Raw genomic sequence first — 111,542 nt, 5'->3', positions numbered from 1 at the left:
GCCCTTGGGCGACTCGACGGCCGCGTAGGCCTGCCCGGGGGGAACCCGGAAGCCCTCGGTGACCAGCTTGAAGTGGTGGATCAGGGCCTCCATGGAGGTGCCCATGATCTTCTTGATGTGGTCGAGGGAGTTGCCGAGGCCGTCGGGGCCGAGCGCGAGCTGCGCGGGCCAGGCGATCTTCTTGTCGCCGACCATGACCGGTCCCGGCGCGAGCCGGTCGAGGCACTGCTCGACGATCCGCAGCGACTGGCGCATCTCCTCCAGGCGGACGAGGAACCGTCCGTAGGAGTCGCAGGTGTCGGCGGTCGGGACGTCGAACTCGTAGTTCTCGTAGCCGCAGTACGGGTCGGTCTTGCGCAGGTCGTGCGGGAGGCCGGCGGAGCGCAGGATCGGGCCGGTGGCGCCGAGGGCCATGCAGCCGGTGAGGTCGAGGTAGCCGACGTCCTGCATGCGGGCCTTGAAGATGGGGTTGCCGGTGGCGAGCTTGTCGTACTCCGGCAGGTTCTTCTTCATGGTCTTCACGAACTCGCGGACGGCGTCGACGGCGCCGGGCGGCAGGTCCTGGGCGAGGCCGCCGGGGCGGATGAACGCGTGGTTCATGCGCAGGCCGGTGATCAGCTCGTACAGGTCCAGGATCATCTCGCGGTCCCGGAAGCCGTAGATCATGATCGTGGTGGCGCCGAGCTCCATGCCGCCGGTGGCGATGCACACCAGGTGGGAGGAGAGCCGGTTGAGCTCCATGAGCAGGACGCGGATGACGGTCGCGCGGTCCGGGATCTGCTCGGTGATGCCGAGGAGCTTCTCCACGCCGAGGCAGTACGCCGTCTCGTTGTAGAACGAGGTGAGGTAGTCCATGCGCGTGACGAAGGTCGTGCCCTGCGTCCAGGTCCGGTATTCGAGGTTCTTCTCGATGCCGGTGTGGAGGTAGCCGATGCCGCAGCGGGCCTCGGTGACGGTCTCGCCGTCGATCTCCAGGATGAGGCGGAGCACGCCGTGGGTCGACGGGTGCTGCGGGCCCATGTTGACGATGATGCGTTCGTCGTCGGCCTTGGCGGCGGACTGGACGACTTCTTCCCAGTCGCCGCCGGTCACCGTGTAGACGGCGCCTTCTGTCGTCTCGCGGGGAGACGCGTGGGAAGTGCTCACGAGTACGACCTCCGCTGGTCCGGAGCCGGGATCTGGGCGCCCTTGTACTCGACGGGGATGCCGCCGAGGGGGTAGTCCTTGCGCTGCGGGTGGCCCTGCCAGTCGTCCGGCATCATGATCCGGGTGAGGGCGGGGTGCCCGTCGAAGACGATGCCGAAGAAGTCGTACGTCTCGCGCTCGTGCCAGTCGTTCGTCGGGTAGACGGCGACGAGCGACGGGATGCGCGGGTCGGCGTCGGGCGCCGAGACCTCCAGGCGGATCAGCCTGCCGTGGGTGAGCGAGCGCAGGTGGTAGACGGCGTGCAGCTCGCGGCCCTTGTCCCCGGGGTAGTGGACGCCGGAGACGCCGGTGCAGAGCTCGAAGCGGAGCGCCGGGTCGTCGCGCAGGGTCCTGGCGACCCGTACGAGGTGCTCGCGCTCGATGTGGAAGGTGAGCTCGTCGCGGTCGACGACCGTCTTCTCGATGGCGTTGCCCGGGAGCAGTCCCTGCTCCTCCAGCGCGCCTTCGAGTTCGTCGGCGACCTCGTCGAACCAGCCGCCGTACGGGCGGGCGGCCGGGCCGGGCAGGCGGATCGAGCGGACGAGGCCGTTGTAGCCGGACGTGTCACCGCCGTTGTCGGCGCCGAACATGCCACGCTGGAGGCGTACCTCCTCGCCGTGCTCCCCGCGCTGGCCGGGCAGGTTCTGCTCGCTCAGCTCCTTCTCGGGGTTGGGTGTCTCGTCACTCACCGGAGCAGACCCTTCAATTCGATGGTCGGCAGCGCCTTGAGCGCCGCCTCCTCCGCCTCGCGCGCCGCCTCCTCGGCGTTCACGCCGAGCTTGGAGGTCTGGATCTTCTGGTGGAGCTTGAGGATCGCGTCGAGGAGCATCTCCGGCCGCGGCGGGCAGCCGGGCAGGTAGATGTCGACGGGCACGATGTGGTCGACGCCCTGCACGATCGCGTAGTTGTTGAACATGCCGCCCGAGGAGGCGCAGACGCCCATGGAGATGACCCACTTGGGGTTCGGCATCTGGTCGTAGACCTGCCGCAGGACGGGCGCCATCTTCTGGCTGACGCGGCCGGCGACGATCATGAGGTCGGCCTGGCGCGGTGAGCCGCGGAAGACCTCCATGCCGAAGCGGGCCAGGTCGTACCGGCCGGCGCCGGTCGTCATCATCTCGATGGCGCAGCAGGCGAGGCCGAAGGTCGCGGGGAACACGGACGCCTTGCGCACCCAGCCCGCGGCCTGTTCGACCGTCGTCAGCAGAAAGCCGCTCGGGAGTTTCTCTTCGAGTCCCATAGGTGCCCCTCAGCCCCTCAGTCCCATTCCAGGCCGCCGCGACGCCACACATACGCGTAGGCGACGAAGACGGTGAGCACGAAGAGCAGCATCTCCACGAGCCCGAAAAGCCCCAGGGCGTCGAACGTGACGGCCCAGGGGTAGAGGAAGACGATCTCGATGTCGAAGACGATGAAGAGCATCGCCGTCAGGTAGTACTTGATCGGGAAGCGGCCGCCTCCGGCGGGCGTGGGTGTCGGCTCGATGCCGCACTCGTACGCCTCAAGTTTTGCCCTGTTGTACCGCTTTGGCCCGATAAGCGTGGCCATGACCACGGAGAAGATCGCAAACCCCGCACCCAGGGCACCGAGCACGAGGACGGGCGCGTACGCATTCACGCTCCTCGCTCCTTCCAGTCGTCCTTGACCGTTGGATCGCACGACCGGACCGTGAAAGATCGCCCCCATGTGAGGCAGTTCACAAGCCCGGCTGTCCCGCATCCTATGCCCGCCCCTCTGTGATCTGCGACACGGGGTGCGGCAACGAGTTTGTGATCTCCACCACCTGACGAAGGATCATGAAGCCGGATGAGGGGTGATCTTGTTGCGCGAAGCGCCCAGGTGATCACCAGATGTGACATCCGTACCGGAAGTCGCTGCTCGGAGGGGGTGTCGCACTATCAAGCCATGGCACATACAAGCAAATTGGCGATGGGACGGGCGCCGGTGATAAAGGAAGCGCACATCGCCCGGTCGAGGGGTCCCGCGTACGGGAGTGGACGTGTGCACTCGTTCACGAGCCAGGTGGTGACCTGCGTCACACCACACCGGGGTCCGGGAAAACGGGGCTTGGCCACTGAGGTGAAGAGGTGGTAAGTGACGGGCAATTCGGACGTTTTATTGAAAACACATGATCAAGGGCGCGATGAGCCGTGCCCGATTTGCCCGTTACGGCGTCAATAAGGGCGCCAGAGAAGCGGATTCACCCGTTCCCTGCACAACTGTGGCGCAGCCCACGTTTCTTGAAGGGAACCACCAAGCCCTGATAGCGGTTGTTCCCATGTCCCACACCGCTCACATACCCAGCCACCGGAAGCCCCGCCGCAGCGCCTCGAAGCTCGCGCTCCGTGCCGGAGTTGCCGGTGGCGTCCTCGGCACCATCGCGGTGGCCGGTGCTGCCGGGCCGGCGTCTGCCGAGCCGGTGACCGAGACCATCGAAATGCCCACGCTCGGATCCCTCGACACCGCGGGCCTGGCGAGCGCTGTCGCCGCCTCGGCCGAGGCGTCCCAGCAGGAGGCCCTCGACCAGAGCCTGGAGTCCCAGGAGAACGCGGCCCTGCAGAAGGCCGCCAAGGAGGCCAAGAAGGCCAAGGCCGAGGCGGACCGCAAGGCCGAGGCCGAGCGCGCCGAGAAGGCCCGCGCCGAGGCCGAGGCCAAGGCGAAGGCCGAGCAGGAGCGCAAGGACGCCGAGGAGCGCGCCTCCCGCGACCGTGCGCGCACCCAGCTCGCCACCACCTCCACGAGCGACAACAGCTCCTCCGGCTCCAGCGTCTCGGGCTCCGGCTCGTCGGACAGCGGCTCCTCCAGCTCGTCCGGCTCCTCCGGTTCCTCGGACAGCGGCTCGTCCACGAGCGGCAGCAGCAACGAGACGCAGGCCCCCTCCGGCTCCGCCGCCGCGATCGTGGCCTTCGCGCGCGCCCAGGTCGGCGACGCGTACGTCCGCGGCGGCACCGGCCCCAACTCCTGGGACTGCTCGGGCCTCGTCCAGGCCGCCTACAGCCAGGCCGGCATCGACCTGCCGCGCATCTCCAGCGACCAGTCGAGCATGGGCACCTCCGTCTCGCTGAGCAACCTCCAGCCGGGCGACATCCTGTACTGGGGCAGCCGCAGCGGCTCGTACCACGTCGCCATCTACGTCGGCGGCGGCAAGTACGTCGGCGCGCAGAACTCGGCCACGGGCGTCGTCGAGCGCTCGCTCGACTGGGACACCCCGTCGGGCGCCGTCCGGATCCTCTGATCCGGCACACCACGAAGCATGCCGAAGGGCCGTCACTCCTCGGGGGAGAGACGGTCCTTCGGCGTTCGTCATGCTTCAGGCGTTATTTCCGGAACGCGTCGATGATGCGCGCGTAGCTGTCGCCGCCGTGACCGGCCTCCACCGCCGAGCGCATCAACTCCAGGTGCAGCCGCGGCAGCCGCCCGTCCACCCCCCGCGCCTCCCCCGCGTGCAGCAGGTGTCCGATGGCCACGACCTGCACGTCGATGGTGGCGTCGTCTCCCGGGTACTCCCCCGCGTCGATCTGCCCGGCGTAGCCGCTCATGAACCAGGAGACGGTCTTCAGCCAGCGGTTCGCGACCTCCGTGAACCGCGTGGCGGTCACCCCGTCCGCGCCCACGAGGGCGCTCGCGTGCAGCCAGCCGCCGAAGACCGACCACATGAGGCCGAGGAGACCGGCGTCGTAGAGCGAGGCGAGTCCCGCGTCCGCGCCGAGGTCGACGGGGTCCCCGAGCACGGCCAGGGCCGGGCGGTGCGCGGCGAGGAGCTCGGGCGCGCCCGAGTAGAGGATCATGGCGGCGCTGTCGCCGATCCCGGGCGGGGTCGTCATGATCCCGCCGTCCAGGTAGCCGACGCCGTGCTCCGCCGCCCACTGCGCCTCCGCGCGGGCCTGCTCGGGCGAGCCGGTGGTGAGGTTCACGAGGACCTTGCCGCGCAGTGCCCCGGCCGCGGGGGCGAGGAGTTCGCGCACGGCCGGGTAGTCGAGGACGCAGACCAGGACGAGCTCGGCACCCGCGACGGCCTCGGCGACGCTCGTGGCGCGGACCGCTCCCCGGGCGACGAGGGGATCGGCCTTCTTCCCGGTGCGGTTCCAGACGGTGGTGGGGTGGCCGGCGGCGAGGAAGGCGCCGGCGAGGGCGGCGCCCATCTGGCCGAGGCCGATGACGGTGACGGGGGCGGGGGTGTTGTTCTGCTTGCTCATGGGTTCCACGCTCGCAGCGGCGGAATCCGGCCGACAGTGGCAGAACTGACCCTGTGCGCACGGTTCCTGCCATAGCCTGGCGGTCATGAGCAGAGGAGCGGGAGTCGTCGCCATCGCCGTCGTACCGGACGGCAGGGTCGGTCCCACCCTCTGGGAGCTGTACGAAATCTCCATCGCGTGCGCGGTCTTCGGCATCCCGCAGCCGGACCTGGCCGCGCGCTGGTACGAGCTGCGCCTGTGCGGTGACCCGACGGCCGCGCCGGCGCCGGGACCGCTCTCCCTGCGCGCCGAGTACGGCCTCGACGCGCTCGTCGGCGCGGACACGGTCATCGTGCCGTCCGTACCCGAGGCGGTGGTCGACGACGGCGAGGAGGTGCCCGCCGATCTGGTGGCGGCCCTGCGCGCGGCGTCCGACTCCGGTGCCCGCATGGTCTCCCTGTGCACGGGGGCCTTCGCGCTCGCCGCCGCCGGGCTCCTCGACGGCCGGCGCGCGACCGCGCACTGGCAGCACACCGCGCAGCTCGCCGCCCGCCACCCCGCGGTGATCGTGGACGACTCCGTGCTCTACACGGACGAGGGGTCGGTGCTGACCAGCGCCGGTGCCACCGCCGCGCTCGACCTGTGCCTGCACCTGGTCCGCGCGGACCTCGGCGCGAGCGTGGCGGGCCAGTTGGCCCGGCGGCTCGTGGTGCCCGCCCACCGGACCGGCGGACAGGCCCAGTTCATCGAGGCGCCGCTGCCGCCCCGCGACGACGAAAGCCTCGGCCCGGTCCTCCAGTGGGCGACGGAGCACCTGGCCGAGCCGCTGACCGTGGAGGACCTGGCCCGGCGGGCCCGGCTGAGCCCCCGGACCTTCCACCGCAGGCTCCAGGAGACCTGCGGGACCACGCCGTTGCAGTGGCTGCTGCAGCAGCGGGTCGCGCGGGCGCAGACCCTGCTGGAGTCGACCGATCTGCCGGTGGAGCAGATCGGCGACCGCAGCGGTCTGGGCACCGCGGCCAACCTGCGGCGCCATTTCACCCGTACGGTCGGGGTCTCCCCGAGCGACTACCGGCGGGCGTTCAGGCCGCCTTCCTCCGGGGGATCGGGTACGGATACGGGTACGGGTACGGGTACGGGTCAGTGGCGGAGTGCCTCGGCCGGTTCGATACGGGAGGCCCGCCAGGCCGGGTAGAGACCGGCCAGCACGCCGGTGACCAGCCCGATCGCCGGGGCCGCGACGACGGCCCCGGGATGGACGACCGGGGTCCAGTCCCGGACGAGCGCCACCCCGATCACCGTGGACACGCCCAGCGCCGTCCCGACGAGCCCGCCGACCGCGCCCAGGGCCCCGGACTCCGTGAGGAACTGGACGGTGACGTGCCGCGCCCGGGCGCCCAGGGCCCGCCGCAGACCGATCTCACCGGTCCGCTCCAGGACCGCGACCAGGGTGGTGTTGGCGATGCCGACCGCGCCGATCACCAGACAGACCCCGGCGAGCAGCAGGAACAGCTGGTCGAGGTCGCCGGTGACGCCCGCCCGCAGCGCCCTCGGGTCCGGCGGCGGGACGGCCTTCAGATACTCCGGATGGTCGGGGCGCAGCGCGACCGGGGCCTCGTCCGCGATCTGCCGGGCGGCCCCGGTCTCCGTGGCGACCAGCATCCTCGCCTCACCGGCCCCGGGCGGACCCCACATCCGCTCGGCGGTCGTGCGGGGCACGCTCACCGACATCAGCACGTCCGGCCTGCGCTCGACGTCGTCGACGATGCCGGCCACGACGAACGGCTCGTCGCCGATGAACACCGCGGGCCGGGTCTCCAGGGTGGTGATACCGAGCCGGGCCGCGACGGCCGCCCCGATGACCGCCACCGGCTGCGCCTTCGACGAGGCGAACTCGTCGTAGAGCCGGCCCTGCGCGAGGTGGGGGACGGCGGCCCTGAGCGCGCCGGGCGAGGCGGCGACCACGTCGACCGGGACGCCGTCCGCACCGTCGCCCACGGGTGCGGCGCGCACGGTGACGTCCGGGCCGAGCCGGACCGTCCAGTAGACCCCGGCGTCCCGGACGCCGCCGAGCCGCCCGATCCGGGCGTCCGCGTCGGCGGGGAAGCCGGGTCCCGCGAACTCGTCCTGTTCCTGGGCGATGTCCTCGACGGTGACCTCGGTGGCGGTCAGCAGGTCGAACCGGGCGTCGATCCGGGAGGACGCGGTCGCCGTCAGGCCGAGGATCGCGACGAAGGTGCCGACGCCGAGGACCGTGCCGAGCGCGGTGAGCACCGACCGGCCGGGACGCTGGAGCATGCCCGCGACGGCCTCGGAGAGCGCGTCCCGGGGGGTGAGGCGGGAGGGTTCGACGACCCCGCCGGGCCGGGGGCGGCGTCTCATGCGGGGTTCCGTTCCGTGCGGGGTGCGCCGTCCGGGTGCTCTTCCGCGCGGCGCCGTTCGCTCAGGAATCCGTCGCGGATCGTGACCGTGCGACCGGCGCGTGCGGCGACCTCGCCGTCGTGGGTGATGACGACGACCGTCATGCCGGAGGCGTGGAGTTCGCCGAGGAGCGCGAGGACCGTCTCCGCGTTGCCGGAGTCGAGGTTTCCCGTCGGCTCGTCGCAGAGCAGCAGCGAGGGCCGGCCCGCCAGCGCGCGGGCGATGGCGACGCGCTGGCGCTCACCGCCCGACAGGCGGCCCGGGAACGCGTCGACGCGGTGGGCGAGGCCGACGCGTGTCAGCGCCTCCCCGGCCCGGGTGCGGCGCTCGGCGCGGGGCACGGCCGAGTACACCATGGAGAGCATCACGTTCTCCGTGGCGCTGCGGTGCGGCATGAGGTGGAAGGCCTGGAAGACGAAGCCGATGCGGCGGCCGCGCAGGGCGGTGCGGTCGGCGTCGGAGAGGGCGGCCGTGTCGATCCCGTCGAGGAGGTAGGTGCCCTCGGAGGGGGCGTCGAGGAGTCCGGCGACGTTCAGGAAGGTGGACTTGCCGGAGCCGGAGGGGCCGACGACGGCGACGAACTCGCCGTGGCGGACCGTGAGTTCACAGGGGTGCAGGGCCTGGACGGGCGGCGGGCCGGGGTAGGTGAGGCCGACCCGGCGGAACTCCATGACGGGGGCGTCCGGACCGGCCGGGGCGGGCGGCGGGACGGGCTGCCGGTCCCGTCGGCGGCGTACGAGTCGCACGAGTGCGCTCACTGCGGCCCCCGACCGCCCGGAGCGCCGCCGGTGGCCGCCCCGGCGACCCCGGTCACGACGTCCGCGCCCTCCGCCAGACCGCCCGCCACGAGCGGTACGACCTCGACGTACCCGTCGCCGAGCGTGCCGGTCCGCACCTCGACGGGGTTCCGGCGCCCGTTCCCGTCGACGACCGTGACCAGCGTCCGGCCGTCCGCGCCCGCCGACACGGCGGTGACGGGGACGACGAGGGCCTCGCCGTCGGTGGAGGCGGCCTCGATCGTCAGCCGTACCTCCTGGCCGGCGAGGGCGGGCGGGATCTCCTTCTCGGGCACGGCGGTGAGGAGGAAGCCGGCGGGACCGTCCGCGGGGGCGACCGTCCCGTCCTGGCCCTCTCCCCCGCCGCCGGTGTTGCGCGGTTCGGTGCGCGGGCTGGTGGCGGTGGTGGCGACGGTCGCCACCTCGGCGGTGAGCTCGGTGCCGGAGACCTCGTCGAGGACGCGGACCTTCTGGCCGGGCCTGACCATGCCCTTCTGGTGGTCCTGGAGGTGGCCCTGCGCCAGGAGCCGGCCGGAGGACAGGGTCATCAGCGTGCCCGACACCGGGGAGCCGGGACGCACGGCGACGGAGGCCACCCGGGCGGGGAAGCGCTCCACGAAGACGACCTCCCCGGCCGGGACCATGGGTCCGGCGGCGGCCCACGCCTTGTCCAGCGCGGTCCGGACGGTGGCGAGATCGGCGAGGGCCCGGTCGCGGGCCTTGCGCAGGTCCTTCGCCCTGGCCTTGTCCTCGTCGTCGTCGTTGTCGTTCCTATCGCCCTTGTCGTCGTTGTCGTCGTTGTCGTCCTTCTCGTCCGTCAGGGCGTCCTGGGCGTCCTGGGCGTCCTCGGCGGCGCGTTCGGCGGCGGTCACCGCGGCCGTGGCGCCGTCGACGGCCGCGCCGTCGTCGTCCTGGGCGGGCCGGGGGTCGTACCCGACGGAAGAGTAGAACGCCGTGACGGCGTCCTTGGTCCCGGCGCCGAAGACGCCCTTCACGTCGCCGCCCCGGCCGTACCCGAGCGCGGCGAGCGCGGCCTGGAGCTGGGCGACGTCGTCGCCGGTCGCCCCGGGCTTGAGGTCGCGGTAGACGGGCAGCCGCCCCTTCAGTACGAGGACGGGGCGGCCCGATATCTCCAGCAGGACCTGCCCGGGGCGCACCGCGGCACCGACGGCGGCGGGCGTCTTGGTGACGACGGGCGTCCCGCCCTCGCCGCCGGAGACCACGGGTGCGACCTGGATGCTCTGGCCCGCGGCGACGGTGCCGCGCAGGACGACGGTCTCGTGGAGGACCCGCCGCTCCACGGGCGCGGTGAGCACGTCGGGCGGCGGCGGCTCGGCGTCGGCGGCGATCTGCGCCGGGGACTTGATCACCGTACCGGCGAGGACACCGGCCCCGGTGAGCACGACGGCACCGACGACGAGGGCGCCGATCCACAGGCGGCCGCGGCGGGTGTGGGCCTCGCGGGTGGTGACGGTGCCCAGGTCGTCCGGGCCGGAGGGCTCAGCCACCGTCGACCGCGCTTCCCTGGCCTTCCTGGTTCTCCGCGGCCACCGGGCGGCACTGCCGGAGGATCTCGGGGAGCCCGGCGTCGTACTTCACCGCCTCGCTCTCCGGCAGCCGCCCGGTCTTCGGGTCCGGGTCGGGGTAGTCGGGGAATCCGTTGCGCCGGACGCACTCGGACACCGCCTTGTCCCGCTTCAACTGCGCCTGATCTACGGGCAGTTCGGCGGGCATCAGGCTCCTGCACGCCTTGTCGGCCTCGCGTTGCGCCTTCTCGCTGTTGGCGTCCTTGTCGACCCGCCTGGCGCCGCCTTCCGTGTCCACGAGCTTCAGCCCCTGCTCGGCGAGGCAGTCGTAGAACGGGACGAAGGCGGCCTCCGCCACAGCGGTCGGGACGGGACGGGAGGCGGCGGGTTCGGTGTCACCCCCGCACCCGGTGAGCGCCAGAGCGGCGAGAAGCAGGGAAGCGGCCAGCGGGCGTCTCATCGATGCACGTCCTTATCCGGGGGCCCCGAGCCCGGGACGTCCCGATACGGGGGGCGGCGCTCGGAGCCGGTGGCGCGGCGCGCCTCCACGGCTCGGCGCGGAACGGGCCGAGCGCCTCGTACGGTTGCTCGACCGGTGCCACTCTAACCACACGGGAGAGAGGGCGCCGATCCTCCAACTGGCATGCGGGGCCCGCCTGTTGCAGTTTCCGCCAAGTGCGGCGCGTCGGCCCTTACGGACCTGACATAGTCGCGGACCTCTGCGGGCCAACTCCCCGGCGGTGTCGTGTACTTCCCTGTCGGCGCCACGCAGGCCCCGACCGTCACACAGCTCTTGTGCAGCCTCCCTCGTACCGAAAGGCAAGGACATGAAGAACACCGCCCTCCGGCGCGCCCTCAGCACCGTCGTCGTCCTCGGCACCCTCGGAACAGGCGTACTGGCGAACGCCGGCACGGCCTCGGCCGTGACCAGGGACGGCTACCTGGACATCCGCGAGTTCGGCCTGTTCTACAACTCCGCTCTCGGGGGCTCGTTCATCGACCTGTACATGGCGGACGGCGACCTCTCCAACGACAGGTTCATCACCCCCGGTCCCGGCCAGGGCTACGCCGTGGGCAACAACGCCGCCTCGTACTTCAACAAGGACAAGGTCACCTGGTACGTCTACACCGGCGCCGCGGCCGGTGGCATCGAGGGCTGGATACCCGCGGACCGCTTCGACACCTTCTCCACGACGTTCAAGAACCAGGTCTCCTCGGTCTACCACTTCAAGGCCCGCTGACCCTCTCCTCCCCGCCTCGCCCCTCCCGGAGCCCTCATGCGTCCCCGACGTCCGCTCACCGCCGCTGTTCTCCTGCTGAGTACGGGGCTCCTCACCGCTTGCTCGTCGGGCGAACCGGCCGTGTCCGCGGGCGCGAAGCCGCCCTCCGACCCGTCCGGGACGGCTGCCGCCCAGCTGGCGTACCCCTTGGACCCGTACAAGACGTCGAACGAGCAGATCCGCGGCCTGGAGAAGGCGCAGGACCTGCTGACGGCGGACTGCATGAAGCGGTTCGGGTTCACGTACCGACCACCGGTCCGTCCCCTGCCGCCCACCAGGAGCACCACGTCGCGGTACGGGGTCACGGACGAGGCGACGGTGGCCCGGTACGGGTACGTCAAGCCCGGTGTCGGCCCCGGACCCGACAAGCCGGCCGAGGAGTCCCTCTCCTCGGCCGAGCAGCTGGCGCTGAGCGGCCCGCCGCTCAAGTCCAAGCCGGGGGGCGGCCTCGTCCTTCCGCCGCTCACCCTGGAGGAGTCGCGGAAGACCGACAGCGGCCGGACGCTCAACGGGCAGAAGGTGCCGGTCGGCGGCTGTGGCCGGGAGGGGCACCTCCGGCTCTACGCGGTGCGGAAGGACCCCGTGGACCTGCTCTACGTCTTCGGGATGGAGTCGGAGGCGTTCTCCCGGGCCAGGCAGTCCCCGAAGGTGACGAAGGCCGTCTCAGCGTGGTCGGCGTGCATGGCGGAGAAGGGGTACCGCGTCACCGACCCCGTCTCCCCGCAGGCGGCCCTCGGCCTGAAATCCGAGGCCGAGTTCGGCGGCGCCAAGGCGATCGCCGCCGCGAGGCAGGACGTGGCCTGCAAGAAGCGGACGGATCTGGTCGCCCTCTGGTACACCGCCGAGGTCGGGTTCCAGAACGAGCTCATGAACCAGCACGCCGAGACCCTGAAACAGGTCAAGGTCGAGCTGGACGAACGGATCAAGAAGGCGGCCTCGGTCAACGGCTGACCCCGCAGGCTCCAGAAGACCCGCGGGGCCACGCCGCGGGCGTTCAGGCCTTCGGGGCCACCTTCGAGAGGCCGTTGATGATGCGGTCCATCGCGTCGCCGCCCGTCGGGTCCGTGAGGTTCGCCAGCATCTTGAGGGTGAACTTCATCAGCAGCGGGTGGGTCAGGCCGCGCTGGGTAGCGATCTTCATGACCTTCGGGTTGCCGATGAGCTTCACGAAGGCGCGGCCGAGCGTGTAGTAGCCGCCGTAGGTGTCCTTGAGGACCTGCGGGTAGTTCCGCAGGGCCAGTTCGCGCTGGGCGGGGGTCGTCCGGGCGTGGGCCTGGACGATGACGTCGGCCGCGATCTGGCCGGACTCCATGGCGTACGCGATGCCCTCGCCGTTGAACGGATTGACCATCCCGCCCGCGTCGCCGACGAGCAGCAGGCCCTTCGTGTAGTGCGGCTGGCGGTTGAAGGCCATCGGGAGGGCGGCGCCGCGGATCGGCGTCGTCATGTTCTCCGGGGTGTAGCCCCAGTCCTCCGGCATCGAGGCGCACCAGGCCTTGAGGACCTCGCGCCAGTCCAGCTCGCGGAAGGCGGAGGAGGAGTTGAGGATGCCCAGGCCTACGTTGGACGTGCCGTCGCCCATGCCGAAGATCCAGCCGTAGCCGGGGAGCAGCCGGTCCTGCGGGCCGCGCCGGTCCCACAGCTCCAGCCAGGACTCCAGGTAGTCGTCGTCGTGGCGGGGCGAGGTGAAGTACGTGCGGACGGCGACGCCCATCGGGCGGTCCTCGCGGCGGTGCAGGCCCATGGCGAGGGAGAGCCGGGTGGAGTTGCCGTCGGCGGCGACGACGAGCGGGGCGTGGAAGGTGACCTCGCGCTTCTCGTCGCCGAGCTTGGCGTGGACGCCGGTGATGCGGCCGGTGCGGTCGTCGACGATCGGGGCGCCGACGTTGCAGCGCTCGTAGAGCCGGGCGCCGGCCTTCTGCGCCTGCCGGGCGAGCTGCTCGTCGAAGTCGTCGCGCTTGCGGACGAGCCCGTAGTCCGGGTACGAGGCGAGTTCCGGCCAGTCGAGCTCCAGGCGGACGCCGCCGCCGATGATCCGCAGGCCCTTGTTCCGCAGCCAGCCGGCCTCTTCGGAGATGTCGATGCCCATGGAGACGAGCTGCTTGGTGGCGCGGGGGGTGAGGCCGTCGCCGCAGACCTTCTCGCGGGGGAAGGCGGTCTTCTCCAGGAGCAGGACGTCGAGTCCGGCCTTGGCGAGGTAGTACGCGGTGGTGGAGCCGGCCGGGCCCGCCCCGACGACGATCACATCTGCGGTGTGCTCGGAGAGGGGCTGCTCGGTCACGGCGGAGTCTCCCGGAAGTTCGGCGATGAGGACGTATCGCAGTCTATGGGGGGCCGGTGCGGAGGAAGCGGAGGGTCACCCCACCGCATTCCCACAAGGTGAACATGTGTTCCCCTGCGCCGGACGGGATGGCAGATTGATCTTCCGTGACCGACTTTCGATTCGACCTACGGCGGGGCGCGCTGATCACGGCCGTCCTCGCCCTCCTCTGCTCGGTGTTCCTCGTGCTGCCCGCGAGCGCCGGTCCCGACTCCTTCGACGACTGCCCGCAGGGCCAGTTCTGTCTCTACGACGGCTCCGGGGGCACCGGTACCCGCCTGGACGTCGCCGAGGGCGGCAAGGACGAGGACCACCCCGGCACCACCCTCTCCGTGCAGAACAACACCCGCATGTGGGGCTGCGTCTACAGCACCGACCAGTACGGCGGCTACCTCCAGACCGTCAAGCCGGGCAACGACGACGAGTACGTGACCGACGGCGTCCGCTGGACCGTCGCCTCGTACAAGCTCGTGCCCACCCGCGCCCTGTGCTTCACCGGCTACGAGCGCTGCGAGAACGGCAAGGTCTGCACCTTCGCCGAGCGCAACGGGCGCGGCGCGATGACCGTCCACGTCCCGGCCGTCGACCCCGCCACCCAGAACCTCGGCAACAGCTACGGCGCCGAGGTCGCCCCCAAGTCCGTGTGGAACCGGACCGCCAAGCACCTGTGCTTCTACCTCAAGCCCGACTACACCGGCACCTGGACCGAGGGCACCACGTCCTACGGCGCCTACGTCGTGCTCCGCGGCGACAGCATCACCGTCCCCGGCTCCCTCGCGGGCGCGTTCCGCTCCCACGAACTCGTCAACGGAACCTCGGAGTGCCAGTGACCACGCCCCTGCGCCCGGCTCTCGCCGTGGCCGCCGCGCTCACCGCGGCCCTCGCCCTGACCACCTCGGCCGCCGCCGCCCCCGACTCGGTGAACACGTCGAGCGAGCTCGCCAGGAACTGGGAAGAGAGCACGGTCGTCGACCTGAGCGTCCCCGGCGTCACCCGCACCACGTGGATCGAGAAGAACCTCGACAACCGCGAAAGACCCCGCATCCTCCAGATCGTCGAGATCGACCCGCTCTCCGCCCCCATCGGCCTGGAGAGCACCATCGGCGCGGGCGACGGCGTGGCCGAGACGGTCGCCGAGCAGCTCGCCGGGGCCGGCACCTCGGCCCGGCACCCCGTGGCCGGTGTGAACGGCGGCCTGTTCAAGTCGGAGAAGAAACACCCCGACCACATCGTGGCCCCCCACACCGATCCCGCCGACACCGAGCCCACCACCCTCCAGCACATGGGCGTCGCCGTCACCGACGGCGTCCTGCACAGCTCCAGCTGCTGGAACGGAGGCAAGGGCACCTCGGGCGCCGTGATCCAGTACGGCGTCCCGTACATCACCACGCTCCTGACCAACCTCACGCTCACCGCCGCCGACGGGATCCCCGTCCACCTCGACGACATCAACCGGGACCCGGGCCGCGCCCGCGGCTGCGCCCGGGACGCCGATGACCGGCTCGTCCTCGAGTCGGTCTCCGGGCAGAAGGGCGTCTACACCGACCCCGACGAGATCGTCCTGTTCACCGACGACTACAAGTTCCCGGTGCCGAAGCCCGGTCTCGACCCGACGGTCACCACCGAGGACGACCCCGGTTTCGAGGTCGTCCTCGACTCCACGGACAAGGTCACGGCCGCCCGTGCGGGCCGCGGCGGTGCGACCGCGGCCGCGCAGGTCAAGGTCCCGTCCGGCGGCCGCATCCTCCAGGGCGTCGGCAAGGGCGCCACGTGGCTGCGCGACCACGCCACCGTCGGCACCAAGGTGGCGGTCGGCCAGAAGCTCCGCGACACCCGGCTCGACCGGGAGATCACGCTGGACCCGTCGGTCGACATCGTGAGCTCCTTCCACCAGCTGCTCCGCGACGGCTCGATCCCGCAGGAACTCCCCGACACCTGCAACCAGACGGGCCCGGGCAAGACGGTCGGCACCACGGTCTGCACCGACTCGCGGGTGGCGGTCGGCACCAACGTGAACGGCCGTCCGGTGCTCGTCACGCTGACCGGGCAGGTCCAGCCGGACAACAAGACCACCCACGAGGACGGCGCGTTCCTGCACAAGTTCGCCGAGCTCCTCGACTCCGAGGAGCTCGGCCTGATCGACGCGCTCAACCTGGACGGCGGCGGCTCGGCGACGCTGATGACGGGCACCACGACGCACACCCCGCCGACGGACCGGGTGAGCGGCGCATACGTGCACCGGCACGTGGCCGACACCGTGTACGCGGGGATCAGCGGCTACGGCATGTACGCCAAGTAGCCGCCGGGGACACCCCTCAGGCCTTGAACCCCCGGTGGAGCGCGACGATCCCGCCGGTCAGGTTCCGCCAGGCCACCTTCGACCAGCCGGCCTTCTGGAGCATGCCCGCCAGGGTCGGCTGGTCCGGCCAGGACTGGATGGACTCGGCCAGGTACACGTACGCGTCGGGGTTCGAGGAGACCGCGCGGGCCACCGGCGGCAGGGCGCGCATGAGGTACTCCTCGTACACCGTGCGGAACGGCGCCCAGGTGGGGTGCGAGAACTCGGAGATGACGACCCGGCCGCCGGGCTTCGTCACCCGGTACAGCTCGCGCAGCGCCGCCTCGGTGTCCTGGATGTTCCGCAGCCCGAAGGAGATCGTGACGGCGTCGAAGACGTCGTCACGGAAGGGCAGCTTCATGCCGTCGCCCGCCGTGAACGGCATCCACGGGTGGCGCTTCTTGCCGACCTGGAGCATCCCGATCGAGAAGTCGCAGGGCACGACGTACGCGCCCGCGCGGGCGAACGGCTGCGAGGACGTGGCCGTACCCGCCGCGAGGTCGAGGATCTTCTGCGCGGGGCGGGCGTCGACGGCCTTCGCGACCTCCTTGCGCCAGCGGCGGTCCTGGCCCAGGGAGAGCACGTCGTTGGTGAGGTCGTAGTTCGCCGCCACGTCGTCGAACATCGAGGCGACTTCGTGCGGCTGCTTGTCCAGGGTTGCGCGGGTCACTGGCGTTCGGCCTCGCAAGATCGGGTGCGGACGGATCCACCCATTCTGGCAGGCGGGGCCCTGCCGCCCGGAGCGGGCCCGCCGGGCGGCAGGGCGGGCGGCACGATTTCCCGGAACTCCTTTCAACCTTTCGGGACCGGGCGTGCTCAAGGACGGTCGAGCACGCGCACGCGCCACGACGGCGGGGGCACGACGGCAAGGGGAGAAGGAGTGCGATGGCAGTGTCGACCGAAGCGAGAGCCACGGAGTCGGACGTCGGGTCGGGGGGCGGGGCGGACGTCGGGCAGGGGGGAGCGGCGGACGTCGGGCAGGGGGGAGGGGCGGACGTCGGGTCGGTCGCCGGGTTCGAGGAGTTCGCCCGGGCCGCCCAGCAGCGGCTGTACCGCACGGCGTACCTGCTCTGCGGCGACGCCGAGACCGCCCGGGACCTGACCCAGACCACGCTGGCCAAGCTGTACCAGCACTGGCGGCGGGCGGGGGCCGCCGATCACCCGTACGCGTACGCCAAGACGGTGCTGACCCGCACCTTCCTGTCCGAGCGGCGGCGCCGGCTGCGCGACCTGCTCGCGCTGACCCGGACCGGGGGCACGGACCCGGCACCGGCCGCCGACCACACCGATCTGCGGGTGACGCTGCTCGGCGCGCTCGCCGAACTCCCGCCCCGGGCACGGGCGATGGTCGTGCTGCGCTACTGGGAGGACCAGAGCGTGGCCTCCGTGGCGACCCTGCTGCGGTGCAGCGAGGCCACCGTCAAGAGCCAGTGCTCCCGTTCACTCGCCCGACTTCGCGTACGCCTGGCGGATGCCGGGCTCTCGCTCACGGAAAGCTGAGGTCCACCGTGGAGAACAACGACAACACCGATCTGCTGCGCGACGCCATGGACCGGACGGTGGACGGTCTGCCGCCGCTGCCCGACCTCGCCCCGCTCGCCGTGCGCGAGGGCCGCAGGCGGCGGGCCCGGGCCCGGTTCGCGGTCGGGGCGGCGGCGTTCGGCGTGCTCACGGTGGGGGCCCTCGGTCTCACGCTGCTGCCGAGTCCGGGGACGGACGTCGCCGGGGTGGCGACGCACGCCGTCGGCGAGGCCGAGCGGGAGCGCCGAGCGGAGTACCAGCGGCGGATGGCGGCGCTGCTGGACGAGCGGCTGCCCGAGACGATCACCGACGTCCGCCCCGTGCAGGGCGACGTGGAGGAGTACCGGATCACGGCGGGCGGCGAGACCTTCCGCATGGTCGTGTCGGTGCAGCCTGAAGCTGATTGGATCACCCGGCTCTGCGCCCCCGCCTGCGAGGAGGACACGCGGCTGAGGCGCGGCCCGACCAGCGAGTGGCCGACCATCAGGTCGACCGTGCAGTACTACTACCGCAAGAGCGTGGCCTCGCTCACCGTCTACGCGGGGAAGGCGGTGGTGCCGGTGACGGCACGCGACATCTTCACCGTGGCCAAGGACCCGCGCTTCCTGGAGCTGGTGAAGGAAGCGGACGCGCGTCCGATGGAGCCGCCCCTGGGGAAGCCCACAGACCCGCCGCTGCCGCCCCTGGATGAGCCCGGAACGGTCTTCTGGACGGATCAGCGGGCGCGGTAGACCAGTCGGCCGCCGATCACGGTGGCGACGCACGTCGACGGGCCGAGCCGGACCAGGGCCGCCCGGTCCGGGACGTCGAAGACGGCGAAGCGGGCCGGGCCTCCCGGGGCCAGACCGGGCAGGAGGATCAGCGGCGCCGGCGAGAAGGACGGGCCGGCCGGGAGCTTGTCGGGGCGGCGGCCGACGGCCAGACCGGCCCGGCGCACGGCGTCCGCCGCCGCCTGGCCGCGGAGCTCGCCGGCTACCGCGACCGTCCCGTGCGCGAGCATCCGCTGCACGCCGCGGCGCGCGGACGCGCCCCGGCGCGAGGGGTCCATGCGGAAGATCCGCTGCGCCCGCTCCCCGGGGATCGGCTCGGTGCCGAACCCCGCGGCCTCGCGGGGGTCCGGGTGGTACATGCCTTCGAGCAACTCGGGCCCGTACGGGTTGAGCAGTCCGGGCGTGAGGATGCCGGGCCACTGCCGCACCCGCGCCTCGGGGCGCAGGGCGGCCAGGTCCTCGTACGGGCCGACGGCGGCGAGGACGGCGCCGTCGACCAGGACGGCGGTCTCGGGCGACGCCTCGGCGAAGTGGATCGTCAGCATGGGCGCCTTCAGTTGGCGTCGAGGAGCTTCAGCTCGGGGTGCGCCGTGCCGCCCTCGATCGCCGTGGACGAGATGTGGGAGGCGACGCGCTCGTCGACCGGGTCGTTCGCCGGGTCGTCGTGGACGACGAGGTGCTCGTACGTCGTGGCGCGCTGCGCCGGGACGCGGTCCGCCGTGCGGATCATGTCGATCATCTCGCGCAGGTTGGAGCGGTGCTTGGCGCCCGCCGAGGAGACGACGTTCTCCTCCAGCATGATCGAGCCGAGGTCGTCGGCGCCGTAGTGCAGCGTCAGCTGGCCGATCTCCTTGCCCGTGGTGAGCCACGAGCCCTGGATGTGCGCGATGTTGTCGAAGAACAGCCGGGCGATCGCGATCATGCGCAGGTACTCGAAGAGCGTGGCGTGCGTGCGGCCCTTGAGGTGGTTGTTCTCGGGCTGGTACGTGTACGGGATGAAGGCCCGGAAGCCGCCCGTCCGGTCCTGCACGTCACGGATCATCCGCAGGTGCTCGATCCGCTCGGCGTTGGTCTCGCCGGTGCCCATCAGCATGGTGGACGTCGACTCGACGCCCAGCTTGTGGGCGATCTCCATGATCTCCAGCCAGCGCTCGCCGCTCTCCTTGAGCGGGGCGATGGCCTTGCGCGGCCGCTCGGGGAGCAGCTCGGCGCCGGCGCCCGCGAAGGAGTCGAGACCGGCCGCGTGGATGCGGGTGATCGCCTCCTCGACGGAAACGCCGGAGATCCGGGCCATGTGCTCGACCTCGGAGGCGCCGAGGGAGTGGATGACGAGCTGCGGGTAGGCCTGCTTGATCGCGGCGAAGTGCTTCTCGTAGTACTCGACGCCGTAGTCCGGGTGGTGGCCGCCCTGGAACATGATCTGGGTGCCGCCGAGCTCCACGGTCTCCGCGCAGCGGCGCAGGATGTCGTCGAGGTCGCGGGTCCAGCCCTTCTTGGTGTCCTTCGGCGCGGCGTAGAAGGCGCAGAACTTGCACGCCGTCACGCAGACGTTCGTGTAGTTGATGTTGCGCTCGATGATGTACGTCGCGATGTGCTCGGTCCCCGCGTACCGGCGGCGGCGCACGGCGTCGGCGGCGGCGCCCAGCGCGTGCAGGGGCGCCGAGCGGTAGAGGTCGAGCGCCTCCTCGGGGGTGATCCGGCCACCCGCGGCTGCGCGGTCGAGAACGGACTGGAGCTCGGCCTTCTCGGTCACCGGGTACGTCCCTTTCGGAGGGGTTCTGATCGTCCGAACCAGCGTACGCCAGGGGTTCTCACGGCTTCCTCAGGGTGTTCCGCAGGGTGTCCCGCGGGTTCCGCGCGAGCAGCTCCACCCGGACGTCGGCCGGGAAACCCGTCGTCGGGCCGGTGCGGCGGGCGAACTCCCGCACTCCCGCGAGCTGCTCCGGGCCGAAGCGGAAGTCGAGTGTCCGGAAGTACCGCTCCAGGAGCTCCGCGTCGAAGGTCTCCCAGCGGGCGGCCTGCTCGGCGACCTTGGCGACCTCTTCGAGGGAGACGTCCCGCGAGGCCAGGAACGCCTGGTGCACCTCGTGGACGGTCTCCGGCTCGCGCGCCAGGTAGTCCTTGCGCGCCGCCCACACCGCGAAGACGAAGGGCAGCCCCGTCCATTCCTTCCACATGAGGCCCAGGTCGTGGACCTGGAGCCCGAGGCGGGGAGCGTCGTGCAGGGAGGCCCGGAGCGCGGCGTCGCCGATGAGGACGGCCGCCTCCGCCTCCTGCATCATCACGCCGAGGTCCGGCGGGCAGGTGTAGTAGTCGGGCTTCACCCCGTACTGCTCGGCGAGCAGCAGCTGGGCGAGGCGCACCGAGGTGCGGGAGGTGGAACCGAGCGCCACCCGGGCCCCGTCCAGCTCGCGGAGCGGCCGCTGGGAGACGATCACGCACGACATGACGGGGCCGTCACAGCCCACGGCGATGTCGGGGAGGGCGACGAGGTCCTCCGCGTTCCGGAGGTACTCGACGAGGGTGATGGGGCCGATGTCGAGGTCGCCCCGGACGAGGCGCTCGCTGAGCTTCTCCGGGGTGTCCTTCGTGAGCTCGAGATCGAGGAGCGTTCCGGTCCTCGCGAGCCCCCAGTAAAGGGGCAGGCAGTTCAGGAACTGGATGTGTCCGACGCGGGGCCGGCTGCGCTGGTGGGCGCCGGTTGCGTCGTCGGTTGCATTGTCCACATTGCGAGGCTAGACCCGCCTCGCGGCGCGGGCGTCGCCGGGGCTCACGACACGGCTGACATCAGCACGGAACCGCAGATCAAACATGCGAGTGACGTGATCTTTCCCTCTACCGCCCGCCGCATCCTGCGTGCTAGGCTCATTCGCAAGTTGCAGTTTGGTTTCCCTTGCAGTACAGAGCCTGCGGAGCATGTAACCCGCAGGCTTTTGTAGTTTTCAGACTTGTTTGCAGGTTCTGGAGCAGGGCAACCCTTTGGCCCAAGGAGGGCTTATGGCTACCGGAACCGTCAAGTGGTTCAACGCTGAAAAGGGCTTCGGCTTCATCGCCCAGGACGGCGGCGGCCCGGATGTCTTCGTCCACTACTCCGCGATCAACGCGAACGGCTTCCGTTCGCTTGAGGAGAACCAGCCCGTGACCTTCGACGTCACGCAGGGCCCGAAGGGCCCGCAGGCGGAGAACGTCACCCCGGCCTAAGGTGCCCGGGTCGGCGTCAGCGCTGGACTAGAGCAGTACCCAAGGAGCCCCGCTCCGCGCCTCAGGGCACGAGCGGGGCTCCTGCCTTTTCCCGCTCCCGCGCGGTCAGCAGGTGGGGATGACCGCCCCGTTGTTGTCGCGGGCCTCGTCGTTGCCCCAGCGGGACAGGTAGTACGCGGACACGTACGCTCCGTAGCCGTTCTTCCCGGCGTAGACGGTGTCGAGGTCGGTCCTGAGCCACCAGTGGTTGAAGTTCCCGGAGGCGTCCCGGACCTCCTGGCCCCAGACCTTGCAGAAGACGTAGTTCGTGCCCGCGTTCAGCACGCCCTGGGCGTCGTTGGTGTTCGCCTGGGCGTAACCGGTCGCGTGGGCGAAGGTGTCGACCCAGTACTTTCCGCCTCCGCCGCCCGAGCAGCCGTTGTCGCTCGTCAGGTACTTGGAGCCGTAGGAGCCCGGGTAGGGGGCGAGGGAGGCGCCGTTGATGACGATGGACTGGCCGACGCCGTTGTAGAGCTGCTCGTAGTGGCTGTGGGCGCCGGAGCTGTTGCCGGTGGAGCCGGTGGTGCCGATCTGCTGCCCCTGGGCGACCCGGGCGCCGTTGGCGACGGAGTAGGCGTTGAGGTGGAAGTAGTACGTCTTCCAGCCGCTGCCGTGGTCGACCACGATGTAGTTGCCCGCGCCGCTCGGCTGGGAGTAGCGGTAGGCGGTCCCGGACGCCGAGGCGAGGACCGGGGTTCCGGCCGTCGTGCCGCCGTCGGCGCGGATGAAGTCGAGGGCCTGGCGGACCTCGGCGGAGTGGTGGCCGTAGGTCCACTTCTGACCGCACGGGTAGGGCGCCTTGAAGAGCGGCGCCGCCTGGGCGGGGGTGGTCGTGACGAGCGCGGTGAGCAGGCCCGCGACGAGCGCGAGCAGGGTGCCGAGCGGGGTGATCCGTGCACGCATGCGTCCTCCGGTGATTGCCGGTGATTGCCAGTGGTTGCCAGTGGTTGCCAGTGGTTGCCAGTGATTGCAGGGGTCGACGCGCGTTGAACGCACCACAGCGTGCCGGAAGATCGCGTGCCGCAGTAGACCGCGAGGACCACACCCGTACGACGGCGGTTACGTAGTCTGGACACATGACCGAACGGAAACCGCCGGGCGTGAGCTTCGAGTCATTCGTCGACAAGCAGATCCGGGAGGCCTCGGAGCGAGGCGAGTTCCGGAGCCTCCCCGGCTTCGGGAAGCCGCTGCCCGACGACTCCGCCCCGTACGACGAACTGTGGTGGATCAAGGGCAAGATGCACCGCGAGGGCGCGTCCGTGCTGCCGCCCTCGCTGGCCCTGCGCAAGGAGGCCGAGGACGCGGAGGAGGCGGTCGCCGCGGCCGTCTCGGAGAGCCGGGTCCGCCGGATCCTCGGCGAGATCAACACGAAGATCGCCGAAGCCCTCGCCCGGCCGCCGGCCGGGCCCCCGCTCAACCTGACGCTCTTCGACGTCGAGGCGGCGGTGGAACGGTGGAAGGCGGAGAGGAGCCTCCCGTGAACGCCGTGCATCCCGTGAACAGCGCCGGTCTGCTGGTGGACTCGTTCGGACGGGTCCAGGAAGCCGTCCACGCGGCCGTGGAGGGACTGACGGAGGACGAGCTCGCCGCCCGGATCGACCCGGACGCCAACTCGGTCGCCTGGCTCGTCTGGCACCTCACCCGGATCCAGGACGACCACCTCGCGGACGCGTTCGACACGAAGCAGCTGTGGACGTCGGACGGCTGGGCCAGCCGCTTCGACCTGCCGTTCTCCCGGCGGGCCACCGGGTACGGGCAGACGCGCGCCGAGGCCGGCGCGGTGCGCGCGCCGGCGGAGCTGCTGCTCGGGTACCACGACGCCGTGCACGCGCGGACGGTGGAGCTGATCGGCTCGGTGACGAACGCCGACCTGGGCCGGGTCGTCGACACGGCCTGGGACCCGCCGGTGACCCTCGGTGTCCGGCTGGTCTCCGTGATCGCGGACGACCTCCAGCACGCGGGCCAGGCGGCGTTCGTCCGGGGCGTGGTGGAGCGGCGGGAAACGTCATGACGCGTGTCAGCGGGGGCTGGTAGCCTCCGCTCGATCTTCGCGTGAGGTGACGTTCGGTTGGGGGGGTACCACCGGCCGCCTCCGCGCGTCACGGCCGCGCCGCGCAGCCTGTGTCGCGCGCGGTCGGCCCCTGGGGAGGACCGCGGCCCGAACCGCGGCCCACTTGTTCGAGCGGTTCGTACAACCACTGATCACCCTCGCGAGTCCAACCGGACGTGGCAGTCGCCATGTCTGTTTTTCCTGGGGGGAATTGACCTTGCAGAACCGTTCGTCCGCTCGTCGCCGTCATCTCGTCGCCGCCGTGACCGCCGTCCTGGCGATCACCGCCGGTACGGCCGTGGCCGCCGGACCGGCCGCCCTGGCCGCCGGACCGGCGGGCATCACGGCCCCCGAGGGCGCCAAGGGCGCCAACGCCGAGGACGCGACCGTGCCGTTCCCGATCGGTGCGAAGATCGCCGGCGCCGGCGCCACCGGCTTCCTGACCCGGAACGCGGGCGGCGAGCTCCACTGGACCCGGTACGTGGACGGCATCTCAACCGAGGTCATGTACGCCGCGGGCGGCGGCGTCGACCGTACGGGCACGGACATCCTGGTCATCGGGGACTCGAACGCCCCGCACCTGATGCGCTCCGTCACGCTCCGGAACATGGCGGTCCCCGGCACGCCCCCCGTCCACTTCGACCTCGGCTCGCTGTGGGCCAGGTACGTCGAGGCCCTCGGACCGGACTCGGTCCTCGCCAAGCGGGTCGCCTCGGACGACACCGAGAAACTGCTCATCGTCACCGACGAGAACGGCACCGCCCGCGAACGCGAGGTGACCGGCCTCCCCGCCGACGCGAACGGCTTCTTCGCCGACGCGCCCGTCCTCGACGGCAAGATCCTCGTCGGTTACGAGACCGGCTCCTCCGACCTGCGCACGAACGCCCGTGCCGTCATCGACGTGACCACCGGCGCGGTCGTCGAGACCTACCCCGCCGGCGTGTCCGACACCCTCCACTCCCTCCACTCCCGGCTGGCCCTCTCGGCCACGCACGTCGCCTGGACCGCGTTCTCCGAGAGCGAGGGCATCGTCTACACCACGGTCGACCGGAAGACCCGCGTCGCGAAGCGGCACGCCTTCCCCGTCACCGACGAGTACTTCATCGGTCTGGCGGGCAACTGGCTGGTGTACGGCGCCCCGAGCGAGCTCACCGACAACGGGACGTTCCCGAACACCAAGGTGCAGGCCGTCGACCTGACGGCCGGTCCGACCTCCGAGCCCGTCGAAATCGCCGCGTACGCCAACTCGATGGAGTCCGCGGGCGACGGCTCCCTGCTCGTGCGCGGCGGCACGGTCGCGAACGGCGAGGGCCTCTACAAGGTCTCCTCCCCCGGCGGCGGGCAGCTCGCCGTCGAGAAGGTCGCGACGACCGGACAGCCGACCGCGCTGACCTACCTCGGCTCGCAGGTGCCGGCCGTCATCGACTTCGACCGGGACCGCGAGACCGAGCTGAAGTGGCGGATGTCCCGGCTCAACGCCGACGTCCACCTGAAGCTCACCCACAAGAGGACCGGCCAGTCCTACACCCGCCTGCTGAAGGTGCGCCGCGAGTACCCCTCCCAGCACACCTTCGACGACACCACCTTCGGCATCACCTGGCAGGGCCTCGTCGACGACCTCTCGCCGGGCGACAAGTCGGCCTTCAACGGCGACTACACCTGGTCCTTCCGCGCCGTCCCGCAGAACGGCATCGGGCCCGAGGTGAACGAGTCGGGCACCTTCACGGTGGTCCGCTCGGTCAAGCCGCACGACTACAGCGACAACGGCTCGCCGGACCTGTTCGCCCGGGACACGGGCGGCTCGCTGTGGCGCGTCGACACCACGTACGACTCGTACACGCGGAAACTCGCGCCCACGTACCAGCGGACGGCGGTCGGTGCCGGCTGGAACGCGTACGACCGGATCGAGTCCGTCGGGAACGTCGCGGGGACGAACGTCGCCGACACGATCGCCCGTGACAAGACCGGCGTCCTGTGGCTGTACCAGGGCACCGGCAACGAGACGAAGCCGCTGGGGACCCGTACGAAGATCGGCGCCGGCTGGGGCGTCTACAACCAGCTCGCGGGCGGCAGCGACCTGACCGGGGACGGCCGCGCCGACCTCGTCGCCACCGACAAGGCCGGGGACCTCTACCTCTACCCGGGCACCGGCAGCGCCACCACGCCCTTCGGCACCCGGAAGAAGCTCGGCGGCGGCTGGGGCGCCTACAACCAGCTGACGGCCGTGGGGAACCTGGCCGGAGGCCCGGCCGGTGACCTGGTCGCCCGCGACACGGCCGGCGTCCTCTGGCTCCACCTCGGCAAGGGCGACGGCACGTTCGCGACCCGCGTCAAGGTCGGCAGCGGCTGGAACGGCTACACCGAGCTCATCGGCTTCGGCGACGCGAACAAGGACGGCCGCCCCGACCTGTACGCGTGGGGTGGCCCGGGACGCCCGTCGTACGTCTACGCCGGTACCGGCAACTGGAGCGCGCCCTTCGCGGGCCGTACCCAGGCCGAGATCCTGATGTACGGCGGCGCGGGCTACCAGCACGCACTCTGACACCCACGACTCAAGAGGAAACGATCCTTTGAATCGCTCGCGCACCTCTTCCCGACGTCACCTCGCCGCCGCCGTCACCGCCGTCCTGGCGCTCACGGCCGGCACGGCCCTCGCCGTCACCCCCGCCACGGCGGCCCCCGTCCCCGGCCCGGCGGTCGGGCAGACGGCCGAGGCAATCGGCACGATCCCGCAGAACGCGCGGGTCACCAGCGCCGGGACCACCGGCTTCCTCAGCACGGTCCAGCACTACGACACCCAAACCACCGACTTCCTCTGGACGAAGTACGCCGACGGCTCCACCACCGTCCTGAACAGGCCGAACACCTCTTTCTTCGGCCGGAGTTCGGACATCGTCTGGGGCCATCAGCCCGGTTCGCTCTCGTACTCGATGTGGGACATGGCCAACCCGAGCAACGCCGTGGGCGGCACCTCGATGAACAACGGCACCTCCGTGCGCGGGGCCATCGGCTCGGCTCTCGTGACCACCACCGAGGACCGCAACACCGGCGCCGTGAGCGTCGGCATCCTCCGAGGGAGCAACACCGGCCAGCTGCCCTCCATCCCCGTCCCCGGCATCCCGGGCAACGCCAACCTGACCAAGGTCGTCCTGACGACGCCCGGCACGGCCGTCATCGTGTACGAGACGGGCCGCGCCGAAACCCTCCGCTACCACATGGCCGCCGTGGACACCGTGACCGGCGAGGTCCTGGAGACGCGCCCGGCGGGCTCGCTGGAGTTCGGCGACGTCGCGCTCTCCGCGACCCACTGGTCCTGGATCGAGTACGACTACCCCGACGGACCGCTCGGCGGGAAGCGCGTCGCCCTCCTCCACACCGCCCCGCGCGGCGGCGGCGCGCCCACGACCACCGACCTGGGCCTCGTCACCGGCGGCGCGTCGATGCGCACGGGCCTCCTGGGCGACTGGGTGACCTACACCAGCGTCGGTGGCTACCAGTCCAACGGCCCGTCGCCGTACTACCCGCTGGTCGCCCGCCCCCTCGGCGGCGGGGCAGCGGTCAAGCTCCTCGACCACGTCGTCACCGCGGTCTCGGACACCGACGGCAACCTCGTCGTGCGCGGCGGCAGCCTCACCGAGGGCGCGGGCGAGGGCGTCTACAAGGTCTCGGCGAACGAGACGGGCGGCGCGCCGATCGTCACCAAGGTCGCGACCTCGAACACCCCGACGGCGCTCGGGATCGTCTCCCAGGACGCCGCCCCGACCGTGGTCGACCTCGACAAGAGCCGGGGGGCGAGGTTCAGCTGGACCCTGACCCAGGCGAACGTGGACGGCACGTTCACGCTGAAGCACACCCGCACCGGCAAGACCGAGCAGATCTCCGTCTGGACCGACAACGCGTCGGCCAACCCCGGCAACAAGGCCACGGTCGACTGGTCGGGCAAGCTCGTCCACTCCTCCATCGACGCCTACAACGGCGACTACACCTGGGAGCTCCGCGTCAAGCCGCGCAGCGGCATCGGCCCCGAGGTGAGGAAGACCGGCGCCCTCAAGGTGGTCCGCAAGGCCGCCGCGCACGACTTCTCCGACAACGGCACCCCGGACATCCTCGCCCGGGACTCCGCCGGCCGGGTCTGGCGCGACGACATCAACAGCAGGACGCCCTCGGACGGCGTCCCCACGTCCACGCGCACGCTGCTCGGCTCCGGCTGGGGCGTCTACAGCCACATCGAGGCCGTGGGCAACGTCGCCGGCGCCTCCGCGGGCGATGTCGTCGCGAAGGACAAGGACGGCAACCTCTGGCTGTACCTCGGCAAGGGCGACGGCACCTTCGCACCCCGCACCAAGATCGGCCCCGGCTGGAACGCGTACAACAAGATCGCCGGCGGCAGTGACGTCAACGGCGACGGCTGGTCCGACCTCTTCGCCACCGACAACACCGGCGTCCTCTGGCTCTACAAGGGCACCGGCAACTGGAAGGCCCCGTACGGCGGCCGAACGAGGGTCGGCGGCGGCTGGGGCGCCATGAACCAGATCACCGCCGTCGGCGACCTCGGCGGCACCACGCACGGCGACCTCCTCGCCCGCGACACGGCCGGCGTCCTCTGGCTGTACCCGGGCACGGGCGGCACCGCCCTCGGCAGCCGCGTCCGGATCGGCGGCGGCTGGGGCGCCTACACCCACCTCGTCGGCGCCGGCGACATCAACGGCGACGGCCGCGCCGACCTGTTCGCGTACAGCCCGGGCGGCGGCTCGTACGTCCACCACGGCACGGGCAACCTCTCGGCGCCGCTCATGGGACGCCAGTTCCTGAACGTCTACCTGCCGGGCTCGACGGCACACAACCCGGTCATCTGACACACCCGTTCACCGACTGGGCGTGGTGCCGCCGAGGCGCCACGTCCGGTCTCTTCAGGGGGCAACACGCCATGAACCACGCGCACATACGCGGCCGCCCCCACCGGCCGGCCGTCGCCGTCACCGCCGTCCTCGCCGTCACCGCCGGTACGGCCGCCATCGCTCCGGCGACCGCCGCTCCTGTCACCACCGCGTCGGCCGCCACCGCCGCATCCGGCGCCACCGCCGCCGACCCGATCCGGATCCCGGCGACGTACCGGATCGTCGGCGCGGGCCCCTCCGGCTGACGGGCGGCACGTACGCGTACCGGTCGACGGGGCCGACGACGGCGGTGTTCGGCAAGACGATCACGAACCTGTACACGGGCGAGGGGACGAAGTTCACGTCCGTGTCGTAATGGACGCGACGGAGCTGGCGGCCCTGACGGACCGGACACATTCCGGACAGGCGTACAACCTTGCGACGCCCGCGGAGGTCATGTGGGTGCGGCTACGCCGCCGCACCCACAGCACCCGAGGGAGAACTCCGCTTTGTCCCACGCACGTACGTCCCGCCGCCACCTCACCGCCGCCGTCGCCGTGGCACTCGCGGCCGCCTGCATGGGCACGCTCACGACGGCCGGGCCGGCCGCCGCGACCCCCGGGGCCACGGCGACGACCGCCGCTTCGAGCAGCACGGCACAGGAGGGCGTCGCCGCGCTCCTCCCGGACTCCGTGGTCCTCGGCCACGGGCCGACGGGATTCCTGACCTCGCACAAGGGCGGCATGACCGGCGCGACCGTCCACCGGTGGACGCGGTACGCGGACGGCGTCAGCACCGTCCTGCCCGCGGGCGCATACCGGGGCGGCCTCGGTACGGACGTGATCGTGAAGACCGAGGGCAGCACGTACACGCTGTACGACATGGCCACGGGCGCCGCCCCCACGGTCATCGACACGAGCTCCCTGGGCGCGACCGCCACGCTCGCCGCGCTCCACGGCCCGACCCTCGTCATGCGGGTCCCCCGCGCGGCGGGCGGTGTCGACCTCCACCTCGTCGGCAAGCCGGACGGCACGCTTGAGGACCGTGTCGTCACCGGGATTCCGGCGGCCGCCCAGAACGTCGAGCACGTCGTGACCGCACCGGCACCGGGCACCCTGCTGATCCGCTACGCGGTCCCCGGGGAGCGGGCCTCGCGCGCCACCCTCGTGGACACCGCCACCGCCCGGGTCGTGGAGGACCGCGTCCTCACGGCCTCCGACGGCAACCCCGACGTGACCGCTTCCGCCACGCATCTGGCCTGGACCGAGCCGTACGCCTACGGCAGCGACTCCAGGGCCCTCCGGGTGGCCCCGCGCGGCCAACAGGAGTCCATCCGCGTCCCGATCGGCACGGGTGGCCGGATGGTGCTCGGGTTCCTGGGCAACAACTGGGTGACGTACGCCGACAGGGAGGGGTCCTGGTCGTACAGCCCCAACCCCCTGCACTCCCTGACGGCCAGCTCCCTGACCGACGGCCGGACGGTCAAGCTCCTCGACCTCACACTCCGCATCCTGCCCGGCAGCGACGGCGAGCTGCTCGTCCACGGCGCCACCCTCGAACACGGCGAGGGCCTCTACCGGGTCACCACCGGCCCGGACGGGACCCCGGCCACCACCCTCGTAGCGAGCACCGGCCGCCCCCTCGCGTACACCGTCACCGGCGTGAACATCCCCGCGACCGTCGACCTGACCACGGCGAGCGGTGACCCGACCCTGAAGTGGGACGCCACCGGCATCAGCTTCGGGAAGGTGACCATCGAGCTGACGCACACGGCCACGGGCCTGCGCCGGACCTTGCTCACCATCGCCACCCGCGGCGCGGCGCAGGCCTGGGACGGTCTGCTCGACGACGGCACGGCCGCCCCTCTCGGCGACTACACCTGGCGGCTGACGACGGAGCCCACCAACGGCATCGGCCCGAAGACCGAGCGGAAGGGCACGCTGAAGGTCGTCGGCAAGCCGGGGCCGCACGACTTCTCGAACAGCACCGCGCCCGACCTGCTCTTCCGCAGCGGCGGCCGGCTCTCGGTCTTCGACGCCCGACAGTTCCTGAACAGCAGCAGCAGCAGGGACACCCTGTCGGAGGTCGTCGTCGGATCCGGATGGGACACGTACGACCGGATCGTCACCCCCGGAAACCTGGGCGGCACCGTGCACGCCGACCTGCTCGGCCGGGACAGGAGCGGCGTGCTGTGGTCGTACGCGGGCACCGGCAAGCCCTCGGCCCCGCTCGCGACACGGGTGCGGGTCGGTGGCGGCTGGGGGATCTACAACCACCTCACCGCGGGCCTCGACGTCAGCGGCGACGGCCGCCGCGACCTCCTCGCCACCGACAAGGACGGCGTCCTGTGGCTCTACAAGGGCACGGGCTCCCCCACCTCGCCCTTCCGGCCGCGCGTGAAGGTCGGCGGCGGCTGGGGGATCTACAACAAGCTCACCGCCACCGGGAACATCGGCGGCGGCCCGGCCGGAGACCTCATCGCCCGTGACAGGAACGGCGTCGACTGGCTCTACCTCGGCAAGGGCGACGGCACCTTCGCCACCCGGACCCGGGCGAACAGCGACTGGGGCTACTACACCGACCTCATCCCCGTCGGCGACGCCGACCGCGACGGCCGTGCCGACCTCGTCGTCCGCCATGTGACCGGCGGCGACACGGGCAGCCTCTCCTTCCACCCCGGCAGCGGCGACTGGCGGAACCCCTTCCCGAAGACGGAGGGTATCGACGTGTCGCGGCGGTTCGTCCGCGACGGCTCCCTGCTGTTCTGACCCGCCACCCGAGCGCGTCGACGAGACCTCCTACGTACCGATCAACAGCTACCCCGTCATCGCGTTCCAAGGCGTGAGAGGGACTGTCGGGACGGTCGCCCAGACCGTCTTGCCGACGGACCGGTCCTTCACGCCCCAGGCGGTGGCCAGGGCGGCTACGAGCAGCAGCCCGTAGCCGCCCTCGTCGGGCTGCCCGGACGGTAACGGGCGGCGCTCGCCCCGCGCGTCGGAGAGTTCGATCCGTACGTGGTCGTCGCCGCGCTCCATCCGCACCTCGAAGTCCCTCCCCGGCACCCGGCCGTGGAGGGCGGCGTTACTGGCGAGCTCGGCGACCACCAGTTCGGCCGCCTCGGCGGCGCAGCCGGTCACGCCCCAGTCGCGGAGCTGCTGCACGGCGAGTAGCCGGGCCAATCGTGCGCCCCGGCGCGTGGCCGAGAGCCGGAGCGTGAACTCACCTGTTGGGGTGGCGGTTTCGGACTTCATGCCCCAGAGCCTGGGCCCCCGGCCGTACGCTGACCAGCAGCGACGCGACGACGCTGAGTGACTGTACGGGTGCGCCAAGAGGGCGGTACGGATGTCGGGGAACGTGGAGGAGAGGCCGGACCGGCCCTCCGAGGTGGACGGTACGGCGCACCTGTTTCGTGCGCTCGGGAAGATCATCAAGGTGCTGCGGAAGAACGCGGGCCTGAGCCAGGCGGAACTGGCGGACATCACGCATTGCAGCGAGGACCTGGTCTCCTCGATCGAACGGGGGGTACGGACTCCGCAGCCGGACTTCCTGATCCGTGCGGATCCGGCGCTGGGCGCCGGGGGCGTGCTGATCGCCGCGGTGGACGACGTACGGGAGGCGCTGGCGAAGGCACGGGTGCGGCACCCGGACTGGTTCCGGGACTTCGCGAACGCGGAGGCGGAGGCCGTCGCTCTGCACTACTACGAGGTGCAGGCGGTACCAGGCATTCTCCAGACGCCCACTTACGCAGAGGCCGTGTTCCGGTACCGCCGCCCCCTCTACGACGAGGAGACGATCGAGAAGCGGCTGGCCGACCGGCTGGCCCGTCAGGCGATCTTCGACAAGTGGCCGGGCCCGACGATGAGCTTCGTCATCGAAGAGTCGGTGCTGCACCGCCCGCTGGGCGGCCGAGACGCCTTCCGGGAGCAGTTGCGGCGCCTCATCGAGGTCGCCCGGCTGAGGACCGTCCACTTCCAGATCATGCCGAACGACCCAGATGAACACCCTGGCCTCGGCGGCTCGTTCACGCTGCTCACCCCCAAGGGGCGGCGGGAGGTCGCGTACACCGAGATCTACGGGCACGCCCGACTGATCACCGACCCCGAGGAGGTACGCATGTACACCGAGCGCTATGGGATCATCCGGGCGCAGGCACTCACGCGCCGCGAGTCCCTGGAGTTGATCGAGAAGATGCTGGGAGAGCTATGAGCACCACGGATCTGGCCTGGTTCAAGAGCAGCTACAGCGACGGCGAGGGCGGCAACTGCATCGAAGTCGCCTACCACTGGCGCAAGTCCAGCTACAGCGGCGGCGAGGGCGGCAACTGCGTCGAGGTCGCCGCCCACCCCACCACCATCCACCTCCGCGACTCCAAGAACCCCGAGGGCCCCCAGCTGGCCGTGGCCCCCGCCAGCTGGGCGGCGTTCGTGGCGTACGCGCGCGTCTGACCGGGAAGAGGGCGCTCAGAAGGCGAAGACGGGTGTCATCTTCGCCATCAGCTCGCACGCGTTCCCGAACTCCTTCTCCCAGGAGACGGGGGCCTCGTTGTACGTGCCCTCCGCCTTCGCCGTGACCGGGTCGTACTCGTCGGTGCAGATCATGTCCGGGTCGCCCTTCAGCTTGTCGAAGTCGCCGCCGGCGTCGTGGAGGGCGTCACAGGCCAGGGCCGCGGCCGGGTGGTTCCCGCCGGTGGGACGGCAGCCGAGGAACACGTCCTTCGCGAGACCGGCCGAGTCGGTGACCGTCAGATGCAGGCGGGTGGGCGGCTTCGACGCCGTGGCGATGGGGTCTCCCGGACCCGGACCCGGGGCTGCGGTCGCGGAGCCGGTGAGCCCCAGGCCGACGAGGGTGGCGACGGCGAGAGGGTAGGCGAGGGTTCTCTTCATACCTAGGATCTCCCCCTTGCCACCGGCACATTCATCCTCTTCGACGACGACGGCACTCTGATGGACGCAGTCGCCGCATCCCCCGGCTCCTGGTCCACCTTGATCTCGTACGCTGCGACCACAACGCAATCATGAGTAGCGGGCGGGGTGTTGCGTAACGCCCCGCGCGCTTCCCTGGGGGGATACGCACCATGAATCACGCGCACATACGCGGCCGTCGGCTCGCCGTGGCCGTCACCGCGGTTCTCGCCGTCACCGCTCTCGGCGGGACGCTCGTCACCGCCGCCGCGCCGGCCGCCGAAGCCGCCGTCGCGGGACCGGTGGCGCCGAACGCGGACGTCACGTTCCCGGCGGGCGAGAAGCTCGTCAGCGGCGGGACCACCGGGTTCCTCACCTCGAAGGACGACGGCGCGGGCGGGTCCGCGCTGACGTGGACGAGTTTCGACGACGGATCCACCTGGCCGGTACCGGCATCGCTCGCGCACCAGAGCCGTTCGGACACGATCGTCACCCGCGAGGGGTACCGCTTCATCCTGCGGGACATGAGCGCGAACGGGATCTCGACCTACGTGGAGCCGAAGGGCCTCGGGACGGACTACAAGGTCGCCGGGGCGGCCGGTTCGACGGTCTTCCTGAGCGTGCCGAACCCGACGTACGGGGGCGAGGACCTCTACCGGCTGACCCGCGTGAACGGCGTGCAGCAGCAGGAGAAGCTCACGCCCTTCGCCGGCGGCCGCGACTACAAGGTCCTGTCGCACTCCCTGAGCAGCGTGGTCGTCGTCTTCACGAAGGACGGCAGCACCGGACCGATCTACCGTCGCGCCCTGGCGGACCTCGGCGGCGGTTTCCTGAAGGAGGAGCAGAACCTCTCGCCCTTCGACCCGGCCACGGTCACGACCGCGATCAGCCCGTCGTACATCGCGTGGACGGAGTACGTCGACGGCGCCACCAGGGTGGCGATCGAGAAGCGGACCGAGTACGAACCCTTCAAGCGCATCTCACTGGGCGCGGGCTCCAAGGGTGTCGTGGTCGGGTTCTCCGGGGACTGGGTGCTGTACGGGGTGCCGGGCGGCCTCACCGCCCCGACGGCCAACCCGCTGTACGCGCTGACCGCGCAGAACGTCCTCACGGGCGAGACGCACCAGCTGCTCGACCACTTCACGACCTCGTCGACCGCGCCCGACGGGTCGATCCTCGTCCACGGCGGGAAGTCGACCGACGGCGAGGGGCTGTTCCGGGTCACCCCGGCGGAGTGGCCGCAGATCGCGCTCGCCGCGCGGACGCCGGGCGCGACGGCCTCGCCGCAGGTGCGGCAGAGCACCGTCCCGCCGGTGGCCGACCTCGACCGCAACGGCGGTCAGGTCGCCATGGAGTGGGAGCTCTCGCGGTACAACGTGAACCTGGACGTCACCCTGCGGCACAGCGCGACCGGGAAGACGTTCACGAAGCGGCTCACGCGGCCCTCGGCGCCCGCGCGGCTCACCTGGGACGGGCTGATCAACGGGGTCAGCGCCCCGAACGGCGACTACACGTGGAACGTCGTCCTCACGCCGACCAACGGCATCGGGTACCCGGGATACGCGTCGGGCGTCTTCAAGGTGACCCGGAAGGCCAACCCGCACGACTACAGCGACAACGGCTCTCCGGACCTGCTCGCGCGGGACGCGGCCGGCGTGCTGTGGCGGGACGACCTGCTCGACTGGCCGGTGGCCGGTCAGGTGACGCCGGCGAAGCCGCGCGTGCGGATCGGTACGGGGTGGAACACGTACAACCTGATCGAGGCGGCCGGGAACAACGGCGGCTCCGCCGTCGGTGACGTCCTCGGGCGGGACACGGCCGGTGTGCTGTGGAACTACCTCGGCAAGGGCGACGGCACCTTCGGGACCCGCATCAAGGTCGGGCCGGGCTGGGGCGTCTACAACAAGCTCGCCGGTGGGTCCGACCTGAACGGTGACGGCAAGGCCGACCTCGTCGCCACGGACGCGGCCGGCCTGCTGTGGTTCTACAAGGGCACGGGCAGCTCCACCGCGCCGTACGCGGGCCGCGTGAAGATCGGGTCCGGCTGGGGCGCCTACAACCAGCTGACGGCCGTCGGGAACATCGCCGGGGGTGTCGCCGGCGACCTCGTCGCCCGGGACGCGGCGGGCGTGCTGTGGCTGTACCTGGGGAAGGGCGACGGTACGTTCGCGGCCCGGACCAAGATCGGTACGGGCTGGGGCGGTTACAGCCAGCTGGTGGGTGCCGGCGACGCGAACAACGACGGTCGGCCCGACCTCGTCGCGTACGGGTCGGCGGGGACCCACGTCTTCCTCGGGACGGGGTCGTGGTCGGCGCCGTTCACGAAGACGGCGACCTCGCTGTACGCGGGCGAGGGGACCAAGTTCACGTCGGTGTCGTGACGGTCGCCTGACCCGGTACGGGTCAGGGCCTGCCGGTCGCGCCTCGGACCGCTCGCCGTAGCATCCGGGGCGTGACCTCCCGAAACTTCGTTCTCTTCGACGTCGACGGCACCCTCATGGACGCCGTCGCCAACCAGCGCCGCATGTGGCACCAGTGGGCCGCTCGGTACGGGCTCGACGGGGACGAGGTGTACGCCGTGGCCCTGCGGACGCGGCCCGTCGAGACCTTCGCGGCCGTCGCCCCGGGGCACGATCCGGACGAGTGCCTCGCCCTGCTGCACGAGCTGGAGGACGAGGACGTCCGTACGGGCGCGTACACGGCCTTCGACGGGGCGGCCGAGCTGCTCGCCGGCCTTCCGGCGGACCGGTGGGCGCTGGTCACGTCGAACTACGAGCACCGGGTGCGGGGGCGCTTCGAGCGGACCGGGCTGCCGCTTCCCGGGCTGATCGTGGACGCGGCCTCGGTGGCCGAGGGGAAGCCGTCCCCCGTCCCGTACCTGCTCGCGGCCGAGAAGCTGGGCGTGGATCCCGCGAAGTGCCTGGTCATCGAGGACGCGCCGTCCGGCGTCCGCTCGGGGCTCGCCGCCGGGATGACGGTCTGGTCGGTCAACGGCCCGGACCTGGTGGAGGGCGCCCACCGGCACTTCGACACGCTCGCGGAGGCGGCCCCGCACATCCTGACCGCTCTGCGCTGACAGGGGGCGGGCCTGCTTCGCGAGCTTCTGGTGGGACCACCGGACACGTCCGCCCCCGGGGCCCAAGCGACCCGCGTCGTTTCTGATGCCGTCTGCCATGCCACGGCTCAGGCGGTCCGACGGTCGGCGCCGGTGGCGATCTCGCGGGTGGCGTCGGCGATGGCTCGGTAGTCCTTGCGCAGGATCTTGGAGTGGTTGCTCGGGACCTTCGCGCTGATCTGGATGTTCGGGTTGCGGGTGGTGACGGGGGTGAGGTCGGCGCGGATCTTTTCCATCAGGACCGGGTCGCCGCCGAGGTTGCCGCCGGTGGCGAGGACGTACCGGGTCGGGACGGTGATGCGGTCGAAGACCGGGTCGAGGGCGGCGGGTGCGCAGAGTTCGTTGACCTCGATGTTGATCTCGGCGTGCTGTTCGGCGCTCATGCGGGCGGCCATGCCGAGTCGGCGGGCGATGGGGAAGACCGGGCTGAGGCGGCGGAAGAGCTTGCGGACCTGGGTCTTGGTGGCGTCGTCGAGCCACGAGTGGGGCATCGCGCCGTCGACGGAGACGACGCCGTGGACGCGGTCGGGGTTCTGGGCGGCCCAGTGGACGGCGAGCATGGCGCCGTAGGACCAGCCGACGAGGATGGGGCGCTCGATGCCTCGGGCGGTCAGGACGGCGTCGAGGTCGCGGAGGCAGGCGGCGAAGGTGTAGTCGCCGGAGAGTCCGGACTTGCCACGGGCGCGCTCGTCGTAGGTGATGTGGCGGTAGTCGCCGCCGAGTTCGGTGATGACGTGGCGCCAGTGCTTCTGGTCGGCGTAGGAGCCGTTGAGGTAGACGACGGGGCGGCCGGGGCCGCCGGTGTCGGTGACGGCGAGCTGGGTGTCGTCGACGGAGACCGTTCCGGTCCAGGCGGCGGGGTGGGTGGTGGCGGTGGAGGTCATGGCTGGTCTTCTTTCCGGTAGTCGGGGGGATCGCGGGGATGGGCGGGTGTTTCAGAGGCTGCGGGCGGTGATGTCGCCGTGGGCGGTGGTGGCGTGGATGTTCAGGCCGGCGCCGGAACCCTCGCTGTTCTGGAGGGTGTTGTTGATGCGGCCGTAGGTGGTGCCGGCGTCGAGGGTGGCGGAGACGCCTCGGGCGGCGCCGATCTCCAGGTCGCCGGACTCGGTGCGGACGGTGACCGTGCCGGTCTTCGCCTCGGTGATGCGGATGTCGCCCTTCTGGGTGCGCAGCTCCGCGGGGCCGCCGAGGCGGCCGACGGTGATGTCACCGGCCTGGAGGGTGAGGCGGGCGGACGCGGTCTCGTCGAGCTTGACCGTGCCCTGCGCGCTCTCGATGGTCACGTCGCCCAGGCGTCCCACACCCCGGAGTTCGGCGGCGGCCGTGGTCGCCTCGACGCGGGAGCCGGCCGGCAGCTGGACGGTGACCTCGACCGCACCGGAGTTGCCGAGGATCCGGCTCTTCGGCTCGGCGGCCTCGATCCGCAGCACACCGTCCGCGTAGGCGACGGTGACCCGCTCGGCGGCCTTGACGTCGTTGCTCTTCGAGGGGTTCGCGGGGAGGACCTCGACCGTGGTGTCGGTCCGGTCGGCGGCGATGAAGCGGATCTGGCCCGCCGGGACGGCGAGGACGGTGACGATCGCGGCGGGGGTGGCGAACTTCTGCATGATGCGCTCCTGGTGTTCTTCGGGCCCGGACTCTCTGTCCGCGCCGTTTCCGACAAGAGAAACGCTACGTTGCGTTCAAGAGTTGAGCAACGTGCTCGTTGCGTCAGATGCGCATTCATGCAGGTCAACGCCTAGATTTCATTGCAACGGTCGTGCGGGCTAACGCAACAATCACCGTGCGCACGTTGCAATGAAATGAAGGTGAACGCGCCGCTTGTCAATGCAGGTTGACGAGATGGATGCTGTCAACGTAAGTTGACAGCATGACCGATGCGACCGATCTCGCCACGCGAGCGGGCGACCGTGACCCCCGGGTCGGGCTGCGGGCCGTCTCCGCCCTGCGGCGATTGCTGGAACAACTGGAAGCCGTCCAGGTGCGCAGTGCGCGCCATCAGGGCTGGTCGTGGCAGGAGATCGCGACCGAACTGGGAGTCAGCCGGCAGGCCGTCCACAAGAAGTACGGGAGGCAGTGATGTTCGAACGGTTCACGAAAGCGGCACGCGCCGTGGTGAAGGGGGCGGTCGATCACGCGGAACGGGGCGGCGCGACGGTCGTCACCAAGGAGCATCTGCTGCTGGCCCTGCTCGACCGGGAGGGCACCCCAGCCTCCGCCGCGCTGCGCAGCCTGTGCCCGCCGGATCGCCGCCCGTCCCTGATCGCCGCGCTCGCCGACGCCCGGCGTCGGGCGGGGCTGTCCCGGGCCGACGCGAACGCTCTGGCGGACCTCGGTATCGATGTGGGCGCGATCGTGGCGCGGGTGGAGGAGACCCACGGAGCGGGCGCGCTGGCCGGCGACCGCAAGAGCTCCGGATGGTGGTCGGGCCGCCAGTCCTTCTCCCGGGAGGCCAAGACCGTACTGGAGAAGTCCCTCCGGGTGGCCCTGGCGCGCAAGGACCGGGAGATCGGCGACGAGCACCTCCTCCTGGCGCTCACCATGACCGGCGGTGTCGTCGCGGAGGCCCTGGCCGACCACGGCGTCACGTACGCCTCGGTCGAGGCCGCCGTCGCCGGCCCGACGGCCCCCTGATCCACCTACCGCCCTGCCTGCCTCCCTGCGAAGGAGCTGGGCCTCAGAGGTGGCCGTCCAGGAACTCCCGGACCTCGGCGGTGGTCATGGGCCCCGTGCCGTGCGCCACCGCCTCGCCGTCCTTCAGCAGGACACAGGACGGGGCTCCGGTGATCCCGTACCGCTCGGTCGCGGCCGGGCAGCGCGTGATGTCGGCTCGGACGGCCGCCAGGCGGCCCGCGTACTCGTCGGCGACGCCATCCACGACGAGGTCCATGGCCCGGCAGGGCTCGATCGCCTTCGGCCATGTCCCGATGAAGTACGCGAGGACCGGGACCCCGCTCATCTTGAGGATGAAATCGAACTCCGCGTCCTCACGGGGTTGATGGACCCGCTTCGCCATGGAAGCTCCTGACCTCGTGTTCCGTCTTTCTCCCCATCATCCCCCGCGCGCGGTGTGCGCCTGCGTCGTGGCGGCCTCCACGGACCCGGTGGAGCGCGATGTGACGCGGCCCACAGGGAACGTCCTCCCGAGGCGCCTCCTCCTCAGGGTGTCGGTTGTTCACCAACGCTCCGGGGGAATCTCGTGGTCGACATCAGCACACGACGGCGGGCAGGCCAGGCGGTCGCCGGGCTGCTCGCCCTGGACGGGCTCGCGCACGTCTTCTGGGCCACCGGGCTGACCTGGCCCGCGCCCGACCAGCGGGCGCTGTCGCTCGCCGTCATCGGCGGGGAGGTGTCCTTCGCACCGCATGTGGTGCTGCCGCTGGCGCTGGTGCTCTTCGGCACCGCGGCGGCCGTCCTCGCCGGCGCGTACGGCCGGGGCGGGCGGGTCACCGGGCGGCTCGCCGGGCTGGTGACCTTCGCCGTCGCCGCCGGGCTCCTCGTCCGCGGGCTGGTCGGCCTGGTGTGGGCGCTCGGCGTCGGCGACGGGGCCGGTCCCGTCTTCTCCTGGCTCAATCTGCTCCTCTACACCCCGCTCTGCCTCGGCTTCGGCTGGCTGGCCGCCACCCGCCTCGTCACCCCCCGCGCCCGGAAGGCACTCGCGCTGCCGCTCGCCCTCGCCGCGCTCGCCGCGGGCACGGCGTACGCCTGGCAGCCCGCCGAGGCGACCGGCTACGCCGCCCCGCCCGGTGGCCGGTACGTCGAGACGCCCCTCGCCCGCTTCCACTACGTACGCCAGGGCTCGGGCGGCTCGCCGGTGGTGCTCCTCTCGCCCGGCGCGTCGTCGACCTTCGCCTGGCGCGAGCAGCTCGCCGCGCTCTCCCGGACGCACACCGTGTACGTCCTCGACCTCCCCGGCCAGGGGTTCACCGAGCTCCGCGACCGGTCCCTGACCTGGGATCTGGACGGCATGACCGCGGCCATCGGGAGCTTCCTGGACGCCATGGAGATCCCCCGGGCCGCGCTCGGCGGGAACTCGTGGAGCGGCGGCTTCGCCCTCGCCTACGCCCAGCGCCACCCGGACCGGGTGAGCCGGCTCGCCCTGCTCGCGCCCTCCGGTCTCGACGAACGGGACCCCGTTTTGTGGGAGGCCCTCAAACTGCCGATCGCCGGGGAGCTCCTGACGAGCCTCGGCGCGGGCCGCTCGGCGACCGAGTCATCGCTGCGGGGACTGTTCGTGAACCAGGACAGGATCACCGACGAACTCGTGGACGCGGCCTGGGCTCCCGCCACCCGCGACACCAACCGGCGTTCGGTCTACCGCCTGGAGCGCGGCCTGGACTGGCGCGAGACCGAGGCCGCGATGCCCGCCACCCGGCAGCCGGTGCTCGTCCTCTGGGGACGCCAGGACACCGTCCTGCCCGCAACCCAGGCCGCTCGCTTCGGGCGGCTCCTGCCGCACGCGGAGACGACGGTCCTGGACGGCTGCGGGCACGCGCTCACCCTGGACTGCCCGGACCGGGTGAACCCGCTGCTGGAAGAGTTCCTCCGTGACCGCTGACCACGAGGACCGGGGCGACCGGGGGGACCAGGGCGACCGGGGCGACCCGGATGACCAGGGCGACCGCGGTGTGGCTCTGGCGCGGGCCGCCCGGGCCGGGAACACCCTCGCGCTGCACGAGCTCCTGGACCACCTCACCCCGTACATCACCCGGATCTGCGCCCCCATCGCCCTGGCCGACGGCCCGGACGCCACCCAGGAGACCCTGCTCGCCGTGTTCCGGTCGCTGCGGTCCCTGAAGGATCCGCAGGCGCTGTACGGGTGGGTGCGGGCCATCGCCGTGCGGGAGGCGGTGCGGATCGCCCGGCGGGCGGCGCGGGCCCACCCCGCCGAGCTGGCCGACGTACCCGAGCGCGGGGATCCGCAGCTCGCCACGGACATCGACGACGTACTGGCCCGGCTGTCCCCCGAGCACCGGGCCGTCCTGGTGATGCGGGATGTGGAGGGCCTGGACGAGGAGGCCGCGGCCGCGCTGCTGGGCGTCCCGGCCGGCACCGCCAAGTCCCGGCTGCACCGGGCCCGGATGAGCTTCCGAAAGGCATGGTCCTCATGACGACGCACGAGATCGACCCGGTGGAGCGGCTGCGCATCATGGCGGCCGGGGTCCGCGGCGCGCGGATCGCCGAGGAGGTGCTGCCCGTGCCGTTCGAGGAGGTGTGGGCGGTGATGGCGGACCTGGAGGGCGAGTTCGGCCGCTTCCAGCCGGACATGCGCAGGGTGCGGGTGCTGCGGGTCGCGGGAGACCGGGTCGAGGCGCTGGCCCTCAGCAAGTACGGCTTCCGCGCTCACCTGCGCGGCTTCGTCCGGCCGGGCTGGTGCTGGCTGCAGAGCCGGTTCCTGATCATCGGCATGGCGGCGGCCCCGGAGCCGGGGCCGGGCGGCGGCACCCGGGTGGCGCTGACCGGCGGTGTCCGGGTCCGCGTCCTGGGGCGGGCCCCGGCGGTCGTCCCGTTCGGCACGGCGTCCGAGTTGTCCCGCGCGATGACCCTCCTCTCGGAGCGAGTGGGTGACCGGCGGACGGGCCCCGGCAGGTGACCGGCCGCGTCCGGAGTGGGCGGCGGCGACCGCCGCGGGTCCGGTCCGCCGGGGCGGCGAGGGAGACCGTTCAACCGCCGTACGGAAACGCGCACTTGGTCTCCGTACAGAGATGAGTCACCCTCAGCTAATGTGTGGCCCATGCAGGGGGAACTGGAAGACCACTCTGGCGTGGGCAGTCTGAACGGCAGCGGAGCCATGCCGCTAGAGGCGGGGGACCCCCGCCAGATCGGGGCGTTCCGGCTTCTCGGCGTGCTCGGCTCCGGGGGCATGGGGCGGGTCTATCTCGGCGCCGTGCCGGGGAAGTTCGCGGCGGTGAAGCGGGTCCTTCCCGTACTCGCCGAGGACGCCGACTTCCTGAGCCACTTCGGGCACGAGCTCGACAACCTCTCCCGGCTGCCCGCCGGAGCCAACACGAAGCTGCTCGCGAGCGACCGCACGGCCAAACCACCGTGGTTCGCCACCGAGTTCATCCCGGGCATCACCCTCAGCGAGGCCGTCCGGCTGCACGGCGGCCCGCTGCCCGCGGTGGCCCTGTGGCGGCTGCTGCGGGACGCGGCGGCCGGGCTGCGGGTCGTGCACGGCGCCGACATGGTGCACCGCGACCTCAAGCCGTCCAACGTCATGCTGACCGGCGACGGCCTCTCCCTCATCGACTTCGGCGTGGCCCGCGCCGCCGACCAGAGCCGGCTGACCAGGACCGGCATGGTCATCGGCACCCCCGCCTACATGGCGCCCGAGCAGGCCGTCGCCGACCGGCAACTCACCGGTGCGGCCGACGTGTTCGCGCTGGGCAGCCTGGTGTTGTACGCGGCGAACGGGCGGCCCCCGTTCGGCGAGGGCTCCGGGCCCGACCTCCTCTACCGCGTCGTCCACGGAGAGCCCGACTTCGGGAAGCTCACCGAGACCGACCCCGAGCTCGCCGCGCTCGTCCGGACCTGCTTCGCCAAGGACCCGGCGGACCGGCCGACCGCCGCCGAGCTCGTCGAGCTCGTCGACCGGGCCGACGAAGGGGCCGCCGGGGCCGCGTGGCCCGCCGCCGTCGCCGACCGCATAGGCGAGCGCGCGGCCTTCGCCGCCGGGGCGCCCACCGCCGAGCACCTGGCGGAGCTGGAGCGGATCGAGCCGGCCCAGGACGTCGCCACCGCCTCGCTCACCCCGCAGCGCGGGCAGGAGCCCGCGACCGCCTCCCCGGACGCCGTCGCGATCACCGGGGCCGCCACCCCGGAGAAGCGGACGCGGCGGAACCGGTTCGTCATGCTCGCCGTGCCCGTCGTCGTGGCGACCGGCACCACCCTGACCGTCGCCCTCGGCCCGTACGAGATCGGCCGCCTCGGCGCGGCCCCCGACACCTCGGGCTCGCCCTCCGCCGTCGCCTCACAGCCGGCGCCCGGCGACCCCGCGGCCGCACCCTCCTCGTCGTCCGCGAAGCCGGGCCCGTCGACGTCCGCCTCCGCGTCCTCCTCCGCCTCCTCGGGGCCGTCGTCCGCGCCGCCGGGCGGGTCCACGACGGCACAGCCGCCCGGCACGGGCGACGCGGGCGGCGGGGGCGGGACCATACCCGGCGGCGGAAGCGGAAGCGGGGCGGGCAGCAACACCGGGAGCGGTAGCGGGTCGAAGACGACCAGCCCCGGCGGCGGCGGCTCGACCACGACCAGCCCCGGCGGTGGTGGTGGCGGGTCGGCGACCACCCAGCCCGCCGCGCAGCCCTCGCGCACGACCACCCGGCCCGCTCCCCCGCCGCCCCCGCCCTCGACCGGCGGCTCGGTGCCCTCGGGGACGTACTCCATCGAGAACGTCTCCAGCGGAGAGTGTGTGTCCGAGAGCCACCCCGGGTACGGCGGCGTCATGGTCAACACCGCCCCGTGCGGCACCCCGCCCAACAGCGGCACGATCACCTACTCCTGGACCTACTCGTCCACGGGGAACGGCGCCTTCCGGCTGGTCAACAAGAAGACCGGGCTGTGCCTCCAGCCGGGCGGGACACCCGGCTTCACCGCCAAGGACTGCAACGGCTCCAGCCTCCAGTCGTGGACGATCGGCACCAAGACGTCCGCCGGTCACACCATCAAGAACGTGAACAGCGGCGAGTGCATGATCCCCGGCCCGCCGTTCCTGATGACGTACACCTGCGACCCGAGCGACAGGGCCCACCTCTGGCGGAACATCGCCCCCGTCTGAACCGCGCGTCAGGAGCCGGTCGTGAAGACGGGGACCGTCACGTCCCCCTCCGCCCGGAAGGCGACCCGTAGCTCCATCCCGATGCGGAGCTCCGTCTCCGGCACGTCCACGACCTCCGTCATCATGCGCGGGCCCTCCGCGAGGTCGACGACGGCCGCGACGTACGGGACGCGGTCACCGAAGGGCGGGAGGTCGTTCCGGTGGACGACCGACCAGGTGTAGAGCGTGGCGCGGCCGCTCGCCCGCTCCCAGCGGACGTCCTCGCTCCAGCAGTGGGGGCAGAACTCGCGCGGGTAGTGGTGGGTCCTGTCGCAGGCCGCGCAGTGGCGCAGGAGGAGCCGGCCTTCGGCGGCGGCGTCCCAGTACGGGCGGGTGAAGGCGTCGATGTCGGGGTCGGCGGCCGTCATCGGAAGAGTCCGATCGCGGAGTCGAGGGACCAGGTCTGCCAGGACATGGCGAGGAGGGCGACCAGGGAGATCAGCGCCATCATCGCGTTCTGCCCCTGCTCGGCCCAGTCGTGGATCATCAGGACGAGGTAGAGGAGGTTGAGGAGGAGGCCGCCGACGAGGGCGACCGGGGTGAGGAAGCCGACGACCAGGCCGAGTCCGAGGGCGAGTTCGGCGTAGACGACGACGTACGCCATAGCCTTGGGGCGGGGGGCGACGACGGTGTCGAAGCCCTTCTTCACCTGGGGCCACCTGTGGTTCGCGGCGACGTCGGCGGCCCAGGCGATGCCGGTGCCGCGCTCGAACCAGCCCTTCCTGTCCTTGTGGCGCCAGCTCTCCAGCCACCACAGGCCGAGGCCGATGCGGAGGACGGCGAGCCATTCGGCGCCGGTGAGCCAGACGGTCTGCATGCGCGTGTCCTCTCGGCCATCCCTCTTTGCCTGACGGTGCGTCAGTTTCGATGCCAGTTCAGCGCAGGGCGCGTACGGAGCGCAAGAGGCGGGCGCCAGAAGGGGGCACGCTTGCGGGATCCATTCTCCGGCAGGTACCTTGCGACACATGGTACTGCCGAGTGGATCACGTTCAGGAGTGAGCCAACTCCGTCGAGGCATCCTTCAGTTCTGCGTTCTGGCGCTGCTGCGCGACGGCGAGCGGTACGCCTTCGACCTCGTACGGGAGCTGTGCGACGCCCACGGGATGGAGACCAGCGAGGGCACCATCTACCCGCTGCTCTCGCGGCTCCGGAAGGAAGGCTGGGTCGACACCGTCTGGCGCGAGTCCGACGCGGGCCCGCCCCGCCGCTACTACACGCTGACGTCGACCGGACGTGCGGCGCTCGACGAGTTCTCCACCGAGTGGGGGACCTTCAAGACCACCGTCGACAACCTGCTGAGCAGTGAAGGGAGCCACGGATGACCCCGAGGCGAGACCAGCTCGTGGACGAGTACCTGCGTCGCTTGGACAACGCGGCCGTCTTCCTCCCCGCCGACCGGCGGGAGGAGCTCCGGCAGGAGATCGTCGAGCACATCGACGCCGGCCTGGAGCAGGCCGACGCGAAGCACGCGGAGGCGGTCCGGGCCGTACTGGAGCGGCTCGGGCCGCCGGCGGACATCGTGGCGGCGGAGCTGGGTGGGCCGAGGTCGACGGGGTCGACGCCGGTGGTCGGGACGGCCGTGCCGGACGCGGCCGTACCTCCGGTTGCGCCGGCGCCTCCCGCGGCCCCGGTTCCCCCCGCGCCTCCCGCGGGCGCTCCGCCCGCGCCCCCGGCACCTCCCGCGCCCTCGCGGCGGCGCGGGCCGATGATCGCCGCGATCGGGGCGGGAGCGGCCGTACTCGCCTTCGGCGCGCTGTTCCTCGGCTTCGCCATGTCCGCCGGCGAGGAGCACCCCGGGTTCGTGGGACCCGCCCCATCGGCCCCCCCGACGTTCGAGCCGACGCCGACCGACCCCGAGACCCGGACGTACGAGCCGACGCCGACCGACCCCGGGACCCGGACGTTCGACACCCAGCCCGCGCCGACCAGCCCGACCACACCGCCCACCGACGCCCCCACCGAACCCACGGCCTCACCCTCCTGACCGCGTGACGCCGAACCGGCCCCGCGCGTGACCGATTCGCAACCGAAATCCACCCCCGTCGAGACCCACTGCGTGTACACGTCATTACGCTCAGCAGTCATGGTCACCACCCCCCAGCAATCCTCCGCTCACCCGGTGTACGTCATCGGCGGCGGCCCCGGCGGGCTCGCCGTCGCCGCCTCCCTGCGCGAGCGCGGCGTCCGGGCCGTCGTCCTGGAGAAGTCCGACGCCGTCGGCGCCTCCTGGCGGGCCCACTACGACCGGCTGCGGCTCCACACCACCCGGCGCCTCTCCGCCCTCCCCGGCCTGCGGATACCCCGCGCCTTCGGCCGCTGGGTCGCCCGCGCGGACGTGGTGCGGTACCTGGAGAAGTACGCGGAGAAGCACGAGCTGGAGATCGTGACGGGCGTCGAGGTCTTCCGTATCGAGCGGGCGGGCGAGGAGTGGCTCCTGCACGCGACCGGCGGCCGGCGGCTCACCGGGCGCGCGGTGGTCGTGGCCACCGGGTACAACCACACCCCGCGCCTGCCGGAGTGGCCGGGCCGCGACACGTACGAGGGCGAACTGAGCCACGCCCGCGCCTACCGCAACCCCGGTCCGTACGAGGGCAAGGACGTCCTCGTCGTCGGCGCCGGGAACACCGGGGCCGAGATCGCCGCCGACCTCGCCGAGGGCGGCGCCGGGCGCGTACGCCTCGCGGTGCGGACCGTCCCGCACATCGTGCGGCGCACGACGGCCGGCTGGCCCGCCCAGCGCAGCGGCATCCTGGTGCGGCGCCTGCCGGTGGCCGTGGTCGACCGGATGGGCGAGGTGATGGGCCGCTGCTTCCTGCCGAACCTGACGGCGTACGGGCTGCCCCGGCCGGAGAAGGGCCTCGCCACCCGGCAGCGGGAGGGCGCGGTCCCGGTGCAGGACGTGGGCCTGATCGACGCCGTACGGTCCGGAAAGGTCGAGGTCGTGGCCGCCGTCGACGCCTTCGAGGGCGGCGAGGTGCTCCTCGCGGACGGCACCCGGATCGCCCCGGACGCGGTGATCGCGGCGACCGGCTACCGGAGCGCCCTGGAACCGCTCCTCGGACACCTGGACGGCGTGCTCGACGAGCACGGGCGGCCGGTGACGCACGGGGCGCGCTGCCCGCGCGAGGCGCCGGGCCTGTACTTCACGGGGTTCACGAATCCGATCAGCGGCATGTTCCGCGAGCTGGCGCTCGACGCGGAGAGGATCGCGCGACGGATCGCGCGCTCGGACGGGCGCGCGGGCCGCGGGTGACGTGGGCGGTCACGGCGCCGCGCCCCCTCCCTGACGGAGGATCCTCGGGGGGTGTCGGCGGCCCTTCCGTCCGTACTCGTCGGTACTGCTCCCTGCACACCCATTCCTGACTGGCCGTCAGTTCTGTAATCTGACTAAGCGTCAGGTCAGTAGTCATGGGCGGAAGGTGGAGCGGAACGATGCTTGGATCGACTCACGGCACCTTCACCACCGATCTCCGCGCCCGCGTGGTCGCCTGCGGGGAGACGCCGACCGCCGTCGTACACGGCGTCACCGTCGCCCCCGGCGACCGGGACGTCAGCGGGCGCCCGCTGCACGCGCCCGTGCCCGACCTCGACCGGTTCTTCCGGCCCGGGTCCGTCGCCGTCGTCGGCGCCTCCGATGCCGAGGGCCGTCCCAACACCGGGATCACCCGGCAGCTGCTCGCCTGGGCCGAGCGGGTCGGCGCCCGGCTCGTGCCCGTGCACCCGACCCGTACGAGCGTCTTCGGGATCGACTGCGTCCCCTCCGTCGGCGCGCTCACCGATCCCGTCGACCTCGCCGTCCTCCTCGTCGCCGACCCACTCCCCGTCATCGAGGAACTCGCCGACACGAAGGTGAAGTTCGCGGTCGCCTTCGCCTCCGGCTTCGCCGAGACCGGCGAGGCGGGCGCCGCCGCGCAGGAACGGCTCGCCGCCGCCGTACGCCGCTCGGGGCTCCGGCTCCTCGGCCCCAACACCAACCTCAACGCCTTCGAGCGCTTCCGCGACGATCTCGAAGGCCCCGCCGTCGCCCTCATCACCCAGTCCGGCCACCAGGGACGGCCCGTCTTCACCCTCCAGGAGCTGGGCGTCCGGCTCTCCCACTGGGCCCCCACGGGCAACGAAGCCGACCTGGAGACCTCCGACTTCATCTCGTACTTCGCCGGACTGCCCGAGGTGGGGGCCATCGCCTGCTACGTCGAGGGGCTCAAGGACGGCCGTTCCTTCCTGCTCGCCGCCGACCGGGCCGCGCGCGAGGGCGTCCCCGTCGTCGCCGTGAAGGTCGGCCGCACCGAGACCGGGGCGCGGACCGCCGCCTCCCACACCGGCAAGCTCACCGGCGCCGACCAGGTCGTCGACGCGGCCATGCGGCAGTACGGGGTGATCCGGGTCGACGGGCTCGACCAGCTCCAGGACACCGCGACGCTGCTCGCCCGCGCCCGCAGGCCGAAGGCCGACGGTGTCGTCGTCTACTCGATCTCCGGCGGTACGGGAGCCCACTTCGCCGACCTGGCCACGGCGGCGGGACTCGAACTCCCCACCCTCCCCCAGGCCAAGCAGGACGAACTGCACCAGTGGATCCCGGAGTACCTGAGCGTCTCCAACCCCGTCGACAACGGCGGGCACCCGGTGGGCGACTGGCGCGGCCGGAAGATCATCGACGCGATCCTCGCCGACCCCTCCGTCGGCGTCCTCATCTGTCCCATCACCGGCCCCTTCCCGCCCATGAGCGACAAGCTCGCGCAGGACCTGGTCGACGCCGCCGAGGCGACGGACAAACTGGTGTGCGTGATCTGGGGCTCGCCGGTGGGAACGGAGGACGCGTACCGCACGACGCTCCTCGGCTCCTCGCGCCTCGCTACGTTCCGTACCTTCGGCAACTGCATCGGGGCCGTGAAGGCCTACCTCGACCACCACCGCTTCACCACCGGCTACCGCTCCCCCCTCGACGAGGCCCCCCGCACCCCCTCCCCCTCCCTCCGCAAGGCCCAGGCCCTCATGCGGCCCGGCCGGCGGCTCAGCGAGCACGGGGCGAAGCAGCTGCTGCGGGCGTACGGGATACGGGTGCCGCGCGAACAGCTCGTCACGAGCGCGGCGGCGGCCGTCCGGGCCGCGGGGCTCGTCGGCTACCCGGTCGTGATGAAGGCGTCCGGCGCGCAGCTCGCCCACAAGACGGAGCTGGGCCTGGTGAAGGTCGGCCTGACCTCGGCCAGCCAGGTACGGGACGCGTACCGCGAGCTCACCGACATCGCCCGGTACGAGTCGATCGACCTCGACGGCATCCTCGTCTGCCAGATGGTCGGCCGCGGGGTCGAGATGGTGGTGGGCGTGACCCGCGACGACCTCTTCGGCCCGACCGTCACCGTCGGCCTCGGCGGGGTCCTGGTCGAGGTCCTGAACGACACGGCCGTCCGCGTCCCGCCGTTCGGCGAGCACGAGGCGCGCTCCATGCTCGCCGAGCTGCGCGGCCGGGCGCTCCTGGAGGGCGTACGGGGCGCCCCGCCGGCCGACGTCGACGCGCTCGTCGAGGTCGTGCTGCGGGTGCAGCGGATGGCCCTCGAACTCGACGGCGACCTCGCCGAACTGGACATCAACCCGCTGATGGTGCTGCCGCGCGGGCAGGGGGCGGTGGCCCTGGACGCGCTCGCGGTCTGCCGCTAGTCGAATAGGAGCACTTGGGTGACGGACGACCTCCTCCACGCCGTCGAGAACGGCGTCTCATGGATCACGCTCAACCGCCCCGAGGCGATGAACGCGGTCACCTGGGACCAGCGGGAGCGGATCATCGCCCTGCTCGGCGAGGCCTCCGCCGACCCGGACGTCCGGGCGGTGGTCGTCACGGCGACGGGCCGGGGCTTCTGCGCGGGCGCGGACCTGCGGGGGGCTCCGTCGTCCGGGGCGGACCGGGTGGCGGGGGACGTGGCCCGGATGATCCGGCTGGGCGCGCAGCGGTTCATCGGAGCGGTCATGGACTGCGAGAAGCCGGTGATCGCGGCGGTGAACGGCACGGCGGCCGGGATCGGAGCGCACCTCGCGTTCGCCTGCGACCTGGTGCTCGCGGCGGACTCGGCGCGCTTCATCGAGGTGTTCGTACGCCGGGGACTCGTCCCGGACGGCGGCGGGGCGTATCTCCTCCCCCGGCTGATCGGGCCGCAGCGGGCGAAGGAGCTGATGTTCTTCGGCGACGCGGTGCCGGCGGCGGAGGCGAAGGAGCTGGGCCTGGTGAACCGGGTCGTCCCGGCGGAGGACCTGGAGAAGACGGCCCGGGAATGGGCCGAACGCCTCGCCCAGGGCCCGACGCGGGCCCTCGCCCTGACGAAGCAGCTGGTCAACGCGTCCCTGGACTCGGACCGCGCGACCGCCTTCGCGGCGGAGGCGACGGCCCAGGAGCTGAACATGACGACACGGGACGCGCAGGAGGGGGTGGCGAGCTTCGTGGAGCGGAGGGGGGCACGGTACGAGGGGCGGTAGCGGAGGCTGTCGTACCGGGGCCCTATGGTGTGTCGCGCCTACGCCACACACTGCCGCTCCGGGGGGGGGAACGGAATGCCCAACTCCGCGCGCTCGCGCAAAAGATCCCGAAGATCCGGAAGATCACTCCTTCTGGTCCCTGCCCTGCTGACGGCCCTTCTGGGATCCGCGATCCCCGCGAGTACGGCCCTGGCGGCGACGCCCACGCCGCCGGCCTCCGCGGCGACCGATCCGGTGCCCACGCCGTCCGTGGACGCGACGCCCACGGACGAGCCCGTACCCACGCCTTCCGTGGACCCGACGCCGTCCGAGGAGCCCACGCCCACCGGCCCGTCCTGTCCCGACCTGCCGTTCACCCCGCTCGGAGCGCCTGCCGACGCGAGGGGCGCCTTCACGGTGGACGAGGACGGCACCAGCTGCTTCACGGTAACCGTGGAGAACCAGGGTCAGTACCGTCTGCTCACCGCCGACGACCAGGTAAGTACGTCGCTGTACTCGGGTGAGACCTGGGTCGACTGCAAGTACTTCACCTACCGGTACAGCTGGTGCGAGCTCGCCGCCGGGACGTACACGCTCAAGCTCCACAACAGCAGCGGGTCGGCCAGGGAAGGCCTCGTCTCTCTGGTCCCGCTGACGGCCGCTCCCGGCTGTCCGGCCGTGCCCGGCACGGGCTACGACTCGGCCCCGGCGACCGGGCAGGGGTACAGCCGGACGGGCGTCGTCTGCCGCTCCTTCAGCGCCTCCCCTGGTGAGCGGATCACCGTCGACGCCCAGCTCGGCGGCTACGAACCGACCTTCTGGGTCACCGACGACACCGGCAAGCGCATCTGCCCCGCCTACGAGGACCGCAGCGACGGCTGCGGTCGCGTGGACCCGGGCGACCTCGGCGGTCGTCGGCTGATCCTCGCGCGCGGTACGAAGGAAGCCCCCGGGGCGGCGGACGACCGTCACCCCGGGGGCTTCCCGTCTGCCGCCCCGGGGGCTTCCCCGCTCCCAGGGCTTCCCATCTGACGAACCGTCAGTTTCAATGGGTGGTGTGATGGGACACGCCGGGATGGCGGCCACCGCCGTCCGACACCTGAGAGCGGCCGGTTCGCCCACGGCCGTCGAACCACTGCCACGGCCGGTACTGCGCGCGGTACGGGAAGACGAGCGACCGCCCGTCGACCCGGCCGAATTCCGCCGCGTCCTCGGTCACTTCGCGAGCGGGGTCACGATCGTCACGGCCCTCGACGCCGACGGTCCGGCGGGCTTCGCCTGCCAGTCCTTCGCCTCGCTCTCCCTCGACCCGCCCCTGGTCGCCTTCATGGTCGCCCGTGCGTCGACGACCTGGCCCCGGATCGCGGACGCGGGCACCTTCTGCGTCAACATCCTCGGGGCCGGACAGGGCCCGCTCTGCCGGTCGTTCGCGGTCAGCGGGGCCGACAAGTTCGCGGGGGTGGAGTGGGAGCCGGCGCCGGCTACCGGGTCGCCGCGCCTCGCCGGCTCGCCCGCCTGGATCGACTGCACGATCACCGCCGTCCACACCGGCGGCGACCATCTGATCGTGGTCGGTCGGGTCGACTCCCTCGGCGCGGCGGAGGATGGGGGCGGGGACGGGGACGGGGCTCCGCTGCTGTTCCATCGGGGGCGGTTCGGGCGGTTCAGCTCTTAGTCATTCACGTACAGGACGATCCCGCCCACCATGAAGACGCTCACCATGGCGAGCGTGCCCCACAGAAGCAGGGAGACGAAGTACCCCTGCCTCGCCGGCCGGGTGAGCAGCGCCGCCGCCGCCAGGAACGCCCAGCCCACGAGCCATCCCCACACGCCGGCGAGCGGCGCCAGGATGGCTCCGGCGAGGGCTGAAAGGCCCAGCTGCCACCAGGCCGGGCGGCCGCCGAACTTGCGCCCCAGGTCCTCGCCGAGGAGCACCACGGGCAGGACGAGTACGGCGGAGACCGCGAACGCCGCCAGTACGCCGAACACCGCGATGAACGGGAGCGCCAGCAGGAACAGACCGCCTCCGGCGGTGTCCTCTCCGGGATCCGGCTCCATCGACAGGCCCACCGTCATCAGCACCGCCAGGCCCACCCCGGCCTCCAGCAACAGCGCCAGTGTCGAGACGCGCAGCATCCGCGCGTACGTACGCCCCAGTTCAGGACCGCTCATGTGCGATCACCCCCCGGCGGTCATCATGCTCCCGCCAGGGACGCCGTCACCGTCCGGGGTCGGCGGATGACCAGGGCCATCAGCGCCGCCGCCGCGCAGAGCGCGCCCGACGCGTACCAGACGAGGTCGTACGTGCCGAAGACGTCCCGGGCGACACCGCCCGCGAAGGCGACGACGGCCGCGCCGACCTGGTGGGAGGCGAGGACCCAGCCGAAGACGATCGCCGAGTCCCCGCCGTAGTGCTCGCGGCAGAGCGCGATCGTCGGCGGGACCGTGGCCACCCAGTCCAGACCGTAGAAGACGATGAAGAACAGCATCGGCGGGTGCACGGTGGGCGCGAGCAGCACCGGCAGGAAGAGCAGCGAGATCCCGCGCAGCGCGTAGTAGACGGCGAGCAGGCGGCGGGCCTCGAAGCGGTCGGTGAACCAGCCCGAGGCGATCGTGCCGACGACGTCGAAGACGCCGATGACCGCGAGCAGTCCTGCGGCCGCCGTGACGGGCATCCCGTGGTCGTGGGCGGCGGGCACGAAGTGGGTCTTGACCAGGCCGTTCGTGGAGGCGCCGCAGATCGCGAAGGTGCCGGCGAGCAGCCAGAAGGGGCCCGTGCGGGCCGCCTTGAGGAGGACGGTGACGGCCCGGCGCGCGGCGCCGGAGACGGGGGCGGGCTTCTCGGCGTACTCCCCGCCGTACGGGGCGAGGCCCGTGTCGGCCGGGTGGTCGCGGAGCAGCAGCCAGACGAAGGGGACGACCGCGAGGGCGGCGAGCGACACGGTGACCGCGGCGGGGCGCCAGCCGTGGTGCTCGACCAGCCAGGAGAGGAGGGGGAGGAAGACGAGCTGTCCGGAGGCGCCGGCGGCGGTGAGGATGCCGGTGACCAGGCCGCGGCGGGCGACGAACCAGCGGTTGGTGACGGTCGCGGCGAACGCGAGCGCCATCGAGCCGCTGCCGAGGCCGACGAGCACGCCCCAGAAGAGGACGAGCTGCCAGGCGGCCGTCATCCACACGGTGAGGAGCGAGCCGACGGAGATGATCGTCAGCGCGACGGCGACGACCCGGCGGATGCCGAAGCGGTCCATGAGCGCGGCGGCGAACGGGGCCGTGAGCCCGTAGAGGGCGAGGTTGACCGAGACGGCGAAGCCGATCGTGCCGCGCGACCAGTCGAACTCCTGGTGCAGCGGCTCGATCAGCAGGCCCGGCAGGGAGGCGAAGGCCGCCGCTCCGATGATCGTGACGAAGGTGACCGCCGCGACGAACCAGGCACGGTGGACGCGGGGCGTGCGGCGGCGCGTGGGGGGCGCGGTCGCGGGCGGGGGCGCGGAAGCGGCGCTCTCGGTTGTCTGGGCCATGCCACAGAGCATCCCGTCCGCGCCCCCGCCCCCACCATTGGCCTGAATGACACCTTTCCAAAGGATCGGGACATCAGGCACTCACGCGGGCCTACACCCGTGGCAGCGTCCTGATCGGCCGTACGACGAGCAGCGCCCCCACCACGAGCACCGCGATCCCCGCCCCCGCGAGCAGCACCTCCTCCGTGCCGACGGCCGCCGCCACCGGGCCCGACAGGGTGCGCCCGACGCCCATCATGAGGAGCGAGCCGGCCACGTCGTACGCGTGCATCCGGTTGAGGGCCTCCTGCGGGACGTGGGTCTGGACGGCGGTGGACCACATGACCAGCCAGAACGCGAAGGCCGCCCCGCCGATGAACTGGCCCGCGCCGAGCACCGCCACCGGGGCGCCCGTACCGAGCAGGAAGAGGTTCACGGGCAGGCCGAGGAGGGCCACCGCGCCCGCCGCGAGGGGGCGGCGGGGCCGCAGCCGGAGGGCGAGGAGGCCGCCGACGGCGCTGCCCGCGCCGTTGATCGCCATGAGCACGCCGTACGTGGCGGAGCCGTGCTCCCCGGTGACGAGGCTCGCGGTGAGCGGCACCATCGGGCCCGCGACGGTCAACCCGTACACCGTCCAGATGGAGATGACCCCCCACAGCCAACTGCGGGAACGGAACTCGCGCCAGCCGCCGACGAGTTCGGCGCCGAGGGAGTCGCGGCGGGCGGTGTCGGACGGGATGGGGACGAGCCGCATGAGGGCGAGACAGAGGGCGCTGACGGCGAACGTCGCGCCGTTGAGCGCGAAGGCGGCGCCCGCGTTCCACGCGGCGACGAGCAGGCCCGCCGCGGCCGGTCCCGCCATGACCATGAGGGCCTCGACGACCCGCAGGACGGCGTTGGCGCGCTGCACGTCGGGGGCGATGCGCGGGATCGTGGAGGCGACGCCGGGCTGGAAGAGGGCGGCGCCCATGCCGCTGAGGACGGAGAGGCCGTAGACCGCCCACAGCGGTGGGCTGCCGAGGGTGAAGGAGACGGCGAGGACGGCGGCGCCGGGGAGGCGGAGCAGGTCCGCGAGGATCATCATGCGGCGGGCGGTGAACCGGTCGGCGAGGACGCCGCCGAAGAGCACGAAGAGCGCGAAGGCTGCGGTCCAGCCGCCGAGCGCGAAGCCGACCGTGGAGCCGGGGTGGCCGGCGCCGAGGAGTCCGGCGGCGTAGGCGACCGGGACCATGCCCTCACCGAAGACGGCGACCGCGCGGGCGACGAAGAAGAGCCGGAAGTTACGGTTCCACAGTGCGGGCGGCCCGGCCGGTACGGGAATCCGTTCGGCGGCCTCAGACTTGTACGTGTTGTCCGTCACGGACACGAAGAAGTACCAGCAACTGGTCTGGACCACCACTGATTTTCCCCCGAAGGGAGCCCCGCCGTGCCGTCCCCGCACCGCGTCGCCGTCCTCGCCCTGCCCGGACTCCTCCCCTTCGAACTCGGCATACCGCACCGCATCTTCGGCCGCGCCCGGGACGCGGAGGGCACGCTGCTGTACGAGATCGTCACCTGCGCCCCGGTCGCGGGCCCCGTCCCCACCGACGCCGACTTCTTCGTCCACGTGGAACACGGCCCCGAGATCCTCGCCACCGCCGACACGGTCGTCGTCCCCGCCTCGTACGAGCTCGGACCGGTCTACGACGAGGGCAGGCTCACCCCGGAACTCGCCGCCGCCCTCGCGCACATCCGCCCCGGCACGCGGCTCGTCTCCATCTGCACCGGTGGGTACGTGCTCGCCGCGGCCGGGTTCCTCGACGGGCGCCCGGCCACCACCCACTGGTCCTCCGCCGCGCACTTCCAGCGGCTCTTCCCGAGCGTGCGGGTCGACGCCGACGTCCTCTTCGTCGACGACGGCGACGTCCTCACGTCGGCGGGCGTGGCCGCCGGGATCGACCTGTGCCTGCACATCGTGCGCCGCGACCACGGCACGGCCGTCGCCAACGACGTCGCCCGCAGGACCGTCGTACCGCCCCACCGGGACGGCGGCCAGGCCCAGTACATCGAGCGGCCCCTCCCCGAGGCGGGCACCCACACCACGACCACGGCCAGGGCGTGGGCGCTCGCCCACCTCCACGAGCCGATCCAGCTGCGGGACCTGGCGGGGAAGGAGGCGATGAGCGTGCGGACGTTCACCCGCCGCTTCCGCGACGAGGTCGGGATCAGCCCCGGGCAGTGGCTCACGCAACAGCGCGTCGAGCGTGCCCGGCACCTCCTGGAGTCCACCGGTCTGCCCGTCGACCGGGTCGCGCAGGACGCCGGCTTCGGCACGTCCCAGTCGCTGCGCGTGCACCTGATGAGCGCGATCGGGGTGACCCCGACGGCCTACCGGCGGACCTTCCGCTCCGCCGCGTCCACGACGGGTTCCTCCTCATGAGACTCCCGGGTCCGGCGGGTCAGCCGCCGCTCCCCCACCGTGCCGATCGCCACGAGCAGCACGGTCAGACCGACGCCGTAGAGGATCGCGGTCGACGGGGCCACCACCTTGAGCAGCCCGCCCGCGAGGGCGCCGCTGGCGGCGTAACCGGCGCCGACGGCCGCGTACATGACCGAGTACCCGGCGGCGAGCGCGGACGGCGGGAGGAGCCGGCGCAGGGCGAGGTTGCGGGTGAGCGCGGCAGGCGCCTGGAGGAGTCCGGCGGCGACCAGGACGACGCCGATGGCGAGGGTCCAGGGCAGCAGCGCGACGAGGGCGACTCCCGCGGTCACCGCGAGGACCAGGACGACGGACTGCACGAGCAGCGGGCCCGGCCAGTGCCCCCGCAGGCCGTAGACGAACGCGCCGACCGCCGAGCCGATCGAGAACCCGGCGAGCAGCGGACCGGCCCAGCCGATGGCGATCCCGCGCTGTTCGAGCAGGGCGGGCAGGATCAGTTCGGCGAGCGCGAGGAGGGTGAGCCCGGCGGCCCCGAGGACGTACACGGGCCAGGCCCGCAGCAGCGCCCGCCGCGCGGAGACCCCCTTCTCCGGCGGCTCGGCCGCCCAGCCGGCCGGCAGCAGCCACATCCCGGCCACCGAGAGCGCCATCAGGACGGCCATGAGGAGCAGCGGTACGGCGGGGCCGACGCCGAGCGCGAGACCGGCGGCGAGCGCGGGGGCGGCCGCCCACACGCCGAAGATGAGCATCGACTCCATGCTCATCGCCTGCGTGACGGCCCGCTCCGGGACCATGCTCGTCAGCAGCGCGCGCAGCCCGCCCGCCAGAGCCGCCGGTCCGGCGCCCGCGAGCAGCCCGAGGACGGCGAGGACGACGGGGTGCGCGTCGGGCGCGAGCCCGAGCCCGGCGAACCCGGCGGCGCCGACGGCGAGTCCGGCGACGAGCTGCGGCCGGGCCCGCTCGGCGTTCATGCGGAGGCCGAGGACGGGGGCGGCGACGATCTCCCCGATGACGTACGCGGCGGCGAGCGCGGCACCCAGGGAGTACCCGCCGGGCCGCTCGCGCACGAGGAAGACGAGCGCGAGCGGCGCCATGGCGACGGGCAGCCGCCCGGCTGCGGCGACGACGCACCAGGCGAGGACGGGTCGGGTGGCGAGCTCGCGATAGGACATGGCCACGACCGTAACCCTCAGGTGGTCCTGTCACCCACGGGAATTACGGGCGCCCCGGCGCCTCGGAAGGTGAGCACCCCCGCGCCACCTTCTGCGGCCCGGCGCCTCGGAGGGTGAGCACCCCCGCGCCACCTTCTGCGGCCCCGCGCCTCAGAAGGTGAGCACCCCCCGCGCCACCTTCCCCTGTTCCGCGTCCTCGACGGCGCGCGCGAACTCCTCCACGGGGTACGTCCGCGTCACCAGTTCGTCGAGGAGGAGGCTGCCGGAGCGGTACAGCTCCGCGTAGAGGGCGATGTCCTTCTGGGGGCGGGAGGAGCCGTAGCGGCAGCCCAGGATCGACTTGTCCAGGAACATCGCGGCGGGCGGGAAGCTCGCCTCCGCCGTGGGGGCGGTCATGCCGAGGAGGATCGCCTGGCCGTGCCGGTCGAGGAGCTCGATCGCGGTACGGACCAGGCCGGTGTGCCCGACGCACTCGAAGACGTGGTCGGCGCCGGTGGGCAGGACCTCCCGTACGCCGTCGGTGGAGGCGAGGAAGTGCGTGGCGCCGAACCGCCGGGCCACGGCCTCCTTCTCCGGGTTGGTGTCGACGGCGACGATCGTCGGGGCGCCGGCGATCCGGGCGCCCTGGATGACGTTGAGGCCGATGCCGCCGGTGCCGATGACGACGACGGTCTCGCCGCGGTCGACCTTCGCGCGGTTGAGTACGGCCCCGACGCCGGTGAGGACGCCGCAGCCCATGAGGGCGGCGGAGGTCAGCGGGATGTCCTTCGGGATCTTCACGGCCTGGACGGCCTTGACGACGGTCCGCTCGGCGAAGGAGGAGTTGGACGCGAACTGGAACAGCGCCTGCCCGGTCGACGCCCGCGAGAACGGCTGACCCGGCATGCCGATCGCCTTGCGGCACATGGTGGGCCGGCCGCGGTCGCAGTCGGCGCAGGCGCCGCAGTTCGCGAGGGTGGAGAGGGCGACGTGGTCGCCGGGGGCGACGTGGCTGACGCCGGGGCCGACGGCCTCGACGACACCGGCGCCCTCGTGGCCGAGGACGACGGGCGGCGGGAACGGAATGGTCCCGTCGACGACGGACAGGTCGCTGTGGCACAGCCCGGCGGCGGCGATCCCGACGAGCACCTCCCCGGGCCCGGGCGCCCGTACCTCCAGATCGTCGACGACCTGCACGGACTTCCCGTCGAACACGACACCACGCATGAGCCAGCTCCTCGTCTCGGGGCAAATCTGTACGCGTCACGCGATGCGGGTCACGTGTGACGTGTTACGCGTTCGGGCGCGAGCCCTCCGCCGCCGCCTTGGCCATCTCCTCAAGCCGCGCCAGCATCGGCATCGGGTCGACGCCGACCGTCCCCGGCAGGAAGTCCGCGATCCGCTCCGGCGTCCACGCGCCGCCCTCCGCGTACCCGGCGCGCAGCTCCCTGGGCTGCGCCCACACCGCGATCTTCGGGCCGGCGATCGTGTACACCTGGCCGGTGATCTTCTCCGCCCTGGCCCGCTCCGAGAGCAGGTAGACGACGAGCGCCGCCACGTCCTCCGGCTCCCCGATCTCCTTCAGCTCCATCGGGACGTTCGCGGACATCCGGGTCCTGGCCACGGGCGCGACCGCGTTCGCGGTGACCCCGTACTTGTGGAGCCCGAGGGCGGCGCTCCGTACGAGCGAGATGATGCCGCCCTTCGCCGCCGAGTAGTTGGCTTGCGCCACGGAGCCCTGGTGGTTGCCGCTGGTGAAGCCGATCAGTGTGCCCGTGCCCTGCTTGCGCATCACCGCGGAGGCGGCGCGGAAGACGGTGAACGTGCCCTTGAGGTGGGTGGCGACGACCGGGTCCCACTCCTCCTCGGACATGTTGAAGAGCATCCGCTCGCGCAGGATGCCCGCCACGCACACGACGCCGTCGATCCGCCCGTACTCCGCGAGGGCGACGTCCACGATCCGCTGTCCGCCCTCCATCGTCGAGATGTCGTCGGCGACGGCGACGGCCGCACCGCCGGCCGCCTCGATCTCCTTCACGACGGAGAGGGCGATCTCCGAGGTCGGTTCGCCGCCCTCGATGGACACCCCGTAGTCGTTCACGACGACCTTCGCGCCCTCCGCCGCGCACGCGAGGGCGACCGCGCGGCCGATGCCCCGCCCCGCGCCCGTGACGGCCACGACCCTGCCAGCCAAGAAGTTCCCCATGCCCGGCCCCTCCCACAGTTTCTGACGGTCCGTTAGATTCATTCGTCGTCAGGATTCTACGGTCCGTCAGATACCGGAAAACAAGACCCCGGAGGCCCCGATGTCTCTGCCCGCCGCATTTCACGAGATCGCCAAACGCGTCAACAACTGGGGCCGTTGGGGCCAGGACGACCAGATCGGCACGCTCAACCTCGTCACCGACGAGGTCGTACGCGAGGCCGTCGCCACCGTCCGCACCGGCCGCCGCGTCCCCCTCGCCGTCGACCTCAAGCAGGACGGCGTCCAGACCGGCATGATTCCCGGCCGCGTCAATCCGCTCCACGTCATGCTCCAGGTCAACCAGGAGCTGTTCGGCCCCGGCACGGTCGCCACCAGCGACGACGCCGTGACCCTCGGCCTCCAGGCCGGCACCCACTGGGACGCGCTGACGCACGCCTCGCACTCCGGGCGGATCTACAACGGCCGCCCCGCCGACACCATCACCGCACACGGCCGCGCCGAGTTCAGCGGCATCCACACCGCCCGCCAGGTCGTCTCGCGGGGGGTCCTGCTCGACGTGGCCGCCGCCAAGGGCGTCGACCGGCTGCCCGGCGACCACGCCGTCACCCCCGAAGACCTCGACGAGGCCGCCGAGTTCGGCGCGGTCACGGTCCGGTCCGGCGACATCGTCCTCGTACGGACGGGGCAGATGCAGGTGTACCTGGCCGGGGACAAGCACGGGTACGCCTTCCCGTCACCGGGACTCTCGGTCCGTACGCCGGAGTGGTTCCACGCCCGGGACGTCGCGGCCGTCGCCAACGACACCCTCACCTTCGAGATCTTCCCGCCGGAGATCGACGACCTCTGGCTGCCCGTCCACGCCCTCGACCTCGTCGAGATGGGGATGCTCCAGGGGCAGAACTGGAATCTCGAAGAACTGTCCACAGCCTGTGCACAAGAGCGGCGCTACGCCTTCCTGCTCTCCGCGATGCCGGAGCCCTTCGTCGGCGGCACGGGCACACCGGTGGCCCCGATAGCGATCCTCTGACCGCTGTACGTCCACCTGTTCACGGGCGGCGGCGCGCTCGCGCGCACCCCGAGCACGGCACGGCCGCGCCGCCACCCGGCCACGACCCGCACACGCCGAGGGCGGCACACGGCACCCTCGACTCCCCTCGCCACGAATCGCTCACACCAGAGTGGGCAAAACGGAACGAACCGTCAACAGTGCACCCGGCCGAGCGACACCGCGCCCTGGCCGTGCGCGGGGGCCACCGGCGCCCGGTCCACCTCGCACCAGATGCTCTTGCCGGCGCCTTCGGGCTGCCAGCCCCACCGGTCCGCGAGGCCGTCCACCAGCTCCAGGCCGCGCCCGTTGGTGTCCTCGCCCGCCGCGTGCCGGGGCTGCGGCGGGCGGTCGCTCGCGTCCGCCACCTCGACGCGCACCCCGCCCTCCGCCGCGAACAGCATCCGCAGCACGGCCGGGCAGCCCGTGTGCACCACGGCGTTGGTCACGAGCTCGGAGATGATCAGCACCAGCGTCTCCGCCAGCGGCTCGTCGTCCTCTATGCCCGAACCGGCGAGCCGCGACCGCGCCCACCTCCGGGCTCGTCCCACTTCCGCCGGGTCGGGCCCGACCTCCAACTGCACCTGAAGCACCTGCACCGCTCACACCATCCGAACCGGCGGACACACCTTCACGGAACGTGATTCCCTTGTGGGACAGCATGGTTGACGTACAGTCACCGCAACAAGCGCTTCGGGCATATTCCAGCGCGAAGGAGTACGCATAGCCCATACTGTGCGACGCACTCTGCGGGTAGTCGAACGCCGGGCGCGAACGGCGGGCATCCCCGGGCCCGGAGTCACCACAGGGGCGACACCGGGACGAACCGGGCCCACGAGCACGCGCATCCCACGGAGAGTACCGGAGCCGGAGACCGACTCCAGGCCGTGACGGCCCCGCCGAAGGACACAACCCGGTATCAACATTCCGTGACGCGTCGAACGCGGAGCGCTACAGGAGATGAGCCGCCACCACCTCCTCGGCCCGCGCGGCGGGCAGTCGCAGCTCCGCCCGCACCCAGGCCCGCTTGAGGTGCAGGTGCACGTCCGCCTCCCAGGTGAAGCCCATGCCGCCGTACACCTGGAGGCAGTCCCGGGCGTTCCCCGTGGCGGCCTCGTCGGCGAGGAGCTTGGCCCCGGCGATCTCGACGGGATCGCCGGTCACGGCGGCGGCCCGCACGGCGGCCCGGGCGAGCTCGGCCCGCACGAGCATCCCGGCGCAGAGGTGCTTGACCGCCTGGAACCCCCCGATGACCTGCCCGAACTGCTCCCGCTCCCGCGCGTACGAGACAGCCATCTCGGTGGTCCGCCCGGCACTCCCGACCTGCTCGGCGGCGGTGAGCAGGACGGCGATCTCCGTTGCGGGCAGGACGTCCGCCGTGTCCACCACCCCCGTTGTGGGCACGCGTTCCGCCGGGGCGTGGGGGTCCCCCCTCTGGGGGAGGGTGGGCACAACGGAACGGCGCCCTTGCGGGCGCGTTCCGCCCCCGTTCCCGGCGCCCACGAGCCCCGGCACCTTGTGCAGGGGCGTCAGCGGATCGACCGACCTCAACGGGACGGCGCCTTCCACCTCCCCCAGCACCACGTCCGCCTCGTCCAGCCACGGGACCAGCCCCTCGTCCACCTCCGTCACGACGGTGGAACCCTCCGCAGCTCCCGGCACGACCCCCGCGGCCACATGCGTGGCAACGAGCGGCCCCGGCAGCAGCACCCGCCCCGCCTCCTCGAAGACGAGCACCGCCTCCGCCGGCCCGAGCCCCACCCCGCCCTCCTCCTCCGGCAGCCGCAGCGCGAAGAACCCGGCCGCGCCGAGCTCCCGCCACAGCTCCCGGTCCAGAGAAGGCGCCTCCACGGCGGCCCGCAGGGCCTCCCGGTCGAAGAGCCGCGCGAGCAGCTCGCGTACACCCTTCCGCAGCGCCCGCTGGTCCTCGGTGAGTCGGAAGTCCATGGCCGCGGTCACCGTCCTTTCGGGAGGCCGAGGATGCGCTCGGCGACGATGTTGCGCTGGATCTGGGAGGTGCCGGCGGCGATCGTGTACGAGAGCGAGGACAGCCGGTCGAGGGTCCAGTCGCGGCCGAGGTCGAGCGCGTCGGGCCCCAGCACACCGGCAGCGGCCTCGTACAGCTCCTGGCGCGCGTGCGAGTAGTGCAGCTTGAAGACGGACCCGCCGGCCCCCGGCACCCCACCCGTCGCCTGCGCCTCGCTGACGTTCGCCTGGGTGAGCCGCCACAGCGCCTGGAACTCGGCGGAGAGCCTGCCGAGCCGCCGCCGCAGGACGGGGTCGTCCCAGGTGCCGTTCTCCCGTGCCGTACGGGCGAGTTCGCCGAGGAGGCGGCGGCAGGCGACGACCTCGCCGACGAACGCGGTGCCGCGTTCGAACGACAGCGTCACCATGGTGACGCGCCAGCCGTCGTTCTCCTCCCCGACCCGGTTCTCGACGGGCACCCGCACCTCGTCGAGGAACGTCTCGGCGAACTCCGTCGAGCCCGCGAGCGTCCGCAGCGGCCGTACGGTGACGCCGGGCGCGTCCATGGGCATGGCGAGCCAGCTGATGCCCCGGTGCTTGGACACCCCCGGCCCCGCATCCGTCCGGACGAGGAGTTCGCACCAGTCGGCGACCTCGGCGTGCGAGGTCCAGATCTTCTGCCCGCTGACGACGTACGCGTCCCCGTCCCGGACCGCCCGCGTGCGGAGGGAGGCCAGGTCGGAGCCGGCGTCGGGCTCGCTGAAGCCCTGGCACCAGACCTCGTCGCCGCGCAGGACCGGCGGCAGCCAGCGGTCCCGCTGCTCCGCCGTCCCCTCGGCGGCGATCGTCGGCCCGGCGTGCAGCAGCCCGACGAAGTTGGCGCCGACGTAGGGCGCGCCGGCGAGCTCGGTCTCCTCCAGGAAGATCAGCCGCTGCGTCGGTGACGCGTCCCAGTGGACGTCCGCGTACCCGGCGTCGTACAGCCGGCGCTGCCAGCCGCAGTCGTACGCGCGCCGGGCCGGCCAGTCGAGCGGGTCGGGCTTGGCCGGGAGCGTGGGCAGGGTGGCGGCCAGCCACTCCCGCAACCGCCCCCGGAACTCCTCCTCCTCGTCGCTGTACGCGAGGTCCATCAGACGACTCCCCGGGTCACGCCCCGGTCGAAGTCCAGATCCAGCATGCGGATGGCGTTGCCGCGCATGAGCTTGTAGATCGTCTCGTCGTCGAGGCCCTGGACGTGGTCGAGGGCGACCTCCTTGGTGTGCGGGAACGTCGAGTCGACGTGCGGGTAGTCGGTCTCGAAGGTGGCGTTGTCCCTCCCGACGACGTCCAGGGACGCGATCCCGTGCTTGTCGCGGAAGAAGCAGCAGAAGATCTGCCGGTAGTAGTACGTGGACGGCGGCTCGGGGATGAGGTCGCGGACGCCGCCCCAGGCGCGGTGCTCCTCCCACACGTCGTCGGCGCGTTCGAGGGCGTACGGGATCCACCCCATCTGGCCCTCGCTGTAGGCGAGCTTCAGCCTGGGGAACTTCACGAGCACGCCGCTGAAGAGGAAGTCCATCATCGAGGCCATGGCGTTGTTGAAGCTGAGGGCGGCCTGGACGGCGGGCGGCGCGTCGGGGGAGGCGGCCGGCATCTGGGAACTCGACCCGATGTGCATGTTGACCACCGTCCCGGTCTCCTGGCAGACGGCGAAGAAGGGGTCCCAGTAGCCGGAGTGGATCGAGGGGAGTCCGAGGTGGGTGGGGATCTCGGAGAAGGTGACGGCCTTGACGCCGCGGGCGGCGTTGCGCCGGATCTCGGCCACGGCGAGGTCGATGTCCCAGAGCGGGATGATGCACAGCGGAATCAGCCGCCCGCCGCTGCCGCCGCACCATTCCTCGACCATCCAGTCGTTGTAGGCGCGGACGCAGGCGAGGGCCACCTCCTTGTCCTGGGCCTCCGCGAAGGTCTGGCCGCAGAAGCGCGGGAAGGTCGGGAAGCAGAGGGAGGCCTCGACGTGGTTGAGGTCCATGTCCTTCAGACGGGCCGCCGGGTCCCAGCAGCCGCGCCGCATCTCCTCCCTGGTGATGCCCTCCAGGGTCATGTCGTCGCGGTCGAAGCCGACGGCGGCGATGTTGCGCTTGTACGGGAACTTGAGGTCCTCGTAGATCCACCAGTCGGTGGGCGGCCCTTCGGGGTCCATCGTGATCTGGTACTTGCCGGCGACGTAGGCGAGCTCGCCGATACCGGCCGTGAGGGGCTGGGGACCGCGGTCGCGGTACTTCTTGGGGAGCCAGGTCTCGAAGAGATGGGCCGGTTCGATCACGTGGTCGTCGACGCTGATGATGCGGGGCAGTTCCGTCATGACCCCTCCAGGTTTCTGATGGACCGTCAGATCTGACGGGATCAGGCTAGGCCCCGCACCCCTGGACCGACAAGCAGGTGACCTCTACGCTCGCCGAAGAATCTGACGGAACGTCAGCCAAGAGGGGTACGGATGACCGAGACCGCACACGCCCTGGGTGATTCCCGCACGCTCTGGGAGCTCGTCGAACGCCGCGCCGCCCTCACCCCCGACCGGCCCGTCCTGCTCCAGGGCGACCGCGTCCTCACCTTCGGCGGGCTGCGCGAGCGCGCCGAACGCTGCGCCGCCGGGCTGTACGGGATGGGGGTGCGGCCGGGCACGGTCGTCGCCTGGCAGCTGCCCACCCGGATCGAGACGGCGGTGCTCTCCTTCGCGCTCGCCCGCATCGGCGCCGTACAGACGCCGGTCATCCCCTTCTACCGGGACAAGGAGGTCGGCTTCGCGCTGCGCGAGTCGAAGGCCGAGTACTTCGCCGTCCCCGGGGTGTGGCGCGGATTCGACCACACGGAGATGGCGCGGCGGCTCGGCGCGCGCGGGATCTTCGAGGCGTACGGCCCCGATTCGCTCCCGGACGGCGACCCGGGGCTCCTGCCGCCGCCGCCCTCCTCGGGGACGGACGTCCGCTGGATCTACTGGACCTCCGGCACGACCTCCGACCCCAAGGGCGTCCTGCACACCGACCGCTCGCTCCTCGCCGGCGGCTCCTGCCTCGCCCACGCCCTGCGCCTGACGGACGGGGACGTCGGCTCGATGGCCTTCCCCTACGCGCACATCGCCGGGCCCGACTACACGGTGATGCTCCTGCTGTACGGATTCCCCGCCGTCATGTTCGAACAGTTCGCCCTGCCCGAGGCGCTCGACGAGTACCGGGCGCACGGCGTGACCGTCGCCGGCGGCTCGACCGCCTTCTACGCGATGTTCCTCGCCGAACAGCGCAAGCGCCCGGACGAGCCGGTCATCCCCACCCTGCGGCTGCTCGCGGGCGGCGGGGCGCCGAAGCCGCCGGAGGTCTACCACGCGGTGCGGAAGGAGCTGGGCTGCCAGCTCACCCACGGGTACGGCATGACCGAGGTCCCGATGATCACGATGGGCGACCCCGACGACACCGTCGAGAACCTCGCGACCACCGAGGGCCGGCCGCCCGCCGGCATGGAGATCCGGATCGTCGGCGACGGCATCGGGACCGGCACCGGGACCGGCGACGGCGAGGTCCGGCTCCGCGGCGAGGCCGTCTGCCAGGGCTACCTGGACCCGGCGCAGACCGCGGCCGCCTTCGACGAGGACGGCTTCCTCATCACGGGGGACGTGGGACACCTGACCCCGAGCGGCCACCTCGTCCTCACCGGCCGGATCAAGGACATCATCATCCGGAAGGGAGAGAACATCTCGGCCAAGGAGATCGAGGACCTCCTCCACGGCCACCCGGACGTCGGCGACGCGGCCGTCATAGGCCTCCCGGACCCCGAGCGCGGCGAGCGCGTCTGCGCGGTCGTCGAGCAGCCCCCGGGCGCCGCCCCGCTGAGTCTGGGGACGGTCACCGCCTTCCTCCGCGAGGCCGGCCTCTCCGTCCACAAACTCCCGGAACAACTGGAGGTCGTGGACGCCCTCCCCCGCAACGAGACCCTGCGCAAGGTGCTCAAATACCGGCTCAGGGAACGGTTCGGCCCATCGCTGTGACCGCCGCCGGGACGTCCCCGTACACGTCGAAGAGCCGCCGGACGCCGAGGGCGGACAGCACCCGCTCGACATGACCGTCACCGCCGCCGATCCCGCCGCCGACCCCGCCGTCGATCCCCGCTTCGGGCAGGATCAGGCGGAGACGGCCGCCGCAGGAGCGGAGGAGGCGGCGGGCGGCGATCAGGACGCCGACACCGCTGGAGTCGCAGAAGCGCACGGCGGACAGGTCTATCACCAGGTCGTGGCGGCCGCCCGCGACGGCGTCGTGGACGCGGCGGCGTATCCGGGGGGAGGTGACCAGGTCCAGTTCCCCCCGGATGCTCAGCACCGTCCAGGGGCCTTGCTCGTCCTCGTCGACCTCGATCGTCGTCACGGTCGCCGCCTGCCCCGACACCACAGGCCGAAACCCCTTCACCGAGGTATGGCGCTTTCCTTACCATCCAGACCCGCGTCAAGGGCGCACTTGCGGCAAACAGGCGTGCGTTGTCGGCGCGGCGCATTACTTTGGAGGACGAGGACTCAAGGGCCGGCAGGGGACGGAGGATTCGCATGGCGATGGAGACACCACCGCGCTGGGACCGCAAGATGCAGCAGCGGCTCGCCGCCGGGGAGGCCGCCGCGCTCGGCGAGTTCTACGACCGGTTCGCCTCGCTCGTGCACAGCCTCGCCCACCGGGTGCTCGACGACGACGACGCAGCCGACCAGGTCACCCGCGAGGTCTTCGGCTACATCTGGGAGAACCCCGACGACTACGACCCCAAGCAGGGGAACATGCGGTCGTGGGTCGCCCGGCTGACCCAGCGGCAGGCCGTCCACCGGCTGCGGCAGGCCGAGGCGACGGCGTACGCGGAGACCGGGCAGGGCTCCGCCGAGGAGCTGGAGCAGAAGGTGCGGCGGGCCTCCGTCGCGGCCCGCGCGGACTACATCGTGACCTCCATGCCGGCGCCGCTGCGGGCCGCGCTCGAACTGGCCTACTTCCAGCGGCGGGACTACCGCCAGACCGCGGCCGACCTCGGAGTCACGGAGGACGAGGCGCGGCGGCGCCTCCGGCTCGGGCTCCAGCTGCTCTCCTCGGCGAACACCCGCTCCCTGGAGGGCTCCTCACCGCCCGGCGGCTACGGGCGGACGCTGTGACGGGGGCGAACGGCGACGCTGACGACGTCGCACGCGCCCCGTGGATACCGGGACCGCGCCGGTCGGCGGACGACCACGCGGACCTGACGGCCGACCCCACGACGGGCCCTGCGGCGGACCCGGCGAAGGGCCCGGAGGTCTTCGAGGCCCTGGAGGTCCCGTCGGTCGACGGGGAACCGGCCGAGCCGGACGTGCCGCAGCTGACCCACCGCGTACTCAAGTCGCTCCTCGGGGCCTGGGCGCTCTCGGCCTGCTCCGCCGGGGAGACGAAGGCCGTCGAGGACCACCTCACCGAGTGCGCGCCCTGCGCCGAGGAGGCCCTGCGGCTGCGGGACGCCGTCGCCCTGCTCCACGAGGACCGCGACCTGGACCTCGACCCGCTGCTGCGCTCCCGGGTCCTGGAGAACTGCCTGGGCCGCCGCCCCGCCCGCGTACCGGTGCCCGAGTGGGTCACCCCGTACGACGCGGAGACCGCCCGGCTCGACGCGCTGCTGCGGGACATCGGCGAGTCGGAGTGGCACGCCCCGGTGCGGCTCAAGTGGTTCGAGGACGACCACATCGTGCGCCGCAAGACCACCGTCGCCGGGGTCATCGGCCACCTCCTGGCCGTGGACGGTCTGGTGACCTCGGCGCTCGGCATCAAGGACCCGCTGGGCTCGGGAGTGCCCGAGCTCTCGCCGACGGAGCGGACCGAGGCGTTCTGGTCGGCGCTCGACCGGCCGCCGAACCGCGCGCTGCGCGGGCCCTGGCGGGACCAGTCGCACGCCCTGATCCGCACGGTCTCGTTCGCTGGCCGCGGTGTGGGCGACCTCACGGTCACCTACAAGGACTTCGCGCTGCCGCTGCGGGACTCGCTCCTGGAGCGGGCCTTCGAGTGCTGGGTGCACGCGGACGACATCGCCAACGCGGTGGCGTACCCGTACGCCCCGCCGAGCGGCGCCCATCTCCACGGCATGATCGACCTGGCGGTCCGGCTGCTCCCGGCGGCCCTCGCCGGACGCCGCCGCAGCGGCCTCGCGGCCCCGGCCCGGCACCTCGCGACGGCGGGCGCGCCCGGCCGCTCGCTCCACCTGGAGGTCGAGGGGGCGGGCGGCGGCCACTGGTACATCGCGCTCGACTCCCCGGCGGCGATCGCCTCGCCGGACCGGGCGGTGGCGCAGGTGGCGATGGACGGGGTGGAGTTCTGCCAGCTGGTGGCCGGGCACATCTCGCCGGAGGAGGCCGCGGCCGGCCAGGACGGTGACCGGGAGGCCATCCGCGACGTCCTGTCGGCGGCGGCGTCCCTGAGTCGCCTGTGACTCCCTCAGCCGTCCGTGACGCGCTGCGGAGCTACGCGCCGTCCGTGACGCGCTGCGGAGCTACGCGCCGTCCGTGACGCGCTGCGGAGCTACGCGAAGACGACCGTGCGGCGGCCGTTCAGGAGGATGCGGTGCTCCGCGTGCCACTTCACCGCGCGGGCCAGTGCCTGGCACTCCACGTCGCGGCCCACGGCGACCAGCTGGTCCGGGGTCACCTCGTGGCCCACGCGCTCGACCTCCTGCTCGATGATCGGGCCCTCGTCGAGGTCGGCCGTCACGTAGTGCGCGGTCGCGCCGATCAGCTTCACACCGCGCGCGTGCGCCTGGTGGTAGGGCTTGGCGCCCTTGAAGCTCGGCAGGAAGGAGTGGTGGATGTTGATGATGCGGCCGGAGAGCTGCTTGCACAGGTCGTCGGAGAGCACCTGCATGTAGCGGGCGAGGACGACCAGCTCGACGTTCTCCTCGCGGACCAGGTCGAGGAGTTCCGCCTCCGCCTCGGCCTTGGTGTCCTTGGTGACCGGAATGTGGCGGAACGGGATGTCGTACGAGCCGACGAGCTCCGCGAAGTCCGTGTGGTTGGAGACGACGGCGACGATCTCCACCGGCAGCGCGCCGATCCGGGAGCGGAACAGCAGGTCGTTCAGGCAGTGCCCGAACTTGGAGACCATGAGCACGATCCGCATGCGCTGGTCGGCGAGGTGGATCTGCCAGTCCATGCCGTAGGAGTCCCCGACCGCCGTGAAGCTCGCGCGCAGCTTCTCCAGGTTCACCGGGGCCTCGGCCGAGAAGTGGACCCGCATGAAGAAGAGACCCGTGTCGCGGTCCCCGAACTGCTGGCTGTCCTCGATGTTGCACCCGGTGATGAACAGGTAGCTCGACACGGCGTGCACGATGCCCTTTTTGTCCGGGCACGAGAGGGTGAGGACGTACTGGTCGGTCATCCCGTCAGCCTGCCATACCGGGGAGGCTCGCGAGAGCCACCGTCCGGCAGGCGGAACGGCTCAGGACCGGGTCATGATACTGAGCACGTCGAGGGAGCGCGGGGGCGTGTCGGGGTCCTCCCCGTCGGCCTGCGCCATCCGTACGTGTGCCTCGCGGGCGGCCCGTACGGCCTCGGGCCAGCCCTGGTGCTCCAGGTACGCGGAGACGGGCGCGTCCGGGCCCACCTGGTGCATGATCCGCAGCACGCGGAGCACGGCGAGGTCGACGAGGGCGGCCTCGCCGGTGTCGCGGAAGACCGCGCCCACGTACTTCTCGGCGGACCAGTTGTCGAGCCAGGTGTCCTCGACGAGGCGGTAGACGGCGTCGGTGACGTCGCCGTATCCCTCCTGGCCGGCCAGCCAGGTCGTCTCGTGGAACCCGGGGTCGGAAAGCATGTGCAGCGCGGAACGCACGTTGATGCGCCAGCGCCACCACGGCATGTCGTTGAGCGGCATGCCGCCCATGGTGGAGGAGCGACGGCCGCGACGGGAAGAGTTAACCGAACCGGAGACTGGACTGGACACGTTTCGATCGTACGTTCCCTTGCCAAATAAGCGGACTCGCCCCCTCCCCATCGCCGCCCGGCCCCCGTAATTCACCTTTACGTCACCCTTCGTTGAACCGCGCTCACTCCCGCGTTACCCGTGAGGCGGAAATGTGCATGCCCATGACCGGTAGGCGACTGACCTCACTCCTCGTGTACGTCACCACCGCGGCGGCGGGAGCGTCGCTGCTCACCGGGTGTGGCGTGCTCCCTGGGGCCACGGGGGGCTCCAGGGAGCCCGTCACGGTGATGACCTGGGCACCCGACCAGACCCAAGCGACCAACATGCCCGGAATGCCTGCGATGGCGCAGGCCTATGCCCGCTGGGTCAACTCCCAGGGCGGCATCGACGGCCACGAACTCCGCGTCCTCACCTGCAACGAACAGAACACCAGCGCCGGCGCCGCCGCCTGCGCCCGCCGTGCCGTCCGCGAGAACGCGGTCGCGGTCGTCGGCTCGTACAGCCAGAACGGCAGCGCGTTCATGGCGCCGCTCGAAGCCGCCGGCGTCCCGTACATCGGTGGCTACGGCATCTCGGAGGACGAGTTCACCAGCTCGCTCTCCTACCCCGTCAACGGCGGACAGGCCTCGCTCATCGCCGGACACGGCATGCAGCTGGCCGAGTCCTGCCGCAAGGTCTCCCTCGTCCGGCCCGACACCGTCGCCGGCGACCGGCTCCCCGACCTCCTCAACTCCGGCCTCCGCAAGGCGAGTCACCGCAGCGCGATCGACATCCCGGCCGTCGAGGACGCCGCCGAGTACACCGAGCAGGCCGGCCGGGCCCGCGACAAGGCCGGCGACGAGAGCGGCTGCGTCACCGCCGTGCTCGGCGAGCGGACCCAGACCTTCTTCGACTCCTTCCGGCGCCTCCCGGAGGACGGGAAGAACGGCGGTTCCGGCAAGAAGGGCGACCCCGTCCGCATCTCCTCCGTGCTCGGCAGCGTCGCCCAGCCCGTCATCGACCGCACCGGCGGCGCCCACAGCCCCTTCGAGGGCGCGTACGTCACCGGCTGGTACCCGGAGGCGGCCGACAAGAGCTGGGCGCCGATGCGCAAGGTCATCCAGGAGCACGCCTTCGCCGACAACCGCGTCGACCCGGCCGACGCCGGCGTCCAGACCACGTGGATCGCCTACACGGTCCTCAAGTCGGTCGTCGAGACCCTCGACAAGGACAGGATCACCGCCGAGCAGATCACCCACGCCCTCGACCGGGGCGCGCGCATCGACACCGGCGGCCTCACCCCCAGCCTGCGCTGGAGGTACGAGGACCTGCTCGGCGCCCCCGGCCTCATCCGGGTCGTCAACCGTGAGGTGACGTTCCAGGTGGTCCGCAAGGGGCGGCTCGTGGCGCAGAAGCCCGGCTTCGTCGACGTCGGCGAGACCGTCCTCAGCGCCCCGTAACAGCGCCCCCTACAGCTGGGTGGGCGTCCGCTTCTCCAGTCCGTACTTCGTGGCGGTCGGGTTCCACAGCCCGGCCGCCTGCTTCTTGGCGGTGGTGGCCTCGCCGCTCTTCTTGTTGGCCTCCACCAGGCGGTTGGTGCTCTTGGCCTTGCCGCCCTTGCAGGCCTTCTTGGCCTTCATCTGGACCGCCCAGGCCGCGTAGTGGTCGTCCGCCGAGGCCGAGGCCTGCCAGGCCTTGGTCAGCGCGGCCGTCAGCGCGGGGCTGTTCGGGAGCTTGTCCACCGAGAGCGTCTTGAGCTGGGTCACCAGGCCCCGGCGCTGGTCGGCGGCGCCCCGCAGGTCCTTCGCCGCCTGGTCGAGGTCCTTGCACTGGTTGATCTTCGCGACCGAGCTGATCACCGTGTCACGGCTGCTGTTGCTGGTCGCGAGGAGCTTGTCCAGCGCCTTGGCCTGCGGCTCCGCCGGGTCGGCCGGCTTCTCCGCGGGCGCCTCGGTGGTGGCCGAGGGCGCGGCGGAGCTCGCCGCGACGTTCTGCCCGGGCGTCTTGGGGTCCTTCGGGTCGTCCTCGCCGCTGAGCAGCATCCCGGCGCCGAGACCGACGACCGCGCAGCCGACGACGACGGCGGCGATCAGCGCGACCGGCGACTTGCGGCGCGGCGGCTCGGGCTCGTCGTCGTAATAGGCGTCCTGGTAGGCGTACTGCTGCGGGGGCTGCGGCGGCTGGTAGCCGTGCTGCTGCGGCGGCGCCTGGTGCTGCGGGTGCTGTTGGTACGGCGGCGGGGCGGGCTGCTGGTGCTGCTGCGGCGGCTGGTAGGCCTGCGGCTGCTGCGGGGCCCGCGGCGCCTCCGTACGGAAGAGGTTGTCGAACTCGGCGGGCGGCTGCCGCTCACCGGGCGGCTGGGCCTGCGCCTGAGGCGGTACGGGGGCTATGTACTGGGTCGCGTCGGAGGCGCCCCCGGACCCCTGGTGCGGGAGCGGCGCCGTCCCCAGGAACTGGGTGTCGGAGCCCGCGCCCGGGTGCGGCGGCACGGCCGCGATGTGCTGCGTCGCCTGCATGTCCCCGGCGGCCTGGGCGGCCGGCGGCGGGTAGCCGTACCCCGGCTGCTGCGCCTGCACCGGCGGCATCGCACCGGGGACGGGCGCGATGTGCTGGGTCGCCTGCATGTCGGCGGCGGCCTGGGCGGCGGGCGGCGGGTAGCCGTACCCGGGCTGCGGCGGGACCTGCTGCGGTATCGGCGGCGCCTGAGGCACGGCCTGCGGCGGGACCTGCTGCTGCGGGACCGGCGGCAGGTACTGCGTGGACTGCATGTCGGCGGCGCCCGGCGTCGCCTCAGGGGGCAGCGGCTGCGCGGGCGGCAGCGGCTGCCCGCCCGGCTGACCACCGGCGGGACCCCAGGCGCGGTCCCACGGCTGAGCTCCCCCGTGGGCACCGTCGTGCGCGGGGGGCACCGCCGGGTACTGCGGCTCCGGACCCTGTCCGTTCTGCGTCACCGGGACTCCTACTGATGGACCTACGGAATCGTCGGCTCACGCTACCGGGTGCGCGCGGGGCTCCGCACACACGTGTGAGGCCGGTTACACAACCTTCCTGCGCCTCGTCGCCGTGGCCTACGCCGCCGACTGGTCCATCCGCGCGCTGAACTCCCGCACCACCGCCTCCCCCGCGTACGGCTCCAGGCTCTCCCTCAGATCGTCCAGGTACTCCGCGCCCCGCGACGACCGCAGCGTGCCCAGGAGTTCGAGCGCCCGCGTCCCCGTCCGGCAGGCCTGCTCCACCTCCCGCTGCTGCACCTGCGCCGAGGCCAGCAGGGCCAGACCGATCGCCCGGCGCCGCGCCCGCGTCTCCGGATGTCCCGCGATCGCCTCCCGCGCCGCCCGCGCCGCCTCGTCCGCCTGGCCCAGGTCCCGGTGGCAGTGCGCCAGTTCGTCCGCGAGGTAGGCGTGGTCGAAGTGCGCGATCCACACCGGGTCGTCGCCCGCCTCCGGATCGGCCTGCTCCAGCGCCCGTACGGCACGGCCCGCCGCCGTCTCGAAGGAGCTGATGTCCCCCATCAGCGCGTGCCCGCGCGCCTCGGCCGCCAGGAACATCGCCTCCGCCCGCGGCGGCACCTTGCCCCGCGCCCCCTCCTGCGCCGCCCGCGCCAACTGGGCGATCTCCCGGGGGGTCCCGAGCTGCGCGGCGAGGTGACTCATCGACGCGGCCAGGACGTACCCGCCGTACCCGCGGTCGCCCGCCGCCTGCGCGAGCCGCAGCGCCTGGATGTAGTAGCGCTGCGCGAGCCCCGGTTCGCCCGTGTCCACCGCCATGTACCCGGCGAGTTCGGTCAGCCGCGCGGCCGCCGCGAAGAGCTGCCGGCCCACGGCCTCCCGGTACGAGCCCGAAAGCATCCCCGACACCACGCTGTTGAGGTAGTGCACCACCACCGGCCGGACATGGCCGCTGCCGAACCGCCGGTCGAGGTCGACGAGCGCGCTCGTCATCTCCCGTACCGCCGCGACGTCCGCGACCCCGACGCGCGCGCCCGCGAGCCGCGCCACGTGCGCGTCCGGACCGGTGATCAGCCAGTCCCTGCTGGGCTCGACGAGCGCGGAGGACGCCACGATGGAGCCCGTCAGGAAGTCCCGCCTGCCCACGTCGCTGCGCCACAGCTCGCAGACCTGCTCGATCGCGCCGAGCACGGTCGGCGCGAACTGGAGGCCCACCCCGGCGGCGAGGTTCCGGCCGTTCGCCATCCCGACCTCGTCGATCGTGACCGTCCGGCCCAGTTTGCGGCCCAGCGCCTCCGCGATGATGCCGGGCGCCCGGCCGCGCGGCTGCTGCCCGCGCAGCCACCGCGCCACCGACGTCTTGTCGTACCGCAGGTCGAGGCCGCGCTCCGCGCCGACCATGTTGACCCTGCGGGCGAGGCCGGCGTGCGAGCAGGCCGCCTCCTGGATGAGCGCCTGGAGCCGTTCGTTGGGCTGACGCGCGACGAGTGGCCTGGCTGCCATGAGTTACCCCCTGAGGCCGAGCGGTGATCACAGGTGCAGTGATCACGAGAAGTGATCACTGCCCGGTGGATATCCGGTCAATGCCGATGTGAACACGCGAAACCGGACAGGCCGGTGGCGTACGTGTCGCACGGTCGACACCGGACACGTCGGCCGCGACGCTGCCGCCGGCGCCCCCACTCGTGCGTACCCACCCCCCGCTCCCCGGCCCCCCGCGCGCCCCCGCCGGTGCACCCGTGCGCCCCATGTGCAGGATCGATGCGTCACACCGCTCTCCCCCACGCCCGTAACCCCAGGTGACGGCGGCAGTTGTGTTCACCGTGGAAGAGACCATCGGAGTCACGGAAGCCGCACAGATCCCCCAGCAGCGAGGCGAGCAACTGCTGGACAACGCCGTGCGGTACGCGGAAGAGCGGCACTGGGACGTGTTCCCCGGGACCTGGCTTGAGGCCGTCGAGGGCAGGGAGCGCTGCTCCTGCGGCGCGGAGTGCGCCGTCCCCGGCGCGCACGCGGTCAAGCCCGACTGGTCGACCCAGGCGACCGGGAGCGGCGTCGGGGCGCGGCGCATGTGGTCGAAGACGCCGAAGGCGTCGATCCTGCTGCCGACGGGGCGGACGTTCGACGCGATCGAGGTGTCGGAGTCGGCCGGCTTCCTCGCGCTCGCCCGGATGGAGCGCATGGACCTGACGCTCGGCCCGGTGACCTGCACCCCGGACCGCCGGATGTTCTTCTTCGTCCTGCCGGGCGCCGCCGTCAAGGTGCCCGACCTCGTACGGAAGCTGGGCTGGGTCCCGGGCGCGATCGACCTCGCCACGCGCGGCGAGGGGCACTACGTGGCGGCCCCGCCCACCCGGATCGGCGGCGTCGGCGCGGTGCAGTGGGCGCGGCGCCCCACGCCGGCGAACCGTTGGCTGCCCGACGCGGAGGAGCTGATCAGCCCCCTCGCGTACGCGTGTGGCCGGGAAGCGGCGGAGGCCCGCGGCCGGGCGCAGTGATCCCTGGGCCCGGCCAGGCCTCACCCGTATGGTGGTGCCCGTATACACGGGGACGACCGAAGGACTGACGAGACATGCCTGACCAGGCATTTGACGGAGTATTCGACAAGGCGGGCGCCGCAGCGGGCACCGTACCGGGGGCCGGTGCGGTGCCCGCGGTGCGTGTCGAGGGGCTGTGGAAGCGTTTCGGCCAGCAGATCGCGGTGAACGGGATCGATCTCGTCCTGCCCGCGGGGAAGTTCATCGGGCTCGTCGGGCCCAACGGAGCCGGCAAGACGACCACCCTCTCCATGATCACGGGGCTGCTCCGGCCCGACCAGGGACGGATCCTGGTCGCGGGACACGACGTCTGGGCCGACCCCGAGTCGGTCGCCGAGGTCAAGGCGCGGATCGGCATCCTGCCGGAGGGGCTGCGGCTCTTCGAGCGGCTCTCCGGCCGTGAACTCCTCGCGTACAGCGGCCGGCTGCGGGGGCTGCCGGGCGCCGAGGTCGACAAGCGGGCCGCGCAGCTCCTCGACGTCCTCGACCTGACCGGCTCGCAGAACAAGCTGGTCGTCGACTACTCGACCGGCATGCGGAAGAAGATCGGTCTCGCGGCCGCCCTTCTCCACAACCCCGAGGTGCTGTTCCTGGACGAGCCGTTCGAGGGCGTCGACCCGGTCTCGGCGCAGACCATCCGCGGAGTGCTGGAGCGGTACACCCAGTCCGGCGCGACGGTCGTCTTCTCCAGCCACGTCATGGAGCTGGTCGAGTCGCTCTGCGACTGGGTCGCCGTGATGGCGGCGGGCCGGATCCGCGCGCAGGGCCCGCTCGCGGAGGTCCGCGGCGACCGGCCCTCGCTCCAGGCGGCGTTCCTGGAGCTGGTCGGGGCGAGCGGGCGCGAGACGGCCGGGGAGTCCCTGGACTGGCTGGGCGGCGGGGCGCGGCGATGAGCACGACCACCGCCGTCACCACGACCGCCGGCTCCCCCGTGCCGTCCCTCACGTCCACGTTCGTACGGCTCAAGCTGTCGCTGCTGAAGAACGGGCTGCGGCAGTCGGGCGGGCGGACCGCCGCGTACATCGTCTCGATCGTCTTCGGCGTCCTGTTCGCCGCGGCCATGGTGCTGTCGTCCGTCCTGCTGCGGGGCAACGCCTCGGCCGACACGGTCGCGGTCCTCCTCATAGGGACGCTCGCGCTGGCCTGGGCGGTCATGCCGCTGTTCGTGCCGAGCGGGGACGAGACCCTCGACCCGTCGCGGCTCGTGATGCTGCCGCTGCGGCCCCGGCCGCTGGTCCGGGCCCTGTTCGTGGCGTCCCTGGTGGGCGTCGGGCCCGTCCTCACACTCCTCCTGGCGCTCGGCGCGGCCCTTTCGGTCGCGCGGGGCACGGCGGGCGTCGTCGTCGCCGTCCTCGCCGTCCCGCTCGTGACGGCCGTGTGCGTCGCGCTGTCCCGGGCGGTGGCCGCCGCCAACGTCCGACTCCTGACCTCCCGCAAGGGCCGGGACCTGGCGCTGCTCAGCGGCCTGGTGATCGCGGTCGGCATGCAGCTGGTCAACTTCGGCGCCCAGCGCCTCGGCCAGGGCGGCGGTCTGGGGCCGCTCGAACCGGCGGCGGCGGTCGTCGGCTGGCTGCCGCCGGCCGCCGCGATCGGCGCGGTCGACGCGGCGAGCAGCGGCGACTACGCCGTGGCGGTGGCCCGGCTGCTGCTGACGGCGGCGGCGCTCGTGGCGCTGGTGTACTGGTGGCAGCGGAGCCTGGTGCGGCTGATGGTCGAGCCGGACGGCTCCACGATCGACGCGTCGTCCGGGTCGGGGGCCGCCGAGAAGTCCGGGGGTACGGGGCTGCTCGGCCGGATCCTGCCGGGCGGGCGCACGGGCGCGGTCATGGAGCGCAGCCTGCGCTACATCTGGCGCGACCCGAAGACGAAGGCCGCGTGGGTGACCTCGCTGGCCATGGGCCTGATCGTGCCGCTCTTCAACGCCTTCCAGGGCACGGGCACGATCTACTGGGCGTGCTTCGCGTCGGGCATGCTCGGCGTCCAGATGTACAACCAGTTCGGCCAGGACACGTCGGCGTTCTGGATGGTCGCGCAGACCCTCTCGACGACGGCCGACGCGTACGCCGAACTCCGGGCACGGGCCCTGGCCCTGCTCGCCGTCACCCTGCCGTTCACCGCGCTGGTGACGGTGGCGACGGCCGCCGTCCTCGGCGACTGGTCGGCCCTCCCGGAGGCGCTCGGCCTGTCGTTCGGCCTGCTCGGCGCGCTGGTGGGTTCGGGCGCGGTGGCCTCCTCGGTCTTCCCGTACTCGATCCCGCAGGACAGCGGCTACAAGAACGTGGCGCCGGGACAGGGCGGCCTGGCCTGGATGTCGATCCTGGGCGGCATGTTCGGCTCCGTGGTGCTGTGCGCCCCGCTCATCGGCGCGACGGTCTACCTCCACGTGTCCGACCGGCATTCCGCGCTGTGGCTCCTCCTCCCGGTCGGCGCCCTCTACGGCGCGCTGCTCATCTGGGCGGGCCTCAAGCTGGCGGCGCCGCGCACGGCGAGGCGGCTGCCGGAGATCCTGACGGCGGTCAGCAAGGGCTGACCCCTCTCGCCGGTCACCCGGCACGCGACGGCCTCCGCCCCCTTGTGGGCGGGGGCCGTCGCTCATGTGCGGGGTAGGGGTAGCGGGGTTCCACAGCCCGGAGTGGGAGTCGGGGTGGGATCAGGGTCGGATCCGGGTGATCACGGATGAGCAACAGGCGGTGTGGGCGGGATGGTTGATCCAGTCGCAGTGCGGCGAAGAGCCGAGCCGCCCGCACCGTCCCCGCACCGTCCCCAGGAGCCACCGATGACCATCCGCGCCCGCAGCCGTACCCACCGCCGTCTCGCCGCCACCGGGCTCGCGCTCGTCGCCCTCGCCGCCGGTCTGGGTGCCGCCCCCGCGGCGACCGCCGCGACCGCCGCGCCGGTCGTCCGCCACTCCCCCGACGCTGTACGGGCGTTGCTCGCCACCCTGCCCGACGACGTGACGGACGCGGCTCTGGTGCGGGTGGCCGGCCGGGGTATGCGGACGCCGTACACGGGGACGGCCGGGCCGGTGGCGGCGGATGCGCGGTTCCCGGTGGGCAGCGTGACCAAGGTGTTCACCGACGCCGTGGTGCTCCGGCTCGTCGCCGAGCGCCGGATCGGCATCGACGAGCCCGTACGCCCCCACCTGCCCGACCTGATACCGGCCTCCTACGCCGACGTCACGGTCCGCCAACTTCTCGACCACACCAGCGACTTCCCTCGCCCCGAGAGGGTTCCACTCGACCCGCACGGGGTGGTGACCGCCTCCTTCGCGGCGGACGTCGCGGCCCGACCCGGCCGCCTCCCGGCGCCCGGCTCCGTCCAGCAGTACAACGGGCTCAACAGCTTCGTCGCCGGGCTTCTCGTGGAGCGGGTCACCGGCCGCTCCTACGCCCACGAGCTCGACCGGCTCATCCTGCGCCCGCTCGCCCTGCGCCACACCGCGCTCGCCGAGGAGCCGGCGATCGCCTGGTCCTGGGCGGAGGGCGGACTGGCGTCCACCGCGGCCGACCTCGACAGGTTCCTCCGCGCGCTGCTGGACGGGCGGCTGCTCCCTCCGGCCCAGCAGCGGCACCTCTTCGAGATACCCGCGGTACCCGGCGGCCCCGAGAACACCAGCTGTCCCAAGGGCACGGCCTGCTTCAGCGCCGGCGGGCTGATGGGACTCGACCTGAACGGCACGAAGGTCTGGGGGAAGACCGGCTCCAGCGGCGGCTGGACGAGCGGCGTGTTCGCGACCACCGACCCGAAGCGCCGGGTCGTCTACACCCTGCGGCCCGATGCCCTGGCTACCCCGGAAGCGCAGCGCGACCGGGTCGTGGCCGTGGTCGGGGCGGCGCTCACCGGCACGCGATGACGGGCGGGTGACCACGGTCGGCCTCTGGCCGGGACAGGCCTGGACGGGCCTGGACGGGCTGGACGGGCTGGACGGAATCACCGCCGACACCGGCATCCGAGAAGGCCGAACTCGCCGCGCAGGACGCCTTCCTAGCGACGCGCCCGCTCCGCGCCGAGAGCGTCAGCAGAGGCCGCACTTGGGCGAGGTCGCCTCGTGCGCGGATGTCGTCCACGTCCGTCACTCCAAGGACCTCACCGTCCCCTCCTTCTCCGCCTTCCCCGCCGTCTGGGGCGCCTTCCCCACCCTCGTCTGACGGCGTCGAGAGGCCGAGGACGTAATCTCGGCCTCTCCTGCCGATCTTGAGGGGTTTCGCATGATCAAACTCGCTTCCGCCGTCACGCCCGTCCTGCTCAACGCCACGCAGCTCGCCTCCGAGACCAGCGTTGCGCAGTCCTTCTTCTGGGAGGCGTTCGACCAGTACTGGTACGTGTGCCAGCGGGACGTCACGCCCGAGGACCAGGACCGGCTGCTCGTCACGCGGCTCACCGCCGGCGGGGGCGTCGTGGACTCGATGCACGTCGAGCGCGCCGGGCACGGGGCGAACATAGGTGTCGAGCGGACCGGGGGCGGGATCTTCCTGTGGACCGACGCGCTGCCGGTCGGTGGCTGGGCTTCGGCGGTCGCCCGGATGCCGTACGTGCCCGGTGGCACCGTCGACGCCTCCGACACCTCCGCCCCGGCGGCCGACGTCACGTTCCACAAGCCCCGGACGACGGGGGCGTACCGCGTGTCGGCGACCATCGATCCGACCCGGCGGGAGCTGATCTACCGCTGGCAGTCGAACAACATCGCCTCCGAGAGCGCCGTCGGCGGCATCGACCGCTACGACCTGGACACCGCCGTGGCCGGTACGTACACGCCGCTGGCCACCCTGCCGTACACGGCCTCCGGCCGGACCCTCCAGGGGTACGCGAGCCTCGGGGACTACCTGTACACGCTCTACGGGCAGACGGCGGGCGAGTGCCGGGTGACCTGCGCCCACTGGAACACCGGCGTGGTCGTGCAGGACGAGGTCGTCACCGCCTTCTCCTCGATCGCGAACCGCGAGCCCGAGGGGCTGTGCGTGTACGAGAACAGTCCCGGCGCCCCGCAGGCCACCCTGGCCCTCGGCTTCGCGGGCGGGGTCTCCGGCGCGCGGCGCTTCCACGCGGCCCGCTTCCCGCACCCGGGGACCAGCCCGTGGGTGGAAGTCGCGTACGACACCGCCGTGTTCGCGCCGAACAGCGCGTCCTACGCGCCGCAGTACCGGCTTTCCGGCGACCAGGTCCACCTGCACTTCTCGATGGACCGGGTCGACAAGCTGGCCTGGGCGGACGTGACGAAGCTCTTCCAGCTTCCGCTGCCCGCACGGCCGAACCGCACCCAGCGGCTCGTCGGCGTGGTCTCCGGGGCGTACGTCACGGGCCAGGCCGCGACCATACGCCTCGAAGTGACCACCGACGGCTGGGTGACGCTCTTCGACGACCGGGGCTTCAAGGGCTGGATCGGCGCCGACGTCAGCTTCTGGACCTGCTGACCGCCTCGTCGATGCGGACGGAGGCGGCCCGGCGGGCCGTCTCCTCGGTCCGGCCCGGCTCGCTGAGCGCGAGCGGGCGGGGCAGGTGGACCACGCGGGGGCCGGTGAGCGCCCTGGCTCCCGTGGCTCCTGTTGTTCCCGTGACCACGAGCGCGCCGTACCTCTCCGGGTTCACTCGGCCCTCGCGGACGTCCCCGGCCGTGGCGTACGTGACGTCGTACCCCTCCTCCTCCAGCCAGCGGACGACGCTCGCGTCCGCGCCCGGCTCGCCCGAGACGACGTGGAGGACACCGGAGGCGCGGGCGGGCTCCCGTACGACGAAGGGCACGTGCGCGCGGTAGCCGTCGGGGGTCGTGAGGACGGCGATGTGGAGACCCGAGACCCACTCGGCGGGGACCTTCAGGGTCCAGAGCGTGCCGGTGTCCGTCTCCGTGAGGAGGTGGCGGGCGCGGGCGCCGGCGTAGTGGCCGAGGCGGTAGACGGAGACGGTCGCGCCGGGCGTGGAGAGGCGGAGGCGGAGGGTCTCACCGGGGGCGACGGAGTCCCGGTCGGCGCGGCCCGCGATCTGCGGGCGGGCCGGGTCCACCCCGCAGGTCTCCGCGCAGCCGACGGCCCACTGGTCGGAGCCGGGCGCCCTGTTCTCCCGTACGACCGGGTTGTCGCCGGTCCTGGCGGGCGGGACGGCCGGAGCCGCGACCGCCGTGCCCGCCAGCAGTCCGGGGGCCGCGACGGCAGCGCCCGCTCCCGCTCCGAGACTGCGCAGGACCGTACGACGGGACAGCTCCGACATGGGTCGACCTCCGGGCCGGTTGTCATGGAGCGATCATGGTACGGCCGTCCACACAGCCATGAAGGCCTCCGCCCTGGGGTGGAGGCCTTCCCTTCACTCACCGGATCACCGGGTCACCGGGTCACCGGGTCAGAAGGCGCCGTTCAGCTGCCACCAGCTGTCGGTCTCCGGGAAGCCCGCTTCGAGCTTGCCCGTGCCGGTGCCCGGGTAGAGGATCAGGGCGCCGTCGCCGTGGAACACGTTCGACGAGTAGCTGCTGTTGGTGATGGCGGCCAGGTCGTGGTGACCGTCGCCGTCGTAGTCGCCGACGGCGAGGAGCGAGTCCATGACGTTCCAGCCGCTGCCCAGGAGCGCGCGGGGGCCGAACGAGCCGACCTTGCCCGGGTACAGCCACAGCTTGCCCGTGGACGCCTCGCGGGCGATCAGGTCCGGGCGGCCGTCGCCGTTCATGTCGCCGGTGCCGGCGAAGGCGTTCATGCCGTTCCAGCCGCCGCTGCCCAGGAGCACGCGGGAGCCGAGGGTGCCGGTGGTGGTGCCCGGGTACAGCCAGAGCTTGCCCGAGGACTTCTCGACGGCGACGAGGTCGGAGCGGGTGTCGCCGTTCAGGTCGCCGACGCCGACGAGTCGGCTCATGACGTTCCAGCCGCCGGTGCCGATGAGCTTGCGGGCGCCGAGGGAGCCCGTACCCGTGCCCGGGTACAGCCACAGCTTGCCCGTGGACGTCTCGCGGGCGATCACGTCCTCCCGGCCGTCGCGGCTGAAGTCACCGTGGCGCACCAGGGCGTTGAAGGCCTGCCAGCCGCCGGAGCCGACGAGCTTGCCGCTGCCGTCGCCGGGCAGGAACCAGAGCCGGCCCGCCTTGTCGCGGACGAGGACGTCCGCCGTCCGGTTGCCGTCGAGGTCACCGAAGCCGGCCGCCTTGGGGGCCTCGGCCGCGTACCAGACCGGGTACGGGTCCATGGCGCACTCACGCTCGGCGGGGACGAACTTGAGCGAGCTGACGGAGTTGCTGCCGGGGCCGCCCCACTCGGTGCCCGAGGGGTCGGGGTACACCGAGTAGATGTCGCCGTCGGTGCCGTGGTTCGGGTCGTCGTACAGGCAGACGAACTTGTTCGTGCGGTTGACGACCGAGCGGAACGTGTTGTCCCAGGTCCCCAGCGTCGCCGCGTTCGCCTGCGTCTTGTACATCGTGCCCGTGCCGTTGTCGGTCTTCCAGGCGCAGAAGTAGCCCGACGGGCAGTCGGCGATCGCGGCCTGCGCGGGCGACGCGCCCGCACCCAGCAGACCGGCCGAGGTGAGCCCCAGCGCCGCGGCCACCGTGGCCAGGCGCTTCAGCAGTGATGTGCGCAAAGTCGTTTCCTCCCTGAGGTGGCGCGGAGAGGCCTCGACGCGCCACGGGGGCACCGTACCTTGTCATGCGACGCTCACGGCAGGAGGGTTTCGGCGGCTCGCTTTCAGGGTGTGAGCACGCCGTTCAGGAAGGGTTCTACCGCCTCGCTCCAGGCCTCCGGGTGCTCGTAGTGGAGGAGATGGCCCGCGTCGGGGATCTCCGCGTACGCCCCGTGGGGCAGGACCCTGACCATCTCCTGGGCCTCGGCGCGGCCCAGCTCGCCGTCGAGGCCGCGGACGACGAGCGTGGGGCAGCGGACCTGGGCGAGCGACTCCCAGTGGGCGTCGTGGACCCATGTCTCGCGGGAGGTCAGCATCTGCGCCGGGTCGAAGACCGGGCGCCAGCCGTCCGGGTGCTCGGCCATGACCTCGGCGAAGAAGGCGCCCCGCGCGGGGTTCGGGCGCTCCACCCACGGGTCGTCCTCGCCGAACCAGCGGCGGACGGCGTCCAGCGACGGGAAGGGCGCGGGCCAGCCCCGGAACCAGTCCTGCCACGCGCGCTGCGAGGCCGCCCCGAGGGCCGAGGCCCGCATGTCGCAGATGACGAGGGCGCGGACGAGATCGGGGCGCTCGGCGGCCAGTTGCCAGGCGGTGAGGGCGCCCATGGAGTGGCCGACGAGGGTGACCGGGCCGAGGCCCAGCTGCTCGACGGCCGCGGCCGCGTCCGCGACGTACGCCTCCCGGGTGAAGGGGCCGGCGGGCGGCTTCTGGCTGTGGCCGTGGCCGCGCTGGTCGAGGGCGACGACGCGGTGGCGGCCGGTGAGGCGGCGGACGGCGGGGGCCCAGTGGGCGGCGTGGCCCATGAGGCCGTGGAGGAGTAAGACGCCGGGGGCCGGGGCGGGGGCGGGGGCCGTCCGGGCGGCGGTCTGCGGTGCGGGCCGCGGGCCGGGTGGGCGGGGGACCGACTGCGGAGCCGCCTTCGGCCCGTCTTCTCCGGTCAGTGTCGTGTAGTCCCAGGCGGCCAGGCGTACGCCGTCGGCCCCGGTGACGTCGAGTCGTCGCGCCATGTCCCTGGCACCCCCTCTTTCCCGTCGAACCGCATCAGAGTATCGAACTCGCATTCGAAAATGCGCTTGTGCCACCCAACACCCCTCGTTCGAGTGACAGGCCTCAAGGATTGACTCCCGCCGCCGAGGGGAGATCTTGAACGGGAGGCGGACCGCTCGGGGAAAAACGGTCCGACGGGACTGACCTTGAGAGCTCGGGGCTCCAGGTCAGCACGGGGGAGGACAGGCCCCGGCGCCCAAGGGCGCCGGGGCCCTCTGTCGTCCGTCGCCCTCGGTCCCGCGTCGTCCTCATGGGCCACTCCTCACGGCAGCACACGGCTCGTCAGCACGCGGCTCGCACCAGCGTGGCACGCCGAGGGGGCGGGCGTGGCCATTCCGGCGTAAACCGGGGCGCACGACGGGCGTTGACCCGGAACGGGTCCGATCCGTTCCGCTTTCGTGACCCCCTCGCCTACAACCAACACCCCCGGCCGCGGGTCCACTTGGTCATGCTCAGTTCTCAGGTGCTCACCAAGGGGGACGCCGACGCGATCCTCGACGCCGACCTCCTCACCATCAGGCGGGACAGACTGATCACCCGCATCCCCTTGGCAGCCGTCCAGGAGGTCCGCCCGCACGGCGACAAGGCCCTGGAGATCGTGCTCACCGACGAGGCCGTCCACCGGATCGAGGGCGGCAACGCGTACGCCACCACCGCGTTCCTCACCGCCCTGAACAACGCCCTGCCCCAGGAGCGGGACCCGGCCGGCAGCGCCCTGGTCACCACCGAGGACGACGGGTTCACGCTCAAGATGTGGCAGGCGTGGACGGGCGGCGCGGCCGTCCTGGCCGCATACGCCGGCTACGTCTGGTGGACCGGGTCGGCCCACGGCGGCGAGTGGGGCATCGCCGCCTTCTTCGGGCTGCTCGCGCTGATCATCGGCCTGCTCTCCACCTTCGCCGTCGTCATGAGCGTCGCCGACAAGGTGGTCCTCGCCCGGCGCGGCATCACCGTCGTGGCCAAGCGGGCGTACTACCCGAACGGGAAGAAGACCCGCCACTACACGTTCACCGACACCAGCGGCAACGAGTACGAGCAGAACGCCCCCAACCGCGTCACGGAGAACATCCACGTCGTCTACGACCCGGAGAAGCCGGCCCGCCACGCCGCCCGCGAGACGGTCTTCATGATCGCGCTGAAGCACACCTCCGGCGGCGCCCTCGCGCTCGGCGTCCTCGCCCTGGGCCTGCTGGGCGTTCTCGGCCCCTACCTCTGACCGGGGTGAGTACGGAAGGAGGGGCGCCCACCGACCGGTGGGCGCCCCTCCTTCCGTACTCCGAAGTACTCCGAACTACTCCCCGGCGCTCCGAGACGCCTACGCCTCAGCGCTTCGCGACGAAGACGTGCGCCGCGACCTCCGCGACCAGCTCGGCGGCCTCGCCGCTGCTGCCCACCAGGACACCGCCCGGCGACTCCGTCACCGACACCACGGAACCGGGCTGCACGCCCGCCCTCCGCAGCGTGTACATCAGCTGGGCGTCCGTCTGGATCGGCTCGCCGATCCGGCGCACGACCACCGTCTTGCCACCGCTCGCGTCCAGGTCCGCGAGGGAGACCATCGAGTCGTCGAGGAAGGCCTCGGCCTCCGCCTTCTCGCCCAGCTCCTCAAGACCCGGGATCGGGTTCCCGTACGGCGACTCCGTCGGGTGACGCAGCAGCTCCAGGACCCGCCGCTCCACGGCCTCGCTCATCACGTGCTCCCAGCGGCACGCCTCGGCGTGGACCTGCTCCCACTCCAGGCCGATCACGTCGACGAGCAGACACTCGGCGAGGCGGTGCTTGCGCATGACGCGGGTGGCGAGGCGACGGCCCTCGTCCGTCAGCTCCAGATGGCGGTCACTCGCCACGGCCACCAGGCCGTCGCGCTCCATCCGGGCCACTGTCTGGCTCACCGTGGGGCCGCTCTGGTCGAGCCGCTCGGCGATCCGGGCGCGCATAGGGACCACACCTTCCTCCTCAAGCTCGAGGATGGTGCGGAGATACATCTCCGTTGTGTCGATCAGTCCGGACATACGTGCCCCTCGATGAGTCGTGCGCTGGCCCTGCCCCAATTCTGACGCATCGAGCCGACAACCGGGCCGCACCGGGGTGAGGCGGTATTGACAGAGCAATGGTCCAGACCGCACCGTGATCCGCGACCACGACGAGAAGGAGCCGCCGCGATGGGCGAGAGCAAGCTGGCCGGACAGTTCTTCGACGCCGCGATCGGCCTGCTCCAGCAGGTCCGCGACGGGGACTCCGAAGAGATCGCCGCCGCCGGCGCCGCGATCGCCGAAGCCGTCGCGAACGGCAACCGGCTCTTCGCCTTCGGCGCGGGCCACTCCTCGCTCGCCGCCCAGGACGTCGTCTACCGGGCCGGCGGCCTCGCGCTGATGAACCTGCTCGCCGTCCCCGGCGTCGTCGGCGTGGACGTCATGCCCGCCACGCTCGGCTCGGCCCTGGAGCGGGTCGACGGCCTCGCCGGGGCGGTCCTGGACTCCTCCCCCGCCAAGGCCGGGGACGTCCTGATCATCGTCTCCCTCTCCGGACGCAACGCCCTGCCCGTCGAGATGGCGATGAACGCCCGCGCCCTCGGCCTCACCGTCATCGGCGTCACCTCCGTGGCGTACGCGACGGAGACGAAGTCGCGGCACGTCTCGGGGTCGTACCTCAAGGACCACTGCGACATCGTCCTCGACTCCAGGATCGCCGTCGGGGACGCGGAGCTCACCCACGAGGGCATCGAGGCGCCGTTCGCACCCGCGTCGACCGTCGTGACCAGCGCGCTCATGCAGGCCACGATGGCCGCCGCCGCCGAGGAACTCGTACGCCGGGGCATCGAGCCGCCGCTGCTGCGCTCCGGGAACGTGGACGGCGGGCACGAGTGGAACGGCCGCGTGATGACGGAGTACGGCGACCGGATCTTCTTCCGGCACTGAGCCCGTACGGGCGGGGCGTAGAGGGCGTACGGCAGGGCGTACGGGCAGGGCGTACCGACGGGGTCAGGCCGGGGCCCGGTCACGCGCCGGCGCCGTCACTCCCGGGGCGGTACGCCGAGCTCCGCCGCGACCCTGGACGCCACCGCCTCCGCCAGGACCACGTCCTCCCGCTCGAAGCCCGGGCGGCACGCGGCCCGCAGGAACGTCAGCACGCCCAGCGTCCGGCCCCGGGTGCGCAGGACCACGCACAGGGCGTGCGCCGCGTCCCCGGGCCACTGATGGGCCTCCGCCCACACCTCGGCGGTCCGGCCCGCGCTCGCCCGCACGGTGCCCGCCCGGTCCAAGGCCTGGAGCGCCGGATGCCTCGGCCCGTACCGCAGCGGGATGTCGCCGCCCACGACCGGGGAGGACGGGCCGGGGGCGCTCGGCGGGGTGGCCAGGGCGCGCGTCAGGCGGCGCTCCCCCACGACCCGGTCGACGAGGGCGTGGTCCGCGAAACCGGCCAGGGCGAAGTCGAGCAGGACCGTCGCCGCCTCCTCCGGGTCCTCGCACTCCGCGGCCGCCGCGCCCGCCCGGTGCAGCTGGCTCCACCGGAACCGCAGCCGGTCCGCCTCGCGCACCGCGAGCCGCTCCTCCGTCACGTCCTGGAACAGCCAGGCCACGCCCAGCGGCACCGGCTCCTCCGCCATCGGTGAGGACAGCCGCAGGAAGCCGCTGCGCCAGCACCGGCGCCGCTCGCCCGACGACGTCCGCAGCGTCACCCACACCTCCGCGGGCGCGGGCGGCGTGCCCGCCGCCAGGACGTGCTGGAGGGCGGCCTCCAGCTCCTCGGCGCCGTGCACGACGACGTCGCCGAGGGGACGCCCCAGCAGGGCCGTGCGGCCGGTACCGAAGGCGCGGGCCGCGTGGCCGTTGACGACGGCGGGGCGCAGGTCGGCGTCGACGAGGACGACACCCCAGGAGGCGTCCTCGAAGAGGGCCTCGCTCAGGGCGACCGAACGCTCCAGATCGAGCTGTACGTGGACCTCGCTGAAGGCGCAGTAGACACCCGCCGGGCTGCCGTCGGCGCCCCGCACCCCGGCGGCCTGACTCCGTACGAGCACCCGCCCGCCGTCCTTGCGCAGCAGCGCCAGCTCGTGGACCTGCCGGCCGGGGCCCTTCATGGCCCCCATCAGCCGCCCGAGGGTCTCCTCGGCGTCCGCGCCGCGCGCCGCCCACCCGCCGAACCCGCGCCGCCCGACGGCCTCCCCGGCGGACCAGCCGAGGATCCGCTCGGCCTCGCGGTTCCAGTGCGTGATCGTCCCGTCGGCGTCCAGGGCGCAGAGCGCCGCGTCCATCCCGTCGAGCAACGCGGCCAACAGATCGGCCCCGGCCCCCGGAACGGAGGCGGTCTCACTCGCGGCCCCCGTGAAAGCACTCATCCCGGTACCCCCCATGCTGCGCCCATTCAACTGGAACGTGACGCAGAGCACACCACCTTCGCCGAAATCACCACACCAAGGCGATGACCAGATTGTGACTCAGGTCACACCCATGCTCCTCAGGGGCAGGCCCCGGGGCCCCCTCCCTAGGCTGCTTGCACGGACTCGTGAGGTCACTCGCTCCCCGGCGAAAGCCGGATTCCCGCGCGGAACCGGAGTGACCAGCCCCAGTCATCGTGATCATCAGATCGAGAGAGGGTGCCTTCGATGGCTACGTTCTCGGCAGGCCGGAAGACCCACCAGGCTGTGCTTCCTCAGCAGCCTGCTCTGGAATCCGCGAGTGCAGACACCCCTGGGAGCAGGGACGAAACGGCTCGCGGACACCTCGCGCCCGCGCGAGGCACCGGTCGGGAACATGGGCGAGGGGAGACCGACGGGCGCGGCACCCGGGCTCGTCGGCGTCACGCCGAACAGGCAGAGAACAGGGGCGGTGACGCCCCACAGGTGCGGACCGGAATCCGCAGTCATCGTGTGTTCGTCCTCTCACGGGACGGGCTGCCTCTTATGCCGTGCCATCCAGCACGCGCGCGTGCTCTCCTGGCACGGAGGCGGGCCGCGGTGGCACGCCACACACCCTTCACCATCCGGCTGAAGGACCGCAGACGCACCGACGCCGAGGTCACAGGCGTCGAGCTGCGGATCGACCCCGGTTCTCGCGGTACGGGCATCGCGCTCACCGAGACGCGGAGTCAGACACCCACCGGCGGCGACGCCGTCACGGTCCGCCGGGGACTCGTGGCGATCGAGCTACGGCACCGTGGGCCCCAGATCCATCAGGCAATGGTGCGCCGCGCCGGGTACCGGCGCAGACGACGGTCGGCGGGGCTCCGGTACCGGCCTCCCCGGTTCGCGAACCGGGTCCGTCGACCGGGCTGGCTCGCGCCTTCGCTGCGACACCGGGTCGAATCGGTCTGCTCGGTCGTCGCCCGGCTCCGCAGGTACGCCCCGATCGTCGGGATCCACGTCGAGGAGAGCTCTTTCGACATCCCCGCCCTCAGCGCGGCGGAGGAAGAGGTGGCGCTCGGCGGCCACGCCCGCTCACGCGCCCGGTCGGGCAAGAGCTGCGCCTACTGTGGGGCGTCCGAAGTCCCGCTCAACGTCGACCACATCCGGGCCCGTGCCCGCGGTGGCACCGATCGCCCCGCCAACCTCCTCCTCGCGTGCGTGCCCTGCAATCAGGCCAAGGCCGCCCGTCCCGTCGAGGAGTTCCTGGCCCATCGACCCGAACGCCTCACCGCCGTCCTGAGTCGGCTACGGTCCCCCCTCGGCGACTCGGCCGCCATGAACGCGACGAAGGCGCAGCTCCTCCCGCTACTCGAAGACACGGGCCTGCCGGTGCGCTGCTGGCCCGCCTCCCTGACCTCGGCAAATCGCACTGCCGTGGGACTGGCGAAGTCCCACACGCTCGACGCACTCTGCGTGGGACCGCTGGGTTCCGGCGTCGCCGGAGACACCATCGTCCGCATCGCCACCCCCGTGTACGTCTTCGCGTCCACGGGTCGCGGTTCCTATGCCCGCACCACCCCGGACCGCTACGGCTTCCCTCGGCTGGTGCGCCCGCGCCGGAAGCGGCACCAGGGTTTCGCGAGCGGCGATCTCGTGCGGGCCACCGTATTGAAGGGCCGTTGGGCAGGAGTTTGGACCGGTCGGGTCTCGGTCCGCAGTACGGGCCGGCACAGCGTCGCCACGCCTCTCGGGCGGTTCAACGCGTCCTACGAGAATCTGCGCCTGCTCCAGCGGGCCGACGGGTTCGCGTACGCCTGGCGCAGCGAAGCCGAACTCGTCGAATAAATCGGTTGAGCCCTCTGAGCCGAGTTCGTAACGTGTGAGCCACGCACGAAAGGAGGTGATCCGGAAGTGATTTCATACCGGACCAGCGAGGTGACTGCGGGCTAAGGCCTGCCGTCGCACTCTGTGCACCTCGGCAGGCCGAACTGCCGAAGAACAACGCAGTCACCCGACCGTGAGTCGCCGGTAAGTCCGGCCGGCTCCCGTCCGAACCTAGGCGGACGGGACCAGACTCACGGTCGTCTGCGTTTTCCGGGGCCGGAGCCCCGGAGGCCGGTCAGGGCGCCAGCCGCTCCACTCGCCACGTCTCGTCCTCGCGGACGTAGCGGAGGCGGTCGTGGAGGCGGTTCTCGTGGCCCTGCCAGAACTCGACCGTGTCCGGGACGACCCGGATGCCGCCCCACTCCGGCGGGACCGGGACCTGTTCGCCCTCGGGGTAGCGGGTCTCCAGCTCCTCGTAGCGGGTGAGGAGTTCCTCGCGGGAGGCGATCACCGAGGACTGGTGGCTCGCCCAGGCGCCGAGCTGGGAGCCGTGCGGGCGGGTGCGGAAGTAGGCGACCGTCTCGTCGCGGCCCGTGCGGACGGCGCGGCCGGTGACGATGACCTGGCGGGCCAGCGGGTGCCAGGGGAAGAGCAGCGAGATCTGGGGGTTGGCCGCCAGTTCCTCGCCTTTGCGCGAGCTGTAGTTGGTGAAGAAGACGAAGCCGGCCGCGTCGTAGTGCTTCAGCAGGACCGTCCGGGAGGACGGGCGGCCGTCGGGGGTCGCCGTGGAGACGACCATCGCGTTCGGCTCGTGGATCGCCGGGTTCTCCGCGGTCTCCTTGAACCAGCGGGAGAACTGCGCGATCGGCTCGGGCGCGAGGTCGGACACGGACAGCTCCGTGGTGCGGTACTGCTCGCGCATGTCGGCGGGATCCAGGGCGTCAGGATCCAGGGCGTCGGTCACAGGATCGGTCACGGGATCGGTCACGGGGCCATCCTGCCGCAGCACCTCAGTCTGCCCGGCACCGCCCGGCGCTAACCCTCTCTCGCCGGATCGGCGCACTGTGCCGGATGTCACGCTTCCCCGCATCATCGGAACCGTACAGACTCTTGGGCTGGATGACTGTTGATTCCCCACCATCGACCACCGCACGGTTGATCGATCATCGATAGAGGAGCCGCCTGATGTCCGACTTCGTACCCGGGCTCGAGGGAGTCGTCGCGTTCGAGACGGAGATCGCCGAACCCGACAAGGAGGGCGGCGCCCTCCGCTACCGAGGCGTCGACATCGAGGACCTCGTCGGTCACGTCTCGTTCGGCAACGTCTGGGGCCTGCTGGTCGACGGCGCCTTCAACCCGGGCCTGCCGGCGGCCGAGCCGTTCCCGATCCCCGTGCACTCCGGGGACATCCGGGTCGACGTCCAGTCCGCCCTCGCGATGCTCGCGCCCGTGTGGGGCCTCAAGCCGCTCCTCGACATCTCCGTCGAGGAGGCCCGCGACGACCTCGCCCGCGCCGCCGTCATGGCCCTCTCGTACGTCGCCCAGTCCGCGCGCGGCCAGGGCATGCCGATGGTCCCGCAGAGCGAGATCGACAAGGCGCAGTCCGTCGTCGAGCGGTTCATGATCCGCTGGCGCGGCGAGCCGGACCCGAAGCACGTCAAGGCCGTCGACGCGTACTGGACCTCCGCCGCCGAGCACGGCATGAACGCGTCGACGTTCACCGCCCGCGTCATCGCCTCCACCGGCGCCGATGTGGCGGCCGCGCTCTCCGGCGCGGTCGGCGCCATGTCGGGCCCGCTGCACGGCGGCGCGCCCTCCCGCGTCCTCGGCATGATCGAGGAGATCGAGCGGACCGGGGACGCCACCGCGTACGTGAAGCAGGCCCTCGACAAGGGCGAGCGGCTCATGGGCTTCGGCCACCGCGTCTACCGCGCCGAGGACCCCCGCGCCCGCGTGCTGCGCCGGACCGCCAAGGAGCTGGACGCCCCGCGCTACGAGGTCGCCGCCGCGCTGGAGAAGGCCGCTCTGGACGAGCTGCACAACCGCCGCCCCGACCGGATCCTGGCGACGAACGTCGAGTTCTGGGCGGCCATCGTCCTCGACTTCGCCGAGGTCCCGGCGCACATGTTCACGTCGATGTTCAGCTGCGCCCGTACGGCCGGCTGGTCGGCGCACATCCTGGAGCAGAAGCGCACCGGGCGGCTCGTGCGCCCCTCGGCCCGCTACACGGGTCCCGGCCAGCGGGACCCGCGCGAGATCGAGGGTTACGCCGACATCGCCGGCTAGGACCGGTCCGGCCAGAAAGCCGGTCCGGCCAGGACCCGGCCAGAACCCGTCCGGCCAGGACCCGTCCGGCCAGAACAGTCCGGCCAGGTCCCGGTCCGGACCCGTCCGGCCAGGACCCGTCCGGCCGGGACCCGTCCGGCTAGGACGCCATGGCCGGGTACGTCTCCGGGTGCAGCAGCAGGTCCGCGTGGTGGCGGGCCGCCACCAGCGGGTGGGCCCGGAGCTTGCCCTTCAGTTCGTTCCGGCCGTACTCGGCGAACAGCGGGTTCGCCGGGTCGGCCGTGACGCCCGGGGCCGTGGAGGCGTACGGGAAGGTCAGCGGCGCGATCCGGGCGTCCAGGCGCGGGTTGTAGAAGAACGGGACGGAGTAGCGCTCCGTCGCCCCGGGAGGCGACACCACCCGGTGGTTCGTCGCGATCAGGTAGCCGTTCGTGGCCACTTCGAGCAGCTCGCCGAGGTTGACGACGAAGGCGCCCGGCAGCGGCGGCACGTCGTGGAACTCCCCGTCCTCCCGCTGGACCTGGAGCCCGCCGACCTGGTCCTGGAGCAGCAGGGTGAGGAAGCCGTAGTCCTTGTGCGCGCCGACGCCCTGGTCGTCGCCCTCGCCGCTGCTGCCCGGGTAGCGCACCAGCTTGAGGTGCGGGTGGGCGCGCGGGCCGAAGATGTCGTCGTAGAAGTCGGCGGGCGCGCCGATGGACGTCAGGAGCTCGTGCAGGAGTCGCTCGGCGACGCCGCTCAGGCGGTCGATCCAGTGCAGGGCCGCGGTCCGCAGCTCGGGGAGCGCGTCCGGCCACTGGTTGGGGCCTTCGAGCCACCAGTACGGGGCTTCCCACGGCGCGGGGGCGTGCGCGGGGCGCTCGGCGCCGATGTCGAGCTGGTCGCGCCAGTCGCGGGCGCCGGCGGTGCGTTCGTCGCCGATGCGGGTGTAGCCGCGGAAGTGCGGCGAGTTGATGTTGTCGAGCGCGAGCCGGTCGGCCTCGGGCAGCGCGAAGAAGGCGCGCATGGCGGAGGTGAGGGCCCGTGTCTCGGCCTCGGTCACGCCGTGCCCGACGAGCTGGAAGAAGCCGACGTCGTGGGCGGCGGAGTGGAGCTGGGCGTGGAGCAGGCGGCGGGCCTGGGGGCCGCGGTCGGCGGCGGAGAGGTCGACGATCGGGAGCTGCGCGGCGTAGGAGGGGTGGATCCGCGATCCGGGCACCGGCTCGTGCGAGCGCGCGCTGCGGGTCGCCGGCTGGAGGGGGTACGGGCTGCGGGTCGGCTGCGGGGAGGTCGAGCTGCGAGTCATGGGTGCGTCCGCGGGGTCTACGGGTGCCCGGGGCGGCCGCCAGGGGTGGGGCGGGGGCCACGGGTGCCGGTCGGCTTGGGCTCTGAACGAGGGACCCGGGGGCGCGGTGTGGTGCCCGGGGGTCGGGGGGTCAGGCGGAGCGGCGACAGCTCATGCTCGTGACGCGGACGAAGTCCACGTGGCGACGGCGTACGAGCGAAGGCATGCGAACAGCGTACTGCGGCGGGCCGCGATGGGGTGTGGTCCGCGTCACGTCGGCGATCACGAGACAGCGGCGATCGCCGGACCCTGGCCAAAACGGTGGGCGTGCGCGAAGATCGCCGCCACGCGTGTCACGCGCATGCCAAGCTTCCCGTCGCAGCACCCCACCGCAGGAGGATGTCCATGACTCCCCGCACCCGCCGCACCTCGCGCGGCCTGGTCGCCGCGGCCGCCGTCGCCGGCACGGCCGCCGCCGCCCTGCTCCCGTCCCCGGGGGCCGCCGCGGCCGTACTGCCACAGGCCCGGGTCTTCATGGTGAACCCGGTGCAGTCCTCCGGCGACCAGTCCCTCACCGACCACAAGGACGCGGCGAGCGACGTGCCCGCCGCCGCCTACGCCACCGTCACGCTGCGGAACCTCGACGCGAGCGGCGGCCTGTCCGGGAAGTGGGCCACCGTCCGCTCCGAGACGGGCAAGCCCGCCGCCGTCGCCGACGCCGCCTCGTACGACCGCTCCCAGGACCAGTTCGAGCAGGTCATGGCGTACTTCTGGGTCAACGAGGCACAGGAGTACCTCCAGGGCCTCGGCTTCGGCACCGAGCTGCCCGGGGCGAACGACCGCGTGCAGCCGGTCCGGCTGAACCAGTGGGGCGCCGACAACTCCTTCTTCACCGACAAGAAGGACGAGATCCGCTTCGGCAAGGGCGGCGTCGACGACGCCGAGGACGCGGACGTGATCGTCCACGAGTACGGCCACGCCGTCCACGACGCCCAGGTGCCCGGCTTCGGCACGAACGCCGAGTCCGGGGCGATCGGCGAGGCCTTCGGCGACTACCTGGCCGTCGCCGTCGGCACCCACGCGGCGGCGAAGTACGGCTGGCCGCTCAAGGCCGACGCGGCCTGCGTGGCCGACTGGGACGCCACCGGCTACAGCGAGGCACCGCACTGCCTCCGCCGGATCGACGGGACGAAGACGTACGCGGACCGCGAGGGCGAGGTCCACGCCGACGGCGAGATCTGGTCCCGGGCGCTCCTCGACGTCCGCACCGCGCTCGGCGCCCGCACGGCCGACCGGATCATCGTCAACGCCCAGTTCGGCTTCGCGCCCGACACCAGCTTCCGCGACGCGGCCCTGACGACGGTCGCGACGGCGGAGCGGATGTACGGCAAGGGCGCGGCGGCCGCGGTGCGGGACGCCTTCCGGGCGCGCGCGATCCCCGGCGTCTGACCCTTTTCACGCGTTCCACGCGAGTTCTACGCGAGGGCCTCGTTCACCAGCCGCGCCCACTGGGCCACCACCCGTTCCCGGCGGGCGCGGTCGTCCGTCAGGAGGGTGGCGAGGCCCAGGCCGCGGGCCATGTCGAGGAGGCCCTGGACCGTTTCGCGGACGCCCGGGACGGACTCGTCGGCGCCGAGGACCTCGACGGCGACCCGGTGGGACTCGCGGCCGACGCGGGCCTCCAGTTCGGTGACGCGGTCCCGGAGCTGGGCCTCGTCGGAGGCCGCGACCCAGAGGTGGAGCGCGGCCCGGAACAGCGGCCCGGTGTAGAGGTCGACGAGGGCCTCGACGGCCTCGTGGCGGTCGCGGGACGGGAGGGCGCGCAGGGCCTGGGAGCGTTCCTCGGCGACGTACTCGACGGCCGCCGTGAAGAGGTCCTCGCGGGTCGGGAAGTGGTGCTGGGCCGCGCCCCGGGAGACGCCGGCGCGTTCGGCGACGACGGCGACCGTGGAGCCCGCCCAGCCGTGCTCGGCGAGGCAGGCCACGGCCGCTTCCAGGAGCCGCTGCCGGGTGGCGCGGCTCCTGTCCTGCTTGGGCGCGGTCAGAGCCGCCATTCCGGGTCCCGTCGTTCGAGGAAGGCCGTCATCCCCTCGCGCGCCTCGGCGGAGGCGAAGAGCGTGGCCGACCTGCGCACCAGGTCCTCCGCGTCGCGTTCGAAGGTTTCCAGGACTCTAGCGGTGACCAGCCGTTTCGCCTCCCGCAGGCCTTGCGGGGAGCCGGCGCGCAGGGCGTCGAGGATGCCGTCGTACGCGGTGGCGGGTGCCGTGACCAGGCCCAGGGCGATCGCCTCGGGGACGCCGAAGCGCTCGCCCGTCAGGTAGTAGCGGGCGGCCGCGCGCGGGTCGAGCTTCGGGAGGAGGGTGAGGGAGATGACGGCCGGCGCCACCCCGATCCGTACCTCCGTGAGGGCGAAGTCCGCGCCCTCCCCGGCGACCACGATGTCGCAGGCCCCGAGCAGGCCGAGGCCGCCGGCCCGGGCGTGGCCGGTGACGAGGCCGACGACCGGTTTCGGCAGTTCGACGATCTGCCGGAGCAGGTCCACGAAGGCGTACGGGCTGGGCGGGGCCTTCAGGTCGGCGCCCGCGCTGAACGTGCCGCCGGTGTGGGTGAGGACCACCGCCCGGACCGCCGGGTCCTTGCCGGAGGCGGTGAGGGCGTCGGCGAGCTCGGTGACGAGGTGGGCGGAGAGGGCGTTGCGGGTGGCCGGGGAGTCGAGGGCGAGGGTGGTGACGCCCCGCTCCTCGGTGACTCGGACCAGGGGTTCGGGTGGGGTCATGCGCGGTCCCTCAGTTCTCTGCGGAGGATCTTGCCGGACGCCGCCCTCGGGATGCTCTCGACGAACTCCACGCTGCGGACCTTCTTGTACGGGGCGACGCGTCCGGCGACGTACGCGATGACGTCCTCGGCGGTGAGGCCGGGAGCGTCGGGTGTGGCGGGCACGGCAGGCGCGGCGGGCCCGGCGGGCTGGCGGACCACGTAGGCCTTGGGGATCTCGGTGCCCTCGGCGTCGGTGACGCCGATGACGGCGGCGTCGGCGATGCCGTCGTGGGTGAGGAGGAGCGCTTCGAGTTCGGCCGGGGCGACCTGGAAGCCCTTGTACTTGATGAGCTCCTTGACCCGGTCGACGACGAACAGCCAGCCGTCGTCGTCGACGCGTCCGATGTCGCCGGTGTGGACCCAGCCGTCGCCGTCGATCATCGCGGCGGTGGCGTCGGGGCGGCCCAGGTAGCCCCGCATGACCTGCGGCCCCCGGATGGCGACCTCGCCCGCCTCGCCGGGCGCCGCGTCCTTCGCCGGGTCGTCGAGGGAGAGGATCCGCAGCTCGGTGGAGGGCAGGAGCTTGCCGACGGTGCCGGGAGGGGGGTTCTCGACGACGAGCGGGGTGACGTGGGTGGCCGGGGAGAGCTCCGTCATGCCGTACGCCTGGCGGACCGGCGGCAGTCCGAGCCGGGCCGAGCAGGCCTCGGCGAGGGCCGCGTCGAGCGGGGCGGCGGAGCAGACGATGTACTCCAGCGAGGACAGGTCGTAGTCGGCGACGGCCGGGTGCTTGGCGAGGGCGAGGATGATCGGCGGGGCGACGTACAGGGCGTTGATGCGGTGCTTCTGGATCGCGCCGAGGAAGGTGTCGAGGTCGAAGCGGGGCAGGACGACGACGGTGGCGCCCTGACGGAGCGGGGCGTTCATGAGGGCCGTGAGGCCGTAGATGTGGAAGAAGGGGAGGACGGCGAGGATGCGGTCGCCGGGGCCCATCGGGACCAGCGGGGACAGCTGGGCCAGGTTGGTGGCGATCGACGCGTGGGTGAGCATCACGCCCTTGGGGACGCCGGTGGTGCCGGAGGAGTACGGGAGGGCCGCGATGTCCTCGTCGGGGTCGATCGGGGGATCCGGGACGGGTCCGGTGGACGCCAGGAAGGCTTGCAGGGAGCGGATCCCCTCGCCCTCCGGCGCCTGGTCGCAGACGAATATCTCCTTGATCCCGCCCGCGAGTTCGGCCGCCGCGCGGGCGGCCGGGAGCAGCGGCGAGACGGTGACGATCCAGCGGGCGGAGGAGTCGCGGAGCTGCTTCGCGAACTCCTCGGGCGTGGCGAGCGGGTGGACAGTCGTGACGGACGCGCCGGCTCGGGTGGCGGCGTAGAACGCGATCGGGAAGAGCACGGTGTTGGGGCTGTGCAGGGCGAGCACGTCGCCCTTGCGGACCCCGGCCTCGGCGAGCCCGGCGGCGACCAGCCGGTGGAAGCCGTCGACCTGGGCGTACGTGAGGGTCAGCTCGCCGGCTCCGTCGATGAGCGCCGGGGTGTCGCCGAACTCGGCGGCGCGGCCGAGGACCGCGTCGTGGATCGGGAGGGAGACGGTGGGAACGTGCTCGTACTCGCTGTGGAACACCATGCGTTGCCCCCTGAGCGGCTGTGGTGGAAGGTGGGGATCTCGTCGGTCACCGGAAAGCAATCAAGCACGCTTGCCTGGTCTTGGGAAGATGGCGGTCGGTCGCCGCCTCCCGTGTCGCCGACACCCTTGTCGCCGGGGCCGGTTAGCCTGCGCACATGGTCTTCAAGCGTCTTCTGGGCAGGGGCGGCATACCGCTCGAAATCGATACGATCATTCAGTCCGGGCCGGCTCAGCCGGGCGGCATCCTCACCGGGGAGGTCGTGGTCCGCGCGCCCGAGCGGGACGTGGAGGTGAAGTCCATCGGCCTGCGGCTCGAGGCCAACGTCTCGGTGGCGCACAAGGGCGACGGCGACGGCCAACGCCGCGGCGAGACCTTCGACCACCCCCATGCGAGCGGTTGGTTCACGCTCAAGAAGGGTGAGGAGCGGCGGCTGCCCATCAAGCACCGGCTCAAGTGGGAGAGCCCGCTGTCCGAGGTGAAGGGGCAGGAGGTCGCGATGCTGGGCGTGCACACCGAGGTCGAGGCCGAGGGCATCAAGGCCCAGACGGACGACGACCTCGTGCGGATCACCTCGACGCCCTTGCACGACGCGGTGTTCGACGCGTTCGCCGCCGAGGGGTACGGGCTCCAGACCTCCCGGATCGTCTCGGAGAACATCCCGCACACCGAGTACCACGTCTACCTCGTGCAGAGCTTCCTCCTCGTCGATCAGTCGCCGAGCGGCGAAAAGCGCCCGCAGAACCTGGAGTTGGTCTTCCGGGCCAACCCCGTCGGCTGCGAGATCTACCTCCGCAAGGGCGCACTCGGCGAGAAGCACTGGGAGAAGAAGGCGCCCGCCCTGCGGTACGTCGCCGCCCACCACGACCTCGGCCGGGTGGACTTCGAGGCCGAGGTGCGGCGGTGGATCTCCGAGGTCACGCTCCTGGGCGCCCGGAACGCCGACGGAGACGAGGACTGACACCCTCCTCCTCTCCCCCGTCAGTACGACTTGGGCAGGCCCAGCGTCTGGTGCGACACGTAGTTGAGGATCATCTCCCGGCTGACCGGGGCGATCCTGGCCACGCGGGCGGCGGTGATCAGGCGGGCCAGGCCGAACTCCTTCGTGAGGCCGTTGCCGCCGAGGGTGTGGACGGCCTGGTCGACGGCCTTCACGCAGGCCTCGGCGGCGGCGTACTTGGCCATGTTGGCGGCCTCGCCCGCGCCCATGTCGTCGCCCGCGTCGTAGAGATGGGCCGCCTTCGCCATCATCAGGCGGGCCAGTTCGAGCTCGATGTGGGCCTGCGCGAGGGGGTGCGCGATGGCCTGGTGGGCGCCGATCGGCGCCTTCCAGACCTGGCGCTCCTTCGCGTACTTCACGGCCTGGGCGAGCGCGTACCGGCCCATGCCGATCGCGAACGCGGCCGTCATGATCCGCTCCGGGTTGAGACCGGCGAAGAGCTGGAGCAGGCCCGCGTCCTCGTCGCCGACGAGGGCGTCCGCCGGCAGGTGGACGTCGTCGAGGGTGAGCTCGAACTGCTTCTCGTTCGCGTCGAGTTCCATCTCGATGTGGCGGCGCTCGAAACCGGGGGCATCGCGCGGCACGATGAAGAGGCAGGGCTTGAGGTTGCCCGTGCGGGCGTCGGACGCGCGGCCGACGATCAGGGTCGCGTCCGCGATGTCGACGCCCGAGACGAAGACCTTCCGGCCGTTGAGGACCCAGCCCTCCTCGGTACGGGTCGCGGTCGTCGTGATGCGGTGCGAGTTGGAGCCCGCGTCGGGCTCCGTGATGCCGAAGGCCATGGTGCGGGAGCCGTCCGCGAGGCCCGGGAGCCACGCCCGCTTCTGCTCCTCCGTGCCGAAGCGCGCGATGACCGTGCCGCAGATCGCGGGCGAGACGACCATCATGAGGAGCGGGGCCCCGGCGGCGCCCGCCTCCTCCAGGACGATCGACAGCTCGGCCATGCCGCCGCCCCCGCCGCCGTACTCCTCGGGCAGGTTCACGCCGAGGTAGCCGAGCTTGCCCGCCTCGGCCCACAGGGTGGCCCGGTCGAAGCCGGGGCCGTGGCGGTGGCCGAGCGCGGAGACGGCGGCCCGGAGCGCGGTCCGTTCCGGGGAGTCGATGAGGGTGCTCATGCTGTCTGGTCCTCCTGTGCTTCGGTCGAGACGTCTGCTGCGGGCGGGACGTCCGCTGCGGGCGGGACGTCTGCCTGTACGACGGCGAGCAGGGCGCCTACCTCGACCTGGCGGCCGGCGGCGGCGTGGAGCGCGGTGAGCGTGCCGGAGGCGGGAGCGGTGACGCGGTGCTCCATCTTCATGGCCTCCAGCCAGAGGAGCGGCTGCCCGGCGGTGACCCGGTCACCGGCGGCGAGGCCGTCCGCGACCCGGACGACGGTGCCGGGCATGGGGGCGAGCAGGGAGCCGGGTTCCCGCTGGTCGGCGGGGTCGGGGAAGCGGGGTCGGACGGTGAGGCGGTGGGGGCCGACATGGACGGTCCCGCCGTACCGGGCGACCTCGAAGTCCCTGACCACACCGGCTACTTCGAGGCGTACGCGGTCGGGGGCGGCCGACACCACCCGCACCCCCTCGGGCGCCGTGACCTCGTAGCCGCCGGCCCGGCTCGGCCGGTAGCGGATCTCGTGCTCCCCGTACGCCCTCGCCTGGTCCTGGGAGGGGACGTTGCGCCAACCTCCGCCGAAGCGGGAGGTGTTGCCAGCCGCCTCGGCGAGGGCCGCTGCCACCGCCGCGTACTCCTCGCCCTCCGGCGGGGCGGTCAGGGCGGTGAGGTTCCGCTCGTAGAAGCCGGTGTCGGGGGCGGCGGTCGCGAGGTAGTCGGGGTGGCGGAGGGAGGCGACGAGCAGGGCCCGGTTGGTGGCGGGTCCGTGGATCCGGGCCCGCTCCAGGGCGTGGGCGAGCTTGCGGGCGGCCTCGGCGCGGGTGGGGGCGTGGACGACGATCTTGGCGAGCATCGGGTCGTAGTGGATGCCGACCCCGTCGCCGGAGGCGTACCCGGTGTCGACCCGGACCCGGCCCTCGCGGGGGACCTCGAAGCGGTGCAGGAGGCCCGTCTGGGGCGCCCACTCCCGGGCCGGGTCCTCCGCGTAGAGGCGGGCCTCGATCGCGTGGCCCCGCGGGGCCGGGGGCTCGGGGGCCAGTTCCCCGCCCTCCGCCACGGCGAGCTGGAGGGCGACGAGGTCGACCCCGTACACCTCCTCCGTCACCGGGTGCTCGACCTGGAGCCGGGTGTTCATCTCCAGGAAGTGCGCCCGGCCGTCCGCCACCAGGAACTCGACCGTGCCCGCGCCGACGTAGCCGACCGCCTTCGCCGCGCGGACGGCCGTGTCGAGGAGGGAGTCCTCCAGGGCGGCCGGCAGGCCGGGCGCCGGGGCCTCCTCGATCACCTTCTGGTGCCGTCGCTGGAGGGAGCAGTCGCGGGTGCCGAGCGCCCAGACCGTGCCGTGGGTGTCGCAGAGGAGCTGCACCTCGACGTGCCGGCCGTTCTCCACGTACGGCTCGACGAAGACCTCGCCGTCACCGAAGGCGCTCGCCGCCTCGGCGGACGCCGCCCTCAACTCTTCTGGGAGAGCATCGAGTTCGCGGACGATCCGCATGCCCCGGCCGCCGCCGCCCGCCGCCGCCTTCACCAGGACGGGGAGGTCGGACGCGGTGACGTCCGTCAGGGGCTCGATGCCCAGGAGTTCCTTCGCCCGGGTCTTCGAGGCCATCGCCTCGATCGCCTCGGGCGGCGGGCCGATCCAGACGAGGCCCGCGTCGGTCACGGCCCGCGCGAAGTCGGCGTTCTCGGAGAGGAAGCCGTAGCCGGGGTGGACGGCGTCGGCGCCCGCCGCGAGCGCCGCCTTCACCACCAGGTCGCCGCGCAGGTACGTCTCCGAGGGCGCCGCCCCCGGCAGTCGTACGGCCGCGTCGGCCTCCCGGACGTGCAGGGCGTCGGCGTCCGCGTCGGAGTACACGGCGACGGTGGAGATGCCCAGGTCACGGCAGGTGCGGAAGACCCGGCAGGCGATCTCGCCCCGGTTCGCGACCAGCACGGTCGAGATCAACTTCTGAGCTCCCATTCCAGCCTTCGCCCGAGCCTTCGTCCGTGCCCTCGTCTGAGCCGCCATCTGAGCCCTCACATTCGGAAGACGCCGAAGCCGCCGCGCGCGCCCTCGACCGGTGCCGTGTGGATCGCGGACAGGCACAGCCCGAGGACCGTGCGGGTGTCGCGGGGGTCGATGACCCCGTCGTCGTACAGCCGCCCCGAGAGGAACATCGGGAGGGACTCCGACTCGATCTGCGCCTCGACGAGCGCGCGGAGACCGGCGTCGGCCTCGGCAGCCTTGTCGTCGTACGGCTGCCCCTTCGCGGCGGCGCTCGCGCGCGCCACGATCGACAGGACGCCGGCGAGCTGCTGCGGGCCCATGACGGCGGACTTCGCACTCGGCCAGGCGAACAGGAAGCGGGGGTCGTAGGCCCGGCCGCACATGCCGTAGTGCCCGGCTCCGTACGACGCGCCCATGAGGACGGAGAGGTGCGGGACGCGCGAGTTCGCGACCGCGTTGATCATCATCGCGCCGTGCTTGATGATGCCGCCCTGCTCGTACTCCTTGCCGACCATGTAGCCGGTGGTGTTGTGGAGGAAGAGCAGCGGGATGTCACGCTGGTTGGCGAGCTGGATGAACTGCGCCGCCTTCTGCGACTCGGCGGAGAAGAGGACGCCCTGCGCGTTGGCGAGAATGCCGACCGGGTAGCCGTGCAGGGACGCCCAGCCGGTGGTGAGCGAGGTCCCGTACAGCGGCTTGAACTCGTCGAAGTCGGAGCCGTCGACGATCCGGGCGATCACCTCGCGCGGGTCGAAGGGGGTCTTGAGGTCGCCGGGGACGATGCCGAGGAGTTCGTCCTCGTCGTACTTCGGCCCCTCCGCGGGCTGCGGATCGGTGTGCGCCTTGCGGTGGTTGAGACGGGCGACGATCCGGCGGGCCTGGCGGATCGCGTCCGTCTCGTCGACGGCGTAGTGGTCGGCGAGACCGGAGGTCCTGGCGTGCATCTCTGCGCCGCCGAGGGACTCGTCGTCGCTCTCCTCCCCCGTCGCCATCTTCACGAGCGGCGGGCCGCCGAGGAAGACCTTCGACCTCTCCTTGATCATCACGGTGTGGTCGGACATGCCGGGGACGTACGCGCCGCCGGCCGTCGAGTTGCCGAAGACGACCGCGACGGTGGGGATTCCGGCGGCGGAGAGGCGGGTGAGGTCGCGGAAGAGCGCCCCGCCGGGGATGAAGATCTCCTTCTGGGAAGGGAGGTCGGCGCCGCCGGACTCGACGAGCGAGACGACCGGGAGGCGGTTGGCGAACGCGATCTCGTTCGCCCGCAGGGCCTTCTTCAGCGTCCACGGGTTGGAGGCGCCGCCGCGCACGGTCGGGTCGTTGGCCGTGATCAGGCACTCGACGCCCTCGACGACCCCGATGCCGGTGACGAGCGAGGCGCCCACCTGGTAGTCGCTGCCCCAGGCGGCGAGCGGCGACAGCTCCAGGAAGGGGCTGTCGGGGTCGACGAGCAGCTCGATGCGCTCGCGGGCGAGGAGCTTGCCGCGCCCCCGGTGCCGGGCCGTGTACTTCTCGCCACCGCCCGCGAGGGCCTTGGCGTGCTCGGCTTCGAGGGCGGCGAGCTTGTCGAGCATCGCGGCGCGGTGCTCTCGGTACTCGGGTCCGCCGGTGTCGAGGGCGGAGGCGAGGACGGTCACAGGAGTACCTCCGGGATGTCCAGGTGCCGGGAGCGGAGCCACTCGCCGAGGGCCTTGGCCTGGGGGTCGAAACGGGCCTGCGAGGCGACGCCGTCGCCGAGGATCCCGGCCACGGTGAAGTTGAGCGCCCTGAGGTGCGGGAAAACGTGCCGGACGACCGGCAAGTCGGCCGTCTCTGGAAGGAGTTCACGGAACGTGGCGACGGTGAGGGCGTGCGTGAGCCAGCGCCATTCCTCGTCCGTGCGGACCCAGACGCCGAGGTTGGCGTCGCCGCCCTTGTCGCCGCTGCGGGCTCCGGCGATCCGGCCGAGGGGGGCGCGGCGGGTGGAGCCGTACGGGAGCGGCGGCGGAAGCTCCGGGTCGGGTACGGGGGCCAGGTCCGCGCTGTGCGGCGGTGGGGGTGCGGGTACGGGTACGGGTACGCGGGTGCCGTCCGGGAGCACGGCCGTGTGCGGGACGTCGGCGGCGGGGACGTACGCGGTCCCGAAGACGCCGTAGGGGGCGCCCTTCCCGGGTGGGGCGGTGACGTGGAAGCCGGGGTAGCTGGCGAGGGCCAGTTCGATCGCGGCGCCGGTGAGGGTGCGGCCGACGGCCTCCGGGGAGGGGTCGCGGACGACGAGGCGGAGCAGGGCGCTCGCGGTCTCCTCGGTGGGAGCGTCCTCGCGATCGGTGCGGGCGAGCTCCCAACGGACGTCCGCCGGGCGGGAGTCGGCGCTCGTGAAGGCGTCCTCGATCTGGTCGCGGACCAGCCGGGCCTTGGCCTCGATGTCGAGGCCGGTGAGGACGAACACGACCTCGTTGCGGAAGCCGCCGAGGCGGTTGAGGCCGACCTTGAGGGTGGGGGGCGGGGCCTCGCCCGTCACGCCGTGGATCCGGACCCGGTCCGGGCCCTCCTGGGCGAGTCGTACGGTGTCGAGGCGGGCCGTCACGTCGGGGCCGGGGTAGCGGGCTCCGGCCGTCTCGTACAGCAGCTGGGCCGTGACCGTACCGACGTCGACGAGGCCGCCCGTACCGGCGTGTTTGGTGATGACGGCGCTGCCGTCCGCGTGGAGTTCGGCGACCGGGAAGCCGGGGCGGCGGAACACGGCCGGGTCGTGGCCGGCGAAGAAGGCGTAGTTGCCGCCGGTGGCCTGGGTGCCGCACTCCAGGACGTGCCCGGCGACGACCGCGCCCGCGAGCCTGTCGTACTCCTCCGGGCCCCAGCCGAAGTGCCACTGCGCGGGCCCGGTGACGAGGGCGGCGTCGGTGACCCGGCCGGTGACGACGACGTCGGCCCCGGCGCCGAGACAGGCGGCGATACCGGCCCCGCCGAGGTAGGCATTGGCCGTCAACACCCCGTCCTGTGGGGGCAGTCGGTCACCGTCGACGTGGGCGATCCGGGTCGGCAGGCCGAGCTTCCCGGCGAGGGCGCGCAGGGCGTCGGCGAGGGCTGCGGGGTTCAGGCCGCCCGCGTTGGTGACGATGCGGACGCCGCGCTCGTGGGCGAGACCGAGACCCTCCTCCATCTGGCGCAGGAAGGTCTTCGCATAGCCGGCGGCCGGGTCCTTGAGCTGGTCGCGGCCGAGGATGAGCATGGTCAGCTCGGCGAGGTAGTCGCCGGTGAGGACGTCGATCGCGCCCTCCGGCCCGCCGCCGGTGAGCATCTCGCGGACGGCGTCGAAGCGGTCGCCGTAGAAGCCGGAGGCGTTGCCGATGCGGAGGACCACTACGCCGCCTCCCTGGGTGCGCGGCCGGGACCGGCCGGGCCCGCGAAGGCCTGCGCGATGGCGAGCCAGCGCTCGGCGTCGGGGCCGTGCGCGACGAGCGCGGTGTCGTCGCGGTGGACGCGCTGGGTGACGAGGAGGCAGAAGTCGAGGGCGGGGCCGGTGACGGTCTGGGTGGCGCCCTCGGGGCCGTACGCCCACATCTCCCCGTCGACTCCGGCGAGTTCGACACGGAAGGGCTCGGCGGGCGCCGGGACCCCCCGCACCAGGAAGGCGTAGTCGCGGGCGCGGACGCCGATCCAGGCGACGTGCCGGAGCCGGGCCGTGGGCGTGCGGACCACCCCGAGGGCGTCGGCGACGTCCTGGCCGTGCGCCCAGGTCTCCATGAGCCGGGCGGTGGCCATGGCCGGGTCGCTCATCGGCGGCCCGTACCAGGGGAAGCGCGCGCCGGGCGGGACCGCGCGCAGGGCGTCCTGGAGGCGCTCGCGGCCCGCGCGCCAGGCGGCGAGGAGCTCGGCGGGCGGCAGCTTCGCGCCCTCTTCCGCGCCTTCGTCGACGAAGCGGTCGGGGGCGGCGAGGGCCTTGGCGGTCTCGGCGGCGAAGGCCTCGGGATCGGTGGCGGCGAGGAGGGCCGCCCGGTCGGTCCAGGCGAGGTGGGCGATCTGGTGGGCGACGGTCCAGCCGGGTGCGGGGGTCGGCGCACCCCACTGCTCGTCACTCGACTCGCGTACGAGTACGTCGAGTTCCTCGCTCTCCTCACGCAGATCGTCGAGGACGACGGCGGGATCGGACACGGTGCGCTCCCCTCGGGACACGGCGGCGACACGACGTCAGCGCGGCGACAGCGCGGCGGCGTGCCCCGGAGCATGGCAGCGAACCAGAAAACAAGCAAGCATGCTTGCTTTGATTGTTGGATCCCCGGGGCACCTCGGGGCGCGGATCACCCCTGAGGGGTACGACGGGCCGTGCGGCGGGCGACTCGGGGACGCCCCGGGCTCCTGCCTGGTGGGACCGTGTACCGGAGGGATCGACTCCTAGCGTGGAGGGGATGTCGCCACTGCTCGCCTACGCCGTCAAGGACTTCCGTTCCCAGCTCCGCCAGGTCCGTCAGGTCAGTCACGTCCGTCAGGTCAGTCCCACTGCTCGTCCGCGAGGGAGGTGACCGGCTGGGGCTTGCCGATGACGGCCAGGGCGATGAAGAAGCCGATCTGGCCGATCGCGATGGTGAGAGTCGCCAGCGCCTTCTCGTCGTAGTGCTTCGCCACCTCGGCGTACAGCTCGTCGGAGACGCGCTCCTTGCCGTGCGGGGCGGGCTGGAGGGTGGCCTCGACCAAGGCGAGGGCGGCGCGCTCGGCGTCGGTGAAGTACGGGGCGTCCTGCCAGGAGGAGACGGCGGTGATGCGCTCCTCGGACTCCCCCGCCTTGCGCAGGAAGCCGGTGTTCAGGATGGTCAGGTAGGTGTTGCGGACGATCTGACCGGCGCGCAGGTGGACGAGGTTCATCGTGGTGCGCGGCACCGACTGGTTGCCCGTGGCCCGGAAGAGGGCGGCGCTGATGTCGTTCAGCTCGGGCACGAACGCGGCGGGGTCGGACATCCGGGAGATGGAGGGGTTCGTCATGGCTGTCGCTCTCCTTGATGTCTGTCTGGTCGGCGTCTTCACCGCACTGACGGACAGCCGTACGAAGATGTGACAGGAACCCGAAAAGAAGTTCCGCCGGACGCTAGGCGAGGGCGCGACGGGGGCGCGGGACGAGCTCGCCGCCGCAGTTCGGGCAGACGTCGCCCATGGCGTCGGCGCACGGCACGCAGAAGCTGCACTCGTACGTACAGATCCGGGCGGGCCCGTCCACGGTCAGGGTCGCCGTCTCACAGCGCTCGCAACGGTCTCGCATCTCCAGGGCCATGCTCGGCTCCCCACCTCGTACGTTCGATGACACCCTCATCCTCCGAGGCGCCCCCACACCCCCGAAACAGGCCGGAAGCCAAAGATCAAAAGGATCGGGCCGTCGCCTCAGTGCGGGACCGCACGAGCTCAAGACGAGCGCACCCGAGAAGTGGACGGGGCGCACCTTCTCAGACTCGCCTGGGCCGCGTTGAGGCACTGTTCCGCAGGACCAGAAGGCGGGTGGCCTGCGTCACGCCCCCTCTTCGGGCGCCTCGTGATCGTCGCGGGCGTCGGCCCTCCGCCAGTCCGCCGCCCCGATGAGCAGCAGCGCCGCACCGCCGAGGGTGGCGGCGACCAGGACGGCGGTAGAAAGCACCAGTTGGACACTGAGGGGGACGTTCGCCCTCAAGTGCGTCTCACCGGAGCTGAGTTCGTAGTTGCTTTCAGGTACGGAGGGTGCGCCGTCGGCGCTCGTGTGCTCGGGCATGGAAGCAGGAGACAGCGTCCCGGACATTCCGTCAAATCTCCCAGATACCGGGTGTCCGGATGGCCGAAAGCAAAGCCTGCCCCGAGGCCCCACGGAGGTCGGCGTCAGCGTTGTGCCCACCAGGTCACCACCGCCCCGCCGGCCGTGGTGGCCAGAGCGACGAGCCATCCAGGGATGCGCTGGACGGTCACGTGCAGTCCCCCGAGGCGGAGTTCGAATCGAGCGGGCGGGTCGGCCTGGTCTTTGGCGTGGGACACGTTTCCTCCTGTAGGTCTCCCGCTACCTGACACCTGGCCCCGGGTGGCACACCATATGGAGCGCCCTGGCGGACCCTGGCGAATCGTCGCGCTCTCCGGGCGAACCTGACCGGCCCATTGACACACCCCACTCGCCGGGGAGTCACCCCGCGCCCCGACGACCCGGCACCCCATGCTCGAACTGACCACCAGGGGCGGCCGTTGCCGACTCGCGCCGCTCGCCGCCGGCTCGGGGCGCGTCCGATCCGGCCGCAGGGCATCGACTCCGTCCGCTGTACGCGTCGCGCCCCGACGAGACGTACCCCAGTTCGCGCAGGTGCCGGACGGCCCGTCGTACGGTGCCCCGTGCCACGGCCGGGACGTCCCGCTTGTACGCCCGTACTGCCGCCGCACGGACGACACGATGGACCTCGGCGTGATCTGCGAGCGTCGCCGGGCCGCCGCCTCAGTGCCGGACCAGGCAGAAGGGATGGCCGGCGGGGTCGGCGTACACCCGCCAGCTCCGCCTGCCGTCGCCCTCGTCCAGGACGGTCGCGCCGTGGGCGAGGACGTGCTCCTGGGCCGCGTCCAGGTCCGGGACGCCGAAGTCGAGGTGGGACTGCTGGGGACGCTCGGGATCCGGCCACGTCGGCGGGCGGTGGTCGGCGACGCCCTGGAAGCAGAGGACGAGCCCGCCGGGGGTGTGCAGCGTGGACCAGGCGTCGTCGAGGGACCAGCGGCGATCCGGCCGGTCGACCTCCCCGCCGAGTACCGAGCGGTAGAACTCCGCGAGCGCGCGGGGCGCGGGACAGTCGATGACGAGGCACTGCAGGTCGGCGATCACGCGCGGATCCTAGAGCGGCGCGCGTCTCCCCCTACGTCCAGAGGGACGGGCTCGGGGCGACCCGCCCCGGCTCAGGCGACGTGCCCGCACCGAAGCACCCCGGCTCAGCCCAAGCCCTGGCTCAAAGTCCTGGATCAGCTCACGCCCCGGCCCAAACCCTGGATCAGCTCACGCCCCGGCCCAAGTCCTGGTCCGCGCGGTTGGCCGCGCGCTTCGCCGCGCGGACCTGGGTGCGGACCGCGCCCATGCTCGCCGCGATGACGAGGGCGATGGCGAGGGCGTCCGTGACGGACAGGGCCTGGCTGAGGATGAGGAAGCCGGCCGCCGCCGCGATGGCCGGTTCCAGGCTCATCAGGATCGCGAAGGTGGGTGCGGGCAGGCGGCGCAGGGCGAGGAGTTCGAGGGTGTACGGGAGGACGGAGGACATCAGCGCGACCCCCAGACCGAGCAGGACCGTCGACGGTACGAGGAGCTTGTCGCCCGCCTCCGCGATGCCCAGCGGCAGGCTGAGGACGGCACCGAAGGCCATGGCGAGCGCGAGCCCGTCGGCCTGCGGGAAGCGGCGGCCGGTGCGGGCGCTGAAGACGATGTACGCGGCCCACATCCCGCCCGCCGCGAGCGCGAAGGCCGCGCCGACGGGGTCGAGGCGGTCGAAGCCGCCGCCGCTGAGCAGGACGAGGCCGCCGAGGGCGAGCCCGGCCCAGAGCAGGTTGGTCAGCCGGCGCGAGGCGACCACGGAGAGGATCAGCGGGCCGAGGACCTCCAGGGTCACGGCGGCGCCGAGCGGGATCCGGTCGGCGGCCTGGTAGAAGAGGATGTTCATCCCGGCCATGGCCGTGCCGAAGGCGACGACGGTGCCCCAGTCTGCGCGGCTGTAGCCGCGGACCGTGGGCCGGCAGATCGCCAGCAGGACGACGGCGGCGAGCACGAGCCGGAGGGTGACGACGCCGAGGGCCCCGGCGCGGGGCATCAGAAGGACGGCGACGGCGGAGCCGAACTGCACGGAGAGTCCGCCCGCGACGACGAGGGCGACGGGGCCGAGGTGACGGCCCGCGTTCCCCGGCGCAGCCTTCCCGGGCGCAGCCTTCCCGGGTGCGGGAATCCGCGCGGGAGCCCCCTGGGGCTCGACCGCCACGGCGACCGGCGGCACATTCCTGACCGGACTGTTCACCGGACTGTTCACCGGACCACTCCTCCACTGCCCATCTCACCACTGGTTCACTGCACTGTACTGCAAGTACAACACAGTGAACGTGACACCTACTCCCCCATGATTCACCTCTCACGCTACGAGCCCCCGCGCGGCACCGGAAATGCCGATTGCGCTGCGGTTATGCTCCGAAGACATGAGCATCGAGCTACGCCACCTCCGCTGCTTCCTCGCCATCGCCGAGGAGCCCAGCCTGACCAGGGCGGCCGCCCGGCTCCACCTCACCCAGCCGGCCGTCTCCCGCACGCTCGCCGCGCTCGAGCAACACCTCGGCGCCCGGC

At 72.3% G+C, this 111,542-nt stretch carries 108 protein-coding genes (2 of these 108 only partly in view); 50 read left to right on the top strand and 58 right to left on the bottom strand.

All coding sequences use genetic code 11. The features are described from left to right. The 4 genes in view from ACFWWU_RS10055 to ACFWWU_RS10040 are tightly spaced (at most 17 nt apart) and all read right to left on the bottom strand, a layout consistent with a single transcriptional unit that may run on beyond the window. Positions 1-1,146: the 5' portion of an NADH-quinone oxidoreductase subunit D gene (locus tag ACFWWU_RS10055; RefSeq protein WP_384141695.1), read on the bottom strand. Its footprint begins 177 nt before the window's first position; 1,146 of the gene's 1,323 nt are visible here — the first part of the coding sequence; the start codon lies at positions 1,144-1,146; its stop codon lies off the left edge, out of view. After that, positions 1,143-1,874, bottom strand: a complete 732-nt coding sequence (locus ACFWWU_RS10050) for an NADH-quinone oxidoreductase subunit C (RefSeq protein WP_384141692.1) — start codon at positions 1,872-1,874, stop codon at positions 1,143-1,145. Before ACFWWU_RS10050 ends, ACFWWU_RS10055 begins: the two co-directional genes overlap by 4 nt. Beyond that, a complete protein-coding gene (locus tag ACFWWU_RS10045; protein WP_024756031.1) occupies positions 1,871-2,425 on the bottom strand; it encodes an NADH-quinone oxidoreductase subunit B family protein in 555 nt (184 codons plus the stop codon). Before ACFWWU_RS10045 ends, ACFWWU_RS10050 begins: the two co-directional genes overlap by 4 nt. 17 nt (positions 2,426-2,442) lie before the next feature. Next, positions 2,443-2,802 (bottom strand): NADH-quinone oxidoreductase subunit A, encoded by a 360-nt coding sequence (locus ACFWWU_RS10040; protein WP_019888619.1) that lies wholly within the window; start codon positions 2,800-2,802, stop codon positions 2,443-2,445. A gap of 661 nt (positions 2,803-3,463) precedes the next feature. Between ACFWWU_RS10040 and ACFWWU_RS10035 the strand changes: the two genes are divergently transcribed. Further along, the gene (locus ACFWWU_RS10035) at positions 3,464-4,420 is read left to right on the top strand and encodes a C40 family peptidase (RefSeq protein WP_384141688.1); all 957 of its coding nucleotides are present in this window, start codon (positions 3,464-3,466) and stop codon (positions 4,418-4,420) included. An 82-nt stretch (positions 4,421-4,502) separates the two neighbouring features. On the opposite strand, the gene ACFWWU_RS10030 is transcribed toward ACFWWU_RS10035, so the two are convergent. Continuing rightward, on the bottom strand, positions 4,503-5,381 hold the full coding sequence (locus tag ACFWWU_RS10030; protein WP_384141685.1) for an NAD(P)-dependent oxidoreductase: 879 nt from the start codon (positions 5,379-5,381) through the stop codon (positions 4,503-4,505). An 85-nt stretch (positions 5,382-5,466) separates the two neighbouring features. Here ACFWWU_RS10030 and ACFWWU_RS10025 point away from each other — a divergent pair, with 85 nt between their 5' ends. Continuing rightward, positions 5,467-6,555 carry a helix-turn-helix domain-containing protein gene (locus ACFWWU_RS10025; protein WP_384141682.1) on the top strand — a complete coding sequence of 363 codons (1,089 nt, stop codon included), beginning with the start codon at positions 5,467-5,469 and terminating at the stop codon, positions 6,553-6,555. On the opposite strand, the gene ACFWWU_RS10020 is transcribed toward ACFWWU_RS10025, so the two are convergent. The 4 genes from ACFWWU_RS10020 to ACFWWU_RS10005 all read right to left on the bottom strand — a co-directional run bounded on the left by ACFWWU_RS10020 (position 6,501) and on the right by ACFWWU_RS10005 (position 10,543). Then, complete coding sequence (locus tag ACFWWU_RS10020; RefSeq protein WP_384141679.1) at positions 6,501-7,742, bottom strand: ABC transporter permease; 1,242 nt, start codon at positions 7,740-7,742, stop codon at positions 6,501-6,503. The two genes, ACFWWU_RS10025 and ACFWWU_RS10020, sit on opposite strands and share 55 nt — an antisense overlap. Further along, a complete protein-coding gene (locus ACFWWU_RS10015; RefSeq protein WP_384141900.1) occupies positions 7,739-8,452 on the bottom strand; it encodes an ABC transporter ATP-binding protein in 714 nt (237 codons plus the stop codon). The genes ACFWWU_RS10020 and ACFWWU_RS10015 overlap by 4 nt, the downstream gene beginning before the upstream one ends. 83 nt (positions 8,453-8,535) lie before the next feature. Further along, on the bottom strand, positions 8,536-10,065 hold the full coding sequence (locus ACFWWU_RS10010; protein ID WP_384141675.1) for a peptidoglycan-binding protein: 1,530 nt from the start codon (positions 10,063-10,065) through the stop codon (positions 8,536-8,538). Continuing rightward, entirely contained in the window at positions 10,058-10,543 is a 486-nt protein-coding gene (locus tag ACFWWU_RS10005) for a hypothetical protein (RefSeq protein WP_384141672.1), read from the bottom strand. The genes ACFWWU_RS10010 and ACFWWU_RS10005 overlap by 8 nt, the downstream gene beginning before the upstream one ends. 367 nt (positions 10,544-10,910) lie before the next feature. Between ACFWWU_RS10005 and ACFWWU_RS10000 the strand changes: the two genes are divergently transcribed. Continuing rightward, positions 10,911-11,324, top strand: a complete 414-nt coding sequence (locus ACFWWU_RS10000) for a hypothetical protein (protein WP_384141669.1) — start codon at positions 10,911-10,913, stop codon at positions 11,322-11,324. 36 nt (positions 11,325-11,360) lie between these two features. After that, positions 11,361-12,314, top strand: coding sequence for a hypothetical protein (locus tag ACFWWU_RS09995; protein ID WP_384141666.1), 954 nt, complete (start codon positions 11,361-11,363; stop codon positions 12,312-12,314). Between the two features lie 43 nt (positions 12,315-12,357). Here ACFWWU_RS09995 and ACFWWU_RS09990 read toward each other — a convergent pair whose 3' ends face one another. Then, a complete protein-coding gene (locus ACFWWU_RS09990) occupies positions 12,358-13,644 on the bottom strand; it encodes a geranylgeranyl reductase family protein (protein WP_359671378.1) in 1,287 nt (428 codons plus the stop codon). Positions 13,645-13,790: 146 nt separating this feature from the next. On the opposite strand from ACFWWU_RS09990, the gene ACFWWU_RS09985 reads away from it, so the two are divergent. Continuing rightward, positions 13,791-14,513, top strand: coding sequence for a peptidase inhibitor family I36 protein (locus ACFWWU_RS09985; protein ID WP_384141663.1), 723 nt, complete (start codon positions 13,791-13,793; stop codon positions 14,511-14,513). Continuing rightward, positions 14,510-15,982 (top strand): phosphodiester glycosidase family protein, encoded by a 1,473-nt coding sequence (locus ACFWWU_RS09980; RefSeq protein ID WP_384141660.1) that lies wholly within the window; start codon positions 14,510-14,512, stop codon positions 15,980-15,982. The genes ACFWWU_RS09985 and ACFWWU_RS09980 overlap by 4 nt, the downstream gene beginning before the upstream one ends. 16 nt (positions 15,983-15,998) lie before the next feature. On the opposite strand, the gene ACFWWU_RS09975 is transcribed toward ACFWWU_RS09980, so the two are convergent. After that, entirely contained in the window at positions 15,999-16,691 is a 693-nt protein-coding gene (locus ACFWWU_RS09975; protein ID WP_329621806.1) for a demethylmenaquinone methyltransferase, read from the bottom strand. A gap of 215 nt (positions 16,692-16,906) precedes the next feature. On the opposite strand from ACFWWU_RS09975, the gene ACFWWU_RS09970 reads away from it, so the two are divergent. After that, a complete protein-coding gene (locus ACFWWU_RS09970; protein WP_384141656.1) occupies positions 16,907-17,521 on the top strand; it encodes a SigE family RNA polymerase sigma factor in 615 nt (204 codons plus the stop codon). A gap of 8 nt (positions 17,522-17,529) precedes the next feature. Continuing rightward, a complete protein-coding gene (locus ACFWWU_RS09965; RefSeq protein WP_384141653.1) occupies positions 17,530-18,273 on the top strand; it encodes a hypothetical protein in 744 nt (247 codons plus the stop codon). Here ACFWWU_RS09965 and ACFWWU_RS09960 read toward each other — a convergent pair. From ACFWWU_RS09960 to ACFWWU_RS09950, 3 genes are read right to left on the bottom strand one after another with little or no spacing between them, the layout of a single operon-like run. After that, a complete protein-coding gene (locus ACFWWU_RS09960; protein WP_384141650.1) occupies positions 18,258-18,857 on the bottom strand; it encodes a hypothetical protein in 600 nt (199 codons plus the stop codon). The genes ACFWWU_RS09965 and ACFWWU_RS09960 overlap by 16 nt on opposite strands. 8 nt (positions 18,858-18,865) lie before the next feature. Continuing rightward, a complete protein-coding gene (mqnC, locus tag ACFWWU_RS09955; RefSeq protein ID WP_384141647.1) occupies positions 18,866-20,065 on the bottom strand; it encodes a cyclic dehypoxanthinyl futalosine synthase in 1,200 nt (399 codons plus the stop codon). 58 nt (positions 20,066-20,123) lie between these two features. Then, positions 20,124-21,038 (bottom strand): menaquinone biosynthetic enzyme MqnA/MqnD family protein, encoded by a 915-nt coding sequence (locus tag ACFWWU_RS09950; RefSeq protein ID WP_384141644.1) that lies wholly within the window; start codon positions 21,036-21,038, stop codon positions 20,124-20,126. A gap of 271 nt (positions 21,039-21,309) precedes the next feature. Here ACFWWU_RS09950 and ACFWWU_RS09945 point away from each other — a divergent pair, with 271 nt between their 5' ends. After that, positions 21,310-21,513, top strand: coding sequence for a cold-shock protein (locus ACFWWU_RS09945; RefSeq protein ID WP_376445150.1), 204 nt, complete (start codon positions 21,310-21,312; stop codon positions 21,511-21,513). 105 nt (positions 21,514-21,618) lie between these two features. Here the strand turns inward: ACFWWU_RS09945 and ACFWWU_RS09940 are convergent, their stop codons facing one another. Beyond that, a complete protein-coding gene (locus ACFWWU_RS09940; protein ID WP_384141641.1) occupies positions 21,619-22,455 on the bottom strand; it encodes a M23 family metallopeptidase in 837 nt (278 codons plus the stop codon). Between the two features lie 173 nt (positions 22,456-22,628). On the opposite strand from ACFWWU_RS09940, the gene ACFWWU_RS09935 reads away from it, so the two are divergent. The 6 genes from ACFWWU_RS09935 to ACFWWU_RS09910 all read left to right on the top strand — a co-directional run bounded on the left by ACFWWU_RS09935 (position 22,629) and on the right by ACFWWU_RS09910 (position 31,247). After that, positions 22,629-23,033, top strand: coding sequence for a DUF1992 domain-containing protein (locus ACFWWU_RS09935; RefSeq protein WP_384141638.1), 405 nt, complete (start codon positions 22,629-22,631; stop codon positions 23,031-23,033). A gap of 14 nt (positions 23,034-23,047) precedes the next feature. Continuing rightward, positions 23,048-23,563, top strand: a complete 516-nt coding sequence (locus ACFWWU_RS09930) for a DUF664 domain-containing protein (RefSeq protein ID WP_384141898.1) — start codon at positions 23,048-23,050, stop codon at positions 23,561-23,563. Between the two features lie 301 nt (positions 23,564-23,864). Beyond that, positions 23,865-26,144 carry an FG-GAP repeat domain-containing protein gene (locus tag ACFWWU_RS09925; protein ID WP_384141636.1) on the top strand — a complete coding sequence of 760 codons (2,280 nt, stop codon included), beginning with the start codon at positions 23,865-23,867 and terminating at the stop codon, positions 26,142-26,144. Between the two features lie 28 nt (positions 26,145-26,172). Further along, positions 26,173-28,458, top strand: a complete 2,286-nt coding sequence (locus ACFWWU_RS09920; protein WP_384141633.1) for an FG-GAP repeat domain-containing protein — start codon at positions 26,173-26,175, stop codon at positions 28,456-28,458. Positions 28,459-28,529: 71 nt separating this feature from the next. Next, positions 28,530-28,745 (top strand): hypothetical protein, encoded by a 216-nt coding sequence (locus ACFWWU_RS09915; RefSeq protein WP_384141631.1) that lies wholly within the window; start codon positions 28,530-28,532, stop codon positions 28,743-28,745. A gap of 243 nt (positions 28,746-28,988) precedes the next feature. After that, entirely contained in the window at positions 28,989-31,247 is a 2,259-nt protein-coding gene (locus ACFWWU_RS09910; RefSeq protein WP_384141628.1) for an FG-GAP repeat domain-containing protein, read from the top strand. A gap of 48 nt (positions 31,248-31,295) precedes the next feature. Here ACFWWU_RS09910 and ACFWWU_RS09905 read toward each other — a convergent pair whose 3' ends face one another. Continuing rightward, positions 31,296-31,730: an ATP-binding protein gene (locus ACFWWU_RS09905; protein ID WP_384141625.1), complete on the bottom strand. Its 435-nt coding sequence runs from the start codon at positions 31,728-31,730 to the stop codon at positions 31,296-31,298. Between the two features lie 91 nt (positions 31,731-31,821). On the opposite strand from ACFWWU_RS09905, the gene ACFWWU_RS09900 reads away from it, so the two are divergent. Together ACFWWU_RS09900 and ACFWWU_RS09895 are read left to right on the top strand one after the other, a co-directional pair. Continuing rightward, the gene (locus ACFWWU_RS09900) at positions 31,822-32,685 is read left to right on the top strand and encodes a helix-turn-helix domain-containing protein (protein ID WP_384141623.1); all 864 of its coding nucleotides are present in this window, start codon (positions 31,822-31,824) and stop codon (positions 32,683-32,685) included. Then, positions 32,682-32,924 carry a DUF397 domain-containing protein gene (locus ACFWWU_RS09895; RefSeq protein ID WP_384141620.1) on the top strand — a complete coding sequence of 81 codons (243 nt, stop codon included), beginning with the start codon at positions 32,682-32,684 and terminating at the stop codon, positions 32,922-32,924. Before ACFWWU_RS09900 ends, ACFWWU_RS09895 begins: the two co-directional genes overlap by 4 nt. A gap of 15 nt (positions 32,925-32,939) precedes the next feature. On the opposite strand, the gene ACFWWU_RS09890 is transcribed toward ACFWWU_RS09895, so the two are convergent. Beyond that, a complete protein-coding gene (locus ACFWWU_RS09890; RefSeq protein ID WP_384141617.1) occupies positions 32,940-33,362 on the bottom strand; it encodes an SSI family serine proteinase inhibitor in 423 nt (140 codons plus the stop codon). Positions 33,363-33,553: 191 nt separating this feature from the next. Between ACFWWU_RS09890 and ACFWWU_RS09885 the strand changes: the two genes are divergently transcribed. Both ACFWWU_RS09885 and ACFWWU_RS09880 read left to right on the top strand, forming a co-directional pair. Further along, positions 33,554-35,761: an FG-GAP repeat domain-containing protein gene (locus ACFWWU_RS09885; protein ID WP_384141614.1), complete on the top strand. Its 2,208-nt coding sequence runs from the start codon at positions 33,554-33,556 to the stop codon at positions 35,759-35,761. A gap of 71 nt (positions 35,762-35,832) precedes the next feature. After that, positions 35,833-36,456, top strand: a complete 624-nt coding sequence (locus tag ACFWWU_RS09880; protein ID WP_384141611.1) for an HAD family hydrolase — start codon at positions 35,833-35,835, stop codon at positions 36,454-36,456. A gap of 107 nt (positions 36,457-36,563) precedes the next feature. Here ACFWWU_RS09880 and ACFWWU_RS09875 read toward each other — a convergent pair whose 3' ends face one another. Together ACFWWU_RS09875 and ACFWWU_RS09870 are read right to left on the bottom strand one after the other, a co-directional pair. Then, on the bottom strand, positions 36,564-37,379 hold the full coding sequence (locus ACFWWU_RS09875) for an alpha/beta fold hydrolase (protein WP_384141608.1): 816 nt from the start codon (positions 37,377-37,379) through the stop codon (positions 36,564-36,566). A 51-nt stretch (positions 37,380-37,430) separates the two neighbouring features. Continuing rightward, positions 37,431-38,102, bottom strand: coding sequence for a DUF4097 family beta strand repeat-containing protein (locus tag ACFWWU_RS09870; RefSeq protein WP_384141605.1), 672 nt, complete (start codon positions 38,100-38,102; stop codon positions 37,431-37,433). 263 nt (positions 38,103-38,365) lie between these two features. Here ACFWWU_RS09870 and ACFWWU_RS09865 point away from each other — a divergent pair, with 263 nt between their 5' ends. Together ACFWWU_RS09865 and ACFWWU_RS09860 are read left to right on the top strand one after the other, a co-directional pair. Next, on the top strand, positions 38,366-38,575 hold the full coding sequence (locus tag ACFWWU_RS09865; protein ID WP_317598173.1) for a helix-turn-helix domain-containing protein: 210 nt from the start codon (positions 38,366-38,368) through the stop codon (positions 38,573-38,575). After that, positions 38,575-39,129 (top strand): Clp protease N-terminal domain-containing protein, encoded by a 555-nt coding sequence (locus tag ACFWWU_RS09860; protein WP_384141601.1) that lies wholly within the window; start codon positions 38,575-38,577, stop codon positions 39,127-39,129. The genes ACFWWU_RS09865 and ACFWWU_RS09860 overlap by 1 nt, the downstream gene beginning before the upstream one ends. Positions 39,130-39,172: 43 nt before the next feature. On the opposite strand, the gene ACFWWU_RS09855 is transcribed toward ACFWWU_RS09860, so the two are convergent. Next, on the bottom strand, positions 39,173-39,511 hold the full coding sequence (locus ACFWWU_RS09855) for a thioredoxin family protein (protein ID WP_384141598.1): 339 nt from the start codon (positions 39,509-39,511) through the stop codon (positions 39,173-39,175). A 183-nt stretch (positions 39,512-39,694) separates the two neighbouring features. On the opposite strand from ACFWWU_RS09855, the gene ACFWWU_RS09850 reads away from it, so the two are divergent. The 4 genes from ACFWWU_RS09850 (at position 39,695) to ACFWWU_RS09835 (ending at position 44,269) form a co-directional block, all read left to right on the top strand. After that, the gene (locus tag ACFWWU_RS09850; RefSeq protein ID WP_384141596.1) at positions 39,695-41,053 is read left to right on the top strand and encodes an alpha/beta fold hydrolase; all 1,359 of its coding nucleotides are present in this window, start codon (positions 39,695-39,697) and stop codon (positions 41,051-41,053) included. Then, positions 41,043-41,606, top strand: a complete 564-nt coding sequence (locus ACFWWU_RS09845; RefSeq protein ID WP_384141593.1) for an RNA polymerase sigma factor — start codon at positions 41,043-41,045, stop codon at positions 41,604-41,606. The genes ACFWWU_RS09850 and ACFWWU_RS09845 overlap by 11 nt, the downstream gene beginning before the upstream one ends. Beyond that, on the top strand, positions 41,603-42,088 hold the full coding sequence (locus tag ACFWWU_RS09840; RefSeq protein WP_384141590.1) for a hypothetical protein: 486 nt from the start codon (positions 41,603-41,605) through the stop codon (positions 42,086-42,088). Before ACFWWU_RS09845 ends, ACFWWU_RS09840 begins: the two co-directional genes overlap by 4 nt. Positions 42,089-42,259: 171 nt before the next feature. Beyond that, positions 42,260-44,269, top strand: coding sequence for a protein kinase (locus tag ACFWWU_RS09835; RefSeq protein ID WP_384141588.1), 2,010 nt, complete (start codon positions 42,260-42,262; stop codon positions 44,267-44,269). Positions 44,270-44,277: 8 nt separating this feature from the next. Here the strand turns inward: ACFWWU_RS09835 and ACFWWU_RS09830 are convergent, their stop codons facing one another. After that, a complete protein-coding gene (locus ACFWWU_RS09830; RefSeq protein WP_384141586.1) occupies positions 44,278-44,676 on the bottom strand; it encodes a Zn-ribbon domain-containing OB-fold protein in 399 nt (132 codons plus the stop codon). Further along, positions 44,673-45,125 (bottom strand): DoxX family protein, encoded by a 453-nt coding sequence (locus tag ACFWWU_RS09825; RefSeq protein ID WP_384141583.1) that lies wholly within the window; start codon positions 45,123-45,125, stop codon positions 44,673-44,675. The genes ACFWWU_RS09830 and ACFWWU_RS09825 overlap by 4 nt, the downstream gene beginning before the upstream one ends. A 148-nt stretch (positions 45,126-45,273) precedes the next feature. On the opposite strand from ACFWWU_RS09825, the gene ACFWWU_RS09820 reads away from it, so the two are divergent. From ACFWWU_RS09820 to ACFWWU_RS09790, 7 genes are all read left to right on the top strand, one after another. Then, on the top strand, positions 45,274-45,630 hold the full coding sequence (locus tag ACFWWU_RS09820; protein ID WP_384141580.1) for a PadR family transcriptional regulator: 357 nt from the start codon (positions 45,274-45,276) through the stop codon (positions 45,628-45,630). After that, positions 45,627-46,292 carry an HAAS signaling domain-containing protein gene (locus tag ACFWWU_RS09815; RefSeq protein ID WP_384141577.1) on the top strand — a complete coding sequence of 222 codons (666 nt, stop codon included), beginning with the start codon at positions 45,627-45,629 and terminating at the stop codon, positions 46,290-46,292. Before ACFWWU_RS09820 ends, ACFWWU_RS09815 begins: the two co-directional genes overlap by 4 nt. A gap of 99 nt (positions 46,293-46,391) precedes the next feature. Next, entirely contained in the window at positions 46,392-47,561 is a 1,170-nt protein-coding gene (locus ACFWWU_RS09810) for a flavin-containing monooxygenase (RefSeq protein WP_384141574.1), read from the top strand. Between the two features lie 179 nt (positions 47,562-47,740). Then, positions 47,741-49,963: an acetate--CoA ligase family protein gene (locus ACFWWU_RS09805; RefSeq protein WP_384141571.1), complete on the top strand. Its 2,223-nt coding sequence runs from the start codon at positions 47,741-47,743 to the stop codon at positions 49,961-49,963. An 18-nt stretch (positions 49,964-49,981) separates the two neighbouring features. Then, entirely contained in the window at positions 49,982-50,773 is a 792-nt protein-coding gene (locus tag ACFWWU_RS09800) for an enoyl-CoA hydratase/isomerase family protein (RefSeq protein WP_384141568.1), read from the top strand. A 291-nt stretch (positions 50,774-51,064) separates the two neighbouring features. Next, complete coding sequence (locus ACFWWU_RS09795; RefSeq protein ID WP_384141565.1) at positions 51,065-51,784, top strand: hypothetical protein; 720 nt, start codon at positions 51,065-51,067, stop codon at positions 51,782-51,784. Positions 51,785-51,800: 16 nt separating this feature from the next. After that, complete coding sequence (locus ACFWWU_RS09790; RefSeq protein WP_384141563.1) at positions 51,801-52,427, top strand: flavin reductase family protein; 627 nt, start codon at positions 51,801-51,803, stop codon at positions 52,425-52,427. Here the strand turns inward: ACFWWU_RS09790 and ACFWWU_RS09785 are convergent. From ACFWWU_RS09785 to ACFWWU_RS09775, 3 genes are all read right to left on the bottom strand, one after another. Next, on the bottom strand, positions 52,424-52,924 hold the full coding sequence (locus ACFWWU_RS09785; RefSeq protein WP_384141561.1) for a hypothetical protein: 501 nt from the start codon (positions 52,922-52,924) through the stop codon (positions 52,424-52,426). The two genes, ACFWWU_RS09790 and ACFWWU_RS09785, sit on opposite strands and share 4 nt — an antisense overlap. A 23-nt stretch (positions 52,925-52,947) precedes the next feature. Beyond that, positions 52,948-54,270 carry an MFS transporter gene (locus ACFWWU_RS09780; RefSeq protein ID WP_384141558.1) on the bottom strand — a complete coding sequence of 441 codons (1,323 nt, stop codon included), beginning with the start codon at positions 54,268-54,270 and terminating at the stop codon, positions 52,948-52,950. A 91-nt stretch (positions 54,271-54,361) separates the two neighbouring features. After that, the gene (locus ACFWWU_RS09775; RefSeq protein WP_384141895.1) at positions 54,362-55,615 is read right to left on the bottom strand and encodes an MFS transporter; all 1,254 of its coding nucleotides are present in this window, start codon (positions 55,613-55,615) and stop codon (positions 54,362-54,364) included. Positions 55,616-55,675: 60 nt separating this feature from the next. Between ACFWWU_RS09775 and ACFWWU_RS09770 the strand changes: the two genes are divergently transcribed. After that, positions 55,676-56,668, top strand: coding sequence for a GlxA family transcriptional regulator (locus ACFWWU_RS09770; RefSeq protein ID WP_384141555.1), 993 nt, complete (start codon positions 55,676-55,678; stop codon positions 56,666-56,668). Here ACFWWU_RS09770 and ACFWWU_RS09765 read toward each other — a convergent pair. The 3 genes from ACFWWU_RS09765 to ACFWWU_RS09755 all read right to left on the bottom strand — a co-directional run bounded on the left by ACFWWU_RS09765 (position 56,617) and on the right by ACFWWU_RS09755 (position 60,025). Further along, positions 56,617-57,840 carry an MFS transporter gene (locus ACFWWU_RS09765; protein ID WP_384141552.1) on the bottom strand — a complete coding sequence of 408 codons (1,224 nt, stop codon included), beginning with the start codon at positions 57,838-57,840 and terminating at the stop codon, positions 56,617-56,619. The two genes, ACFWWU_RS09770 and ACFWWU_RS09765, sit on opposite strands and share 52 nt — an antisense overlap. A 150-nt stretch (positions 57,841-57,990) precedes the next feature. Further along, positions 57,991-59,046: a Zn-dependent alcohol dehydrogenase gene (locus ACFWWU_RS09760; RefSeq protein WP_384141549.1), complete on the bottom strand. Its 1,056-nt coding sequence runs from the start codon at positions 59,044-59,046 to the stop codon at positions 57,991-57,993. 64 nt (positions 59,047-59,110) lie between these two features. Next, positions 59,111-60,025, bottom strand: a complete 915-nt coding sequence (locus ACFWWU_RS09755) for an SDR family oxidoreductase (RefSeq protein ID WP_384141546.1) — start codon at positions 60,023-60,025, stop codon at positions 59,111-59,113. 100 nt (positions 60,026-60,125) lie between these two features. Between ACFWWU_RS09755 and ACFWWU_RS09750 the strand changes: the two genes are divergently transcribed. Next, positions 60,126-61,052: a cyclase family protein gene (locus ACFWWU_RS09750; protein ID WP_384141543.1), complete on the top strand. Its 927-nt coding sequence runs from the start codon at positions 60,126-60,128 to the stop codon at positions 61,050-61,052. Positions 61,053-61,225: 173 nt separating this feature from the next. Here the strand turns inward: ACFWWU_RS09750 and ACFWWU_RS09745 are convergent, their stop codons facing one another. From ACFWWU_RS09745 to ACFWWU_RS09730, 4 genes are all read right to left on the bottom strand, one after another. Further along, complete coding sequence (locus tag ACFWWU_RS09745; protein WP_384141540.1) at positions 61,226-61,669, bottom strand: ATP-binding protein; 444 nt, start codon at positions 61,667-61,669, stop codon at positions 61,226-61,228. Positions 61,670-62,021: 352 nt separating this feature from the next. After that, positions 62,022-63,017 carry an acyl-CoA dehydrogenase family protein gene (locus ACFWWU_RS09740; RefSeq protein ID WP_384141537.1) on the bottom strand — a complete coding sequence of 332 codons (996 nt, stop codon included), beginning with the start codon at positions 63,015-63,017 and terminating at the stop codon, positions 62,022-62,024. An 8-nt stretch (positions 63,018-63,025) separates the two neighbouring features. Further along, on the bottom strand, positions 63,026-64,165 hold the full coding sequence (locus ACFWWU_RS09735) for an acyl-CoA dehydrogenase family protein (protein ID WP_384141534.1): 1,140 nt from the start codon (positions 64,163-64,165) through the stop codon (positions 63,026-63,028). Continuing rightward, on the bottom strand, positions 64,165-65,379 hold the full coding sequence (locus tag ACFWWU_RS09730; protein ID WP_384141531.1) for an amidohydrolase family protein: 1,215 nt from the start codon (positions 65,377-65,379) through the stop codon (positions 64,165-64,167). Before ACFWWU_RS09730 ends, ACFWWU_RS09735 begins: the two co-directional genes overlap by 1 nt. Positions 65,380-65,511: 132 nt before the next feature. On the opposite strand from ACFWWU_RS09730, the gene ACFWWU_RS09725 reads away from it, so the two are divergent. After that, entirely contained in the window at positions 65,512-67,056 is a 1,545-nt protein-coding gene (locus tag ACFWWU_RS09725; protein WP_384141528.1) for a class I adenylate-forming enzyme family protein, read from the top strand. Here the strand turns inward: ACFWWU_RS09725 and ACFWWU_RS09720 are convergent. Next, positions 67,028-67,429, bottom strand: coding sequence for an STAS domain-containing protein (locus ACFWWU_RS09720; protein WP_384141525.1), 402 nt, complete (start codon positions 67,427-67,429; stop codon positions 67,028-67,030). The genes ACFWWU_RS09725 and ACFWWU_RS09720 overlap by 29 nt on opposite strands. A 176-nt stretch (positions 67,430-67,605) precedes the next feature. Here ACFWWU_RS09720 and ACFWWU_RS09715 point away from each other — a divergent pair, with 176 nt between their 5' ends. Further along, the gene (locus tag ACFWWU_RS09715) at positions 67,606-68,190 is read left to right on the top strand and encodes a sigma-70 family RNA polymerase sigma factor (RefSeq protein WP_384141522.1); all 585 of its coding nucleotides are present in this window, start codon (positions 67,606-67,608) and stop codon (positions 68,188-68,190) included. Continuing rightward, positions 68,187-69,488 carry a maleylpyruvate isomerase N-terminal domain-containing protein gene (locus ACFWWU_RS09710; protein ID WP_384141520.1) on the top strand — a complete coding sequence of 434 codons (1,302 nt, stop codon included), beginning with the start codon at positions 68,187-68,189 and terminating at the stop codon, positions 69,486-69,488. Before ACFWWU_RS09715 ends, ACFWWU_RS09710 begins: the two co-directional genes overlap by 4 nt. An 89-nt stretch (positions 69,489-69,577) precedes the next feature. On the opposite strand, the gene purU is transcribed toward ACFWWU_RS09710, so the two are convergent. Together purU and ACFWWU_RS09700 are read right to left on the bottom strand one after the other, a co-directional pair. Continuing rightward, on the bottom strand, positions 69,578-70,429 hold the full coding sequence (gene purU, locus ACFWWU_RS09705; RefSeq protein WP_384141517.1) for a formyltetrahydrofolate deformylase: 852 nt from the start codon (positions 70,427-70,429) through the stop codon (positions 69,578-69,580). Positions 70,430-70,489: 60 nt separating this feature from the next. Then, a complete protein-coding gene (locus tag ACFWWU_RS09700) occupies positions 70,490-70,933 on the bottom strand; it encodes a hypothetical protein (protein WP_384141892.1) in 444 nt (147 codons plus the stop codon). Between the two features lie 203 nt (positions 70,934-71,136). Here ACFWWU_RS09700 and ACFWWU_RS09695 point away from each other — a divergent pair, with 203 nt between their 5' ends. Further along, positions 71,137-72,414 (top strand): ABC transporter substrate-binding protein, encoded by a 1,278-nt coding sequence (locus tag ACFWWU_RS09695; RefSeq protein ID WP_384141514.1) that lies wholly within the window; start codon positions 71,137-71,139, stop codon positions 72,412-72,414. A gap of 9 nt (positions 72,415-72,423) precedes the next feature. Here ACFWWU_RS09695 and ACFWWU_RS09690 read toward each other — a convergent pair whose 3' ends face one another. Both ACFWWU_RS09690 and ACFWWU_RS09685 read right to left on the bottom strand, forming a co-directional pair. Then, positions 72,424-73,905, bottom strand: coding sequence for a hypothetical protein (locus ACFWWU_RS09690; RefSeq protein WP_384141511.1), 1,482 nt, complete (start codon positions 73,903-73,905; stop codon positions 72,424-72,426). 117 nt (positions 73,906-74,022) lie between these two features. Then, positions 74,023-75,405, bottom strand: a complete 1,383-nt coding sequence (locus ACFWWU_RS09685; RefSeq protein WP_384141508.1) for a transcriptional regulator — start codon at positions 75,403-75,405, stop codon at positions 74,023-74,025. Between the two features lie 311 nt (positions 75,406-75,716). Between ACFWWU_RS09685 and ACFWWU_RS09680 the strand changes: the two genes are divergently transcribed. From ACFWWU_RS09680 to ACFWWU_RS09660, 5 genes are all read left to right on the top strand, one after another. Continuing rightward, on the top strand, positions 75,717-76,400 hold the full coding sequence (locus tag ACFWWU_RS09680; RefSeq protein WP_384141505.1) for a bifunctional DNA primase/polymerase: 684 nt from the start codon (positions 75,717-75,719) through the stop codon (positions 76,398-76,400). A 74-nt stretch (positions 76,401-76,474) separates the two neighbouring features. After that, the gene (locus ACFWWU_RS09675; protein ID WP_384141502.1) at positions 76,475-77,332 is read left to right on the top strand and encodes an ABC transporter ATP-binding protein; all 858 of its coding nucleotides are present in this window, start codon (positions 76,475-76,477) and stop codon (positions 77,330-77,332) included. Continuing rightward, positions 77,329-78,969, top strand: a complete 1,641-nt coding sequence (locus tag ACFWWU_RS09670) for a transporter (protein ID WP_384141500.1) — start codon at positions 77,329-77,331, stop codon at positions 78,967-78,969. Before ACFWWU_RS09675 ends, ACFWWU_RS09670 begins: the two co-directional genes overlap by 4 nt. A 246-nt stretch (positions 78,970-79,215) precedes the next feature. Beyond that, positions 79,216-80,292: a serine hydrolase domain-containing protein gene (locus ACFWWU_RS09665; RefSeq protein ID WP_384141498.1), complete on the top strand. Its 1,077-nt coding sequence runs from the start codon at positions 79,216-79,218 to the stop codon at positions 80,290-80,292. Positions 80,293-80,647: 355 nt separating this feature from the next. Continuing rightward, positions 80,648-81,850 (top strand): hypothetical protein, encoded by a 1,203-nt coding sequence (locus ACFWWU_RS09660; RefSeq protein ID WP_384141495.1) that lies wholly within the window; start codon positions 80,648-80,650, stop codon positions 81,848-81,850. On the opposite strand, the gene ACFWWU_RS09655 is transcribed toward ACFWWU_RS09660, so the two are convergent. The 3 genes from ACFWWU_RS09655 to ACFWWU_RS09645 all read right to left on the bottom strand — a co-directional run bounded on the left by ACFWWU_RS09655 (position 81,831) and on the right by ACFWWU_RS09645 (position 85,036). Then, on the bottom strand, positions 81,831-82,640 hold the full coding sequence (locus tag ACFWWU_RS09655; RefSeq protein ID WP_384141492.1) for a N,N-dimethylformamidase beta subunit family domain-containing protein: 810 nt from the start codon (positions 82,638-82,640) through the stop codon (positions 81,831-81,833). The two genes, ACFWWU_RS09660 and ACFWWU_RS09655, sit on opposite strands and share 20 nt — an antisense overlap. A gap of 129 nt (positions 82,641-82,769) precedes the next feature. Next, positions 82,770-83,990 carry an FG-GAP-like repeat-containing protein gene (locus ACFWWU_RS09650; protein ID WP_384141490.1) on the bottom strand — a complete coding sequence of 407 codons (1,221 nt, stop codon included), beginning with the start codon at positions 83,988-83,990 and terminating at the stop codon, positions 82,770-82,772. 104 nt (positions 83,991-84,094) lie between these two features. Then, positions 84,095-85,036 carry an alpha/beta fold hydrolase gene (locus tag ACFWWU_RS09645; protein WP_384141487.1) on the bottom strand — a complete coding sequence of 314 codons (942 nt, stop codon included), beginning with the start codon at positions 85,034-85,036 and terminating at the stop codon, positions 84,095-84,097. 488 nt (positions 85,037-85,524) lie between these two features. Here ACFWWU_RS09645 and ACFWWU_RS09640 point away from each other — a divergent pair, with 488 nt between their 5' ends. Then, a complete protein-coding gene (locus ACFWWU_RS09640) occupies positions 85,525-86,292 on the top strand; it encodes a hypothetical protein (RefSeq protein WP_384141484.1) in 768 nt (255 codons plus the stop codon). 106 nt (positions 86,293-86,398) lie between these two features. On the opposite strand, the gene ACFWWU_RS09635 is transcribed toward ACFWWU_RS09640, so the two are convergent. Beyond that, positions 86,399-87,088, bottom strand: coding sequence for a metal-dependent transcriptional regulator (locus tag ACFWWU_RS09635; protein ID WP_317598091.1), 690 nt, complete (start codon positions 87,086-87,088; stop codon positions 86,399-86,401). Between the two features lie 150 nt (positions 87,089-87,238). On the opposite strand from ACFWWU_RS09635, the gene ACFWWU_RS09630 reads away from it, so the two are divergent. After that, on the top strand, positions 87,239-87,994 hold the full coding sequence (locus tag ACFWWU_RS09630; RefSeq protein WP_384141481.1) for an SIS domain-containing protein: 756 nt from the start codon (positions 87,239-87,241) through the stop codon (positions 87,992-87,994). A gap of 95 nt (positions 87,995-88,089) precedes the next feature. On the opposite strand, the gene ACFWWU_RS09625 is transcribed toward ACFWWU_RS09630, so the two are convergent. Next, on the bottom strand, positions 88,090-89,415 hold the full coding sequence (locus ACFWWU_RS09625) for a PAS domain-containing protein (protein WP_384141479.1): 1,326 nt from the start codon (positions 89,413-89,415) through the stop codon (positions 88,090-88,092). Between the two features lie 504 nt (positions 89,416-89,919). Here ACFWWU_RS09625 and iscB point away from each other — a divergent pair. Then, positions 89,920-91,266 (top strand): RNA-guided endonuclease IscB, encoded by a 1,347-nt coding sequence (gene iscB, locus ACFWWU_RS09620; RefSeq protein ID WP_384141476.1) that lies wholly within the window; start codon positions 89,920-89,922, stop codon positions 91,264-91,266. 274 nt (positions 91,267-91,540) lie between these two features. On the opposite strand, the gene pdxH is transcribed toward iscB, so the two are convergent. After that, complete coding sequence (gene pdxH, locus ACFWWU_RS09615) at positions 91,541-92,167, bottom strand: pyridoxamine 5'-phosphate oxidase (RefSeq protein ID WP_384141889.1); 627 nt, start codon at positions 92,165-92,167, stop codon at positions 91,541-91,543. A gap of 263 nt (positions 92,168-92,430) precedes the next feature. Here pdxH and ACFWWU_RS09610 point away from each other — a divergent pair, with 263 nt between their 5' ends. Beyond that, positions 92,431-93,531 carry a citrate synthase 2 gene (locus ACFWWU_RS09610; RefSeq protein WP_317598079.1) on the top strand — a complete coding sequence of 367 codons (1,101 nt, stop codon included), beginning with the start codon at positions 92,431-92,433 and terminating at the stop codon, positions 93,529-93,531. Positions 93,532-93,670: 139 nt separating this feature from the next. On the opposite strand, the gene ACFWWU_RS09605 is transcribed toward ACFWWU_RS09610, so the two are convergent. Next, entirely contained in the window at positions 93,671-94,813 is a 1,143-nt protein-coding gene (locus ACFWWU_RS09605) for an isopenicillin N synthase family dioxygenase (protein ID WP_384141473.1), read from the bottom strand. A 384-nt stretch (positions 94,814-95,197) separates the two neighbouring features. Between ACFWWU_RS09605 and ACFWWU_RS09600 the strand changes: the two genes are divergently transcribed. Further along, the gene (locus ACFWWU_RS09600; RefSeq protein ID WP_384141470.1) at positions 95,198-96,241 is read left to right on the top strand and encodes a M4 family metallopeptidase; all 1,044 of its coding nucleotides are present in this window, start codon (positions 95,198-95,200) and stop codon (positions 96,239-96,241) included. Positions 96,242-96,267: 26 nt separating this feature from the next. Here the strand turns inward: ACFWWU_RS09600 and ACFWWU_RS09595 are convergent, their stop codons facing one another. The 3 genes from ACFWWU_RS09595 to ACFWWU_RS09585 are packed head-to-tail and all read right to left on the bottom strand — an operon-like array spanning position 96,268 to position 99,178. After that, the gene (locus ACFWWU_RS09595; RefSeq protein ID WP_329621880.1) at positions 96,268-96,846 is read right to left on the bottom strand and encodes a TetR/AcrR family transcriptional regulator; all 579 of its coding nucleotides are present in this window, start codon (positions 96,844-96,846) and stop codon (positions 96,268-96,270) included. Beyond that, complete coding sequence (locus ACFWWU_RS09590; RefSeq protein ID WP_384141467.1) at positions 96,834-97,568, bottom strand: enoyl-CoA hydratase family protein; 735 nt, start codon at positions 97,566-97,568, stop codon at positions 96,834-96,836. Before ACFWWU_RS09590 ends, ACFWWU_RS09595 begins: the two co-directional genes overlap by 13 nt. Then, positions 97,565-99,178, bottom strand: coding sequence for an AMP-binding protein (locus ACFWWU_RS09585; RefSeq protein ID WP_384141464.1), 1,614 nt, complete (start codon positions 99,176-99,178; stop codon positions 97,565-97,567). The genes ACFWWU_RS09590 and ACFWWU_RS09585 overlap by 4 nt, the downstream gene beginning before the upstream one ends. A 155-nt stretch (positions 99,179-99,333) precedes the next feature. Between ACFWWU_RS09585 and ACFWWU_RS09580 the strand changes: the two genes are divergently transcribed. Then, complete coding sequence (locus tag ACFWWU_RS09580; RefSeq protein WP_384141463.1) at positions 99,334-100,137, top strand: sporulation protein; 804 nt, start codon at positions 99,334-99,336, stop codon at positions 100,135-100,137. A gap of 20 nt (positions 100,138-100,157) precedes the next feature. Here ACFWWU_RS09580 and ACFWWU_RS09575 read toward each other — a convergent pair whose 3' ends face one another. From ACFWWU_RS09575 to ACFWWU_RS09525, 11 genes are all read right to left on the bottom strand, one after another. Then, a complete protein-coding gene (locus ACFWWU_RS09575) occupies positions 100,158-101,291 on the bottom strand; it encodes an acyl-CoA dehydrogenase family protein (RefSeq protein ID WP_384141460.1) in 1,134 nt (377 codons plus the stop codon). Further along, positions 101,288-103,216 carry an acetyl/propionyl/methylcrotonyl-CoA carboxylase subunit alpha gene (locus ACFWWU_RS09570; protein WP_384141885.1) on the bottom strand — a complete coding sequence of 643 codons (1,929 nt, stop codon included), beginning with the start codon at positions 103,214-103,216 and terminating at the stop codon, positions 101,288-101,290. Before ACFWWU_RS09570 ends, ACFWWU_RS09575 begins: the two co-directional genes overlap by 4 nt. 71 nt (positions 103,217-103,287) lie before the next feature. Further along, positions 103,288-104,895, bottom strand: a complete 1,608-nt coding sequence (locus ACFWWU_RS09565; RefSeq protein ID WP_384141457.1) for an acyl-CoA carboxylase subunit beta — start codon at positions 104,893-104,895, stop codon at positions 103,288-103,290. Further along, positions 104,892-106,601 (bottom strand): acyclic terpene utilization AtuA family protein, encoded by a 1,710-nt coding sequence (locus tag ACFWWU_RS09560; RefSeq protein WP_384141454.1) that lies wholly within the window; start codon positions 106,599-106,601, stop codon positions 104,892-104,894. The genes ACFWWU_RS09565 and ACFWWU_RS09560 overlap by 4 nt, the downstream gene beginning before the upstream one ends. Continuing rightward, complete coding sequence (locus ACFWWU_RS09555; RefSeq protein WP_384141451.1) at positions 106,601-107,392, bottom strand: TIGR03084 family metal-binding protein; 792 nt, start codon at positions 107,390-107,392, stop codon at positions 106,601-106,603. The genes ACFWWU_RS09560 and ACFWWU_RS09555 overlap by 1 nt, the downstream gene beginning before the upstream one ends. Before the next feature lie 336 nt (positions 107,393-107,728). Next, positions 107,729-108,217 (bottom strand): carboxymuconolactone decarboxylase family protein, encoded by a 489-nt coding sequence (locus ACFWWU_RS09550; protein ID WP_384141448.1) that lies wholly within the window; start codon positions 108,215-108,217, stop codon positions 107,729-107,731. 103 nt (positions 108,218-108,320) lie between these two features. Next, positions 108,321-108,503: a DUF1272 domain-containing protein gene (locus tag ACFWWU_RS09545; RefSeq protein ID WP_317598056.1), complete on the bottom strand. Its 183-nt coding sequence runs from the start codon at positions 108,501-108,503 to the stop codon at positions 108,321-108,323. Positions 108,504-108,734: 231 nt separating this feature from the next. Continuing rightward, the gene (locus ACFWWU_RS09540) at positions 108,735-108,971 is read right to left on the bottom strand and encodes a hypothetical protein (protein ID WP_384141444.1); all 237 of its coding nucleotides are present in this window, start codon (positions 108,969-108,971) and stop codon (positions 108,735-108,737) included. A gap of 104 nt (positions 108,972-109,075) precedes the next feature. Continuing rightward, positions 109,076-109,228, bottom strand: a complete 153-nt coding sequence (locus ACFWWU_RS09535) for a hypothetical protein (RefSeq protein ID WP_384141441.1) — start codon at positions 109,226-109,228, stop codon at positions 109,076-109,078. 445 nt (positions 109,229-109,673) lie between these two features. Further along, complete coding sequence (locus ACFWWU_RS09530) at positions 109,674-110,051, bottom strand: VOC family protein (RefSeq protein WP_384141438.1); 378 nt, start codon at positions 110,049-110,051, stop codon at positions 109,674-109,676. 163 nt (positions 110,052-110,214) lie between these two features. Continuing rightward, positions 110,215-111,153: a DMT family transporter gene (locus tag ACFWWU_RS09525; protein WP_384141882.1), complete on the bottom strand. Its 939-nt coding sequence runs from the start codon at positions 111,151-111,153 to the stop codon at positions 110,215-110,217. Positions 111,154-111,397: 244 nt separating this feature from the next. On the opposite strand from ACFWWU_RS09525, the gene ACFWWU_RS09520 reads away from it, so the two are divergent. Beyond that, positions 111,398-111,542 carry the 5' end (the start) of a LysR family transcriptional regulator gene (locus ACFWWU_RS09520; RefSeq protein WP_384141435.1) on the top strand. Its footprint extends 713 nt past the window's final position, so the window shows 145 of its 858 coding nt (coding positions 1-145); it begins with the start codon at positions 111,398-111,400; its stop codon lies beyond the right edge, outside the window.

This window comes from Streptomyces sp. NPDC058650, assembly GCF_042717315.1.
Lineage (GTDB): Bacteria > Actinomycetota > Actinomycetes > Streptomycetales > Streptomycetaceae > Streptomyces.
Note: the sequence above shows the minus strand (reverse complement) of the source record. Positions and strands in the feature narration are given on the sequence as shown.

Excerpts from the sequence above, each read along its gene's own strand:
- ACFWWU_RS10045 (WP_024756031.1), bottom strand. The coding sequence starts at position 2,425 with ATGGGACTCGAAGAGAAACTCCCGAGCGGCTTTCTGCTGACGACGGTC.
- ACFWWU_RS10035 (WP_384141688.1), top strand. The coding sequence starts at position 3,464 with ATGTCCCACACCGCTCACATACCCAGCCACCGGAAGCCCCGCCGCAGC.
- ACFWWU_RS10030 (WP_384141685.1), bottom strand. The coding sequence starts at position 5,381 with ATGAGCAAGCAGAACAACACCCCCGCCCCCGTCACCGTCATCGGCCTC.
- ACFWWU_RS10025 (WP_384141682.1), top strand. The coding sequence starts at position 5,467 with ATGAGCAGAGGAGCGGGAGTCGTCGCCATCGCCGTCGTACCGGACGGC.
- ACFWWU_RS10020 (WP_384141679.1), bottom strand. The coding sequence starts at position 7,742 with ATGAGACGCCGCCCCCGGCCCGGCGGGGTCGTCGAACCCTCCCGCCTC.
- ACFWWU_RS10015 (WP_384141900.1), bottom strand. The coding sequence starts at position 8,452 with ATGGAGTTCCGCCGGGTCGGCCTCACCTACCCCGGCCCGCCGCCCGTC.
- ACFWWU_RS10005 (WP_384141672.1), bottom strand. The coding sequence starts at position 10,543 with ATGAGACGCCCGCTGGCCGCTTCCCTGCTTCTCGCCGCTCTGGCGCTC.
- ACFWWU_RS10000 (WP_384141669.1), top strand. The coding sequence starts at position 10,911 with ATGAAGAACACCGCCCTCCGGCGCGCCCTCAGCACCGTCGTCGTCCTC.
- ACFWWU_RS09995 (WP_384141666.1), top strand. The coding sequence starts at position 11,361 with ATGCGTCCCCGACGTCCGCTCACCGCCGCTGTTCTCCTGCTGAGTACG.
- ACFWWU_RS09970 (WP_384141656.1), top strand. The coding sequence starts at position 16,907 with ATGGCAGTGTCGACCGAAGCGAGAGCCACGGAGTCGGACGTCGGGTCG.
- ACFWWU_RS09960 (WP_384141650.1), bottom strand. The coding sequence starts at position 18,857 with ATGCTGACGATCCACTTCGCCGAGGCGTCGCCCGAGACCGCCGTCCTG.
- ACFWWU_RS09945 (WP_376445150.1), top strand. The coding sequence starts at position 21,310 with ATGGCTACCGGAACCGTCAAGTGGTTCAACGCTGAAAAGGGCTTCGGC.
- ACFWWU_RS09940 (WP_384141641.1), bottom strand. The coding sequence starts at position 22,455 with ATGCGTGCACGGATCACCCCGCTCGGCACCCTGCTCGCGCTCGTCGCG.
- ACFWWU_RS09935 (WP_384141638.1), top strand. The coding sequence starts at position 22,629 with ATGACCGAACGGAAACCGCCGGGCGTGAGCTTCGAGTCATTCGTCGAC.
- ACFWWU_RS09915 (WP_384141631.1), top strand. The coding sequence starts at position 28,530 with ATGAACCACGCGCACATACGCGGCCGCCCCCACCGGCCGGCCGTCGCC.
- ACFWWU_RS09905 (WP_384141625.1), bottom strand. The coding sequence starts at position 31,730 with ATGAAGTCCGAAACCGCCACCCCAACAGGTGAGTTCACGCTCCGGCTC.
- ACFWWU_RS09900 (WP_384141623.1), top strand. The coding sequence starts at position 31,822 with ATGTCGGGGAACGTGGAGGAGAGGCCGGACCGGCCCTCCGAGGTGGAC.
- ACFWWU_RS09895 (WP_384141620.1), top strand. The coding sequence starts at position 32,682 with ATGAGCACCACGGATCTGGCCTGGTTCAAGAGCAGCTACAGCGACGGC.
- ACFWWU_RS09890 (WP_384141617.1), bottom strand. The coding sequence starts at position 33,362 with ATGAAGAGAACCCTCGCCTACCCTCTCGCCGTCGCCACCCTCGTCGGC.
- ACFWWU_RS09885 (WP_384141614.1), top strand. The coding sequence starts at position 33,554 with ATGAATCACGCGCACATACGCGGCCGTCGGCTCGCCGTGGCCGTCACC.
- ACFWWU_RS09875 (WP_384141608.1), bottom strand. The coding sequence starts at position 37,379 with ATGACCTCCACCGCCACCACCCACCCCGCCGCCTGGACCGGAACGGTC.
- ACFWWU_RS09870 (WP_384141605.1), bottom strand. The coding sequence starts at position 38,102 with ATGCAGAAGTTCGCCACCCCCGCCGCGATCGTCACCGTCCTCGCCGTC.
- ACFWWU_RS09865 (WP_317598173.1), top strand. The coding sequence starts at position 38,366 with ATGACCGATGCGACCGATCTCGCCACGCGAGCGGGCGACCGTGACCCC.
- ACFWWU_RS09860 (WP_384141601.1), top strand. The coding sequence starts at position 38,575 with ATGTTCGAACGGTTCACGAAAGCGGCACGCGCCGTGGTGAAGGGGGCG.
- ACFWWU_RS09855 (WP_384141598.1), bottom strand. The coding sequence starts at position 39,511 with ATGGCGAAGCGGGTCCATCAACCCCGTGAGGACGCGGAGTTCGATTTC.
- ACFWWU_RS09840 (WP_384141590.1), top strand. The coding sequence starts at position 41,603 with ATGACGACGCACGAGATCGACCCGGTGGAGCGGCTGCGCATCATGGCG.
- ACFWWU_RS09830 (WP_384141586.1), bottom strand. The coding sequence starts at position 44,676 with ATGACGGCCGCCGACCCCGACATCGACGCCTTCACCCGCCCGTACTGG.
- ACFWWU_RS09825 (WP_384141583.1), bottom strand. The coding sequence starts at position 45,125 with ATGCAGACCGTCTGGCTCACCGGCGCCGAATGGCTCGCCGTCCTCCGC.
- ACFWWU_RS09820 (WP_384141580.1), top strand. The coding sequence starts at position 45,274 with ATGGTACTGCCGAGTGGATCACGTTCAGGAGTGAGCCAACTCCGTCGA.
- ACFWWU_RS09815 (WP_384141577.1), top strand. The coding sequence starts at position 45,627 with ATGACCCCGAGGCGAGACCAGCTCGTGGACGAGTACCTGCGTCGCTTG.
- ACFWWU_RS09810 (WP_384141574.1), top strand. The coding sequence starts at position 46,392 with ATGGTCACCACCCCCCAGCAATCCTCCGCTCACCCGGTGTACGTCATC.
- ACFWWU_RS09805 (WP_384141571.1), top strand. The coding sequence starts at position 47,741 with ATGCTTGGATCGACTCACGGCACCTTCACCACCGATCTCCGCGCCCGC.
- ACFWWU_RS09790 (WP_384141563.1), top strand. The coding sequence starts at position 51,801 with ATGGGTGGTGTGATGGGACACGCCGGGATGGCGGCCACCGCCGTCCGA.
- ACFWWU_RS09785 (WP_384141561.1), bottom strand. The coding sequence starts at position 52,924 with ATGAGCGGTCCTGAACTGGGGCGTACGTACGCGCGGATGCTGCGCGTC.
- ACFWWU_RS09780 (WP_384141558.1), bottom strand. The coding sequence starts at position 54,270 with ATGGCCCAGACAACCGAGAGCGCCGCTTCCGCGCCCCCGCCCGCGACC.
- ACFWWU_RS09765 (WP_384141552.1), bottom strand. The coding sequence starts at position 57,840 with ATGTCCTATCGCGAGCTCGCCACCCGACCCGTCCTCGCCTGGTGCGTC.
- ACFWWU_RS09760 (WP_384141549.1), bottom strand. The coding sequence starts at position 59,046 with ATGCGTGGTGTCGTGTTCGACGGGAAGTCCGTGCAGGTCGTCGACGAT.
- ACFWWU_RS09755 (WP_384141546.1), bottom strand. The coding sequence starts at position 60,025 with ATGGGGAACTTCTTGGCTGGCAGGGTCGTGGCCGTCACGGGCGCGGGG.
- ACFWWU_RS09750 (WP_384141543.1), top strand. The coding sequence starts at position 60,126 with ATGTCTCTGCCCGCCGCATTTCACGAGATCGCCAAACGCGTCAACAAC.
- ACFWWU_RS09740 (WP_384141537.1), bottom strand. The coding sequence starts at position 63,017 with ATGGACTTCCGACTCACCGAGGACCAGCGGGCGCTGCGGAAGGGTGTA.
- ACFWWU_RS09735 (WP_384141534.1), bottom strand. The coding sequence starts at position 64,165 with ATGGACCTCGCGTACAGCGACGAGGAGGAGGAGTTCCGGGGGCGGTTG.
- ACFWWU_RS09730 (WP_384141531.1), bottom strand. The coding sequence starts at position 65,379 with ATGACGGAACTGCCCCGCATCATCAGCGTCGACGACCACGTGATCGAA.
- ACFWWU_RS09725 (WP_384141528.1), top strand. The coding sequence starts at position 65,512 with ATGACCGAGACCGCACACGCCCTGGGTGATTCCCGCACGCTCTGGGAG.
- ACFWWU_RS09715 (WP_384141522.1), top strand. The coding sequence starts at position 67,606 with ATGGCGATGGAGACACCACCGCGCTGGGACCGCAAGATGCAGCAGCGG.
- purU (WP_384141517.1), bottom strand. The coding sequence starts at position 70,429 with ATGACCGACCAGTACGTCCTCACCCTCTCGTGCCCGGACAAAAAGGGC.
- ACFWWU_RS09700 (WP_384141892.1), bottom strand. The coding sequence starts at position 70,933 with ATGGGCGGCATGCCGCTCAACGACATGCCGTGGTGGCGCTGGCGCATC.
- ACFWWU_RS09695 (WP_384141514.1), top strand. The coding sequence starts at position 71,137 with ATGACCGGTAGGCGACTGACCTCACTCCTCGTGTACGTCACCACCGCG.
- ACFWWU_RS09685 (WP_384141508.1), bottom strand. The coding sequence starts at position 75,405 with ATGGCAGCCAGGCCACTCGTCGCGCGTCAGCCCAACGAACGGCTCCAG.
- ACFWWU_RS09675 (WP_384141502.1), top strand. The coding sequence starts at position 76,475 with ATGCCTGACCAGGCATTTGACGGAGTATTCGACAAGGCGGGCGCCGCA.
- ACFWWU_RS09670 (WP_384141500.1), top strand. The coding sequence starts at position 77,329 with ATGAGCACGACCACCGCCGTCACCACGACCGCCGGCTCCCCCGTGCCG.
- ACFWWU_RS09665 (WP_384141498.1), top strand. The coding sequence starts at position 79,216 with ATGACCATCCGCGCCCGCAGCCGTACCCACCGCCGTCTCGCCGCCACC.
- ACFWWU_RS09660 (WP_384141495.1), top strand. The coding sequence starts at position 80,648 with ATGATCAAACTCGCTTCCGCCGTCACGCCCGTCCTGCTCAACGCCACG.
- ACFWWU_RS09655 (WP_384141492.1), bottom strand. The coding sequence starts at position 82,640 with ATGTCGGAGCTGTCCCGTCGTACGGTCCTGCGCAGTCTCGGAGCGGGA.
- ACFWWU_RS09645 (WP_384141487.1), bottom strand. The coding sequence starts at position 85,036 with ATGGCGCGACGACTCGACGTCACCGGGGCCGACGGCGTACGCCTGGCC.
- ACFWWU_RS09640 (WP_384141484.1), top strand. The coding sequence starts at position 85,525 with ATGCTCAGTTCTCAGGTGCTCACCAAGGGGGACGCCGACGCGATCCTC.
- ACFWWU_RS09635 (WP_317598091.1), bottom strand. The coding sequence starts at position 87,088 with ATGTCCGGACTGATCGACACAACGGAGATGTATCTCCGCACCATCCTC.
- ACFWWU_RS09630 (WP_384141481.1), top strand. The coding sequence starts at position 87,239 with ATGGGCGAGAGCAAGCTGGCCGGACAGTTCTTCGACGCCGCGATCGGC.
- ACFWWU_RS09625 (WP_384141479.1), bottom strand. The coding sequence starts at position 89,415 with ATGAGTGCTTTCACGGGGGCCGCGAGTGAGACCGCCTCCGTTCCGGGG.
- pdxH (WP_384141889.1), bottom strand. The coding sequence starts at position 92,167 with ATGCGCGAGCAGTACCGCACCACGGAGCTGTCCGTGTCCGACCTCGCG.
- ACFWWU_RS09610 (WP_317598079.1), top strand. The coding sequence starts at position 92,431 with ATGTCCGACTTCGTACCCGGGCTCGAGGGAGTCGTCGCGTTCGAGACG.
- ACFWWU_RS09605 (WP_384141473.1), bottom strand. The coding sequence starts at position 94,813 with ATGACTCGCAGCTCGACCTCCCCGCAGCCGACCCGCAGCCCGTACCCC.
- ACFWWU_RS09600 (WP_384141470.1), top strand. The coding sequence starts at position 95,198 with ATGACTCCCCGCACCCGCCGCACCTCGCGCGGCCTGGTCGCCGCGGCC.
- ACFWWU_RS09595 (WP_329621880.1), bottom strand. The coding sequence starts at position 96,846 with ATGGCGGCTCTGACCGCGCCCAAGCAGGACAGGAGCCGCGCCACCCGG.
- ACFWWU_RS09590 (WP_384141467.1), bottom strand. The coding sequence starts at position 97,568 with ATGACCCCACCCGAACCCCTGGTCCGAGTCACCGAGGAGCGGGGCGTC.
- ACFWWU_RS09585 (WP_384141464.1), bottom strand. The coding sequence starts at position 99,178 with ATGGTGTTCCACAGCGAGTACGAGCACGTTCCCACCGTCTCCCTCCCG.
- ACFWWU_RS09580 (WP_384141463.1), top strand. The coding sequence starts at position 99,334 with ATGGTCTTCAAGCGTCTTCTGGGCAGGGGCGGCATACCGCTCGAAATC.
- ACFWWU_RS09575 (WP_384141460.1), bottom strand. The coding sequence starts at position 101,291 with ATGAGCACCCTCATCGACTCCCCGGAACGGACCGCGCTCCGGGCCGCC.
- ACFWWU_RS09550 (WP_384141448.1), bottom strand. The coding sequence starts at position 108,217 with ATGACGAACCCCTCCATCTCCCGGATGTCCGACCCCGCCGCGTTCGTG.
- ACFWWU_RS09545 (WP_317598056.1), bottom strand. The coding sequence starts at position 108,503 with ATGGCCCTGGAGATGCGAGACCGTTGCGAGCGCTGTGAGACGGCGACC.
- ACFWWU_RS09540 (WP_384141444.1), bottom strand. The coding sequence starts at position 108,971 with ATGCCCGAGCACACGAGCGCCGACGGCGCACCCTCCGTACCTGAAAGC.